Below are 115,343 nucleotides of genomic sequence, written 5' to 3' on the forward strand. Positions count from 1 at the left end.
AAGGGCATGAGCCTTGGGTGAAGACGTCATCGACGTTAACGGGAGATAAATTCGTTTGTCAGTCTGATGATGTGAAATATTGTACTTTTGACCGGTTGGATTATTACCAAATATGCCAGTATCAGACGGAAAATAATAGCTAGAGTAATGTAATGAATACTAAGAAAGGCTAACTGTTAATCACTATTATTTTGATCTATCTTTTTTGAGAGTCTCCGAGTGTCATTTATTTGTCATAAGTGAGACTTATTATTTCTATGCATCTGCTTTTATCAATTAAAAATAAGGGAAAATACTTATGGTAAATGAAGTTATGCAATTGAATGAAGATCGATTGATCAATCGTGCAGGACGAGAACTGCGTGCAGATAATATTGATAAAATAGGTTTAGTTGGAATTCTTGGCGGCGGAATCTGGCCTGCCTCAATCGAGAGCGACAGCTTCGACAACATGCTTCAAAGCAGTGCGGTTACGGATAGGAATTTTTGGCAAGAGTAGTTCGGTGCGCAATGTCATTCTGAAAAATGAGAAATGGCACAAATAAATACGTGCCATTTCATCATATTAAACGAGGTTAATTAGCCGCTGCGATGCTGACGTCAGTGCCTTTTTCGCGGAAAGATTGCTGAGTGAAATAGCGCTTATCTTCCCAGCGCAGCATAGTCAGCACGCCTCCCCAGCAACAGCCGGTATCCAGCGCGTAAATACCTTCCGGAGCGCCTTTCCCTTCCAGAGATGCCCAGTGACCAAACGCAATGGAATAATCAGGATCAACCAACCGAGGCAAATCAAACCAGGGTTTTAGCGGTGATGGCGCATTCTCTGGGGTATCTTTGCAGATCATGTCCAACTGACCATTTGGGAAGCAGTACCGCATACGGGTTAGAGCATTAGTGCTAAAACGCAAACGAGCCAGACCAGATAGCTCCTGGCTCCAATTGTTTGGCATATCGCCGTACATGGCATCCAGAAATAGTGGATAGCTGTCGCTACTCAGCACCGCTTCGACTTCGCGGGCACAGGTTTGGGCGGTTTCAATATCCCACTGTGGCGTGATTCCTGCGTGGGCCATCACCAGTTTCAATTCCTCATCGACCTGAAGCACCGGCTGGCGGCGTAACCAGTTAATCAATTCATCGGCGTCTTGGGCTTCCAGCAGCGGGGTGATGCGATCTTTGGGCTTATTGCGGCTAATGCCAGCATAAACTGCTAATAAGTGCAGGTCGTGATTGCCTAGCACCATACGTACGGCCGGGCCTAATGCGCGAACATAGCGCAGAACATCTAAAGATGCGGGGCCACGGGCGACCAAATCACCGGTTAACCAAAGAGTGTCTTGCTGAGTATTAAACTCAACTTGCGCCAATAGGGCGCGTAGTTCATCGATACAGCCGTGAACATCGCCAATCAGGTAGGTAGACATATTTTTCGGGGCCGGATTAGTGGATCAGCGTCGGGATAGCCAAACGGAAGACGGGAATTGCCGTACGGAATGCCTGGCCTAGGTGATCAACCATTTCGTAGTGCCCTTCCATGGTACCCAGCGGCGTTTCTAGTACCGCGCCGCTGGTATATTGGAATTCATTGCCCGGAAGAATCAGCGGTTGCTCACCGATAACGCCTTCACCTTGAACTTCGGTCTGACGACCGTTGCTATTGGTGATCAGCCAGTAACGACCAACCAGCTGAACCGTTGAACGCCCCAGATTGCGAATAGTGACGGTATAGGCGAAGACAAAGCGTTCTTCATCAGGTATCGATTGGGTTTCCACATAGATACTTTGTACCTGCACACACACACGGGGCCGTTCAATCATGGCGAACTCCTGTTATTCCTGCGGTGTCGATTGCGCCGAAAGCCAGTTAGCCAGCTTACAGTATTGCGCCACAGAAATGTTTTCTGCGCGCAGCGTCGGATTGACACCTAATTCGGTTAATTGCTCAGGCGTAAACAAATCCCCTAAGCTATTACGTACGGTTTTCCTGCGCTGGTTAAAAGCTTGCGTAGTAATGCGGCTCAGCATACGCACATCCCCAACCGGGTTAGGCATGTTCACATGAGGAACCAGACGTACCACGGCAGAGTCTACTTTTGGCGCTGGGGTGAAGGCCGTAGGTGGCACTTCAAGAACTGGTATCACGTTACAATAATATTGCGCCATGACGGTTAAGCGGCCATAAGCCTTACTGTTTGGGCCAGCAACCAAGCGGTTTACCACTTCTTTTTGCAACATGAAATGCATGTCGCGAATAGCCTGAGTATAGCTGAACAGGTGGAACATTAACGGGGTAGAAATGTTGTACGGCAGGTTACCAAACACGCGTAATGGCTGACCCGCCTGTTCTGCCAGCTCGGCAAAATCAATCTTCATGGCATCTTGCTGGTGGATCGTCAGCTTATCTTTTAGCTGCGGATGGCTGGCCAAACGTGCGGCAAGATCGCGATCCAGCTCGATAACCGTCATGTGATCCATACGTGCAGCAACTGGTTCGGTTAACGCGCCTAAGCCGGGCCCGATTTCCACTACCGCTTCCCCGGGAACAGGGTGGATCGCAGAAACAATACTATCGATGACAAACTGATCGTTTAAAAAGTTTTGTCCAAAGCGTTTGCGGGCAAAGTGCCCTTGGTGGACTCTATTATTCATTGCTGTTATTTATCATTTTAATGGCTAAATTTAATGCCGTTTTGAAGCTGCCCACGTCGGCAGTGCCGGTAGCAGCAAGTTCCAAAGCGGTTCCGTGGTCCACTGATGTGCGGATAAAAGGCAGACCGAGGGTAATATTTACCGCTCGTCCAAAGCCTTGGTATTTTAACACCGGTAGCCCCTGATCGTGATACATGGCTAATACGGCATCGGCATGTTGCAAATATTTGGGCTGGAACAAGGTATCCGCCGGCAACGGGCCAATCAAGGTCACGCCTTGCTGACGCAGCTCGTCTAGCGCGGGAATAATGATATCCAGCTCTTCACGACCCATATGGCCGCCTTCGCCTGCGTGTGGATTTAACCCACAAACATAAATATGCGGCTGTTGGATGCCAAATTTGGTTTTGAGATCCCGATCGAGAATAGTGATAACTTCGTGCAGGTTATCCCGAGTTATAGCGCGAGAAACCTCTGACAACGGTAAATGCGTTGTAGCCAGAGCGACGCGCAGCTCTTCGGTTGCCAGCATCATAACGACTTTTTGGCACAGGCTACGCTCGGCAAAAAACTCAGTATGACCAGTGAAAGGGACGCCTGCATCATTAATAATGCTTTTTTGTACCGGACCGGTGACCAAAGCCGCGAATTCACCCCGCAAGCATCCATCGCAGGCCTGAGCCAGCGTTTCTACCACGTAGGCGCTGTTACTAACCGAAGGAACACCTGCGGTGACCGGAGCGGCGGCAACGGGCAGGATAGTTAAGGTTCCTGCCCGCTGGGCAAGGCCAGCTTCATCGGGTTGATATTCCCGCAATTGCAGAGGGAGCTTCAATTGCTCCGCCCGTTCAAGTAGCAAGGCCGGATCGGCGCACACGACTAACTCAACAGGCCAGTCCTGTTGAGCCAGAGTGATCACCAGATCCGGCCCAACCCCGGCAGGTTCGCCGGGGGTAATGACAATGCGGTTATTTTTGTGCATCGCTACCATCAAGAATCTTCACATAAGAAGCGGCACGTTGTTCCTGCATCCAGGTTTGCGCTTCTTCAGAGAATTTACGGTTAAACAGCATGCGGTAGGCACGATCTTTCTGCGCCGCATCGGTTCGGTCTACCTGACGGGTATCGACTACCTGAATCAAATGCCAGCCGAAAGATGAATGAACCGGCGCACTGATCTCGCCTTTTTTCAGTTTCATCAAGGCATCACGGAAGGCTGGATCGTAGATGTCGGGAGAAGCCCAACCCAGATCGCCGCCTTGTACCGCAGAGCCTGGATCTTCAGAAAGTCGCTTGGCTTCATCGGCAAAGGTTGCCTTGCCGCTTTTGATATCATTCGCCGCTGCCTGTAATTTTGCGCGTGCCTGATCGTCGGTCATCACAACGGATGGTTTAAGCAAAATATGGCGAGCGTGCACTTCTGTAACCGAAACGGTTTGATTTGTGCCGCGAATATCATTCACTTTCAGAATATGGAAACCGACGCCGGAGCGAATCGGCCCAACAACCTGACCTTTGCTGGCCGTTTGCAGTCTTTCAGCAAATAGCGTTGGCAATTCCTGTAGCTTGCCCCAACCCATTTGGCCGCCTTTCAATGCCTGAGAATCGGCAGAGTTTGCGATAGCCAATTTGCCAAAGTCCGCGCCATTTTTGAGTTCCGCGACCAGATTTTTTGCCAAGTCTTCAGCGGTATCAACCTGCTGTTGGGATGGATTTTCCGGTAACGGAATTAAAATGTGGCTCAGGTTTAATTCAGCGTCATCGCCGGTCTGGGCTGCGATCTGTTTGGCCAGTGATTCGACTTCTTGCGGTAAAATGGTGATGCGACGGCGAACTTCGTTATTTCGCACTTCGGAGGTCAGCATTTCTTTGCGAATCTGGGCGCGGTAAGTGTTGTAATCTAACCCTTCAGCGGCCAGACGGCTGCGCATTTGTGCCGTTGTCATACGGTTTTGCGCCGCAATATCAGCAATGGCTTTATCCAGCGCTTCGTCGGAAACGGTAATCCCCATTTTCTGTGCCATCTGCAATTGGATATTATCCATAATCAGGCGTTCCAGAATCTGGTGGCGCAACGTGCCTTCGTCAGGAATTTGCTGACCAGCCTGTTGCGCATTGAGTTTTACCGACTGTAACAAACCGTCGACGTCACTCTGCAAGACCACACCGTTATTAACCACGGCGGCCACTTTATCAACTTCTTGTGGTGCTGCGAACGCGGTATTGGCACCGATCACCAATCCGAGAATAAGCGTTCTCCAGTTCTTCATACCTTTTCCATTATGTAATCCGCAGTTGCGGGTTTAAATTCACTGAATTCAGTGTGTTACTCAGTATCAGAATGCGCTTTGGTAAGGCAGGATACCAGAGCGTAACATCTGTTGGGTACCCAAACTGTGGTTGCTGCTTAAACCACGTAACTCTATGTTAAACGAGATTTTGTTATCATATTTACTGGTATTGTCCAGCGTGTTCCAGCCGTTGATTTTACGCTCATAGCCCAGATTAATCGCCCAACAGCAGGTATTGTACTGTACCCCAACCAGTTGGCTAGCCGGTTGATTGGCCTTAGTGTCGTAATAGTATGACCCGACGATAGCCCAACGGTCGGCCAACGGTAAACTGGCCACTGCACCCACTTGAGAAATACCTTCCTGATAGCCCTGGCTTCTCACCTTAGGTACCGCCGCCTGAATATATTCAGGGCTGGCGTAGCGGTAGTTCAACTGAAGCACCGTTTCGGCATTGTGGCGATATTCCATCACTGTATTACCCTGAGTCAGACTTCCCAAGCGGGTATCGTACTGCGCTCCGCCTCTAAAGCCCCACTTATCGGTAATTTTCCAATAGGTGTCCCCGGCCCATACCAGGCTACCGGTATCATTGCTGTTGTCGATATTGGCTGAGTTTTTATTATTATCACCGGTTCTGGAAGGGGTGAAATAATAGATTTGACCCAAGGAAACGTTAAAACGTTCAACCAGCCCATCATCATAAATGCGAGAAGTTAAACCGGTAGCGATCTGATTGGCCGATGCGATGCGATCCAACCCGCCATATGTACGGTCACGGAACAGGCCGGTATAGTCAGTTTGCAGCAGAGTGGTGTCGTAAAGATAGATGTCATCCTGGTTGCGATAAGGCACATACAAATATTGGGCTCGTGGCTCCAAAGTTTGCGTATAGCCTTCTGCCCAATCCATCTGGCGGTCAAATACCACTTTTCCATCGACTTTAAACTGTGGCAGAACGCGATTGACTGAATCTTGCAGTTCTGGAGCCACACCACCGTTATTCGCCACATAATTACTTGAAAAACCAGTGGGAATATCTTGCTGATAGTGAGTTGCCATCAGCTTGATTTCGGTATTCAGGCTCGCCCAATCGTTCGCCAGAGGAAGATTGATTGATGGCTCAATATGGAAACGATCCGCCTTCGGATTATTCGGATTCACGCTGGTGAATTTAACTGCTTGCCCATACACCCGCATATCGAACGGGCCTATATCGTTTTTGTAATAATTGAGATCTAACTGCGGCTGGGCGCGGTAGGCATTTGAGTCACCGCCGCCATTGGCGAATACTTGGAACTGTTTGGATGACAATGTAGCGTCCCAGTTTTTCTGCGCATAGCCCACGCTAAAAATTTGCGTGGCGTAGCCGTCAGTACTGGAACCATAAAGTGAAGTGAAGTCTCTAAAGTAAGTCGGATCGCTGACTTTGGTATAGTCGATGTTAAAGCGCCATACCTGATCCATGACGCCAGAATGGCCCCAGTAGTAGAGCCAACGAGCTTTATCATTATTGGCTTTGTCTGCGCTGGCATATTCGCGGTCGCTTGATAGCCAGTCGAATGCCATGGTACCAGCACCGGGGGCTAGCAAATAGCGGAATTCGTTCTGGAACTGAGTGCCGCGTTTCTCAATGTAGTGAGGTGTAATGGTGGCATCAAAGTTCGGCGCGATGTTCCAGTAGTACGGCAACATGAATTCGAAGCCGTTATTGGTGCTGTAACGCGCATTCGGGATCAGGAAACCGGAGCGGCGTTTATCGCCAACGGGCAGTTGCATATATGGGCTATAGAAAACTGGTACCGGCCCGATTTTAAAGCGTGCATTCCAGATCTCGGCCACTTGTTCTTCGCGATCATGAATCACTTCGCTACCCACTACGCTCCAGCTGTTATCACCGGGCAGGCACGAGGTAAAAGTACCGTTTTCCAGAATGGTATAGCGATTTTGACCGCGCAGTTTCATCAGATCGGCATCACCGCGACCCTGACGCCCTACCATTTGGTAGTCGCCCTTATCCATATTGGTGTCTTTGGTGTTCAGATTTGACCAGGCTTTTGGCCCTTTCAGAATAATCTGCGGATCGTCGTAATTGACATCACCTATAGCGGTGACGGTTCGCACCGGAATCGGCTGGCCGGGTTCCTGTGTCTGGTGTAACTGAACCTCATTGGCCGTTAGGGTGCTGTTACCCTGCTGGACATTAACGTTACCGGTGAAAACCGCACTGTGGGGATAATTGCCTTCGGTTTTATCCGCTTGGATATGCACCGGAAGCTGGTTGGTATCGCCCGTAACCAGCGGTTTGTCATAGGTAGGAACGCCGAACATGCATTGTTCAGCGAGGTCGGCCAGCGATTGCTGACTATAGAGTGCCGTCCATATCAACGTGGCCAGCAGTGTTGGGAATCTTTTTTTCATACGCGCTTTTGGTGTTCCGTCATCAGGGGCAACGTGCCGGCAAACGGTCTGAGACTATCTCACTCATCAGAGTTGCGCTAGTGTTAAATCCGGCCGTTTACACGTCTCGCCGTTAGGCACAGAGCTAAATGCCGAGTATGATAATGCAAAATTTGACTGACGGCATGATGAATTGAGGAGTATATGCAGTATTGGGGAAAACTGCTCGGTCTGATATTGGGATTGATGTCCGGTATTGGTTTCTGGGGTGTAGTACTGGGGTTGATCGTCGGCCATATGGTAGATAAGGCTCGAACCGCGCGACGCCGCGGCTTTTTCGTCGATCAGCAAACGCGACAATCACTGTTTTTTCGCACCACATTTCAGGTTATGGGGCACCTGACCAAAGCCAAAGGACGCGTAACTGAAGTTGATATTCAGCTTGCCAGTCAGTTGATGGATCGTATGCAATTACATGGAAATGCCCGCACGGCGGCGCAGCAGGCGTTCCGTGAAGGTAAGCAAAGCGACTTCCCATTGCGGGAAAAACTGCGTGAATTGCGCAGCGTTTGCTTCGGTCGTTTCGATCTTATTAGGATGTTTCTGGAAATTCAGTTACAGGCTGCTTTTGCCGATGGTTCGCTCCATCCGAATGAACGGCAGGTACTGTACGTTATTGCCGATGAGCTAGGTATTTCCCGCAGCCAGTTCGATCAGTTTCTTCGCATGATAGAAGGTGGTCGTCAGTTTGGTGGGCAGGGTGGTTACTCTCAAGGGGGCTACCAGCAGGCACCGCAAGGGCCAACTCTGGCTGATGCCTGTAAAGTGCTAGGCGTTAATCCGAGCGATGATGCCGTTGCCATCAAGCGTGCTTATCGCAAATTAATGAGCGAACATCACCCGGATAAATTGGTCGCTAAGGGCCTTCCGCCGGAAATGATGGAAATGGCTAAGCAGAAAGCGCAGGAAATTCAGTCCGCTTATGATTTGATTAAGCGAGAAAAGGGATTTAAATAAGATCGGATTTTTATTGAGATGCTTATCGATAAAATTTGCGGTCGCAACTTTTGTGCCATTTCATTCGATATTAAGGAAGGTAGGACGCCTTCCTTAATAATTCATCAAACACGATACTTACTTTACCGTTACTCATCACTTAAAAATCGGCTTCACTGCGGAAATGCATAGGCGTGCCGAATTCTGGATTAGTGATACATAACTCCTGGGCATGTAGCTGTAAGCGCGGAGCCATCGCCTTGGCCTCTGGAGGGGCGTAGAAGCCGTCGCCGAGGATAGGGTGCCCCATCGCCAGCATATGTACTCGTAGTTGGTGCGAGCGGCCGGTGATGGGCGATAATTTCACCCGAGTACTGCCGTCTGCATCCCGGGACAGCACCAGATACTCAGTTTGTGCAGATTTACCGGTTTCATAACACACTTTTTGCTTCGGTCGATTAGGCCAGTCGCAAATCAGCGGCAAATCAATAACCCCTTCGTCCTGCGCCAGATGTCCCCAAACTCGTGCAATATAAGATTTTTTCGGCTCACGTTCGCGAAATTGACGCTTTAATTCGCGTTCGGCGGCTTTGGTGAGTGCCACGACAATCACGCCGCTGGTCGCCATATCCAGACGATGAACGGATTCCGCAGCCGGAAAATCAGCCTGAATACGCGTCATTACGCTGTCTTTGTTTTCCGGTGCCCGTCCGGGTACCGAAAGCAACCCGCTCGGTTTGTTAACCACCATAATATGCTGATCCTGGTACAAAATATGTAGCCAGGGATCGCGCGGGGGGTTATAGGGTTCCATGTTCAATCCGTTACCACCTTGCTGCAATTCGAGGTTTTTTCGATATTGCATATCAGTCTGGATAAAAGAGCCGGAGGTTGCCGGCTCTTTCTTACACAAAAGTGTTACTGGTGAGTGACCACAACCAAGCGGATTGCGTCAAGACGCCAGCCAGCCTGATTCAGGTTTTCCAGCACCATTTTGCGGTTATGCTCCAGCGCTTCGAGTTCGTCATCACGAATATTCGGGTTAACGGCTTTCAACGCTTCCAAACGTGCCAGTTCGGCACTCAGCTTTTCATCGGCTTCTTGCTTGGCGGTTTCGATCAGCGCTTTCGCCTGTTCTTCTACCAGCGCTTCCGCCTGTTGCAGCATGGCGTGAACCTCTTGCTGAACCGCGTTCACCAGCTTGCTTGAGGTGTGGCGATTGACCGCATTCAACTGGCGGTTAAAGCTTTCAAACTCTACCTGAGCCGCCAGATTGGTGCCTTTGCGATCCATCAGCATACGTACCGGCGTCGGTGGCAGGAAGCGGGTCAGTTGCAGATGCTTAGGTGCCTGAGCTTCTACCACATAAACCAACTCCGCCAGCAGAGTACCTACTGGTAATGCTTTGTTTTTCAACAGAGAAACTGCACAGCTTCCGGTGTCGCCGGACAAAATCAAATCCAGGCCGTTGCGAATAATCGGGTGTTCCCAGGACACAAACTGTGCGTCTTCACGGGATAACGCCTGATCGCGATCGAACGTTACGGTGCAGCCATCCTGCGGCAGACCAGGGAAATCCGGTACCAGCATGTGGTCTGATGGCGTTAATACGATCAGGTTATCGCTGCGGTCTTCCTGATTGATGCCGACAATATCAAACAGGTTCAGCGCAAAGCTTACCAGATTGATGTCGTTATCCTGATTGGCGATAGCCTCGGCCAGTTCCTGACCGTGTTCGCCACCGTTTGAATGCATTTCCAGCAGACGGTCACGACCCTGCTCCAGTTGTTGCTTCAGTTTGTCGTGCTGCTGACGGCAGGTGTGGATAAATTCGTCCAAACCTTCCTGTTCGGCTGGCGTGGCCAGATAGCCGATCAATTCCTGATAGGCGCTGTCATAAATGGTTCGGCCTGTCGGGCAGGTATGTTCGAAGGCATCGAGACCTTCGTGATACCAGCGCACTAAAATCGCCTGTGCAGTATTTTCCAGATAAGGCACCATGATTTGAATTTCACGGTTCTGGCCAATGCGATCCAGACGTCCGATTCGCTGTTCCAGCAGATCTGGGTTAAACGGCAAATCAAACATCACCAACTGGCAGGCAAACTGGAAGTTACGCCCTTCTGAGCCGATTTCTGAACACAACAGCACCTGGGCACCGTCTTCTTCTGAGGCAAAATAAGCCGCTGCGCGATCCCGCTCAATCAGCGATAAACCTTCATGGAACACGGCAGCGCGAATCGCCTCACGTTCACGTAAGACCTGCTCCAGTTGCAGCGCGGTGGCGGCCTGAGCGCAGATAACCAGCACTTTCTCATCGCGGTTGGCGATCAGGTAGTTCAGTAGCCATTCAACGCGAGGATCAAAATTCCACCAGGTGGCATTTTCCCCTTCAAATTCCTGATAAATCTGCTCGGGATAAAGCATATCTTTGGCGCGAGCTTCCAGCGATTTCTTCGCACCCATAATGCCAGAGACTTTGATCGCCGTTTGATACTGGGTTGGCAATGGCAGTTTTATTTCGTGCAGTACGCGGTGCGGGAAACCTTTCACGCCGTTACGGGTGTTACGGAACAGAACTCGGCTGGTACCGTGGCGATCCATCAGCATGTCGACTAGCTGGCGGCGCGCCGCTTCGCTGTCTTCTCCGTCGCTGTTTGCCGCTTTCAGCAGCGGTTCGATATCCTGCTCGGCAATCATTTCACCCAGCATATTCAGCTTGTCGTCCGCCAGACGCTCGCCGCCCAGCAGTAGCGTCACTGCGTCAGCGATAGGACGATATTGCTGTTGTTCGCTGACAAAATCTTCGTAATCGTGGAAGCGATCCGGATCCAGCAGGCGCAAACGGGCAAAGTGGCTCTGTTGGCCCAATTGCTCAGGGGTTGCGGTCAGCAGCAGTACGCCAGGGATATTTTCCGCCAGTTGCTCAATAACCTGATATTCGCGGCTCGGGGCTTCTTCGCTCCAGGCCAGATGGTGGGCTTCATCCACCACTAACAAATCCCAGGATGCGTCGGCCAGTTGCTCTAAACGTTGCTTGTTACGACGTACGAAATCTAATGAGCAGATAACCAACTGTTCGGTTTCAAATGGGTTGCTGCTGTCTTGCATCGCTTCGGAATAACGACTGTCGTCAAACAGTGAGAAGCGTAGGTTAAAGCGGCGCAGCATCTCAACCAGCCACTGGTGTTGCAGGCTTTCCGGCACCACGATCAGCACGCGCTCGGCGCGACCAGCCAATAATTGCTGATGGATGATCATCCCGGCTTCAATGGTTTTACCCAAACCAACTTCATCGGCCAACAGTACGCGTGGAGCGTGACGCTGACCGACTTCGTAAGCGATATGCAACTGATGAGGGATCAGGCTGGCGCGAACGCCGCGCAGACCGCTCCACGGTAAACGGAACTGCTCGCTTTGGTATTTACGAGCGCGGAAACGCAGGGCAAAACGATCCATTCGATCGATCTGACCGGCGAACAGGCGATCTTGCGGCTTGCTAAAAGTGAGTTTGCTATCCAGCAACACTTCACGCATTGCTACGCCGGTTTCCTCGGTATCCAAACGGGTGCCGATATAGGTAATCAATCCGTTTTCGTGGGTGACTTCTTCCACTTTCATTTGCCAGCCTTCGTGGCTGCTGATGGTATCACCGGGGTTGAACATCACGCGGGTGATTGGAGAGTCATTTCTGGCATAGAGGCGGTTTTCACCGGTTGCAGGGAACAGCAAGGTGACCATGCGTACGTCGATGGCTACGACAGTACCCAGTCCAAGTTCGCTTTCTGTATCGCTGATCCAGCGTTGACCAAGTGTAAAAGGCATAAATTATCGGCTCGATTTTGGGTTGGGCAGTTATTTGTTTAACTAGTCTGTGTGTTTGATAAGGTTGGCTTTATTCACTATAAATTTAATTTTATTGTCGACGAATGACGCCAACCCTTATCAACTAACTGGCAATAGTTTACCGTCCGCGCAGGCTGATGGCCTAAGAATCTGCCTGAAAAAACGTGACAACCTGTGTGACGTAGGTGGCAGAGTCCGTTTGCACGGATAAATAACGACATTATGATTGATGCGCGATTTGGCAAGGGCGCTATGGTAATGGAAGGCGCGCCCGTCGTCACCTGTAAAACCACGGAAAAGTGATTAAAAAAGTCCCATTTGACCAGTAATCAACGTTGTAAAATCATCCTGCAGAAAGGGTAGTATAGCCTCGGCTACGGGTTGTAGCTGGCGGGAGAGGTAATGATCGTAATCAATGGGGGAATGACGAATTTCCAGCGGCTCCGGGCCAGACGTGGTCATCACATAGCTGATCCAGCCGCCGTTTTGGTATTGCAAAGGGCGTCCTTGCTGACGATTAAACTCATCGGCCAGACGAGCCGCACGGGCATGAGGTGGCACATTGCGCTGATAATCATCCAGCTTTCTTCGCAGCCGTTTCCGATAAACCAGCAGATGATCCAGCTCGCCGTTCAGGGTTTGCGCCACGTAATCGCGAATGTAGTCCTGATAGGGTTGCTGTTGGAATATACGTTGATAAAGTTCTTGCTGAAAAGTCTGAGCCAGCGGCGTCCAATCGGTGCGCACGGTTTCTAACCCTTTGTACACCATACGATCGCCTTCGGGCGTGGTGACCAATCCAGCATAACGTTTTTTACTGCCTTGCTCTGCGCCGCGGATGGTGGGCATCAAAAAGCGCCGATAGTGAGTTTCAAACTCCAGTTCTAATGCGCAGGACACGCCAAACGTCTCGTGCAAATGTCGTTGCCACCATGCGTTCACGTATTCCACCAATTCTTTGCCAATCTGGCTGGCTTGCTCGTCGCTATGGGCGTGTTTCAGCCAGACAAAGGTGGAGTCGGTGTCGCCGTAAATGACCTGATAACCGCGATCTGCGATTAATTCACGCGTTTGGCGCATGATCTCGTGACCACGCAGTGTGATCGAAGAGGCCAGCCGAGGATCGAAGAAACGGCAGCCGCTGGAGCCCAATACGCCGTAAAACGCATTCATAATGATTTTCAACGCTTGAGATAACGGCTTATTTTTCTGTTGTTTAGCGGCTTCTCGGCCTTGCCAGATTTGTTTAACAATGGCGGGTAGGCAGTGTTTCTCGCGAGAAAACCAGGCGTTGCGAAAACCGGGCACTGAATGCGCAAGCGTTGGCTGATGCATGCCTTCGACTAAGCCAACAGGATCTATCAGGAAAGTTCGAATAATCGACGGGTACAGGCTTTTGTAGTCCAGCACCAGCACCGAGTCGTACAAACCGGGCTGAGAATCCATCACGAAGCCGCCGGGGCTATGTTCTTCCGGTAACTCCCCTAAATTCGGCGCGACATAACCGGCCCGGTGCATGCGCGGCAAATACAGATGAGTAAAGGCCGCGACCGACCCGCCGCTGCGATCGGCGGCCAGACCGGTTACGCTGGCTCTTTCCAGTAAGAAGCTGAGCAATTCGGTTTTGGCAAAAATCCGCGTTACCAACTCGCAGTCTTTCAAGTTATAGCGCGCTAGCGCAGGTTTATCCTCAGCAAAGCGACGATTGATTTCATCCATTCGTTGATAGGGGGAATCGCTATCTTTGCCTTCGCCCAGCAAGGTTTGCGCGACGGATTCCAGACTGAAAGAGGGAAAATTCCAGGTGGCTGATTTGAGCGCTTCAATGCCGTCGATAATCAGCCGCCCAGCGGCTGAGGCAAAAAAGTGCCCCTGTTTAAAACCGTGCTCGCGCCATTCCAGTGGGTTACCGCCACGACCAAAACGCAGTGGAATCTGATAGCGATCCGCATGTTTTTGCAGTACCCGCAGATCAAATTGCACCAGATTCCAGCCGATAATGGCATCGGGATCGTATTGTTCCAGCCATTGATTCAGTTTTTCCAGTAGCTGCGGACGGCTGGCAACGTATTCCAGATTGAAATCCAACGGTTGCTCATCCCCATTTTGCGGCCCCAACATATAAACTTGACGCTGGCCGCAGCCTTCCAGTCCAATACTGTACAACTCACCGTGCTCGCTGGTTTCTATATCCAGAGACAGCAGTTTTATTGGTGGACGATAATCTTCGGCTGGTTTCATTCGGGTGGACAATAACGTGCCGTTTTTATCCGGTAGTCCGCTAAACCACACTGGTGCGGTAATAAAACGTTCCATCAGGTAGCGTTCCGGCGGGCGAATGTCCGCTTCGTAGACATTCACTCCGCCTTCTTTCAGCAGCTTTTCCAGCCGCATCAGCTGACGATGTTGTTGGCAATACAGCCCTAAAACCGGGCGGCGGTGAAAATCCGTCAGGGAAAGCGGCCGTAACTGATAGCGGCGCTCATCCCGCAGGATTTGCTCTGCCAACGGCGCTTGCTCTGCGGGAATAAAGGCCACGGAAGGCTGAGGCGGCAGCCGAACCAACTGTGGCCCATTATCGGTTGCCAACCAGAATTCAACTTCAGTGCCTGCCGCTGTATCCCGCCAATGGCGGGTGAGCAGGAAACCTTGGCGCGCTTGATCCACCGGATTACCTTTAATGAATGCTACCTTTAATTCATGATGCTATGAATGAGTGTTAACTGCCGTGTCTTTTAGTATGGTTTTTTATACAGTCATTGTCTATTTGAATGGTTGCCAGATAGCTTCCGTATGTTTCCAATAGATTTCGTCGCAAACACTCAATCAGTTGAATCACAGTGAATTCAGCAGCAGTACGGAAATAGCCCGGAAAAAATCATTGATTGACGGGACTATGAGGTAGCTGGACAATCCCTCGCGCTTTATACAATGGATAAATTTATGGAAGCCTATTTAGAACACCTTTTGACACAATCACTGGCTTTCACGCTATTTGTCGTCATGTTTGTCACATTTATCGAATCTTTAGCGCTGGTTGGCCTTTTGTTGCCGGGAACGGTGATGATGGCGAGCGTGGGGGCGTTAATTGGAAGCGGTCAGGTTGGATTTTATCCGGCGTGGGCGGCGGGGATTGTCGGTTGCCTGTTAGGAGATTGGATTTCCTACTTTATCGGGCGGGCGTTTAAACAGCCGCTGCACCGTTGGTCATTTCTGAAAAAGCATAAAACTATGCTGGATAAAACCGAGTATGCGCTGCATCAGCACAGCATGGCGACGGTGTTGATCGGCCGCTATATTGGCCCCACTCGGCCATTGGTGCCGATGGTCGCCGGTATGCTGGATCTGCCGCCACTAAAATTCGCTTTGCCAAATATTATTGGTTGCCTGACTTGGCCGGCGGTGTATTTCTTCCCCGGTATTTTGGCTGGAGTGGCGATTGATATCCCGCCCAGCGCCAATAGTTTCATGTTTAAGTGGCTGTTAGTCTTAGTGGCGGTAACCGTTTGGCTGGCGGGATGGTTGGGCTGGCGCTGGGTTCGCTACGGCAAGCGTAAGCCAGATCGTCTGAGTCGTTGGCTGCCGCTGGCGCGTTTACGCGGGTTAACCATATTGATGACGCTGGCGGCAATCGGCAGCTTTATCTGGCTGCACGTACAGCCGATTATGCCGATTTACCGCCATTTGCTGTGGAAAGTGTTAGCCGGTTAAAGTTGAGGTAATGCCCAGTACGCAGGCCTCAGCCACCGAACCTTCCACCAATGCCTGAGTCGGGCCATCGTAATAGATGCGCCCGTCCACTATCAGTAACGTTCGTTCCGCAATCCGCGCGGCATCGTCCAGATTATGGGAAACCATAAGCAAAGTCAGTTGGCGACGGTCGCAAACCTGTTCCAGCAGTTGCAGCATTTCGGTGCGTAATGCCGGATCGAGTGCAGAAAATGGCTCATCCAATAACAGGATCGGCTGGCTGCGAACCAGACACCGCGCCAGCGCCGCTCGTTGCCGCTGGCCACCGGAAAGCTGTGCTGGCAAGCGATCCAGACAGTTCTCCAATCCTACCTGTTGAGCAATTTGCTGCAATAACTGGCGTTGTTGGTTATTCAGCTTTAATCCCGGATTTAGCCCCAGCCCGATGTTTTGCTCAACTGTCAAATGTGAGAATAAATTGTTTTCCTGAAACAGCATGGAAACCGGTCGCTTAGCTGGAGGGCTACCGCTGTGCTCTTGGTTATTCAATAGCATACGACCACTGACTGGCGTAAGGAACCCGGCGATTAGGCTAAGTAAGGTGCTTTTACCTGCTCCGCTGGGGCCAAGAATAGCCACGCGCTCGCCCGGATTAATTTGCACATCAAAGCGCATAGGCAAGTGGTCATATAAATAGGTAATTTTCTCAAGCTTTAGCATGGCGGCCCGGCAATTTCTCAATAAGGGTAAACAGGAGGAAACACAATAACAGTAGCAGTAGGGCGGTTACCGCGCCGTCGTTGCTGCGATAGGCACCAATTTGCTGATAAAGATAGAACGGCAGGGTACGGAAATGCTCGTTGCCAAATAGCGCGACGACGCCAAAATCACCGATAGATATCACGCTGGCGAAGGCGAGTGCCTGAGCTAATGGACGTTTTAAGGCGCTAAATTCCACCCAGCGCAGTCGGTGCCAACCACGGATATCCAGCGACAGGCATAGCGGGCCGTAGCGTTCAGCCAAATCGCGCATCGGGTTATCCAGTACTTTCAGCGCATAAGGCACTGCAATCAGCGCGTTGGTGAGAATCACTAGCGCGTAGGGGGATTGGGGTAAACCTATGGTGTCATTGAGCAACAGGAAGAAACCGGTGGCTAAAACAATGCCCGGCATCGCCAATATCACCATTCCGCTCATTTCCATTGCCTGGCCGAATACCATTTTATCTCGCAACTTTAACTCTCGGCTGCTCCACAGCAACATCATGGTCAGCAGTACGCAGAGCAATCCAGCAGCCACGGCGATAGTCAGCGAGGTCGTTAAAGCCTGCCATAGCGCCGGTTGTTGTAATACGCTAAATAGGGTTTTATTAGTGCCGTCAATGATCACTGCCAGCAGAGGTGGTAACAGCAATAATAGCGTGCCGATGATGAGTACGCTGTCGCTAACCCGTTGCCACAGGCTGTCTTGCGGGTTACGCCAGCTTTGAGCATGAGTGTTTCCCACCGCTAGCGCGCTATTTAGCCGCTGGCTCAGTAGCACCAACCCCAGACAGCAACCGAGCTGAATCAGCGCCAGCAGCGCCGCTCGGCCTAAATCGTAGTCGTAGCTAAGCGCCTGATAAATAGCCAGCTCAATGGTTGTCGCCTGTGGCCCGCCGCCGAGAGACAACACGGTAGCAAAACTGGCGAAGCACAACATAAAGATCAGCGCGGCAGTAGGCAGAATCTGGCGGCGCAAATAAGGCCATTCCACCCAGCGGAAATGCTGCCAACCGTTCATTCCCAACTGAGCGGCCAATTGGCGCTGTTCCACCGCAATACTTTCCAGTGATTGCAGTAACAGGCGGGTAGCCAGCGGTAGATTGAAAAAGACATGAGCCAGCAGAATGCCTTGCAAACCATAAGGGGAAAAACGGTAATCCAGCCCTAGCCAGCCGAAAAGGTGCGCTAACCAGCCTTGGCGCCCATAGACGCTCAAAATACCAAATAGCGCCACCAATACCGGCAGAACTAAGGTCATGGCGCATAATCGCAGCAACAGTTGACGGCCGGGAAAGCGGCGGCGATACAGAGCGCGAGCCAGCAGAATAGCGGGAGCCACCGAGAACAGGGCCGATAAAAAAGCCTGCCAGAAGGTAAAGCGCACCACGTGCCACAAATAGCTGTCCTGCCATACTCCGATCCAGTCGGCTTCTGGGGCATGACGCCAGATGGCGCTAAATGCCAGCAGCGCCACCCCAACCAGCAGGAATGAAGCAACTAGTCCCGGGCAGAGCCAAGCGGGGATTAGCGGCTGACGGCGGATTGCCATGCCTGAATCCATTTGCTGCGGTTATCGGCTACTTCTTTCGCGCTGAATTCCAACGCTTTTTTGGGCACGGTCAGAGTGTTAAACCCGGCCGGAAGATCCATTTTAATCACGGGATACATCCAGTTTCCGGTAGGAATATGGTTTTGGAAAGCCGGAGAAACCATAAACTGCATGAATTTCTGCGCCAGCTCCGGTTGTTTGCTCGAGGCTACCTGCGCTGCGACTTCCACTTGCAAATAATGGCCTTCACTGAAATCAGCAGCAGCGTATTGAGCTTTCTTTTCTTCAATCAAATGATAAGCCGGAGAAGTGGTATAGCTCATGACAAAATCCGCTTCGCCTTTCAGGAACAGGCCATAGGCTTCACTCCAGCCTTTGGTCACGGTCACGGTTTTTTTCGCCAGTTTTTGCCATGCCAGCGGCGCTTCGTCCCCGTAGACTTTCTGCATCCATAACAGCAGCCCCAGCCCCGGCGTGCTGGTGCGCGGATCTTGATAAATAACCTTCCACGGCGAGTCACTTTCGATCAGTTCATGCAGACTTTTCGGCGGGTTTTTTATTTTTTCCTTGTTATATACGAAGGAGAAATAGCCGTAGTCATACGGAATAAGTGTGCTGTTATGCCAGGCTTCGGGGAGCGCCAGCTTGCTGGTATCTATCTGACTTGGCGTAAATAATCCGGTTTTCTCTGCGGATTGCACCAGGTTGTTATCCAACCCTAATACTATGTCCGCCGGACTTTTCTTTCCTTCCATTCGCAGGCGATTTAACAGAGAAACGCCGTCTTCCAGTGCGACGAATTTCAGCTCGCAGTTGCATTCTGCTTCGAAGGATTTTTTGATAGCAGGACCCGGTCCCCAATCAGCGGCAAAGGAATCGTAGGTGTAAACCGTCAGGACAGGTTTGGTGGCTTCAGCCGCGGTGGCGGCGGCTGAAATCAGCAGCAGACAGGGAAGAATTCGTTTAAACACTTTGCACTCCTCAAAAAGAAAGGTGGCAAAGGTATCTGAGGCATTGGTCAATATCCGCAAGTTCATCATATTGCTGAATGACGCTCTCAAATCCCTTCGCCGGTATTAACCGGATCAGGTTCGACGGGTTTACTCTCAGCGAATATTGGCCGCGGTTTGCCGCTAAACAATTTTTCGCACCCCGTTGAGACGGCGCTATTGTAGAGGGATAGCCAGACTAGTGAAAGTCTGTTTATACCTCCGGCGGCGTAAACCAGGCCGATTTGAAATCAAACCAGCCTAGGGTATTCATCCGCACGCCACGCATGCTGTGCTGTCCAAACAATTCTAGCCAGTGATGGAATAACGGGTGAAATTGATGATTGCTGACCAATCGTTGGCTCCATTCCGCCATGGGCAACCGGTTATTGCGCCACTGCGCGACGTCTTGATACAACTCTTCACTCAAACAGTGTTGCAAAAGAGGAAGTTCATATAAGGTGGCAAAAATGGAAAATTCCACCGGCAGATAGAAGTTGGCGCTACCTAGCCAGATATCGCTTTTGGCTTCCCCCCGATACCAGCTGGCGTAATCCAGTTCTTGTACCACCAGTTTCACGCCTTGCGCGGCCAGTACGTCTCTCAGCGTTTGGCTAATGGCGTTGAATTCAGGATGTTCGGTAAAACAGGTTACGGTGAGCTCAGTTAATTCGAGGGGTTTGGCAGAAGGTGGGTTCAGACGATTATGGTGCCAGCGCGGCAAAATACCGTAGGCTGGCGACCAGTAGCGCTGATACAACGCATCGGCATGGCTGAGTAAAGCCACCGGTGTGATCAGTTCACATAGCCAGCGTCTCACGTCCGGTTGGCTGGTGAGCGGGGAGCGTTGATCGAAAAGGAGAAAGTAGCAGCCTTCTTCCAGCCGACTTTCCAATTCGTTGCGGCTGGTATCATCCGCCTGTAAATGAACGCCAGAAGACACTAAATCTTCTGACAATTCAGGTAACACCCAAATATTGACCTCATCAATGAGTGCGCGAAAACCGAAGTAGTTATCGAAAGCCTGAATTTTAAATTGATTTTGCCGGTTGCGAATCACCGAGTAAGGGCCGGTGCCGATAGGATAACGCGAAAAATCAGGTAGTTCAGGCCATTCCTGCGGCAAAATCATGGCGTGAACGCTGCCCAGTAGCCAAGGGAGCCAATAGTCTGGCGTATTAAGTTTTACATCAATGACATAAGGCGTAGGAGAGGTGATTTCCGTGATGTGGGAAAACAGCGGCTGTGTGGTCAAACGCTTTAATGACGTAATCACATCCTGCATTTCTAATTCACGGCCGTGATGGAAGTGAATCGCTGGACGTAAATAAAAGCGCCAATGCAAGGGGGTTAGCGTTTGCCAGTGATGAGATAAATCTGGCTCGACTTCCCCATTTTCCTCATTTATGCGGGTTAAACCATTAAAAATCTGCCGGACAATATGGGTTTCTGAACGGCGCAGAGCGGAACCGGGCAATAGGTTTTGTAGTTGACGGTAGTAAAGCACTCTAAGTATATGTTTACCTTGTCTAAAACTCCTCCCTAGCTGTGAAAGAAGCATCTGGCGAACCGCCTGTTTATCTCCCACCAATTGCACGAGCTGATCGATATGATCCTGCTCCAGCAACTCCTCTGCCCGTTGCTGTTGCAGGGCCAGACCGGTGTACAAAAAGGTGAGCTGCGAGCGTTTTCCTCGACCAGCCTCTGCCTGCCAGCTTAGCCAACCCGCTTGCTGCATATTACCTAGTAACGAACGAACGTGGCGACGCGAGCAATTTAGCACTTCAGCCAATTGTTGCAGGGTGGTTTCCGTCGGTTTACCGCCGTAATGTTGCCACAAACGGATGAACTGGTGTTGCAGGCGAGAAGTAGACATAAAAGAGGAACTCCACGGCAAAATGCATCAATTTATCTTTCCCTATATTACGCAGATAATTATCAGTAATGAAAGGGGAGGAGCATGATGAAAAAGTGCTTAACCAGACAGTTTTATCAGCGCTATTTTAGACACGTCAGACAGCAGCAGGCCGATTGGTTGAGCTGGGTACCGATGGAATGGCGGTTAAGGATGCTGGCAGATGTCACCCAATGGGACATTCAGCACATGCCGGAAAAAGAATACCGCAAACATATTTAGTTCGAACCGGGTTAGTACCGATGGAATTTGGATTTAACTTTCATCGTTCGGCAGGGACGCTGCCTATTATCAAAAATTTCTGAGTAATGGTGCAATTCACCAGCCAGTGGGGCAACCTGCTGGCTTTTTTATTGCCGAGTAATTTTTATCTATAGAGTTATTGTTGCTGTTCACCGCAATGTGCCTTCTGTAGCATATGAATCTAAAGTGGTTTCTGGCGATGGAGCCTGTAATGAAATCTGCTCTGACGTATTCCCGGCGGATTAATCCCGTCTTTATTGCTTTTTTTGTGGTGGCTTTTCTTTCCGGCATCGCCGGTGCGCTGCAGGCTCCAACCCTCAGTTTGTTTTTAACTACAGAGGTCAATGTACGCCCTCTATGGGTTGGGCTTTTTTATACCGTTAACGCTATCGCCGGAATTACGGTGAGCTTTGTGCTGGCGAAACGCTCGGATCTGCGTGGTGATCGCCGCAAGTTAATCATGCTGTGCTACCTGATGGCGGTGGGTAACTGCCTGCTATTTGCCTTTAATCGTGATTATCTGACCCTGATTACCGCTGGCGTGCTATTAGCCTCAGTAGCCAATACGGCCATGCCGCAGATTTTTGCTTTAGCGCGGGAATATGCCGATAACTCGGCGAAAGAAGTGGTGATGTTTAGCTCGATAATGAGAGCACAATTATCATTGGCTTGGGTTATTGGCCCGCCGCTATCGTTTATGCTGGCATTGAACTATGGCTTCACTTTGATGTTCAGTGTTGCCGCCGGAATATTTGTATTAAGCGGTATCCTGGTATGGTTCTTATTGCCATCGGTACCGAAAGCTGAAGTGCCGAAAGACGCGCCGGTAGTGATTAATGCAAAGCTTTTTGCCGATAAAAACGTGCTGTTGCTGTTCATTGCCTCGATGCTGATGTGGACCTGTAACACCATGTATATCATCGATATGCCGTTATACATCACTTCAGATCTCGGTTTGCCGGAACGTTTGGCCGGTTTACTGATGGGAACCGCCGCTGGGCTGGAAATCCCTATTATGCTGCTCGCGGGTTACTCGGTTAAACGCTTTGGTATGCGTAAAATTATGCTGTTTGCCGTGGCCGCAGGCATCGTGTTTTATGTTGGATTGATCCTGTTTAAATTCAAAACTGCGCTGATGTTATTGCAGATTTTCAACGCCGTGTTCATCGGTATTGTCGCCGGTATCGGTATGCTCTATTTTCAGGAATTGATGCCGGGCAGGGCCGGTGCCGCAACGACGCTGTTTACCAATAGCATATCAACCGGCGTAATTTTAGCCGGGATACTACAAGGCGTGCTGACGGAGAATCTGGGGCATTACGCGGTTTATTGGATGGCTGCGTTACTGGCGACAGTGTCATTGGGGATATTTAGCCGAGTCAGGGCTATCTAAATCCTCTGCATCTTTCACTCCACCGCGGTGTTACTGCCTTCAGTCGTCTCGGTCACTTGGTTTCGCGCCAAGTGACCGAGCGTAGCTTGCTGAAAATTAACGTAAAAATTCGGGTTGCTGCTGCTCATAGGCCGAAATATTAGCCTCGTGCTGCAATGTCAAACCGATACTGTCCAGCCCATTCATCATGCAATGACGGCGGAAACCATCGATCTCAAAGGCATAACTTTTGCCTCCGGCGCTGACGGTTTGCTTTTCTAAATCCACGACGAACTCGATACCTTCCTGACTTTCTACCAACTGGAATAAAGTATCAATATCCGCTTCGCTTAACGTCACCGGTAATAATTGGTTATTGAATGAGTTACCGTAAAAGATATCGGCAAAACTTGGGGCGATAACCACCTTAAAACCGTAATCGGTCAGTGCCCAAGGGGCATGCTCGCGAGATGAGCCGCAGCCAAAATTTTCGCGCGCCAGCAAAATAGTCGTCCCCTGATAGCGCGGGTGATTCAGCACAAATTCAGGGTTAGGCACCTGACCGGCATCGTCCAGAAAACGCCAATCGTTAAACAAATGTTGGCCGAAGCCAGTGCGCGTCACTTTTTGCAAAAACTGCTTAGGAATGATGGCGTCGGTATCGACATTCGCTGCATCCAACGGAACGACCAAACCTGTGTGTTGAATAAATTTTGCCACTATGGTGTCTCCGATTAATGTGTGGACGCGGATAAATCGCGCACGTCTGCAAAATGGCCGCTCACCGCCGCCGCTGCCGCCATTGCAGGGCTGACTAAATGGGTGCGCCCGCCTCGGCCCTGGCGACCTTCAAAGTTACGGTTACTGGTAGAAGCGCAGCGCTCGCCCGGTTCCAAACGGTCGTTATTCATCGCCAAACACATGGAACAGCCCGGCAAGCGCCATTCAAAACCAGCGTTGATAAAGATCTGATCCAAACCTTCGGCTTCCGCCTGCGCTTTGACCGGCCCAGAGCCAGGAACCACGATAGCTTGTACGCCCTGAGCTACTTTTCTGCCCTGTGCGATAGCCGCTGCAGCCCGTAAATCTTCAATACGTGAATTGGTACAGGAACCGATAAATACTTTATCGATAGGCACGTCAGTCAACTTAATGCCCGGACGCAAGTCCATATAAGCCAAAGCTTTTTCAGCCGACGCGCGCTCAACCGGATCGCTGAAAGACTCAGGTGCTGGAATAATCTGGTTAACGGCAATGACCTGACCTGGGTTGGTGCCCCATGTGACCTGCGGTGCAATATCCGCTGCGTTCAATGTCACCACGGTGTCAAATTTGGCATCGGCATCGGATTTCAGCGTGCGCCAGTAGATCACGGCGTACTCCCAATTCGCACCGGTTGGCGCAAACTGGCGGCCTTTCAGGTAGTCAAAAGTGACATCATCCGGCGCGACCAAACCCGCTTTAGCACCCATTTCTATTGCCATATTGCATAAGGTCATTCGACCTTCCATGCTCAAGGCTTCAATCGCGCTGCCGCAGAATTCCACTACGTGCCCAGTTCCGCCTGCGCTACCGGTTTTACCGATGATCGCCAATACGATGTCTTTAGCGGTAATACCTGCGCCAACTTCACCGTTAACTTCAATTTTCATGGTCTTGGCGCGACCCTGCTTCAGCGTTTGCGTCGCTAAAACATGCTCAACTTCCGAAGTACCGATACCGAAAGCCAAAGAGCCAAAGGCACCGTGAGTTGCGGTGTGAGAATCGCCGCATACGATGGTCATTCCCGGCAACGTCATGCCTTGTTCCGGGCCGATAACGTGGACGATACCTTGGTAAGGATGGTTCAAGTCATATAAAGAAACGCCAAATTCGGCACAGTTCTTGATTAATTCCTGCATCTGAATTCGCGCCATTTCACCGCTGGCATTAATGTCTTTGGTTTGGGTAGAAACGTTGTGATCCATGGTAGCAAAAGTCTTACCCGGCTGACGTACCGGACGGCCCATAGCACGCAGGCCGTCGAAAGCCTGTGGTGAGGTGACTTCATGCACCAAATGACGGTCGATATACAGCAATGGCGTTTCGTTCGGGGCTTCACGGACGATATGCGCATCGTACAATTTTTGGTATAAGGTCTTGGCCATGTTAAATCCCCTCAGCGATAAAGGATGCGATGATATCGCCCATTTCATTGGTGCCAATAGCTTCCCCATCACCCGCCAAATCAGCGGTACGATAGCCTTGTTCAAGCGCCAGATTAACTGCGCGCTCAATGGCGTCGGCGGCATCGTCTTCGCCTAAACTGAAGCGTAACAACAGTGATGCCGATAAAATTTGCGCAATCGGGTTGGCGATATTTTTCCCGGCGATATCCGGCGCGGAGCCGCCCGCTGGTTCATACAAACCAAAGCCCTGCTCGTTCAGACTGGCAGAGGGCAACATGCCCATAGAACCAGTAATCATGGCGCACTCATCGGATAAAATATCGCCAAACAGGTTGGAACACAGCAATACGTCGAACTGGGATGGATCTTTAATCAACTGCATGGTGGCGTTGTCGATATACATATGGGACAGCGCGACGTCCGGATAATCTGCGGCAATGGCATTCACCACTTCGCGCCACAGAATAGAACTTTGCAATACGTTGGCTTTATCAATCGAAGTGACTTTACTACGACGCTTGCGCGCGGATTCAAAGGCAATACGGGCGATTCGCTCAATTTCAAAACGGTGATAAACCTCGGTATCAAAGGCGCGCTCATACATGCCTTGGCCGTCGCGACCTTTCGGTTGGCCGAAATAGATTCCGCCGGTTAATTCACGTACGCACAGAATATCGAAGCCGCGGGCAGCAATATCGCTGCGCAATGGGCAAAACTCTTCCAGACCCTGATACAAACGGGCAGGGCGCAGGTTGCTGAATAACTTGAAATGTTTACGCAAAGGCAACAAAGCGCCGCGCTCAGGTTGTTCGTCCGGCGGCAAATGTTCCCATTTGGGGCCGCCGACGGAGCCGAATAAAATTGCGTCAGCCTGCTCGCAGCCGTTAATGGTTGTCGTAGGCAAAGGGCAGCCCTGACGATCGATAGCAGCACCGCCGACATCATAAACGCTGGTGGAAATTCGCATGTTAAAGCGCTGGCGGACTGCGTCTAACACTTTGTTTGCCTGTGCCATCACTTCTGGACCAATGCCGTCTCCGGGTAAAACGGCAATATGATAAATTTTCGTCATGTTCACACCATTTCCTGAGTATTTTGTTGCAAGCGCTGTTTTTCTATTTCTACCTGCTGAGCGCGCCAGATGTTATTTAATACGTGAACCAATGCCTTAGCGGAAGATTCAACAATGTCAGTGGCCAATCCGACGCCGTGGAAACGGCGGCCTTGATGTTCCACCACGATATCCACCTGACCCAGCGCATCTTTACCCTGACCTTTGGCAGATAATTGATATTTCACTAATTCAATCGGATATTCGGTAATGCGGTTAATTGCCTGATAAACGGCGTCTACCGGGCCGTTGCCGGTAGCAGCTTCGGATTTTATTTCTTCGCCACACACTAATTTCACTGACGCCGTGGCCATCACGCTGGAGCCAGATTGAACGCTGAAATAGTCCAAACGGTAATATTCCGGTTCTTCCTGTTGTTTATTAATAAAGGCCAGAGCTTCTAAATCGTAATCAAATACCTGGCCTTTTTTATCCGCCAGTTTCAGGAAAGCGTCATATAAGGAATCCAGATCGTAATCCTTATCCTGATAGCCCATTTCTTCCATACGGTGTTTTACTGCGGCGCGGCCAGAGCGGGAGGTCAGGTTTAACTGAACTTCTTTCAAGCCAATGGATTCCGGCGTCATGATTTCGTAATTTTCACGATTTTTCAGGACGCCATCCTGATGAATACCGGAAGAGTGAGCAAAAGCATTGCTACCAACAATGGCTTTATTGCCAGGAATTGGCATATTGCATAATTTACTGACCAACTGGCTGGTGCGGTAGATCTCCTGATGATTGATATTGGTATGCACACCCAGCATTTCGTGGCGCACTTTTATCGCCATAATCACTTCTTCTAATGAACAGTTACCGGCGCGTTCGCCCAAACCGTTAATCGTTCCTTCAACCTGACGCGCACCAGCCTGAACGGCGGTGATGGAGTTCGCGACCGACATACCCAAATCGTCGTGGCAATGAACTGAAATAATGGCTTTATCGATGTTTGGAACACGCTCATACAAATTACTGATTATTCCGCCGAACTGATAAGGCGTGGTGTAACCCACGGTATCAGGGATGTTGATCGTGGTCGCCCCAGCGCCAATCGCGGCCTCGACAATCCGGCACAAGTTATCGATTGGCGTGCGGCCTGCATCTTCACAGGAGAATTCAACGTCATCGGTATAATGACGAGCACGTTTGACCGAGTGAACGGCCATCGCCATAACGTCTTCAAACGTGCGCTTTAATTTGGATTCAATATGTAACGTCGATGTGGCTAAAAATACGTGAATACGGAAAGCCTCGGCGATACGCAAGGCTTCGGCGGCTACATCAATGTCTTTATCGACACAGCGCGCCAAGGCGCAGACTCTGCTGTTTTTGATTTCACGGGCTATGGTATGCACCGATTCGAAATCGCCAGGGGAAGAAACGGGAAAGCCAACTTCCATAACATCGACGCCCATCCTTTCCAGCGCCAGCGCAATCTGTAATTTCTCTTTCACGCTCAGGCTAGCCTGTAACGCCTGTTCGCCGTCACGCAAGGTGGTATCGAAGATAATGACTTGTTGGCTCATCGGGTAATTCCTTATTTTTCTGAGTAACTTTTTTATTTAGCGCGCGACGGGTAAAAAAAAACCCGCGCATTTGCGCGGGTTTCTGAATCTTGATGGCTGAATCAGTTCTGATTTCCGTCCACCAACATACCGCGCAAGTAAGATGCGTTTAGTAGTAGGCCTAGTAGACGGTTGGAGTAGAACATAATTATCAGTTTCTCATCGGTTAATTGTTTCGCTTCCTAATTTGATACGTTATTTCAACAGGAGTGTCAACTTTTGTTTGAAGTGGCGACTTAAACTGGTTTGAGGTTTTTGTGAGTCTTGTTTTTAGCATTAAATACTATATTGATTCATATTTTGGATTTATATTTTGCTTGGTTGTTTTTGGTGTTATTGATTGTTTCACGAGTGTGATTAAAAGTGGGTGATTATGCTTAACATTAATGCTCCGTTCGATTCCTGCCTCTTAGATGAATAGTTAACCTTTGTTTAAGTAAAATTATCCTCTGACAAACTTGATAAGGTGGATAAAAATGACAGATAGCATTAATGTAATAAGGCATCTTACGACGTCCGCTATTAGCGTTACTTAATTACCATAAATATATTTATATATAATGAGAGTTAGCATACACAGCGTTTATATTTGTCAACCTTTAGTTTATTAATTCACACTTAATGTTTATTATGTCAATGTAAAAAACTTAACCATTTAACTGTTGTTAGCTTATTTTAAGAACTAATAAGGTTTAATTTATGAAATTATTATTTAATAATGGCATGATTATGAATCATTGTATCTTATAAGGTGAGTGTTTGTATGTCACTTGGAGGTTAATCATCACATTTCTGGAAATTAGTGATTCCAGTGATAACATGCCACGTTCCACTTTTTATTTATCTATGGAAACTATTCTGACAATAGGATGCGTTAGATGTGATACGTGGTTTCACATTTTATACAAGGACGAGACTCAGTGGTTATCTTTCCTAACGATAACAATTGAGATCATTGGTTATATTAATTGTGAGACATCTAATATATCAGTAATTAACTTACTGCTGTTAAAAGATAGTCATACACCTAATAGAACCATCTGCATAAAGCTTAGTGGAGTTAAGCATGTCTGAACACAACTTGGTAACTGCAAATCCAGTAACTCAAAAAGAATCGTTTGATGTCCATTTGCGTAGCGTTGATCTTAATTTACTCACGGTTTTTGATGCCGTTATGCAAGAGCAGAACGTGACCCGCGCGGCGCAATCTTTGGGGATGTCACAACCGGCGGTCAGCAACGCCGTAGCTCGTTTAAAGCTGATGTTTGATGACGAACTCTTTTTCCGTAGCGGTCGAGGTATTCAGCCGACAGTCCGAGCCAAACAGCTGTTTGGACCGGTTCGCCAGGCATTACAATTGGTCCATAATGAATTGCCCGGCGTTGGGTTTGAGCCAAAAAGTAGCGAACGTTTGTTTAATCTCTCCATTTGTAGTCCGCTTGATGTTCGCCTTACCGCCGAAATAGTGGGGCGAGTAAAACAGTGCGGCCCACACGTACAGTTATCAATTAAGTCATACTTAAATGATGATATTGAACATCAGTTGCGCTATCAGAAAACCGACTTTGTGATCGGTTATACCGAATTTGAACGGCCTGAATTTAAACGCACACTTTTATTTAATGATGAATTGGTATTGGCTGTTTCAAAAGATCATCCGCGAATAAACGAATCTATTACTTCAGAGCAACTTTTTGAAGAGCAACACGCCGTGGATTCTTTGGATAAAGTGGGTTCATTTAGCAAGAACTATTATGAGGCTAATGACTTGTCCCATACTATTTCCTATGAAAGCACGGATATGAATAGCGTTCTTAACGTTGTATCTAAAACAAATTACGTGGCTATTGTTCCTCGCTGGTTAATTAATATATGTAGTGAGGAATCTAAGCTAAAACTTATTGAATTACCTTGGGCGAATACTACACGAGCCTGTTATCTAACCTGGCATGAATCTACCGATCGCGATAAAGGTCATCAGTGGATGAAAGCCTTATTAAGCCAATTTAGCCTTTCAATTTAAACTTTATTAACGGCTACTGGCGGTGTTACTACTGGGGTACTATGTACCTCAGTAGTTTTGTTACGTAGCGGCACTCATTAAAATTTTATCTCCGTTATTCTGTGTTTATTCTCGCAATATTTCCCTCAGATGCCAGTCTGCCATTTGGGATAGACCTCACCAATTTCACTGAAATCCGCTGTTAAATCAGTTTCACCTCACATTCTTACGCCGAAATTTGTTTGCCATAGGGCTAAGAGTGAGTAGACTGCGCGAAAAAAGTGAACACCTGTAAGCCGAAACTTTGGTCAAAGGGGAGCTTCATCCTATGCTTTACGTATTCACTACATTTTTTTATTTCAACCCTGGGCAGCATTTCTATGATAGATAAATTGCAGCAATACCACTTGGTGCGTCGATTGCATCAGCAAATTAAACATCGTGCTGATCAGACGGCCTTCCGCCAGTGGTCTCCCGCAGCAGAAACTCAACTTAGCTGGCAGCAAGTAGGCCATCAGGTTCAACGCATTTCTGCTGCGCTGCTGTCTAAAGGTGTAGCGGTGCAGGACAAAGTGGGTATTTTTGCTAATAACAGCATGGCGTGGTCTTTAGTGGATTTGGCTATTTTGCAAATCCGTGCGATCAGCGTTCCACTTTATGCGACCAATACGTCGGCGCAGGCGGCCTTTGTCGTCAATGACGCCGATATCCGCATTCTGTTTGTCGGTGAGCAGTCGCAGTATGATGTGGCGATAACGCTGAAAAGCCTGTGTCCGCAGTTGGAAACTATCGTAGCGCTGGATCCGACGGTTGATTTACGTGGCTGCGAGTATGCTCAGCACCTTGCTTCATTCGACATCGCTCCCGATGAAACACTGCAGTTTTTGCTGAATATGCGTATCGATAGCTGTGATTTAGACGATCTGTTTACCCTAATTTATACCTCGGGAACCACCGGTGAACCTAAAGGGGTGATGCTGGACTACCGTAATATGGCGGCGCAGCTATATTTGCATGATGAGCGCTTAACGCTAACTACCGATGATGTTTCCCTGAGTTTCCTGCCGCTTTCTCACGTTTTTGAGCGCGCGTGGAGTTTCTACGTGATGCATACCGGTGCGCAAAATGTCTACATCAGTAATACTGACTGGGTTCGTCAGGCGATGCAGGCCGTTAGCCCAACCGTCATGTGTGCCGTTCCTCGTTTCTATGAAAAGGTTTTTTCGGCGATTCATGAGAAAGTCGCGCAAGCCAAACCGCATCGCCGGGCGTTGTTCCACTGGGCGGTAAGCTGCGGTGAGAAACAATTCCGCCGTCAGCAGGAAGCACGCAAATCCTCATGGTTTTCCGATCGTTTGTTCGCTTTGGCCGATCGTTTAGTGCTGCAAAAGTTGCGTAATGTGCTCGGTGGTCGCGTGCGATTTTTACCGGCAGCCGGTGCGCGCCTAGATGACAATATCATTTTGTTTTTCCAGTCCATTGGAATCAATATCAAATATGGCTACGGCATGACGGAAACCTGCGCTACGGTTTCCTGCTGGGAAGAAAATGATTTCCGCTTTGGTTCAATCGGCAAGCCGTTGCCGGGTATTGAAGTGCGTCTCGGCGCGGAAAATGAAATTCAGGTTCGTGGGCCAATAGTGATGCGTGGCTACCTGAATAAGCCGGAAGAAACGGCGGCGACCTTTACTGAAGACGGCTGGTTAAAAACCGGCGATGCGGGTGCCATTGATAGCGCAGGTAACCTGTTTATCACCGAACGGTTGAAAGATTTGATGAAAACATCGGGGGGCAAATACATTGCTCCGCAGATGATCGAAGGCACCTTGGGTCAGGATCGTTTTATAGAGCAAATTGCCGTGATCGCCGATACGCGCAAATTCGTCTCTGCATTGATCGTGCCTTGTTTCGAATCATTGGAAGAATATGCCAAATCGATCAATTTAAAATATCACGATCGTCTGGAACTGCTGCGTCATAGCCACATTGTGGAAATGTTTGAACAGCGTTTGAAAGATATGCAGAAAGAGTTGTCGAAATTTGAGCAGGTAAAGCGCTTTACGCTGTTGCCAAAGGCTTTCTCAATGGAGTCTGGCGAGTTGACGCCAACGCTTAAACTGCGTCGCAAAATTATTTCTCAACGCTATCAGTTTGAAATTGATTCTATGTATCGTGATTAATATGCTGACCCATTAATCGGATGAGCGATGGTTATCTACAAGCCCTGCGGGCAGCATCTGGAAACCAGGTGTAGCACGCGGGGCTTGGTGTTTTTTGACGCCAGCTTGCTCTTCCCATCGTTCTTGTAGCGCGAATCACGGTTTTGCTCAATATTCCGGCAAAAGTCATTACCTCATTTAGTTCTGTTATTGATTCACCCTCCGACACAATCCCGACAAAATGTACGGTCTTGCTAGTGTTTTATTTTTGTAAAATTAATGAATACAGCGTGTCACAGATTGAACCTCCTCTTAGCACCTGATTTGCCGTTTGCCTGCTAGAAATTCTGACGTTATGTTAATTAATCCTATTCGAAAAATAACCAGAGTTGGGCCTCGTGCCTTTCCTACAGGACGACGTAGAAATGTTTTTCTGTTGTCCAAAAAAGTAAAACTAAGCCCGGAGGCAAAACCATGGAGATGTTGTCAGGAGCCGAGATGGTGGTCCGATCGTTAATCGATCAGGGCGTAAAACATGTATTCGGTTATCCCGGCGGGGCCGTACTTGATATCTACGATGCCCTGCACACGGTTGGGGGAATCGATCATATTCTGGTTCGTCATGAACAAGGTGCAGTACACATGGCCGATGGCTATGCTCGTGCCACGGGCGAAGTCGGGGTTGTGCTGGTGACTTCCGGCCCCGGTGCGACCAATGCCATAACCGGGATTGCTACAGCCTATATGGATTCTATTCCAATGGTGGTGCTGTCAGGGCAGGTACCTAGCTCGCTCATTGGCTATGATGCTTTTCAGGAATGCGACATGGTCGGTATTTCCCGTCCAGTGGTAAAACACAGTTTTCTGGTTAAGCGCACCGAAGATATTCCTTCCGTGCTGAAAAAAGCCTTTTATCTGGCCTCAAGTGGACGCCCTGGTCCAGTAGTGATTGATTTGCCGAAGGATATTGTCAGCCCGGCGCTGAGACTGCCTTATGCCTATCCAGAGCAGGTTAGCCTGCGTTCATATAATCCAACGGTACAAGGCCATCGCGGGCAGATTAAACGCGCGTTGCAAACCATTCTGGCTGCCAGAAAACCCATTATGTACGTGGGCGGTGGGGCGATAAACGCCGCCTGCCACGAAGAATTGCTCACTCTGGCAGAGAAACTGAATCTTCCGGTGACGACGTCGTTAATGGGTTTAGGTGGTTTCCCAGGGACACATCGCCAAAGCGTAGGCATGCTTGGAATGCACGGTACTTTTGAAGCCAATATGGCGATGCACAACGCGGATTTGATCTTTGCCGTAGGGGTACGTTTCGATGATCGTACTACGAATAATTTGGCTAAATATTGTCCGAATGCCACTGTTCTGCATATTGATATCGACCCAACTTCTATTTCGAAAACGGTAAATGCCGATATTCCTATTGTTGGCGACGCCAAACAGGTGCTGAAGCAAATGCTGGAGCTGGCGACACAAATCGACTGTGCGCAGGATTTCGATGCGCTTCGCGATTGGTGGCAGTCTATCGAACAATGGCGCGCTCGTGATTGCCTGGGTTACAACAAAGAAAGCGGCAGTATTAAGCCTCAGGCGGTAATTGAAACTCTGCATCGTTTGACCAAAGGTGATGCTTATGTGACTTCTGATGTCGGGCAGCACCAGATGTTTGCTGCGCTGTACTATCCGTTTGATAAACCGCGCCGTTGGATCAACTCTGGCGGTTTGGGAACCATGGGCTTTGGCCTACCGGCGGCGCTGGGCGTCAAGCTGGCGTTACCGGATGAAACCGTGGTTTGCGTAACCGGTGACGGGAGTATCCAAATGAATATTCAGGAGTTATCGACGGCATTGCAGTATAACTTGCCGGTGTTGGTGCTGAACCTGAACAACCGTTATCTGGGCATGGTGAAACAATGGCAGGATATGATTTACTCTGGCCGCCATTCGCAATCCTATATGGAATCTCTGCCTGATTTTGTCAAACTGGCTGAAGCCTACGGACATATCGGGATCGCCATTCGTACCCCAGGCGAGCTGGAGGCAAAACTGGCCGAAGCATTAACGCTGCTTTCCGAAACCAATCGTCTGGTATTTGTGGATGTCACCGTTGATGAAACCGAGCACGTTTACCCGATGCAAATTCGCGGTGGCGGTATGGACGAAATGTGGTTAAGCAAAACGGAGAGGACCTAATGATGCGCCGGATTTTATCAGTATTATTGGAAAACGAATCAGGGGCGTTGTCTCGGGTTGTCGGCCTGTTTTCGCAGCGCGGATATAACATTGAAAGCTTGACCGTGGCACCTACAGACGATCCCACTCTGTCCCGTATGACCATCCAAACCGTGGGTGACGAAAAAGTACTGGAGCAGATTGAGAAACAACTGCATAAGCTGGTGGACGTATTGAGAGTCAGCGAACTGGTGCCCGGTGCGCACGTTGAGCGCGAAATCATGTTGGTGAAACTACAGGCTAGCGGTTACGGACGTGAAGAAATCAAACGTTGCACCGAGATTTTCCGCGGCCAGATCGTTGACGTTACCGCGACGCTGTACACCGTTCAATTAGCGGGAACCAGCGACAAACTGGACGCATTTCTTAATGCGGTGCGGGAAGTGGCTGAGATTGTTGAAGTTGCTCGCTCCGGCATTGTTGGCGTTTCTCGCGGTGAAAAAATCATGCGTTAAGCCGAAATCAGGCATATAAACGAGATAAATCTGAGGCTCTGCTTTGAAGCAGAGCTTTTTTTTGCATTTTTAAGCCTGATAGTGACATCCTAAGGTGAAAGCGGTTGCTCAATGGAGTGTTCTGCGGTTAGATCTATCATGGGTTATATCCATAGTTAAATTATGTATATAAAACCCGGCAGACAGATCTGCTTTTCATAACTTTACAGGGTTTATAAGGGGTTAACGTGAAACTGGATGAAATCGCGCGTCTCGCGGGTGTTTCGCGCACAACGGCCAGTTATGTCATTAATGGCAAAGCGAAGCAGTACCGGGTCAGCGATAAAACAGTAGAAAAAGTGATGGCTGTGGTACGTGAACACAATTATCACCCTAATGCCGTAGCGGCAGGTTTGCGCGCGGGCAGAACCCGATCCATTGGTCTGGTGATTCCGGATCTTGAAAATACCAGTTATACACGTATTGCGAATTATCTTGAGCGGCAGGCGCGTCAGCGCGGCTATCAGCTCTTGATCGCCTGTTCTGAAGATCAGCCTGATAACGAGATGCGTTGTATTGAGCATCTGTTACAACGTCAGGTTGATGCGATTATCGTTTCGACGGCGCTGCCGCCAGAACATCCGTTTTATCAACGCTGGGTAGATAAACCCTTACCTATCATTGCGTTAGATAGAGCGTTGGATCGCGAGCACTTTATTAGCGTTGTGGGGGCCGATCAGGACGATGCCTTGATGCTGGCGCGAGAGCTACGCACTTTCCCTGCGGAATCCGTTCTGTATCTCGGTGCTTTACCGGAGCTTTCGGTGAGCTTCCTACGTGAACAGGGTTTCCGCGAGGCCTGGCAGGACGATCCGCGTAAAGTGGATTATCTGTATGCAAATAGCTATGAGCGGGAAGCTTCCGGAGTGAAGTTTGCCGAATGGCTGAAAACTCACCCAATGCCGCAGGCGTTGTTCACCACTTCCTTTCAATTGCTACAGGGCGTGCTGGATGTCACTTTGCAGCAAAGTGGCCGCCTGCCCACCAATCTGGCTATCGCCACCTTTGGTGATAATGAGCTGTTGGATTTTCTGGAATGCCCAGTGTTGGCGGTGGCGCAGCGTCACCGTGACGTGGCGGAAAGAGTATTGGAATTGGTGCTGGCCAGTCTGGATGAACCGCATAAACCGAAACCGGGCTTGACGCGTATTCGTCGTAATCTGTTCCGTCGCGGTAGTTTAAGCCGCAAATAACGCGCTGAATACTTTCGCTAAAATGCAATCGGGCACCTTAATCGGTGCCCGAATCATATTTGTCGCTGTTACTTCGATGCTTGTCTCACACGTACCCGGCTACGCGGAACAGGCGGCGGCAATATTCCAGAAAATAGCCGTAGGCCACGCCCATTACCATAGAAACGACCGCATTACTGGCTACTGCCGTGACGATCTGCTGGAAATCTGCACCGACCGTCCACAGAATAATAGCGTAAACCGGAGACTGAAAACTGACGTAGGCCAGTAGGTCGGCCAGATTTTTCGCCCAAAAATGTTGTCCCGCGCATCGTTGAGCGAAACGGATAAAACTGTCCCGATACATGCCGTAAGGCCAAGCAATCAGGATGTTAACCGGTATGGAAAGCAAGCGTGAAGAAAGCGACTGCTCAAAGGTCATACCTGAAATCAGTATTTCAATCGCCATACCGGTGATAAAGCAATACACCACAAGAGCAAAGGTATCTGCAACGGCGCTACGTAAGCGAGAATCAGTAGAAAACATCGTCATTACCTCCCAGATTGGGGGAAAATCCGTTAATAGGTTAAATATGCACAGCTATTATTGGTGGTATGTTTCTATTTTTTGTTGGTTTATGGGGTATTATTTGGTATTTTGTTTTTACTGTAGTTTACATGACTGCTTTGTTTAATATAACTAGCTGAAAATTTCTATTTTTAACATTTGTCTGATTTTTATACTTCCAACTGACCTGTAAAGACTTTTTTATGGTGAATTACGCGGAGGGTTGAGTGTTTATTATTTAAAAACAATGAATTAAGTTCGCTGGTGGTTTTAAGCGTCAATGGGGAATTTGATTAGCGCTTAATAGCCATATTGAAAGGCGGGAAAAATACATTGGCGCTGCGCTACTAATTTGGGACTTTTCTTAAGATGCATTCTCTTATTAAAAAGCGGCGGGTAATCAGCGGCTAATAATTTATTTCAAAATAGATTCATATTCCTCTGAGTAATTGAAGTAAAATGCGCCCACGGTGAACGCCTGGTAATTTTAATGGGCATTATTTACGAAGATTATCCGCAGGAATGTTCTGCATTAACATTCCCCGGCGCAGCCAGTCACTGCGGGAGATAGGCCTAATTCCTAATATTTTGCATTGTGCAATTTTTATACTGGAAATGAGACATCCCTTGCAGAAGGAATTAATGTGACAATTAATTGCTAAATTAATCGTTATTTAATCAGTAAAATCATCCGGCGGAAAAATAGCCCGTTTATCATGACGTTAATTTCCACGCTACTTGCTGAAAACGCCCCTTCTACAAGATATATCTCAAAATACACCCATAAATATTGCCAAACCGCATCTGCTCTGGCTTGACAAGGTTTTCATACCATCCGTAAACTCTTTAATGTGGGGATTTGTGGGATAAAGTGGCAAATAAGGCCATGAAGGGGTGACTCAACGATGTTTCGTGGGGCAACGATGGTTAACCTCGACAGCAAAGGGCGGCTTGCCGTACCTACCCGTTATCGGGATTTGCTGAACGAGGAATCGCGAGGACAGATGGTCTGCACTATCGACCTTCACCAACCATGCCTGTTGCTTTATCCTTTGCCCGAATGGGAAATCATTGAACAAAAACTTTCTCGTCTGTCGAGCATGGTTCCTGCCGAGCGCCGTATTCAGCGTTTGCTGTTGGGGCATGCTAGCGAATGCCAGATGGATGGTTCCGGGCGTTTGTTGATTGCAAATACGCTGCGTCAACACGCCGGGCTGAGTAAAGAAGTGATGCTGGTTGGGCAGTTCAACAAGTTTGAACTGTGGGATGAACAGACCTGGTATCAACAAGTCAAGGATGACATAGACGCACAACAGTCGACTCAGGAACCTTTATCTGAGCGGCTACAGGACTTATCGCTATAAGCATGGTAGATAATTATAAGCACACAAGCGTGCTGCTGGATGAGGCAGTTAACGGCCTGAACATTCGCAGTAACGGCATTTATATCGACGGAACTTTTGGTCGTGGTGGCCATTCACGTCTGATTCTGTCTCAACTTGGGCCGGAAGGGCGTTTGATAGCAATTGACCGCGACCCGCAAGCTATTGAAGCAGCGAAATCCATTACCGATCCGCGTTTCTCAATCGTACACGGTCCGTTTTCTGAATTAGCAGATTATGTGCGGGAATTGGACTTAGTCGGGAAGATCGATGGCGTACTGTTGGACCTGGGCGTTTCTTCACCGCAGTTAGACGATCCAGAACGCGGTTTTTCCTTTATGCGTGACGGGCCGCTGGATATGCGCATGGATCCTTCGCGTGGCATTTCTGCCGCCGAGTGGTTGATGAAAGCTGGCGCTGACGACATTGCCTGGGTATTGAAAACCTTTGGTGAAGAGCGCTTTGCCAAACGTCTGGCTCGCGCCATTGTTGAGCGCAACCTGACCCAGCCGATGACTCGCACCACTGAGCTGGCTAATTTGATTGCTAACGCCAGCCCATTCCGCGAAAAGCACAAGCATCCGGCCACCCGCAGTTTCCAGGCGATTCGCATTTATATCAACAGCGAACTGGAAGAAATCGAACGAGCATTGGAAGGTGCGCTGGAAGTATTAGCTCCCGGTGGTCGTCTCTCCGTCATCAGTTTCCATTCCCTTGAAGATCGTATTGTTAAAAACTTTATCCGTAACCAAAGCCGTGGGCCGAAAGTGCCTGCCGGTCTGCCGTTAACGGAGGAGCAGTTACAGAGTCTGGGCGGACGTAATTTGAAATCCGTAGGGAAAATGATGCCTTCCGACGCGGAAGTTGCGGAAAACCCACGGGCGCGTAGCTCCGTACTGCGTTTTGCAGAGAGGATTAACGCGTGATAGGCAACGAACGCCACGGCTTGGTAGGGGTCATTGGCGGAGATTTACTCCGTAATGCCAAGATTCCATTGATTCTGCTGGTTGCGGTGTTGATCTCTGCGGTGTTAGTGGTGACAACCGCTCACCGCACCCGGTTGCTGACCGCCGAACGTGAGCAGCTGGTGCTGGAGCGTGATGCTCTGGACATCGAGTGGCGTAACCTGATTCTGGAAGAGAACGCCTTGGGCGATCACAGCCGGGTCGAGAGTATCGCTACTGATAAGTTAAAAATGCAGCACGTTGATCCAGCACAAGAAAACATTGTGGTTAAACAATGATTAAATTTGCACTCACCATGACTCGGAGTAGCCAAGGTAACGCATGAAAGCAGCGCGCCCCGGTAAGTTGAAACGGCAGGAAGAACAAGCCAGCTTTATAAGCTGGCGTTTTGCATTGCTGTGCGGCTGTATTTTACTGGCTTTGGTTGGGCTGATGCTACGCACTGCCTACCTGCAAGTGATCAATCCAGACAAATTGGTACGGGAAGGCGACATGCGTTCGCTGCGGGTTCAATCCGTACCTACCGCTCGCGGCATGATAAGCGATCGAGCCGGGCGACCTCTGGCGGTGAGTGTTCCGGTGAATGCCATTTGGGCCGATCCGAAAGAACTGCAGGAACGTGGCGGAATTACGCTGGATACGCGCTGGAAAGCCCTGTCCGACGCGCTGGAAATCCCTCTCGATCAGTTGGCTTCCCGCATTAACGCGAATCCGAAAGGTCGCTTTGTTTATCTGGCGCGTCAGGTCAATCCGGCTATTGGTGACTATATCCATAAGTTGAAATTGCCGGGTATCTATCTGCGTCAGGAATCCCGCCGCTACTACCCTGCGGGGCAGGTTATGGCGCATATCATCGGCGTGACCAATATCGATGGTCAGGGAATTGAAGGGGTTGAGAAAAGCTTCGATCGCTGGCTAACCGGTCAACCGGGCGAACGTACGGTGCGTAAAGACCGCTATGGTCGGGTGATCGAAGATATCTCCTCTGTGGATAGTCAGGCGGCACATAATCTGGCGCTGAGCGTCGATGAACGCCTACAAGCGCTGGTTTATCGCGAATTGAACAATGCGGTGGCGTTCAACAAAGCTGAATCAGGAACCGCAGTGCTGGTGGATGTGAACACCGGCGAAGTGCTGGCAATGGCCAACAGCCCTTCTTACAACCCGAACAACCTAACCGGTACGCCGAAAGAAGCCATGCGTAACCGGGCAATTACCGATATTTTCGAGCCGGGCTCTACGGTTAAGCCTATGGTGGTGATGACCGCATTGCAGCACGGCGTTATCAAAGAAAACAGCGTATTGAATACTCTGCCGTACTTTGTTAACGGCCATCAGATCAAAGACGTGGCGCGTTATGCAGAGCTGTCGGTGACAGGGATTCTACAGAAGTCGAGTAACGTCGGTGTTTCTAAGCTGGCGTTAGCGATGCCATCCTCAGCGTTAGTAGATACTTACTCACGTTTTGGGTTTGGGAAAGCGACCAATTTGGGGTTGGTCGGAGAAAGCAGTGGCTTATATCCTAAAAAACAACGGTGGTCTGACATAGAGAGGGCCACCTTCTCTTACGGCTACGGGCTAATGGTAACGCCGTTACAGTTAGCGCGAGTCTATGCAACGATCGGCAGTATGGGTATTTATCGCCCGTTGTCGATTACCAAAGTTGACCCACCGGTTGCCGGTGAGCGCGTCTTCCCTGAGCCCATTGTTCGCACCGTGGTTCATATGATGGAAAGCGTAGCGTTACCGGGCGGCGGGGGCACCAAAGCTGCGATTAAAGGCTATCGTATTGCGATTAAAACCGGTACTGCGAAGAAAGTCGGACCGGACGGCAAATACGTGAACCGATATCTTGCGTATACCGCCGGCGTCGCGCCGGCAAGCAACCCTCGATTTGCTCTGGTTGTGGTCATTGATGACCCGCAGGGCGGGAAATATTACGGCGGTGCGGTTTCTGCTCCGGTATTTGGCGCAATTATGGGCGGCGTTTTGCGTACCATGAACGTTGAACCGGACGCGTTACCGACCAGTGATAAAAGCGAATTAGTAATTAATAAAAAAGAGGGTTCAGGTGGCAGATCGTAATTTGCGCGACTTACTCGCTCCTTGGGGGCTTGACGTCCCGGGGCGTGCGCTACGGGAAATGACATTAGACAGCCGCGTGGCGGCTGCCGGGGATCTGTTTGTCGCCGTTGTCGGCTACCAGACGGACGGGCGGCGCTATATTCCGCAGGCTATTGCTCAGGGCGTTGCCGCCGTGATTGCTGAAGCCGAAGGCGTAGCACCAGATGCCAGCATTACGGAAATGCACGGCGTTCCCGTGATTTATCTGAGCAATCTGAATCAACATTTATCCAAACTGGCAGGCCAGTTTTACCAACAGCCGGGCGCGGCGTTGCGCTTAATTGGCGTCACTGGCACCAACGGTAAAACCACCACTACGCAGCTGTTGGCGCAATGGACTCAGGCGTTGGGGGAGAGCAGTGCAGTGATGGGTACCGTGGGTAACGGGCTGCTGGGACAGGTTGTGCCGACAGAAAATACCACCGGCTCAGCGGTTGATGTGCAACAGATTTTGCATTCTCTGGTTGAACAGGGCGCTAAAGTGGCCGCGATGGAGGTTTCTTCTCACGGACTGGTGCAAAACCGCGTGGCAGCGCTGCCGTTTGCCGCCGCCGTGTTTACCAACCTGAGCCGCGACCATCTGGATTACCACGGCGACATGGCGAGCTATGAAGCGGCTAAATGGCTGCTGTTCTCCACTCATCAGGCCGAACACAAAATTATCAATGCTGACGATGACGTCGGGCAACGCTGGCTGAGCCAGTTGCCTCAGGCGGTTGCCGTCAGCATGGAAGATAAAGTGCCGCAGGGCTGGAACGGTCCTTGGCTGTCTGCCACTCACGTGGATTATCACGATAACGGCGCTACGATTTCTTTTGACTCCAGTTGGGGTAAAGGTCAGTTGGAAAGCCGCCTAATGGGCGCATTTAACGTCAGTAACCTGCTGGTGGCGCTGTCGACCTTGTTAGCGCTGGGTTATCCATTGGCGGAGTTGTTAACTGCTGCACCTAGGCTCCAGCCGGTTTGTGGTCGTATGGAAGTGTTTAACGCTCCAGGTAAACCTACGGTAGTCGTTGATTACGCTCATACACCGGATGCGTTGGAAAAAGCTTTGGCGGCGGCCCGCCTGCACTGCAAAGGTCAACTGTGGTGCGTATTCGGCTGCGGCGGCGATCGTGACAAAGGTAAGCGCCCACTTATGGGAGCCATTGCAGAACAGCTGGCCGATCGCGTTGTCGTGACCGACGATAACCCGCGTAGCGAGGAGCCGCAGGCTATCGTGGCTGATATTCTTCGCGGTTTGATGGATGCGGGCCGTGCGCTGGCAATTCATGGCCGCGCCGAAGCGGTAACCAGCGCGATTATGCAGGCCAAAGAAGAAGATGTGGTTTTGGTGGCCGGTAAAGGTCACGAAGATTACCAACTGGTAGGCAACCGTCGTCTGGATTATTCCGACCGTATTACCGTTGCCCGTTTGCTGGGGGGGGTCGCATGATTCCCGTTTCCCTGCAATACCTCGCGGAGCAGCTTAATGCTGAGCTGGTCGGTAACGACGATATGATTACCGAAGTGACCACCGATACGCGTCAGGTGACGGCAGGTTGCCTGTTTGTGGCACTGAAAGGCGAGCGTTTTGACGCTCATGATTTTGCTGAAGCAGCCGTTGCCGCAGGTGCTGGGGCGTTGTTGGTAAGTCAGCGCTTATTGGTGGATGTTCCGCAGATCGTGGTGAAAGACACCCGTCTGGCTCTGGGGCAGTTTGCCGCTTGGGTTCGTCAGCAAGTGCCTGCCAGAGTCGTCGCGTTGACCGGTTCTTCCGGTAAAACCTCGGTTAAAGAGATGACCGCAGCGATTCTGCGTCAGTGTGGCAACGTGTTGTATACCTCCGGTAACTTTAACAACGATATCGGTGTGCCGCTGACATTACTGCGTTTAACACCAGAACATGATTTTGCGGTGATTGAACTGGGTGCGAACCATATTGGCGAAATCGCCTACACCACGGATTTAAGCCGCCCGGAAGCCGCATTGGTGAACAATCTGGCTGCCGCTCATCTGGAAGGCTTTGGTTCACTGGCGGGCGTTGCGCAGGCGAAAGGTGAAATCTTTGCCGGTTTGCCAGCCAAAGGTATTGCCATTCTTAACGCTGACAGTCATGACTGGCCGCATTGGCAGTCCACGCTGGCTCACAAGCAGGTTTGGCGTTTTTCACCGCAGGCCGGTGAAGACACTGATTTTTATGCCAGCGATGTGCGCATTCATCAGCAAGGTATGGATTTCACTCTGCATTCGCCTTTCGGCAATGTAGCCGTGTCGTTGCCGTTACCGGGTCGCCATAACATCGCCAATGCTTTGGCTGCCGCGGCCCTCGCGATGTCGGTCGGTGCAGATGTCGATGCGGTGCGTCAGGGTTTATCTCAGTTGCAAGCGGTAAAAGGGCGTTTATTCCCGATTTCGCTGGCCGAAGGAAAGCTGCTGCTAGATGACACTTATAACGCCAACGTGGGTTCCATGATCGCCGCGGCGCAGGTTCTGGCCGATATGCCCGGTTACTGCGTAATGGTGGTGGGTGATATGGCCGAATTGGGTGAAACCGCAGAAGATTGTCACCGTCAGGTGGGTGAAGCTGCCCGTCTGGCCGGAGTGGATAAAGTGTTGAGCGTGGGGAAATTAAGTCAGCTCATCAGTCACGCCAGCGGTAACGGCGAGCATTTTCAAGATAAGAGCGCGTTGACGGCTCGTTTGGCGGCCCTGTTGTCCGAACATCAAGTTATCACCGTATTAATTAAAGGTTCACGTAGTGCTGCCATGGAAAGTGTTGTGCAGGCGTTACAGGAGAAAGCATCATGTTAGTGTGGCTGGCTGAATATCTGGTCAAATTCTATTCCGGTTTTAACGTTTTTTCCTATTTGACGTTTCGCGCCATCGTCAGTCTGTTGACCGCTCTGTTTATCTCCTTGTGGATGGGGCCGCGCCTGATTGCTTATTTGCAGAAGCTGCAAATCGGTCAGGTTGTACGTAACGATGGCCCGGAGTCACATTTCAGCAAACGCGGCACGCCAACCATGGGCGGGCTGATGATTCTGTTCTCCATTACCATTTCGGTATTAATGTGGGCTTATCCGTCTAACCCTTACGTCTGGTGCGTACTGTTTATTCTGGTGGGCTACGGAATCGTCGGTTTTGTCGATGATTACCGCAAAGTGGTTCGCAAGGATACCAAGGGACTGATCGCCCGCTGGAAGTACTTCTGGCAGTCGGTGATCGCGCTGGCCGCTGCCTTTACCATGTACACCATCGGTAAAGACACCCCGGCAACGCTCTTGGTGGTGCCGTTCTTTAAAGATGTGATGCCCCAGTTGGGGCTGATGTACGTTCTACTGGCGTACTTCGTGATCGTCGGGACCAGTAACGCCGTTAACCTGACCGACGGTTTGGACGGTTTGGCCATTATGCCAACGGTATTTGTTGCTGCGGGCTTCGCGTTGGTGGCCTGGGCGACGGGTAACGTCAACTTTGCCAACTATTTGCACATTCCTTATCTGCGTCATTCCGGTGAATTGGTGATCGTCTGTACCGCCATCGTCGGCGCCGGATTAGGTTTCTTATGGTTCAACACCTATCCGGCACAGGTCTTTATGGGCGATGTCGGCTCACTGGCGCTGGGCGGCGCATTAGGCACCATCGCCGTATTGCTGCGTCAGGAATTCTTGTTGCTGATTATGGGCGGGGTATTCGTGGTGGAAACCCTGTCAGTGATTCTACAGGTTGGCTCCTTTAAGCTTCGTGGTCAGCGGATTTTCCGTATGGCACCGATTCATCATCATTATGAGCTGAAGGGTTGGCCTGAGCCGCGCGTGATTGTGCGCTTCTGGATTATTTCGCTGATGCTGGTCCTGATTGGCCTAGCGACGCTGAAGGTGCGGTAATTATGGTGGATTATCAGGGTAAAAAAGTTGTCATTATTGGGCTGGGGCTAACCGGCCTCTCCTGCGTTGATTTCTTTATGACGCGGGGCGTTTCGCCGCGCGTTATGGATACCCGCATCAATCCACCGGGTCTGGATAAGCTTCCTGCCGGTTTGGAGCGCCATTTGGGCGATCTGAATCAGCAATGGCTGTTAGACGCCGATTTAATCGTTGCCAGCCCAGGTATGGCGCTGGCTAATCCGGCGTTGAGTGAGGCGGCGGAAGCTGGCGTTGAAATCGTCGGTGATATTGAACTGTTTTGCCGTGAAAATCAGGCGCAGATCGTTGCGATTACCGGCTCTAACGGTAAAAGCACGGTCACTACGCTGGTGGGTGAGATGGCGAAAGCCGCAGGCTGGCAGGTTGGCGTCGGTGGCAATATCGGCGTTCCGGCTCTGACCTTGCTGAAGCAGGAAAATCAGTTGGTGGTGCTGGAATTATCCAGCTTCCAACTGGAAACCACCTCAAGTCTGCACGCCACCGCCGCGACCGTCTTGAACGTGACGGAAGATCATACCGATCGCTATCCGTTTGGTTTGCAACAATATCGCGCCGCCAAACTGCGTATTTATGAAAATGCCAAAACCTGTGTGGTAAACGCCGATGATGCGCTAACCATGCCGGTACGCGGAGCCGATAGCCGCTGCATTAGCTTTGGCGTTGATGTGGGCGATTACCATCTGAATAAACAGCAGGGCGAAGTCTGGCTGCGGGTTCGCGGCGAGAAAGTGCTGAACACCCGCGAAATGAAGCTGACAGGCCGACATAACTATACCAATGCGTTGGCGGCGCTGGCTTTGGCTGATGTGGCGGGGATCCCTCGTTCATCGAGCTTAAAAGCACTGACCACCTACGCAGGGCTGGCACATCGCTTCCAATTGGTGTTTGAAAACAACGGGGTGCGTTGGATTAACGATTCCAAAGCCACCAACGTTGGCAGCACCGAAGCGGCGCTGGACGGGCTATACGTCGATGGCACTCTGCATTTACTGCTGGGTGGCGACGGTAAATCCGCTGATTTTTCCGGTCTGACCCGTTTTCTACAGGGTGACAAAGTCCGAGTCTATTGTTTCGGCCGTGACGGCGAGCAGTTAGCGCAGTTGAGACCGGAAGTCTCTCAGTTGACTGAAACCATGGAACAGGCAATGAAATTGCTGGCACAGACGCTAAAAAGCGGCGATATGGTGCTGTTATCACCTGCCTGCGCCAGTCTGGATCAGTTCCGCAGTTTTGAACAACGGGGCACCGAATTTGCCCGTCTGGCGGAGGAGCTGGGCTGATGCGTATGCTGGGGCTAGGGCTGTTTAATAAGTTAAAGCACTGGGTCATGGGATCGCGGGAGAGCGACGCCACCAGTATGGTGCTTTATGACAGAACCTTGCTGTGGCTGACCTTTGGTTTAGCCATCATCGGTTTTGTGATGGTGACTTCGGCATCAATGCCTATCGGTCAGCGTTTGGCGGGCGATCCTTTCCTGTTCGCCAAGCGTGACGCGCTCTACCTCGGTTTGGCCTTTGGTTTGTCGCTGGTCACGCTACGTATTCCGATGGAAATCTGGCAGCGCTACAGCAACATTATGCTGCTGCTGTCCATCGTGATGCTGCTAATTGTATTGGTAGTCGGTAGCTCGGTTAACGGTGCATCCCGCTGGATTTCCATCGGCCCGTTGCGTATTCAGCCGGCGGAATTATCTAAACTCTCGCTGTTTTGCTATCTGGCCAGTTATCTGGTGCGCAAGGTTGAAGAAGTACGGAGTAACTTCTGGGGCTTCTGCAAACCGATGGGCGTGATGGTAATACTGGCAGTGCTACTGCTGGCTCAGCCGGATTTGGGCACCGTGGTGGTACTGTTTATTACTACGCTGGCGATGCTGTTTTTAGCCGGAGCCAAAATGTGGCAGTTCCTGGCGATTATCGGCTCCGGGATTTTTGCAGTTTGCCTGCTAATCATTGCCGAGCCTTACCGTATGCGCCGGGTTACTTCGTTTTGGAACCCGTGGGAAGATCCTTTTGGCAGCGGTTATCAACTCACTCAGTCTCTGATGGCGTTTGGCCGCGGGGAGTTCTGGGGGCAAGGTTTAGGTAACTCGGTGCAAAAACTCGAGTATTTGCCGGAAGCACATACCGACTTTATTTTCGCGATTTTAGGGGAGGAACTCGGCTATTTCGGTGTGGTTTTAGCCCTGTTAATGGTATTCTTCGTCGCTTTTCGCGCGATGTCCATTGGGCGTCGTGCGTTAGAGATTAATCAGCGGTTTTCCGGCTTTTTGGCCTGTTCAATCGGCGTTTGGTTTAGTTTCCAGGCGTTGGTTAACGTTGGGGCTGCGGCTGGGATGTTACCGACCAAAGGTCTGACACTCCCCCTGATAAGTTACGGTGGTTCCAGTCTGTTGATTATGTCAACAGCCATAGTTTTACTGCTGCGTATTGATTTTGAAACGCGTTTGGCGAAAGCCCAGGCGTTCGTAAGGAGTGCCCGATGAGTGGGAAAACCAAGCGTTTAATGGTGATGGCAGGCGGAACCGGTGGACATGTGTTCCCCGGTTTGGCCGTTGCGCATCATCTGATGGCGCAGGGCTGGCAGGTGCGTTGGTTAGGCACCGCCGATCGCATGGAAGCCGATTTGGTCCCCAAACACGGCATTGAGATCGATTTTATTCAGATTTCCGGTTTGCGTGGCAAAGGGCTGAAAGCTCAACTGACTGCTCCGTTGCGCATCTATCGTGCCATTCGTCAGGCGCGGAAAATCATGCGTGATTACCAGCCAGATGTGGTGCTGGGAATGGGCGGCTATGTTTCTGGCCCCGGCGGTCTGGCGGCGTGGATGAACGGTGTTCCGGTAGTTTTGCATGAGCAAAATGGTATCGCAGGTTTAACCAACCGTTGGCTGTCGCGTATTGCCAAAACAGTATTGCAGGCTTTCCCTGGCGCATTTCCTCACGCAGCAGTGGTTGGCAATCCGGTTCGTACAGACGTATTGGCATTGCCGCTGCCGGCTGAACGTTTAGCCGGTCGTGAAGGGGCAACGCGTGTGCTGGTGATCGGGGGGAGTCAGGGTGCGCGCGTGCTGAATCAAACCATGCCGCAGGTGGCGGCGGATCTGGGCGATAAAATCACCTTATGGCATCAGGTGGGTAAAGGTGCGTTGGCTGAAGTCGAGCAGGCTTACCAACAGGCCGGACAGACGCAGCACAAAATCGTCGAGTTTATCGATGATATGGCTGCGGCCTATAGCTGGGCTGACGTGGTGGTGTGCCGTTCAGGCGCGTTGACGGTCAGCGAAGTGGCTGCCGCCGGTTTACCCGCGATTTTTGTGCCTTTCCAACATAAAGATCGTCAGCAGTACTGGAATGCGTTGCCGCTGGAAAAAGCCGGTGCCGCCAAAATTATCGAGCAGCCGCAGTTTACTGCTTCCGCGGTGAGCAGCCTGCTACAGCAGTGGGATCGACCGACGCTGTTAGCAATGGCGGAACAGGCACGAGCCGTTGCCATTCCGGATGCGACCGAGCGCGTGGCCGCGGAAGTGATCGCTGCTGCGAAGCCTTGATTCAAGGCGGAAATAATGAACAGTTGGCGTTTAACGCGGGCTGTAGAGATGTAACAAACTACATAGTGAAGAAAAACGTGAATACACAACAACTGGCGAAACTACGTACTATCGTGCCCGAGATGCGACGCGTCCGGCACATTCACTTTGTCGGCATCGGTGGTGCTGGCATGGGTGGTATCGCTGAAGTGTTGGCAAATGAAGGCTATCAGATTAGCGGTTCTGACCTGGCGCCAAACCCGGTCACTCAGCAGTTAAGCGCATTGGGCGCGCAGATTTATTTCCATCACCGTCCGGAAAATGTCCGTGATGCGAGCGTGGTGGTGGTTTCAACGGCGATTTCTGCGGATAACCCAGAAATCGTGGCCGCGCGGGAAGCGCGTATTCCAGTCATTCGTCGCGCTGAAATGCTGGCGGAACTGATGCGTTATCGCCACGGCATTGCGGTAGCCGGTACTCACGGTAAAACCACCACGACGGCGATGGTTTCCAGCATTTACGCTGAGGCGGGGTTGGATCCAACCTTCGTCAACGGCGGTTTGGTGAAAGCGGCAGGCGTTCACGCGCGTTTGGGCTCCAGCCGTTACCTGATTGCAGAAGCGGATGAAAGCGATGCTTCCTTCCTGCATTTGCAGCCGATGGTGGCGATTGTGACCAATATCGAAGCCGACCATATGGATACCTATCAGGGTGACTTTGAGAATTTAAAACAGACATTTATTAACTTCCTGCACAACCTGCCGTTCTATGGTCGCGCAGTGATGTGTGTGGACGATCCTGTGGTGCGTGAGTTGCTGCCGCGCGTTGGTCGTCACATTACCACTTACGGTTTCAGCGATGATGCTGACGTACAGATTGCCAGCTATCAGCAAATTGGCCCGCAGGGTCACTTTACCCTGCGTCGTCAGGATAAACCTTTGCTGACGGTGACCCTGAATGCGCCGGGTCGTCATAACGCACTGAACGCCGCCGCCGCGGTTGCGGTAGCAACGGAAGAAGGCATTGACGACGAAGCAATTTTACGTGCGCTGAGCGGTTTCCAGGGCACCGGGCGTCGTTTCGATTTCCTCGGTCATTTCCCGCTGGAAAATGTGAACGGTAAAAGCGGTAGCGTGATGCTGGTGGACGATTACGGCCATCACCCAACGGAAGTGGATGCCACTATTAAAGCGGCTCGTGCGGGTTGGCCGGACAAACGTATCGTGATGGTTTTCCAGCCGCATCGTTATACCCGTACTCGTGATTTGTACGACGACTTTGCCAACGTGTTGGAAGGTGTGGACGTGTTGCTGATGCTGGATGTGTATTCCGCTGGCGAAACGCCAATTCCTGGTGCCGACAGCCGTTCTCTGTGCCGCACCATTCGTAATCGCGGCCAGTTGGATCCAATTTTAGTAACGGATAGCGACGCAGTTCCGTCAGTATTAGCTAAAGTATTGAATGACAACGATCTGATCCTGGTTCAAGGAGCAGGCAATATCGGTAAAATCGCGCGCAATCTGGCAGAGACCAAATTGCAGCCTCAGGTGAAAGAGGAGGAACATCATGGTTGATAAAGTCGCCGTACTGCTGGGTGGAACCTCCGCTGAACGCGAAGTGTCATTGATGTCCGGCGCGGCGGTATTAGCCGGTCTGCTGGAAGGCGGTGTTGATGCCCATCCCATTGATACTATTGATTTTCCTGTGGCTCAGCTCAAAGAGCATGGCTTCGATAAAGTCTTTATCGCTCTGCATGGCCGCGGCGGTGAAGACGGTACGCTGCAAGGGCTATTGGAGTTTCTGCAACTGCCTTATACCGGCAGCGGCGTCATGGCCTCTGCGCTGACGATGGACAAATTACGCAGCAAATTAGTGTGGCAGGCTTTGGGTTTACGGGTTTCACCTTTTGTGGCGCTCTCTCGTCAACAATTTGAAACACTTTCATCTGATGACTTCGCTGAGCGGATCGCTAAGCTTGGCCTGCCTTTAATCGTCAAGCCAAGCCGCGAAGGCTCTAGCGTTGGCATGAGTAAGGTGGATCGCATTGAGAATCTGCCGGTAGCGTTGGAAGAAGCGTTCCGTCACGACAATGATGTACTGATTGAAAAATGGCTCAGTGGCCCGGAATTCACCGTGGCAATGTTGGGTGACGAAGTGTTGCCTTCGATCCGCATCCAGCCCGCCGGTGTGTTTTATGACTATGAAGCCAAGTATTTATCCGATGATACAGAATACTTTTGCCCAAGCGGTTTAAACGCGGAACAAGAGCAACAGCTGGCCGAACTGGCTCGTCAGGCCTATCAGGCTCTGGGTTGCAGCGGCTGGGGTCGGGTGGATGTTATGCAGGATGGCGATGGCAAATTCTATCTGTTAGAGGTGAATACCTCTCCGGGTATGACCAGCCATAGCCTGGTACCGATGGCCGCACGTCAGGCCGGGATGAGTTTCTCCCAGCTGGTTACGCGCATTCTGGCGCTGGCTGACTGATATGTCGCAAGCTGCTCTGAATGCACGGGAACGTGCCGCCGAAACCCGCGCTGCTCGCCGGAGCAACGGAGGCCAGTTAGCGGGGTTGGTTTTCCTGCTGATGGTGCTGGGAACCGTGCTATGGAGCGGCTGGGCCGTTGTAGGTTGGATGAAGGATGCCAGCCGTTTGCCACTGTCAAAACTGGTGGTGACCGGCGAACGCCATTACACCACCAATGACGATATTCGCCAGGCGATTCTGGCTTTGGGCGCACCGGGAACCTTTATGACGCAGGATGTTAACATCATCCAGCAGCAGATTGAACGGTTACCCTGGATTCAGCAGGCTAGCGTGCGTAAGCAGTGGCCGGATGAGCTGAAAATCCATTTGGTGGAGTATGTGCCGGTTGCCCGCTGGAACGATTTACACATGATTGATGCCGCGGGTAAGTCGTTTAGCGTGCCTTCGGAACGCATCGGCGGCCAGAAATTGCCGCTGCTGTATGGGCCTGAAGGCAGTGAACAGGATGTTCTGGAGGGCTACCGGGCGATGAGTAAGGTGTTAGCGGCCAATAAATACACGCTAAAAATGGCGGCAATGAGTGCTCGTCATTCTTGGCAACTGGCCTTAGATAACGATGTTCGGCTGGAGCTGGGGCGGGATGATCGCATGGGACGTTTGCAGCGCTTTATGGAGCTGTACCCCATGCTAGAGCAGCAGCCAGATAAACGGGTTAGCTATATCGACCTCCGTTATGACACCGGCGCTGCGGTGGGTTGGTCCCCGGTATTTATCGACCAGCAGGCTAGCAGCCAGCAGAACAGTAATCCGCAACAGAATCAGGCACAGGCAAAACAACAATGATCAAGTCGACGGACAGAAAACTGGTAGTGGGTCTCGAGATCGGTACGGCAAAGGTCTCCGCATTGGTAGGGGAAGTTCTGCCCGATGGCATGGTCAACATTATTGGGGTTGGCAGTTGCCCATCCCGTGGTATGGATAAGGGTGGCGTTAACGATCTTGAATCGGTAGTGAAATGCGTCCAACGTGCGATCGATCAAGCAGAGTTAATGGCAGATTGCCAGATTTCCTCCGTTTATCTGGCATTATCGGGTAAACATATAAGCTGTCAGAATGAAATCGGGATGGTTCCTATTTCAGAAGAGGAAGTAACTCAGGAAGATGTAGAGAACGTAGTGCATACCGCGAAGTCGGTACGTGTGCGTGATGAACATCGAATCCTGCACGTTATCCCTCAGGAATATGCCATTGATTATCAGGAAGGTATTAAAAATCCGGTTGGCCTTTCCGGTGTGCGGATGCAGGCCAAAGTACACCTGATTACCTGCCATAACGATATGGCGAAGAATATTGTCAAAGCGGTTGAACGCTGCGGTCTAAAAGTTGACCAGCTTATTTTTGCCGGTCTGGCCGCCAGTTATGCGGTATTGACCGAAGACGAACGCGAACTGGGCGTTTGTGTGGTAGATATCGGCGGCGGTACCATGGATATGGCGGTGTACACCGGTGGTGCACTGCGTCACACCAAGGTGATTCCTTACGCTGGTAACGTAGTCACTAGCGATATTGCCTACGCCTTTGGCACTCCGCCGACCGATGCGGAAGCGATTAAAGTTCGACACGGCTGTGCGCTCGGGTCGATTGTCAGCAAGGACGAAAGTGTAGAAGTGCCAAGTGTTGGCGGACGTCCTCCCCGTAGTCTGCAAAGACAGACACTGGCCGAGGTCATTGAACCACGCTATACGGAATTGCTGAACCTGGTTAATGACGAGATTTTACAGTTGCAGGAACAATTACGTCAGCAAGGCGTAAAACACCACTTGGCAGCAGGTATTGTGCTTACAGGTGGTGCGGCACAAATTGATGGCCTGGCCGCATGTGCGCAACGGGTGTTTCATGCCCAGGTACGTATTGGCCAACCGCTCAATATTACCGGGCTGACGGATTATGCGCAGGAACCTTACTACTCCACTGCTGTTGGGTTATTGCACTACGGTAAAGAATCTCATCTCAGTGGTGAGTCAGAAGTAGAAAAACGTGCCTCGGTGGGCAATTGGTTCAAACGTATCAATAGCTGGCTGAGAAAAGAGTTTTAATGTTTCAACAAAGAGATCATGCTGAACATATTTTTTGATCTCGAAGCGACAGGCACAAAACGGAGAGAAACTATGTTTGAACCTATGGAACTGACCAATGACGCGGTGATTAAAGTCATCGGCGTCGGCGGTGGCGGTGGCAACGCCGTTGAACACATGGTGCGTGAGCGCATCGAAGGTGTTGAATTCTTCGCCGTTAATACAGACGCTCAGGCGCTACGTAAAACGGCAGTTGGCCAGACTATCCAGATCGGTAGCGGTATTACCAAAGGTCTGGGTGCTGGTGCGAACCCGGAAGTGGGTCGTAATTCTGCGGAAGAAGATCGCGAAGCGCTGCGTGCAGCACTGGATGGCGCGGATATGGTCTTCATCGCGGCAGGTATGGGTGGCGGTACCGGTACTGGTGCTGCGCCTGTAGTTGCGGAAGTAGCAAAAGAACTGGGTATTCTGACAGTGGCCGTGGTTACCAAGCCTTTCAACTTTGAAGGCAAGAAACGCATGGCGTTCGCTGAGCAGGGTATCGCTGAGTTGTCTAAACACGTTGATTCATTGATCACTATTCCGAACGACAAGTTGTTAAAAGTTCTGGGTCGCGGCATCTCTTTACTGGATGCATTCGGCGCAGCTAACGACGTGTTGAAAGGTGCCGTTCAGGGTATCGCCGAACTGATCACCCGTCCTGGCCTGATGAACGTCGACTTTGCTGACGTGCGCACCGTGATGTCCGAAATGGGTTATGCCATGATGGGTTCCGGCGTCGCTTGTGGTGAAGATCGTGCGGAGGAAGCGGCAGAAATGGCGATTTCCAGCCCGTTGCTGGAAGATATCGACTTATCTGGTGCCCGTGGCGTTCTGGTCAACATCACCGCTGGTTTCGACCTGCGTTTGGATGAGTTTGAAACCGTAGGTAACACCATTCGTGCCTTCGCGTCTGATAATGCTACCGTGGTTATCGGTACCTCATTAGACCCGGAAATGAACGACGAGCTGCGTGTTACTGTGGTTGCGACTGGTATCGGCATGGACAAACGTCCGGAAATCACGCTGGTTACCAACAAGCAAACTCAGCCAGTGATGGATCACCGTTATCAGCAGCACGGTATGTCACCGTTACCGCAGGAAGTGAAGCCTGCGGCGAAAGTGGTGAACGACCAAACTGCTCAAACGAACAAAGAGCCGGATTATTTGGATATTCCAGCGTTCTTGCGCAAGCAAGCTGATTAATTTCCAAAAATTTGGTATCTCCGCTCTTTGTGCTAAACTGTCCCACCGATCTTCCTATATGCTAGATCGGTAGGATGGATAACATTGCGAGATAAAACGATGATCAAACAAAGGACATTAAAACGTATTGTTCAAGCGACTGGTGTTGGTTTACATACCGGCAAGAAAGTCACGTTGACAATGCGCCCCGCGCCGGCCAATACCGGGGTCATCTATCGTCGCACTGACTTGAATCCACCGGTTGATTTCCCGGCAGATGCAAAATCCGTGCGTGATACCATGCTCTGTACTTGTCTGGTCAACGAGCATGACGTGCGTATTTCTACCGTTGAACATCTCAACGCTGCTTTGGCGGGGTTAGGGATTGATAACATTATTATAGAAGTAAATGCACCTGAAGTGCCGATCATGGACGGCAGTGCCAGTCCATTCGTGTACCTGCTGCTGGACGCCGGAATTGAAGAGCTGAATTCAGCGAAGAAATTCCTGCGCCTGAAAGATACCGTTCGGGTTGAAGACGGTGATAAATGGGCTGAACTGTCTCCATTCAATGGATTCCGTTTAGATTTCACCATTGATTTCAATCACCCGGCGATAGATACCAGTACGCAGCGTTACCGCCTGGATTTCTCTGCTGATTCATTTGTGCAGCAAATCAGTCGTGCGCGTACTTTTGGCTTTATGCGTGATATCGAATATCTGCAGTCCCGCGGTTTGTGCCTGGGCGGTAGTTTCGATTGTGCCATCGTGGTAGATGATTACCGCGTTCTGAATGAAGATGGCCTGCGCTTCGAAGATGAGTTTGTTCGTCACAAAATGCTGGACGCTATCGGCGACCTGTTCATGTGCGGCCACAATATTATTGGCGCGTTCACCGCGTATAAATCTGGTCACGCACTGAATAACAAGTTACTGCAAGCCGTATTGGCAAAACAGGAAGCTTGGGAATATGTGACGTTCCAGGACGAAGCCGAAATGCCATTGGCATTCAAAGCTCCGTCTACGGTATTGGCTTACTAAAGCTACTTATCACGTTTGGTTGCGTTGGCACTCTCTCCGGCCAACGCAGCCAGTCGTTCCAAAATAGTCCTCAATTTCTCTGGGCTACGGCTCGCTAATCCTCGTAATTCCTTTGCACTTTCCAAACTCAAGTGACGTAATGGCGCTGACTCTTCGCTTTTTTGCGCGGCCTGAGCGGTTTCTTGTATTTTGTTCTGCCCTTTCGCCATTAACGCAGGATTAATCCTGATGTCGATTGAAGACAATGATGGTAGAATTTGCGCTCGTAGTGCAGAAAGCAGGTTAGATTGTTCGTAACGTAACCGCATTAGCCAACTGGCGTTGGCGGTTTCTAGCACCAAAATACTCTGTCGATAATTGGCCACACGGCACCAAGGCTGCAACTGTGACGGAAGCAATGCTTTTACCGCACGATTGAGCTTTAACAGTGCGACTGCGCGCTGCTGTACATTGTGCAGTGGGCCTTTCTCCGTTGCGGTCGCATCGTCGAACAGAACATCTAATAATTGTGGGCGGCTTTCACGCATTGACAGGGCTCCGGCGGATTTTAAACTTGTGATCGGTATTCTAAATCGTTGGCGACAATTTGGCAGACGTTATTTCTGGCCGCATCTCCTATTGGGGATGGTCGCGGCGAGTCTTGGCGTGCCGTCAAACTTGTCCAGCGGGCCAGATCAAACCGCACTGCCGAGTACATCTTCCAGCCAAAGCCGCCAAAATCACGGTGCGACCAACTTTAATAGTCTAGCTCTGCTGCAAGAGACGCATCGCCGTCCTTCCTTCAGCGTAGACTATTGGCAGCAGCATGCGCTTCGCACCGTCATTCGTCACCTTTCTTTTGCTCTTGCACCGCAGGTCGCCTATAGCCGCGTGCAGGAAGCCGAGACGCTAGAACAGGTAGAGCCGACGCAAATTCAACAGCTTGCGCTACTGGATACGCTTAATGCGTTGCTAACCCACGAGTCGCGGCCTCCGACCATCATTCGCTATACCAAACGAGCGCCTCAGCCCGTTTTATCCCTTCATCAACCCGGCTTATGGCTTGCGCAGGTACAAGGCATTCGTGCCGGACCGGTTCGTTACAGCTAGTTATTCCTCTGAAGTCTTTTAACTTAATGTAACCTTTGACCGCCGGTTTGGTGGTCTTGTAAGAGATATAAAGAATTATGCTAATCAAATTACTCACTAAAGTTTTTGGCAGCCGTAACGATCGAACCCTGCGTCGTATGCGCAAAGTGGTTGATGTGATCAACCGTATGGAACCGGACATGGAAAAACTGTCCGATGAAGAATTAAGAGCCAAAACGGATGAGTTCCGCGCACGATTGGCGAAAGGCGAAGTGTTGGAAAACCTGATTCCAGAAGCTTTTGCTGTGGTTCGCGAAGCCAGTAAACGCGTATTCGGCATGCGTCACTTCGATGTGCAGCTGTTGGGCGGTATGGTTCTGAACGAGCGTTGTATTGCAGAAATGCGTACCGGCGAAGGTAAAACTTTAACCGCAACGCTGCCAGCTTACCTGAATGCTCTGACTGGCCGCGGCGTACACGTGGTTACCGTCAACGATTATCTGGCTCAGCGCGATGCGGAAAATAACCGTCCACTGTTCGAATTCCTCGGCTTAACTATCGGTATTAACCTGCCGGGTATGACAGCTCCGGCGAAGCGTGAAGCCTATGCCGCTGATATTACTTACGGTACTAACAACGAATACGGTTTTGACTACCTGCGCGACAACATGGCGTTCAGCCCGGAAGAGCGTGTGCAGCGCAAACTGCACTATGCGTTGGTGGATGAGGTTGACTCCATCCTGATCGATGAAGCGCGTACTCCGTTGATTATTTCTGGCCCTGCGGAAGACAGTTCCGAAATGTATATTCGGGTTAACAAACTGATTCCTAAACTGATCCGTCAGGAAAAAGAAGATTCCGATACCTTCCAGGGTGAAGGCCACTTCTCGGTAGATGAAAAGTCCCGTCAGGTGCATTTAACTGAACGTGGCTTGATCATGATCGAGCAGATGTTAGTGGAAGCCGGCATTATGGACGAAGGTGAATCTCTGTACTCACCGGCCAATATTATGCTGATGCACCACGTAACCGCCGCGCTGCGTGCCCACGTACTCTTTACCCGCGACGTTGACTACATCGTTAAAGATGGCGAAGTCATCATCGTTGATGAACACACTGGTCGAACCATGCAAGGCCGCCGCTGGTCTGACGGCCTGCATCAAGCCGTTGAAGCCAAAGAAGGGGTGGAAATCCAGAACGAAAACCAAACGCTGGCTTCCATTACTTTCCAGAACTATTTCCGTATCTACGAAAAACTGGCCGGTATGACCGGTACTGCGGATACCGAAGCCTTTGAATTCAGCTCTATCTATAAGCTGGATACCATTGTGGTTCCAACCAACCGCCCAATGATACGTAAAGATCTGCCGGATCTGGTCTATATGACTGAAATGGAAAAGATTGGCGCCATCATTGAGGATATCCGCGAGCGTACTGCTAACGGCCAGCCAGTGCTGGTTGGTACGATTTCCATCGAGAAATCCGAAGTGGTCTCTGCTGAACTGACCAAAGCCGGCATCGAACATAAAGTTCTGAACGCTAAATTCCACGCCATGGAAGCCGAAATTGTGTCTCAGGCGGGTCAGCCGGGTGCGGTTACCATCGCGACCAACATGGCCGGCCGTGGTACCGATATTGTGTTAGGCGGAAGCTGGCAGAGTGAAATCGCACAGTTGGAAAATCCGACTGAGGAGCAAATTGCCGAAATTAAAGCCGCATGGAAAATTCGTCACGATGCGGTTCTGGCATCCGGCGGTTTACACATCATCGGTACTGAACGTCACGAATCCCGCCGTATTGATAACCAGCTGCGCGGTCGTGCGGGTCGTCAGGGTGATGCCGGTTCTTCACGCTTCTACCTGTCAATGGAAGATGCGTTGATGCGTATTTTTGCCTCTGACCGTGTGTCAGGCATGATGCGTAAACTGGGTATGAAACCGGGCGAAGCCATTGAGCATCCTTGGGTAACCAAAGCGATTGCTAACGCACAGCGTAAAGTCGAAAGTCGTAACTTCGATATTCGTAAACAGCTGCTGGAATACGATGATGTAGCCAACGATCAGCGCCGTGCGATCTACAGCCAGCGTAACGAGTTGCTGGACGTGTCTGACGTTAGCGAAACTATCAACAGTATTCGTGAAGATGTGTTCAAAGTTACGCTGGATAGCTACATTCCGCCGCAATCTTTGGAAGAAATGTGGGATGTTGAGGGGCTGGAACAGCGTCTGAAAAACGACTTCGATCTGGATATGCCGATTGCGCAATGGCTGGAAGATGAACCACAGCTGCATGAAGAAACCCTACGTGAGCGTATTCTTCAGCAGGCAATTGACGTTTACAAACGCAAAGAGGAAGTTGTCGGCGTTGAAATGATGCGCAGCTTCGAAAAAGGCGTGATGCTGCAAACGCTGGATTCCCTGTGGAAAGAGCATCTGGCAGCGATGGATTATCTGCGTCAGGGTATCCATTTACGTGGCTATGCGCAGAAAGATCCTAAGCAGGAATATAAGCGCGAATCTTTCGCTATGTTTGCTGCGATGCTGGAATCTCTGAAATATGAAGTGATCAGCGTGCTGAGTAAAGTTCAGGTACGTATGCCGGAAGAGGTCGAAGCGCTGGAAGTTCAACGCCGTGAAGAAGCTGAGCGTTTGGCCAGACAGCAACAGCTGAGCCATGAAAATGACAATAGCGCCCTGATGTCTGAAGAAGAGGTGAAAGTTGCAGCCAGCCTTGAACGTAAAGTGGGCCGTAACGATCCTTGCCCTTGTGGTTCAGGTAAGAAATATAAGCAATGTCATGGCCGTTTGCAGAAATAAAGCTGCGATTAGCCAGCAATAGTTAAAACAGTAAATAGCGGGGCGGCCAAATAGACCGCCCTTCTTTTTGCTTAATATCGCGGAATCAGGATGTGAACGTGAGATAAACGAGGAATATCAGAATGAAACATTTGCAGATCGCCGTGGGTATCATCCGTAATGCGCAACGCGAGATTTTTATTACCCAGCGCGCGGCAGATTCCCATATGGCGGGTTTCTGGGAGTTTCCCGGAGGGAAAATAGAACAGGGTGAAACCTCGGAAATAGCTTTGTATCGTGAGCTATTGGAAGAGGTCGGTATTGTTGCGCAAAATGCGGTGCAGATAACCACTCTGGAACATCGTTTTCCTGACCGAATTGTCACTCTCAGTTTCTATCTGGTAGAACAATGGCAGGGCGAACCTTTTGGTCGGGAGGGCCAGCCGGTGCGCTGGGTTAAGCAAGAGGAGTTACGGGCTGAGGAATTCCCAAAGGCTAATCTATCGATAGTTGAGTTACTGGTTTCTCAGGCATAATCACACTCAGATTGGAGCACACAATGCGTGGCTCCAATCTGTGAGCGCATTAGCGCGGATCTTCCTCACTCCATTCATCGCTATCTGAGAGTTCTCCCTGACTTGGAATACGCTTCTCTTCATCGGCCCACTCGCCAAGGTCGATCAACTGACAGCGTTTGCAGCAAAAAGGACGATACGGGCTTTGCTCGCCCCAAATAACGATTTTCCCGCAGGTTGGGCAATTAACCTGTATTTCAGTTGAATCCATATTCTCTCCTAAAACTTGCTTACTGTATGACAACACAGCCATAAGCATCAATAAGTGCAAAAGTTAACAACAGGCCAACTCAAAGTTTAAGCGTGCGGGTACAGTGCCATTCTCGCTATCCAGCGGTAGGAAACGTATCGCGTAGCGGGTTTTGTGGCCGGAAACCTGCGGATAAAGCTGATGTTCCATGGAAATTCGCAGTCGCAATAAATCAGCGCCGTCGGCATTATCCTGGAAGAATCCATTTAGGCTGATTTGGTTGCGCAACGGGCCAGACTGGCGAATTAAATCCAGAATCATGGTTAATGATTGATTCAGCGGAATTAACGTACCAAGTAATTCATTGGTATGCTGATTGCGTTGTTCCTGCGGCAGATGCAGCCAAATATGTAGCGTAGGCAGATCGAAACTACAACAACCGCCTGGAATACTGAGCCGTTGGCGAACCAGACTAATCATGCGATCTTCTTTCAGCGACTGTCCGATACGCGGTGCGGACATCAGCACTGATGCCCGGCTTTTCAGCTGAGCGCGTAATTCATCAATCAACGCCATATCGACACCGGGAACATCAGCCCAGGCCTGAAGTTTTTGCTGCTGACGCTCAAGTTCTTTGAGTAAATCAGTGCGAACTTCCCCCCTTTCAAGCACATCGATCAGATCGGATGCGGTGCGAAAAAACGTTAAGGCGCTGGCGATATTATCCAGATTTCGCTGACTTTCTAACTGTTGCAGCAAAAACTCAATACGAAGCCAGGTGCGCATTTTTTCATTCAGCGGGTGTTCAAAAAGTACAGTTGAGGTGAGATCACTCATCGGTGTAAATCCTGTTGGGTCACCGTCGCCAACCTTAAATACCGGTGATGAAGCGAGGCAACGAGCGGTGGGATCGTGGAAGGATCGCCGCTATTGTCGATAATGTCATCCGCACAGGCCAGACGCTGTTGCCGCGTGGCCTGCGAAGCTAAAATATGTTCTGCCTGCTGACGGCTGATACCGTCTCTTGCCATGGTGCGTCTAAGCTGAATCTCAGGGGTGACATCCACGACCAATACTCGGTTAGCTCTATGGCTCAGGTTATTTTCAACCAGTAAGGGGACAACCCAAAGTACATAAGCCGCTTTTGCAGCTGCGAGCTGACGCTGAGTTTCTTGCTGAATCAGTGGATGCAACAGCGCATTGAGCCAGTTTTTTTCCATCGGGTCGCTAAAAATCTTTTCCCGCAGCTTGGCTCTATTCAGGCTGCCGTCTGCCAGCAGGATAGTATATCCATAACGGGCTTTAATCTCATTTAACGCCGGCATTCCAGGCTCAACAATCTGTCGGGCAATGATATCCGCATCAACCAGCGGTACGCCGAGATCGGCAAAAGCATTAGCAACGGTACTTTTCCCACTACCAATTCCGCCTGTAAGAGCAACAATATAGGTCATTACATTGCCTTGCATACTGCCGTTGAATACCCGAATTGTAACTGAAAGCTGTGTGTAAGACATAGCGCGGATGCATTCGGATTTTGAATCTGTCTTTAATGCCTATTCTCTGGCCGAGGGAGTATTTTTTATATCAATATTGCTGATAGTTACGCTGCTCGGAATAGTGTAACCAGACGAACCAGTCAGGAAGGGAAAATGCATGGTTTTCAGGTAATTTGTGGGAGTGTAGCCTAAATAAAGTTAAATTCGCAGTCTTGCCGAAGAATTATTCCTGCGTATGATAGCTTCACTGGAAATGGCGTCTATTACGCCCGATCTCATCATGCGATCCATCGCCAATAACCAGGAAACCAAAGCCATGCGTATTGAAGAAGGTTTGAAATTAGGTTTTAAAGATGTCTTGATTCGACCTAAACGCTCCACGCTGAAAAGTCGCTCCGCAGTTGAGTTAGAGCGTCAGTTTACCTTCAAACATTCAGGCTATAAGTGGGCTGGTGTACCCATTATTGCAGCGAATATGGATACCGTCGGCACCTTCCGCATGGCTGAGGTTCTCTCCTCATTTGATGTTCTTACCGCAGTACATAAACACTATTCCGTTGAACAATGGGCCGATTTTGTTCGACGTGTGCCTGAATCGGTACTGCGTCACGTCATGGTTTCTACCGGTACATCTCAGGCAGATTTTGCCAAAATGAAGCAAATTCTGGCGCTTTCTCCTGCGCTGAAATTTATCTGTATTGATGTAGCCAATGGTTACTCTGAGCACTTTGTTGCTTTCCTGCAACAGGCTCGCGAAGCTTGCCCTGACAAAGTGATTTGCGCAGGTAATGTAGTCACAGGCGAAATGGTTGAAGAACTGATTCTGTCTGGCGCCGATATTGTAAAAGTAGGGATTGGCCCAGGTTCGGTTTGTACAACCCGAGTGAAAACTGGCGTGGGTTATCCGCAGCTTTCTGCCGTGATCGAATGTGCTGATGCTGCTCACGGTTTAGGTGGGCAAATCGTGAGTGACGGTGGTTGTTCCGTTCCTGGCGACGTTGCCAAAGCGTTCGGTGGCGGCGCAGACTTTGTTATGTTGGGCGGTATGTTAGCCGGTCACGACGAATGCGAAGGTAAAGTGGTTGAAGAAAACGGTGAGAAATTCATGCTGTTCTACGGTATGAGCTCTGAGTCAGCGATGAAACGTCACGTTGGCGGCGTAGCAGAATATCGTGCCGCCGAAGGTAAAACCGTGAAGCTGCCATTGCGTGGCTCAGTGGATAATACCGTTCGCGATATCATGGGCGGGCTGCGCTCTGCTTGTACTTATGTCGGTGCTTCTCATTTGAAAGAGCTGACCAAACGCACCACCTTTATCCGCGTTGCTGAGCAAGAAAACCGCGTATTTGGCAGTAACTGAGCTAAATAAACTTAATCGGTTTACGCTGAACGAGTGTTTTATATCGCTGATAGTGTGTGATTAATTGATTATTAAAGAAGGGACGCAAAATGATGCGTCCTTTTTTAATCTACTGCCAAACCCAAACCCAAACCCAAACCCAAACCCAAACCCAAACCCAAACCCAAACCCAAACCCAAACCCAAACCCAAACCCAAACCCAAACCCAAACCCAAACCTGGAACTTTTGTTAACTAATAATTCCCCCAAGTTGGAAAATGGGGAGGTACATAGCAATAACCAGTGTGCCAATCACTGCGCCGACGAACAGCATCAACATTGGCTCAAGCATTTGTGTCAACTTATCAGCCAGTTCCTCAGTTTGCTGCTGTTGCCAACCAGCAAGCTTTGTCAGCACGTTATCCAGTGAGCCAGATTCTTCCCCAATGCGTACTAACTGTTGGCAAAGTGGAGGGAAAAGAGGTTGGTGTGAAAGGGCATCACTCAGAGGTATTCCTTGATTAATTAGCTGATAAAAATGATTGATAATGGATTTGTAATGCAGATTATCAATGGAAGTAGCGGCTGCTTCCAGCCCATTAGCTAAGGTTAAACCTGCTTTCTGTGTGACAGATAAAGTGCGAAAAATTTGGCTGAGACAGTACCCTTTAACCAGTGGTGCTATCAGCGGGAGATGTAACAGCAAGAATTGCTCTCGTTGTTTCCACCGTGCGCTTACCCTTATTTTAGAGATGTAAACCAATACAATACCAATGATTGCCACGATAGAGTAAATACCGTAATTACCCAGTATTCCGGATAGATATAGCAGCCCTTGAGTCAGAGCGGGCAGTGGGGCGTCAAAAGTCTGATAGAGCCGCCCGAATTCTGGTAAAACAACAAGTAACATCAGGGCACTGACGGCGAAAGCAACCAGACAAACAAAGGCGGGGTATCTGAGTGTCTTAGCCACTTTTTTTTGCAGGTACTGGCGTTTTTCCTGTTGCTCGGCTAGCTGGAGACAGCATTTATCTATCTCACCTGTTAGTTCGCCTATGGCAATTAATTGCGCGTATATGGCTGGGAAAACGGATGGATAGGCGTTTATAGCCTCAGATAGCGCCTGCCCTTGAGACAGGCTTTCACTTACATCTCTTAGTAAACAGCGCCATATTGGCGTCTCGGCCTCTGCTGCCAACAATTGCAGACTATTTATTAACGGCAGTCCGGCTTGCAGAAGCGTAGCTAATTGGCGTGTGAAATTAAGCAGATGCTTCCCTTGATGTAGCCGAGAGCTTAGGCGTTTTATCATTCTGATACGGATAGGCTGCAGCCCCTGCTGTATTACTCTTTGGTAAATCACCGATTTTTCGCTAGCTAGAGACTCGCCGACGATCACCTTTCCTTCGCTATCTATGCCTTGCCAGATAAATAAACCGAGTGTCATTGCATTCCCCTTAATGGCGTCAGATTTCCGACAACTCGTGAGATTTCGGCGATACTGGTTATTCCCTGTTTAACCAACGCTAAGCCTGCGATGAGTAGTGAATGGGGCTCAGGGGGCGGCTGAGAATTTTTCAGGCCAGGAACAGGGGCTGCACTCATTAAATCCTGCTGATTTGACGGTGTCATTGCCCATGTGTCATAGATACCTATTCGGCCATAGTAACCGCTACTACAATGTTCGCAACCAGTGGCATACCAGTGATGTAAAGGCTTTGGGCACAAAATTGTGGGCAGAATGACTGGCTCGGGTGCTGCGCGTTTACAACGTTGACATAGACGGCGTACCAGGCGTTGGGCTATCACCAGTTTTAGGCAAGATGCGAGCAGATAATGACTGATTCCCATTTGAGTTAATCGGGCTAGCGTTTCATGCGTTGAATTGGTGTGCAAGGTCGAAAGCACTAAATGGCCTGTTAGTGCAGCCCTTACCGCAATATCGGCGGTTTCATTATCTCTGATCTCGCCGATCATAATGACATCCGGGTCCTGCCTGAGTAATGCACGTAACGCCTGAGAAAAGTCTAAATCTATTTTACTGTTGGTCTGGGTTTGATTAATGCCTTCAACGGGAATTTCGATCGGATCTTCGACACTGCATAAATTACGGTACTGCTGATTTAGGTGTTGTAGACAGCTATACAAGGTCACTGTTTTTCCGCTTCCGGTTGGCCCGGTAACCAAAATCAATCCTTGCGGTAAACTTAAGGCCTCAAGGATTGATTCCCGACTTTTTGGGGGAAGATCCAGCTCGTCCAATCGTTGCGGTATATTGGTATTCAGAATGCGTAGTACCACTTTTTCGCCGTATTGAGTTGGTAATGTGGCAATGCGCAGTGAGTAGTAATGATTATCAAGGCTAAGGCTAAACTGTCCATCTTGAGGTAAGCGCCGTTCCGCACTATTCAGCTTAGCCATTACTTTGAGACAGGCATTGATTCTATTAACCAAATTAGCCGGTGGGGATAGCGTTTGGTGCAAAATGCCATCAATACGTAACCGAATACGGTAATAGCGGCGATAAGGCTCGAAGTGAACATCAGACGCACGTTTTTGAATCGCCATGCGTAGCGTTTGATGAATGATGTTGATAATGGGCGCATCACTTTCATCATTAAGTGAAGTCACTTCCTTATTATCAAAAGCTTGAGTACGTGATTTGTCCGTATCAGGGAGGTATTTTATGGCCGCTTCTTCCGCGTGTTTTTTACTCTCGATATCTGGCTTAATCGAGCCGTTTAACTGCTGGATTAAATCAGGACTCAAATGATGAAGGTGGTGCTCAATTTTTGCCGCAGGCCATAGAGTCACTTCCACATTTAAACCGCAGGCAAAGCGTAATGCATTTATCTCCTCACTGGTTGGGTACTGCAACATGGCAAGAGTTAATGTATTTGGGCTGATTTCCAACGGTATCGCTCGATACTGCTGGCAAAGCCGGGATAACGCATCCCCGGCTCCTTTGTTATTGATTGAGCGGTTGCTATTCATCGTCGCTAGACGTCTCTTTAAGAGCAAATACCGACTTGCAGAGTTTACTTAGTTCGTCATGATTTCCTGTACATGCGCGTGTCCAGGCCAGGTTACCGGCGGCGCTTTTAGTTGGGGTTAATACAACGCTTAATCCATCCAGAGTCTCCTGCCCGGTCATAGAGATGACCCCTTTTGCAATGTTAATGGCTTTGACATAACGAGTAGGTTGGCCAGAGGGAATACCCTGACTACCAGCATTGCAGCCTAATAATGCCGAGTGTTCCATCGAGCAAACCTCTACGGCCATGCGGTAAGGAGCACTGGTTTGCAACATATCGGTTAGGGCCGCTTTCTGTATATAGCTTTGATAAGCAGGAATACCGATGCCGCCGAGAATGGCAATGATGACGATAGAAACCATGAGTTCAATGAGGGTAAAACCCTGTGAGTAATACATTTTCACACTCCTTGTGATGAAAGACGAGGTAAGGGTGCGGTTTTTTTTATCGCAGGGAAAGTGGGTTTGAATAGGACTGCGAAACGGATTGTGAGAATTTTTTAGTGTTGCAGTAATCAGCGGTTTTTTTTCGGCAGAGGCCGCAAAAAAGAGCTCATTGTTACCTGAGCTCTTTTCCTGGCTGAAACAAATCTGTTAGCGTTATTGAAAACGCATCGAGAGGTCTAAGGCGGTAACGTGTTTAGTCAGTGCGCCGACAGAAATAAAATCGATTCCTGTTTCGGCATAGCTACGAAGTGTCTCGAGTGTGACATTACCTGAGACCTCCAACTGAGCGCGACCTGCGTTGAGGGATACGGCATCACGCATCATAGGAATGGTGAAGTTATCAAGCATCACGATATCGGCTCCGGCATCCAGAGCCTGCTTTAATTCATCTAAAGATTCCACTTCGACTTCAATTGGGACATCGGGGTGGATCCAAAATGCTTTACTCACGGCTTCTTTAATCGAACCGGCGGCAATAATGTGGTTTTCTTTAATTAAAAAGGCATCAGTCAACCCAAGACGATGATTGCTGCCACCTCCGCATAACACTGCGTATTTTAATGCGGTTCGTAAGCCAGGTAGTGTTTTACGAGTATCCAGGAGTTGGGTATGCAACCCTTGGAGTAAAGCAACATAGCGGCTGACTTCGGTGGCTACGCCGGATAGCGTCTGTACAAAATTTAATGCGGTACGTTCGCCAGTGAGCAAGATGCGAGCAGGGCCGGAAAGGTGGCACAACGTTTGGTTGGCGGTGAGCGCGTCACCGTCTGCCACCAGCCACTCGACTTCAACTTTACCGCCGAGCTGGATAAAGACTTCGTTCAGCCAGCGTTGCCCGCAGAAAACGCCGGCTTCGCGAGTGATAATAGTCGCGGAGGCTTGTTTATCTGCGGGGAGCAGTTGGGCCGTCAGGTCGCGATCGGCATTGACCTCACCGCCTAGATCTTCACTCAGTGCCAAGGCAACTGAAAAGGGAATATCGCTTTGAATTCGCTCTAATAACGCGGTGCGGCGACTGTCGGCACTGTAGCTACGTGTCGGCATAGAAAACTCCGAAATGGCGGATAGATAATAGTTCAAACATGCTACTCTGTTGCTGGCGTCAGTGCTACTACAGAGCCGTTTTAGAATGAGGGTTGAGGTGACAAATGCAGTTAGAGAATGGCTGGATTGTTGGGGTTAAGCGGGTGGTTTCTCCTCATTTTGATCTCAGACCTGAAGATGAGGCTCCCTCTCTTTTGGTCATTCATAATATCAGTTTGCCGCCGGGTGAATTTGGTGGACCTTATATCGACCATCTGTTTACCGGAACTTTGAATGCGGATGAACATCCTTATTTTGCTGATATTGTGCACTTGCGAGTATCGGCGCATTGCCTGATTCGTCGCGATGGTGAAATTATCCAATACGTGCCTTTTGATAAGCGAGCCTGGCATGCCGGTGTATCTCAATTTGACGGGCGTGAGCGGTGTAACGATTTTTCCATTGGTATCGAGTTGGAGGGAACGGATGTGCTACCGTTTACCGATGCGCAATATCAAAGTCTGAAAAAAATCAGTGCGTTGTTGCTATCCCATTATCCCATTACCCTAGAGCGGATAACCGGGCATAGTGATATAGCTCCCGGCCGAAAAACCGATCCGGGGCCAGCATTTGACTGGGCGCTTTATCGACAAAGTTTGACTCCATTATTGGAGTGATTTTGCAGCAATAGAGGTCATGATAGCGGAGGCGAGGATTCCGTCATTTTTACCTTTTTTGTGATAACCGCTGCCGGGAGGCATGGTGCCTGAAGGTTCGGGCTGGTGGAATGTAGAGGGAGACAGGGAATCAATGACGCTTTTTACGCTATTGCTGGTACTGGCCTGGGAACGTTTGTTCAAATTAGGCGAACATTGGCAGCTGGACCACCGGTTGGACACTATTTTTAGTCGGTTGCATCGATACTCGTTGCTGCAAACGCTCGGTCTGGCCATTTTGTGTATGGCCATTGTCGGTTTGATGTTGCAGTTGGTTCAGGACTATCTGTTCGGCTTGCCGCGGCTGTTACTGTGGATTGTTATCTGCCTGTTGTGCATCGGCGCTGGTGGTATAAGAAAACACTATCGTGCTTATCTGAAGGCCGCTCGACAAGGGGATGCCAATGCCAGTCTGCAAATGGCGGAAGAGCTGGCATTAATCCATGGATTGCCTGCGGACTGTGGCGAAAAGGACCGACTACAAGAGTTACAGAATGCGTTGTTATGGATTAATTTCCGCTACTATCTGGCTCCCTTGTTCTGGCTGGTGGTTTGTGGTTTTTATGGCCCGGTAGCTATTACGGGCTACGCGATGTTACGCGGATACCAAACCTGGCTGGCGCGTCACCGAAACCCTTTGCAGCGCTCTCAGTCAGGCATTGACCGTGTTTTACACTGGATTGACTGGGTTCCCGTCCGGTTGGTTGGCGTGGCATACGCACTGCTTGGTCACGGCGAGCGTGCTTTGCCAGCGTGGTTTGCCTCTTTGGGGGACTTGCATTCCCCGCAGTATCAGGTGCTCACCCGTTTAGCTCAGTATTCTCTGGCTAGAGAACCGCATCTTGACCCAGTACAAACGCCACGCGCGGCGGTATCTTTGGCGCGGAAAGTCACGTTGACGATTATAATTGTCGTAGCTTTGCTCACGATCTATGGTGCACTGGTATAGCGGGCATTAGAGGCATTCTCGATAAAAATGACTGCTATCTGACAAGGTAGCTTTGTAAATAAAACATCGGATTGGCAGCAAGAGCCCATCAAAATAAGTGTATGTCGGCTTCGTTGGTTTTGTAACAGGAAACAATGAAATACTGAGAATTCAACGGGTTTATTACGGAGTTTAGAGTGTATTAGCGCTAGCTTTCAGTTATTAATGGGGAGTATTAAGTGAACAAGGCAAGCGAAATACAGGCAGGGAATTGTCGGATTGAGGCGGTTGAGCCTGATGGTTTTTTGCTCCTGATTTCCCCTACACATTAGTTCGCTTTCGGCTTGGGTAATACCAGACACTCATGGCCGTGGAATGGGTAAAGATGTCACCGCAGCGGGAGTTTTAAGCTCCTTTATAATACGGTGATTTCCGCGGTAATTGGCTGATTTTCTCTGGTGTTGCGAGAGAGGTTAGGCGTAATTTCTCATGTGAAAACAATCGTTAATCGTTAATCGCTAATCGCTAATCGCTAATCGCTAATCGTTAATCGCTAATCGCTAATCGCTAATCGCTAATCGCTAATCGCTAATCGCTAATCGCTAATCGCTAATCGCTAATCGCTAATCGCTAATCGCTAATCGCTAATCGCTAATCGCTAATCGCTAATCGCTAATCACTAATCACTAATCACTAATCACTAATCACTAAGCACCAGTCACTAAGCAAATGACTTTCGATGAAGCTCAGTAAGCGGCTTTATTGCTCTATGAGCAATTAAAAAAACAGACCCACAGTATGAATGCGGGCCTGAAGGTTGGTGCTTATCGCTATAAATCAGATGCCGCACAGCGACGAGCGATTAAGATTTATTCTGCTTAACTCGGTTTTTCAGCATATAACCAACCGCTAGCACGACGACCCAGACGGGGATAAGCAAGACAGAAATCTGAATGCCCGGTGTCAGGTACATGATAACCAAAATGCCCGCCAGGAAAGTTAGGCATAGGTAGTTGCTGAAGGGATACCAGAAGGCTTTAAACTTAGGCTCAATTCCTTGGCGGTTTTTCGCTGCACGGAATTTTAAGTGAGCAAGGCTAATCATTGCCCAGTTGATCACCAGCGCTGAAACCACTAACGCCATCAGTAATTCAAATGCCCGTCCGGGAATCAGATAGTTAATCAATACGCAGAATGCAGTCGCAAAGGCTGAAACAGCAATAGCAATGACCGGTACGCCGCGACCATCTACTTTTAATAAAGCTTTCGGACCGTTCCCTTGCTTGGCTAGACCAAACAGCATACGGCTGTTGCAGTAAACGCAGCTGTTGTACACCGACAACGCGGCGGTAAGCACCACGATATTCAGCACGGTAGCGACAATATTACTGTCCAAAGCATGGAAAATTAGTACGAAGGGACTGCCGCCCTCAACCACTTTTCCCCAAGGATAAAGTGAGAGCAATACTGCAAGTGAACCGATATAAAACAGCAAGATACGATAGATAACCTGATTGGTTGCCTTAGGGATGCTGCGCGCGGGATCTTCTGCTTCTGCCGCAGTGATGCCGACCAGTTCAAGGCCGCCGAAGGAGAACATAATCACCGCCATAGCCATGACTAACCCAATGAAACCATTAGGGAAGAAGCCACCCTGAGCCCACAGGTTGGTGACCGTCGCTTCTGGGCCACCCTGTCCGCTCAACAACAAATAGCCACCGAATACAATCATCCCGATGATAGCTACCACTTTAATGATGGCAAACCAGAATTCCATTTCGCCATACACTTTAACGTTAGCCAAATTGATAGCGTTGATAGCGAGGAAGAATACTGCTGCGGAAACCCAGGTCGGGATTTCCGGCCACCAGTATTGGACGTAAATCCCCACGGCGGTCAGTTCGGCCATCGCGACCAAAACGTAAAGTACCCAATAATTCCAGCCAGAGGCGAAACCGGCGAAGTTGCCCCAATATTTATAGGCAAAATGGCTAAATGAACCTGCGACCGGTTCTTCAACGACCATTTCACCCAGTTGGCGCATGATCAGAAAAGCGATAAAGCCGCCGATGGCGTATCCCAGCAGCACTGAAGGGCCTGCCATTTTTATGGTTTGTGCAATACCGAGAAAAAGCCCTGTGCCAATTGCGCCGCCCAAGGCGATTAGCTGGATATGGCGGTTTTTTAGACCCCGCTTTAGCTCCGCGCCTTCTTGTTGAACACTCATCGTTGCATCCTCTGTCTTTGTGGCTAATGCCTAAATCGCTATTTGTGGTGTTGTGTAATCTTGAAATGCCGTTGTCTGTATTGTTTTATTTACGGGTGTTCATTTTGATAATAGTGCCAATGACTACCCATTACGTGAGAATAGTGGTATGCGAGAATTATTGCATCTGCTTTTTCAATGGATCACTCGTATTTTATGCATTTAAGAAATGCTAAGGCCGGTGACTATTCAGGGGGCTTCAGAAATGGCGAGGGAGAAACGGCGGTTTTATAGACATTCTTCGGTGAAATGAGAATTTATAAAATGGTCAAACCAGTTTTCAGGGGCTCATATTCTCGGTAATAAAATAAAGAGTGTTATCGGCGAATTTAAATTCATTTTTATTGATTTAATAATCACAAATGCCTCAACTATAACGCTTCAGCTTGCCTAATTATCCTTTTCATAATCGTTACAATTTTTCGGGGGTGAGTAATGGTATTACCACCGATAGGTTACCACTTTGCGGCATAACATTAGTGAAGTTGTTAAAATGTGCTGGCTTTCATGATTTCGGTCAATGTCCGTATGGACAGCTAGTGAATACTTTGTTACTTTATCGTCACGTTTTTGAAATTGGTATTACCAATTGACTCGGCGCCATTCGCAGAGACGAATTCACTCAATACGGCTTACAGCGCGACTCACATAAATTATGGCCTACAACAAAATACGCCAACCCAAATTATCAGATGTTATCGAGCAGCAGCTTGAGTACCTGATCTTGGAAGGGACACTACGTCCGGGCGAGAAATTACCGCCTGAGCGCGAGCTGGCGAAGCAATTTGATGTTTCCCGACCTTCCTTGAGAGAAGCCATTCAGCGACTCGAGGCCAAAGGCCTTCTGCTGCGTCGCCAGGGAGGCGGTACTTTCGTCCAGACGAACCTGTGGCAAAGCTTTAGTGACCCGCTGGCAGAATTGCTGGCCGACCATCCTGAATCACAATTCGATTTGCTGGAAACACGTCATGCCCTCGAAGGTATTGCCGCGTATTACGCGGCTTTACGCGGTACAGATGAAGATCTGCAATGTATTCGTGAATGTCATACTGCGATTCAACAGGCGCAAGACAGCGGTGATTTAGACGCTGAAGCTGATGCGGTTATGCAGTATCAGGTGGCTGTTACAGAAGCGGCTCATAATGTGGTGTTGTTACATTTACTGCGTTGCATGGGCCCGATGTTAGAACAGAATGTTAAACAGAACTTCGAATTGCTTTACTCGCGCCGCGAAATGTTGGCAACGGTAAGCAGTCACCGCGCCGGGATATTCGAGGCGATTGTGGCCCGCGAGCCGGAAAAAGCGCGCGAAGCCTCACACCGCCACTTGGCGTTTATTGAGGAAATCTTGCTGGATCTTAGTCGTGAGAACAGTCGCCGTGAGCGATCGCTCCGACGCCTCCAGCAACGCAAGGATTAAGGGCTTCTCCCTGTCGGGATGGGTTCTAAGTGCTTATTTTGAGCACTAAAAGCGGCAACTAAACTGATGAGCCTATCTTCCGGTGCTTTCACCAGGGCGCGTGTTTTAACCTGGTTTAATCACTCTGGTTAAAACACAGGAAGATAGGCTCCAAATAAACCATTAGAGACAGATAAGGAATACCACCATGTCAGAACGTTTAATTAATGACGTGGATCCGATCGAAACCCGTGACTGGCTACAGGCGATTGAATCGGTTATCCGTGAAGAAGGTGTTGAGCGCGCTCAGTATCTGATTGATCAGGTTTTGGGCGAAGCCCGTAAAGGCGGCGTAAGCGTGGCTGCTGGTTCTGAGAACCGCAACTATGTTAACTCCATCGCAGTAGAAGACGAACCAGCCTACCCTGGCAACCTGGATCTGGAGCGTCGTATTCGCTCTGCAATCCGTTGGAACGCCGTGATGACCGTGCTGCGCGCGTCTAAAAAAGATCTGGATCTGGGCGGCCACATGGCTTCCTTCCAGTCTTCTGCAACCTTCTACGAAGTTTGCTTCAACCACTTCTTCCGTGCGCGTAACCAAAAAGACGGCGGCGATCTGGTTTACTTCCAGGGGCATATCTCCCCAGGCGTTTACGCTCGTGCCTTCCTGGAAGGTCGACTGACCCAAGAACAGATGGACAACTTCCGTCAAGAAGTTCACGGCAAAGGTCTGTCTTCTTACCCGCATCCTAAACTGATGCCTGAATTCTGGCAGTTCCCGACCGTTTCTATGGGTCTGGGTCCAATTAGCGCCATTTATCAAGCTAAGTTCCTGAAATACCTGTCTCACCGTGGTTTGAAAGATACCTCAGCACAAACCGTTTACGCCTTCCTGGGTGATGGCGAGATGGATGAGCCGGAATCCAAAGGTGCGATCACCATCGCTACCCGTGAGAAACTGGACAACCTGGTCTTCGTTATCAACTGTAACTTGCAGCGCCTTGATGGCCCAGTTACCGGTAACGGCAAAATCATCAACGAACTGGAAGGCATCTTTAGCGGTGCTGGCTGGCAGGTACTGAAAGTTATCTGGGGCGGTCGTTGGGATGAGCTGCTGCGTAAAGATACCAGCGGTAAACTGATTCAGCTGATGAACGAAACGCTGGATGGCGACTACCAGACCTTCAAATCCAAAGACGGCGCTTATGTCCGTGAACACTTCTTCGGTCGTTTCCCAGAAACTGCTGCATTAGTGAAAGACATGACCGATGACGAAATCTGGGCGCTGAACCGTGGCGGCCACGATCCGAAGAAAGTCTTTGCAGCACTGAAAAAAGCGCAAGATACCAAAGGCAAACCAACTGTAATCCTGGCTCATACCATTAAAGGTTACGGCATGGGTGAAACGGCTGAAGGCAAGAACATCGCTCACCAGGTGAAGAAAATGAACATGGACGGTGTTCGTCACTTCCGTGATCGTTTCAATGTGCCAGTTGCTGATTCAGAAATCGAAAAACTGCCATACATCACCTTCGAGAAAGATTCCGAAGAGTACAAGTATCTGCACGAACGTCGTCAGGCGCTGGAAGGCTACGTGCCAAGCCGTCTGCCTAACTTCACCCAGAAACTGGAAATGCCAGCTCTGGAAGATTTCAGCTCCTTGCTGGAAGAGCAGAACAAAGAAATCTCTACCACTATCGCTTTCGTTCGTGCCTTGAACGTGATGCTGAAGAACAAATCGATCAAAGATCGTATCGTTCCTATCATCGCTGATGAAGCGCGTACATTCGGTATGGAAGGTCTGTTCCGTCAGATCGGTATTTACAGCCCTAACGGTCAGCAGTACACCCCGCAAGACCGCGAGCAGGTTGCATACTACAAAGAAGACGAGAAAGGTCAGATCCTGCAAGAAGGTATCAACGAACTGGGCGCCGCTTCTTCATGGTTGGCCGCAGCGACTTCTTACAGCACCAACGATTTGCCAATGATTCCGTTCTACATCTACTACTCCATGTTCGGTTTCCAACGTATTGGCGATCTGTGCTGGGCAGCGGGTGACCAACAGGCGCGTGGCTTCCTGATCGGCGGTACTTCAGGTCGTACGACTCTGAACGGTGAAGGTTTACAGCACGAAGATGGCCACAGCCATATTCAGTCACTGACTATCCCTAACTGTATTTCTTACGATCCGGCTTATGCTTATGAAGTAGCCGTTATCATGCATGACGGCCTGGTACGTATGTACGGCGACGCTCAGGAAAATGTTTACTACTACCTGACTACGCTGAACGAAAACTACCATATGCCAGCTATGCCACAGGGCGCAGAAGAAGGTATCCGTAAAGGTATCTACAAACTGGAAACTCTGGCCGGCGAGAAAGGCAAGGTTCAGTTGATGGGTTCAGGCGCTATCCTGCGTCACGTTCGCGAAGCTGCACAGATTCTGTCTGAACAGTATGGCGTTGGTTCTGATGTGTACAGCGTTACTTCCTTCACCGAACTGGCTCGTGATGGTCAGGACTGTGAGCGTTGGAACATGCTGCACCCAACCGAAACTCCACGCGTACCTTACGTAGCTCAGGTAATGAACGAAGCGCCAGCGGTTGCTTCTACTGACTACATGAAGCTGTTCGCTGAACAGATTCGTAACTTTATTCCTGCCAGCGAGTTCCGCGTACTGGGTACAGATGGTTTCGGCCGTTCTGACAGCCGCGAGAACCTGCGTCACCACTTCGAAGTTGATTCTTCTTATGTTGTGGTTGCAGCACTGGGTGAATTGGCTAAACGCGGTGACATCGACACCAGCGTAGTTGCAGAAGCAATTACTAAGTTTGGTATCGACGCCGATAAAGTTAACCCGCGTCTGGCATAAGAGGTAAAGAACAAATGTCTATCGAAATCAATGTACCAGACATCGGTGCAGATGAAGTTGAAGTCACCGAAATTATGGTGAAAGTCGGCGATACCGTTGAAGTTGAACAGTCGCTGATCGCTGTAGAAGGTGATAAAGCCTCTATGGAAGTTCCCTCACCTCAAGCGGGTGTGGTGAAAGAAATCAAAGTTGCGGTTGGCGATAAAGTCGAAACTGGCAAACTGATCATGGTCTTCGAATCCGCTACAGGTGCCTCAGCGGCACCTGCCAAGGCAGAAGAGAAAGCGGCTGCTCCAGCCCCAGCTGCTGCACCTGCGGCTAGCGCAGCGAAAGACGTTGCGGTACCGGATATCGGTTCTGACGAAGTTGAAGTCACCGAGATCATGGTTAAGGTTGGCGACAGCGTTGAAGCTGAACAGTCTCTAATTACCGTAGAAGGCGACAAAGCCTCGATGGAAGTTCCGGCTCCGTTCGCTGGCATCGTGAAAGAAATCAAAATCAACACCGGCGATAAAGTGAGCACCGGTTCTATGATTATGGTCTTCGAAGTTGCAGGTGCTGCGGCACCGGCAGCAGCGGCGCCTGCTCCTGCAGCCGCTCCGGCTGCGCCAGCGGCTTCAGCGGCGAAAAACGTTGAAGTGCCTGACATCGGCGGTGACGAAGTTGAAGTGACCGAAGTGATGGTGAAAGTGGGCGATAAAGTTGCCGCTGAACAATCCTTGATCACCGTTGAAGGCGACAAAGCTTCCATGGAAGTTCCAGCTCCATTTGCTGGCACCGTGAAAGAAATCAAAATCAGCACCGGCGATAAAGTGAGCACCGGTTCTATGATTATGGTCTTCGAAGTTGAAGGCGCAGCGCCTGCGGCAGCTCCGGCTCCACAAGCAGCGGCACCTGCGGCAGCGGCTCCGGCCAAAGCGGCAGCGCCAGCAGCCAAAGCGGAAAGCAAAGGTGAATTCGCGGAGAATGCAGCTTACGTTCACGCTACTCCGGTCGTGCGTCGTTTGGCTCGTGAATTCGGCGTTAACCTGGCGAAAGTGAAAGGAACTGGCCGTAAAGGTCGTATCCTGCGCGAAGACGTTCAGGCATACGTGAAAGATGCAGTGAAACGTGCTGAAGCTGCTCCGGCAGCAGCGGCTGGCGGCGGTCTACCAGGCATGCTGCCTTGGCCGAAAGTTGACTTCAGCAAGTTCGGTGAAATCGAAGAAGTGGAATTAGGTCGTATCCAGAAAATCTCTGGTGCTAACCTGAGCCGCAACTGGGTCATGATTCCTCATGTTACTCAGTTCGACGAAGCGGATATCACTGACGTTGAAGCATTCCGTAAGCAACAAAACGTTGAAGCTGAGAAGAAGAAACAGGATCTGAAGATCACCCCGCTGGTGTTCCTGATGAAAGCCGCTGCTAAAGCATTGGAAGAGTTCCCACGCTTTAACAGCTCTATTTCTGAAGACGGTCAGAAACTGACGCTGAAGAAATACATCAACATTGGTGTGGCTGTTGATACGCCAAACGGTCTGGTTGTTCCGGTCTTCCGTGATGTTAACAAGAAGGGCATCGTTGAGTTGTCTCGCGAGCTGTCTGTTATCTCTAAGAAAGCACGTGACGGCAAACTGACCGCATCCGATATGCAGGGCGGCTGCTTCACCATCTCCAGCCTGGGCGGCATCGGCGGTACGGCGTTTACGCCTATCGTCAACGCACCAGAAGTGGCTATCCTGGGTGTGTCTAAATCATCCATGAAACCTGTTTGGAATGGTAAAGAGTTCGCACCGCGTCTGATGTTGCCTCTGTCTCTCTCCTTCGATCACCGCGTGATTGATGGGGCGGCAGGTGCTCGCTTCGCAGCTTACATTGCCACCATTATGGCTGATATTCGCCGTCTGGTTATGTAATAGCTTAGGCCGGCCTAGCGCCGGCCTTATTATTACTTAGCTTATGGTTATATCACTGATAGTTATGAACCGACCTTGTTTCGCTCGTTACATTAGTAGACAAGGTTGTTGAGACACTCGTCACGCGATGCGGCTTTTCAGTCTATTAACAATTCTGTAAACTGCTCGCAGTGTAAGCGTCCCGGTGGATGAAGGGCGTTATGAACTTTATTAGCCTAATAAATGACGTCTGACCCGCCGGACAAACAATTAAGAGGTCATGATGAGTACTGAAATTAAAACTCAGGTCGTGGTACTTGGGGCGGGCCCAGCAGGATATTCTGCTGCTTTTCGTTGTGCGGACTTAGGTCTGGAAACTATTCTGGTTGAGCGTTACTCCACTCTGGGTGGTGTTTGCTTGAACGTGGGTTGTATCCCGTCAAAAGCATTGCTGCATGTTGCAAAAGTGATCGAAGAAGCCAAGGCGCTGGCTGAGCACGGCATTGTTTTTGGCGAGCCTAAGACTGACATTGATAAAGTTCGTGTCTGGAAAGATAAAGTTATCAATCAGTTGACCGGTGGTTTGGCAGGTATGGCTAAAGGCCGTAAAGTCAAAGTAGTTAACGGTTTCGGTAAATTTACCGGTGCGAATACTTTGGTCGTTGAAGGTGAAAATGGTCCAACCACCATCACCTTTGATAATGCCATTATCGCTGCGGGTTCTCGTCCGATCCAACTGCCATTCATTCCTCATGAAGACCCACGCGTGTGGGATTCAACGGATGCACTGGCACTGAAATCTGTCCCAGAACGTCTGTTGGTCATGGGCGGTGGCATCATCGGTCTGGAAATGGGTACCGTTTACCATGCTCTGGGTTCGAAAATTGATGTGGTAGAAATGTTCGATCAGGTGATTCCAGCGGCTGATAAAGACGTAGTGAAAGTATTCACAAAGCGTATCAGCAAGCAGTTCAACCTGATGCTGGAAACTAAAGTTACAGCAGTAGAAGCCAAAGAAGACGGTATCTATGTAACGATGGAAGGCAAAAAAGCGCCAGCAGAACCACAGCGTTACGATGCAGTTCTGGTTGCGATTGGCCGTGTACCTAACGGTAAACTGCTGGATGCGGGTCAGGCTGGTGTAGAAGTTGACGAGCGTGGTTTCATCAACGTCGACAAACAGCTACGTACGAATGTACCGCACATCTTTGCAATCGGTGACATCGTGGGTCAGCCAATGCTGGCACATAAAGGTGTTCATGAAGGCCACGTTGCCGCTGAAGTTATCGCCGGTATGAAGCACTACTTCGATCCGAAAGTGATTCCATCCATTGCGTACACTGAACCAGAAGTCGCATGGGTTGGTTTGACCGAGAAAGAAGCGAAAGAGAAAGGCATCAGCTACGAAACCTCCACCTTCCCGTGGGCGGCATCTGGCCGTGCTATCGCTTCAGATTGCGCAGACGGTATGACCAAACTGATCTTCGACAAAGAAACTCACCGTATCATCGGTGGTGCTATTGTCGGTACTAACGGTGGGGAACTGTTGGGGGAAATCGGTCTGGCAATTGAGATGGGTTGTGATGCAGAAGATCTGGCATTGACTATCCATGCTCACCCGACGTTGCACGAATCCGTTGGTTTGGCTGCTGAGATTTACGAAGGTAGCATTACCGACCTGCCTAACCCTAAAGCGAAAAAGAAATAATTTCTGATTGCTGATGTGTTAGTTAAAGCGGCTCCTGATTCAGGGGCCGTTTTTTATTGGGAAAAATGTGTCAATGAACGGAATCAGTTAACCTGCGGTACTGGCGGCAATGGTTCATCGGTAAGAGCCAGCATGTCGACCTTGAAGCTTGAGCCATCTGCTGATTCTTCTATATTTGTGACAAGGAAACGGCTTTTAGGCAAGAAGATACGCTCCTCTCCAGGCTCGTCGAGTAATTCGCTGATATCAGTGCTGTTGGTGCGTTCAAGAAAATATTTTATGGTATATCTGACGTTGATTTTTCCCTCTTCCAGCTCTTGGCTATTGAATTGGTCGATAAGTTCTTCATCCGCGGTAGTGCTTAAGAATGTATCTATTTGAATGGTTTCTTCAGGTATAACTTTAGATAAGAACTCTGCGCGATCTCTGACTTCCCCTCGGTAAACTTCGCTAACGCTGCTCTCTTCTTCGGAAATAATATAGCCGCTCTCACGTAATGAGACATTAATATCAGAATGGTTATCTAATGCTGTGTAGACTTCCGTTATTTCTGTTTCTAAACCATCATTAGTGGTTCCATTTCTCAGAGCATTATTTATGGCCACAAATCTATCTTCCTGAAAGTTTCTAATGGCAAAGTATTCTCGGAAGTTTATTTTTTCATGTGAAAAGTTTGAATTATAGCGTTGTATTTCATCGTCAATATTTAGGTTGCATTCATCTAATTTCGTTTTTCCATATATAACTTCAAGCTCCTCTTTTATTGTTGAAGTATCATTAGGTGTTATCGGTGCCATTTGGTCAATTCTATTCTTGTCCATCATAAGATTCCCTTCAACATCATAGGCATCTACCGAAGTAGAAGAGTCGTAAGAGGATGAAGAAGCCGAGTCGGTTGATGAAGAGTTGCTGTTATCCGGCGGTTTTATTCTGGGGATTTTAGGGGGAGGTTCATCACTTAAAGTGGGGGGATGGGTATCACCGAACAGGAAACCGACCTTGCCATTTACTCTCTGTAGTCGATCCGAAATTTTGGGTTTAGGCTTCGATGCGGCGGGTAATAGCGGGGTTCGCTCTGGATTGACTCCGATTTGTGAGCCTGGCCTAGCGATACTGACTCTGGGTTTTGCTGCCATAGTCGCTCCGGGCTTGGCACCAAAGCTGACTTTAAACCCTCTGGGCTGCGGGGTTGGGCCCATACTTAATACGCCGAGACTGATTTCAAACGCGATTTCTTCGTCGGTTTTGGGCGGTGCTTTCCCCTGATCTTTCGGGACGGTTTTACAAGGAACTCCGCGTTCCCATTTACAATGGCGTGACTGAAAATTGGACCAGCTTTCTTTATTTGATTGCCATCTAGGTTGAGCTTCTCGTCCATGGGAAATATTCAATGCTAATGTTGTAAATAATAAAGTTGAAAATGTTATAGTTAATTTCATATTCACTCCTTATTTGATGAGAACGCTTTTATAATATAAATAATGTTATAAGCACGGCCTAGGGTTTCAAAATTAGCATTGAATTGTAAATTTGAATTTATAAGGTAAGTGGATTTGATTTTATATAATGACTATTACGTATGACGATTAATTAACTGTATTATATTAATTAAGGATAAAAACCTTCACGAATTTGCCTCGGAGTGATATTAAACGTGCGACGCAGTGCGGTCGCAAAATTTGCGGAGCTGGTATATCCGGCAATGGCAGCGGCTTGATCGATACTGACTCCTTCTTTTTTTAAGGCCAGCATGGCGCGCTTCAATCGGCAATGGCGCAAATACTCAAATACCGTCACGTTATAATTCTCTCGGAAACGGCGTTGCAGCGTGCTGGGACTCATATTAATTGACTGAGCCAGTTCTTGCAGTGAAAGTTGGTCGGCTTCGCCGCTTTCCAGCCAGTCACGTAACTGTTGAATCCGATTCAGGCCACGCAGAGATATTTTGTTTTGCTGTTGGCTTGATTGTTCCAGTGAGCTGAATGCCTCGATAATCAGACCGATACACTGGCTTTCACATCGTAACCGCTCCAGTGGCGTGCGGTAGGGGGGCGCACTTGCTATTTGCTGGGCGATGGAAATCGCCTGGACAGATGGTTGCCATAAATGAATTGCCAGATGTTGCTGAGTGAAGTCGTACAGTTTCTCCCATCCTCCTTCCTGCGGCAGCAAATCCCCATATAGCCATTCGCGGTCAAAGGTCAGCGTTAAAGTGCGTTCATGACCATTTTTCTTTCCATGCCGGGTAAATAAGGTGTTCTCAACGAGAGAAATCAGAGAGGAAGGCCCTTTCTCATGTAGCTCTAATGGTTTGCCACCAAAGGATATATTCGCGCTGCCGCTCACCACGATAGCCAGTTTGAGTGAGGGCGCCAGACAGTTCTGCGTTTTGATGTCGTAAAGATTAGTGACATTCGCCGTATGCAGAATTAAATGGGGGTTGAGGCGCAGTACCTGGAAATCACCAAATAGCACCGGGTCAGTGACAGAGGATTTCCCTCCGCTTAGACGATAGTCGCTGGCGACCAAATTGGATTGTTGCACAATTTGCTCGGGATAGATGGGTTTAGAAGAAGCCGAAACCTTGCGCATACTATTTTTTTTCATCGCAGACAAGATGAGCCCCCCTTGAGCATTGTCTCCATACTTTTTACCCGATGACATTGACGCTGCGGCAAAGAGCTTTGCCGTTTTCACAAACCTTTTTCCTGTAGCGCAATGTAACAATTAGCGCGCCGAATGGGTAATGAAAATAATTATCAATCTTGTTTGTTTTTGTTGGCTCGTTAATCAGTCGTCGGGGACTCTCTCCGCCGCGATGTGTTGCGGGCGCCAGCACTAGGGAAATTTTTATAATGATGAATGTCAAATGGCAGCGGCGCTACCTGGCGGCCATGATCGGCCTGTGTCTCTCCACACCGTTGTGGGCGCAAGCTCAAAATAATATCAAAACCGGTACGGATACCACGTCAACCGAACAACCGGAAGCCACTGCTACATCTACATCGAAAAAAACCAATGCGCTAGCCAGTGGCGACACTTTGGTGGTAACTGCAGAGCAGCAGGTACGACAGGCGCTAGGCGCTTCGGTTATCACCGCGGAAGATATACGCAAACGGCCGCCGGCCAATGATTTATCCGAAATCATCCGAACTATGCCGGGAGTGAATCTTTCTGGCAATTCCGCCAGTGGTCAGCGCGGCAATAACCGTCAGATCGATATTCGCGGTATGGGGCCGGAAAACACCCTGATTATGATCGACGGCATCCCTGTTTCCAGTCGCAATGCGGTACGTTACGGCTGGCGCGGCGAGCGTGATACTCGCGGTGATACCAATTGGGTTCCCGCCAATATGGTAGAAAAAATCGAGGTGTTGCGTGGTCCTGCGGCGGCTCGCTATGGCAATGGTGCCGCCGGTGGCGTGGTGAATATCATCACTAAGCAGCCGAACAAGCAGCTACAAGGTAGCTGGAATGCTTATATGAATGTGCCGCAGCACAGTAAGGAAGGGGCGACCCGTCGCACTGACTTTAGCCTGATGGGGCCACTAAGCGATACGCTCAGCTTCCGTTTATACGGCAGATACAATAAAACCGATGCCGATGAGTGGGATATCAACGCCGGTCATGAGTCATTGCGCACGGGTAATCAGGTCGGGACTTTACCTGCCGGACGTGAAGGCGTACGTAATAAAGATATCAATGGCTTATTGCGCTGGGATTTCAGTCCCGGTCAGTCTCTGGAATTCCAGGCAGGCTATAGCCGTCAGGGAAATATTTACGCTGGTGATACGCAAAATACCAACAGTAACGCCATTGTGCGCAGCCTGTACGGTGCTGAAACTAACCGCATGTATCGTGAGAATGTCTCGGCAACCCACCGCGGATTCTGGGATAGCGGAGTTAGCACTACGTCTTATCTTCAATATGAAGAAACCCGAAATTCGCGGATCAGTGAAGGTTTGGCCGGCGGTACCGAAGGTATTTTCTCAAACCGCGGTTTTAATACCATCACCCTGGATAATTACGTTGCGCACAGCGAAGTTAATCTGCCGTTCGAGTGGGGCGTAAATCAGGTCGTGACCATTGGGGCGGAGTGGAACGATCAGAAAATGCATGATCCAGCCTCCAATACTCAAACCACGACCGAAGGCGGTAGCGTAGGCGGTTTGAAGGATTCCGGGCGCAATACGCGCACATCGGCGCACATTGCTTCTCTGTTTGTGGAAGATAATATCGAACTGACGGAAACGACCATGTTGACGCCGGCTGTGCGCTACGATCATCACAGCAAAGCAGGGAGCAACTGGAGCCCGGGGGTGAACCTTTCTCAGGCGTTGGGCGATAATTTTACGCTGAAAATGGGTATTGCCCGCGCTTACAAAGCGCCAAATCTGTATCAGACCAACCCGGACTATCTGCTATATAGCCGTGGGCAAGGCTGTTACGGTGGCGGCGGGAGTTGCTATTTAATGGGGAACGAGTCTCTGTCGGCGGAAACCAGCGTAAATAAAGAGATCGGTCTGGAATTCCATCAGGATGGGCTGATTGCTGGTGTCACTTACTTCCGTAACGATTACCGTAATAAGATTGAGCCGGGTTTGATATCAATAGGTAATGCCAGCGGTGGGACAGGCGCCTACGTGGATTCAGATATTTTCCAATGGGAAAACGTGCCTAAAGCCCTGGTGGAAGGTCTGGAAGGCAGCCTGACGGTTCCGGTTACTGATGATGTGCAGTGGAGCAGTAACCTGACCTACATGCTGAAATCGGAGAACAAAACCACCGGGGATTATCTTTCCATCACGCCAGAGTTCACCTTGAATAGCTCTCTGAGCTGGCAGGCGACAGACGATTTATCGTTAATGACCAATGTGGTGTGGTACGGTCGCCAAAAACCGAAGAAATTCGACTATCAGGGAAATCTGGTCACAGGTACTGCGACCAGAGAAGTCAGTCCTTACGCGGTATTTGGTCTGAGCGGCAGCTATACGCTGACTAAGAATGTCAGTGTCACTACTGGGATTGAAAATCTGTTTGATAAACGCCAGTTCCGTGCGGGTAACGCGCAGAGCGTGGCGGGTATTGAAGGTGCCGGAGCCGCGACCTATAACGAACCGGGACGCACTTTCTTCCTTAGCCTGAATACGCAGTTCTAATCGTTAATTTTATTGAATAAAATCGATAGCCCGTAGCGATACGGGCAGTTTTTGATAACAAATATCCGCGCAATCAATCATCTGTTAACCCCCAGTGACAGGCTAGAAATAAAGCTACTTCACGAGTGAAACAGCAAATGGTTTTGGGCTATCAAACTCCCACCGCCTGATTTCTTAACCATAAAAATTGACCGTTATCGGATTGACCTTATTTTCTGCTCCCTATGCTAACCCTTACTCCTATCAGCCTGATCCGCAATACATAACCTGCACGGAGAGATAGTATCCATTGCAAAAATATGGTTATTATGTTGCGGAGTATTTATCACCGAAACCACTTGGTTAGCCACGAATTGATATTCCAAACAAATTTTTCAGGTGATTACACTGTGCTCAACGATTCAGCAAAAATTTAATGTTGCTTTTATGTGAACGAATTAACAACCAGTTCAGATCCTGATATGCTGGCTGCGCAGAACCGGGCACTTACCCTACAACTTTAGGCATCGATTTCGGTGACCGGAGAGAACGGTTAGCCAGGCAAAATAAATGATAATGAAAGCGAGGAGAATGTCGTGCTAGAAGAATACCGTAAGCACGTAGCCGAGCGTGCCGCTGAGGGGATCGTCCCGAAGCCATTGGATGCATCTCAAATGGCCGCGCTGGTTGAAGCATTAAAGAATCCGCCTGTGGGCGAGCAAGAATTCCTGTTAGACCTGCTGATTAACCGCGTTCCACCCGGCGTTGATGAAGCAGCCTACGTAAAGGCCGGTTTCCTGGCCGCCATCGCCAAAGGCGACGCAACCTCTCCACTGATTACTCCTGAAAAAGCCGTCGAGTTGCTCGGTACTATGCAGGGCGGATATAACATCCATCCTCTGATTGATGCACTGGATAACGAAAAGCTGGCACCTATCGCCGCTAAAGCCTTATCTCACACGTTGCTGATGTTCGATAACTTCTATGACGTGGAAGAAAAAGCCAAATCCGGCAACCCGCATGCCAAACAAATCATGCAGTCCTGGGCCGATGCGGAATGGTATCTGTCTCGCCCGGCGCTGGCGGATAAAATCACCGTGACGGTGTTTAAAGTGACCGGTGAAACCAACACCGATGATTTGTCTCCGGCACCTGATGCCTGGTCGCGCCCGGATATTCCGTTGCACGCACTGGCTATGCTGAAAAATGCTCGCGAAGGCATTTATCCCGATCAGCCGGGCAGCGTTGGCCCGATTAAACAAATCGAAGAACTGAATAAGAAAGGTTTTCCGCTGGCTTACGTCGGTGACGTTGTGGGTACCGGTTCTTCCCGTAAATCTGCCACGAACTCAGTGCTGTGGTTTATGGGGGACGACATTCCTTATGTGCCGAATAAGCGCGGTGGCGGTGTGGTTTTGGGCAGCAAAATTGCGCCTATCTTCTTTAACACGATGGAAGATGCCGGGGCATTACCGATTGAAGTTGACGTTGCCAAGCTGAATATGGGCGATGTGATTGATATCTTGCCGTATTTGGGTGAGGTACGTCGGCACGATACCGGTGAAGTGCTGGCGACATTTGAACTGAAAACCGATGTTTTGCTGGATGAAGTTCGCGCCGGTGGTCGTATTCCGCTGATCGTCGGCCGAGGTTTGACCACTAAGGCTCGCGAAGCCTTAGGTTTGCCACCGAGCGAAATTTTCCGTCAGGCCAAGCCGGTTGCCAAAAGCAATAAAGGCTTTTCTCTGGCTCAGAAAATGGTCGGTCGCGCCTGTGGCGTTGATGGTGTGCGCCCGGGTGAATACTGCGAACCTAAAATGACCTCCGTGGGATCTCAGGATACCACTGGGCCTATGACGCGTGATGAGCTGAAAGATCTGGCGTGTCTGGGTTTCTCCGCTGATTTGGTGATGCAGTCATTCTGTCATACCGCCGCTTATCCTAAGCCGGTTGATGTGACCACTCACCATACGTTGCCTGATTTCATCATGAACCGCGGTGGGGTTTCCCTGCGTCCCGGTGACGGTATCATTCACTCATGGCTGAACCGTATGCTGTTGCCGGATACCGTCGGCACCGGCGGTGACTCCCATACTCGTTTCCCTATCGGGATTTCCTTCCCGGCAGGTTCGGGTCTGGTGGCGTTTGCTGCTGCGACTGGCGTTATGCCGCTGGATATGCCGGAATCGGTTCTGGTGCGCTTTAAAGGCAAAATGCAGCCGGGTATCACTCTGCGTGATTTGGTACATGCCATTCCTTATTACGCCATTCAGGAAGGCTTGCTGACCGTTGAGAAGAAAGGAAAGAAAAACATCTTCTCTGGCCGCATTCTGGAAATCGAAGGCTTGCCTGAGCTGAAAGTGGAGCAGGCATTTGAACTGGCCGATGCTTCAGCCGAACGTTCTGCCGCCGGTTGTACCATTAAGCTGGATAAAGCGCCGATCGAAGAATATTTGAAATCTAACGTGGTATTGCTGAAGTGGATGATTGCCGAAGGCTATGGCGATCGCCGTACTTTGGAGCGCCGCATTACTGGCATGGAAAACTGGCTGGCTAACCCGAGCCTGTTAGAAGGGGATGCCGACGCAGAATATGCCGCAGTGATCGAAATCGATCTGGCCGAGATCACTCAACCTATTCTGTGTGCACCAAACGATCCGGACGATGCTCGCCTGTTGTCTGACGTAGCAAACAGCAAAATCGACGAAGTCTTTATCGGTTCATGCATGACCAACATCGGGCACTTCCGCGCCGCCGGTAAGCTGTTGGATCAACATAAAGGTCAGCTGCCTACTCGCCTGTGGGTCGCGCCACCAACCAAAATGGACGCCGCTCAGCTAACGGAAGAAGGCTATTACAGCATCTTTGGTAAGAGTGGGGCGCGCGTTGAAATTCCGGGCTGTTCACTGTGCATGGGTAACCAAGCGCGCGTGGCCGATGGGGCAACGGTAGTTTCTACCTCGACCCGTAACTTCCCGAACCGTTTGGGTACCGGTGCCGATGTGTATCTGGCTTCAGCTGAACTGGCGGCTATTGCTGCTTTGTTAGGCCGTCTACCTACGCCGGATGAATACCAGACTTATATGGCTCAGGTTGATAAGACTGCGGTTGATACTTATCGTTATCTTAATTTCGATAAGTTAAGTGAATATACAGAGAAAGCTGACGGCGTCATTTTCCAGACTGCGCTGTAAGCTATTTTTTGTATTAATCATTAATTTTACTAATAAATTGAAGGGGGCCGATGGCCTCCTTTTTATTGCCTTGTATTCCGTGCTACGGGCGATTTCCTCCGTGATTTCTGAGTATTACTCACGATAGATCACTCTAGGTTTCGTTTCTGACAGAGTGAGTGAGCGGCATTTGATTCTCTATTTATCACCTGTTCTCCCCGTTGAATGCCTTGTCGAAACATTAGATTATCTTTGTTATCCACTGCAATAGACTACGCTTTCAAAGCAGCCAGCGGCTGTAAGCGTGCGTTAATCCTTTCTTTTTCACAGCGGAAATTACCTAATGACGACACAGACCTCCGATTCATATTCGATAAAAAATCATAATAGGATGGCAGGTAAGCGTGTACTTATTACTGGTGGTACATCGGGTATCGGTTTGGCAGCGGCAAAGCTAATGTTGCAGCAGGGCGCTCAGGTTGCGATTACGGGGATCACACCGGAAAGCCTGGAGAATGCCTGTAAAACTCTGCCCGCAGCCAGAATTTATGCCAGTGATTCCGGCAGTATTCAGCAACAGAGGAGATTGGCTGAAAAAGTTAAACAGGATTTTGGTCAGTTAGATGCCTTGGTACTGAATGCGGGAATGGGGATTTGGCATTCACTGGAAGATTGGACCGAAGCTGATTTTGATCGGCAGATGTCAGTGAATTTCAAAGGGCCGTTCTTCTTACTACAAGCCTTAAGACCCTTGCTGAGCAACCCGGCCTCCGTAGTGATAACCACTTCCATTGCCGCTCATCGTGGCTTGCTTGGTGCGCCGATTTACGGTGCTTCCAAGGCGGCGCTGCTGGCGGTAATGCGTGGTTTAACCACGGAGTTGGCCGGCGATGGCATCAGAATCAACGCGATTTCACCCGGCCCGGTGAATACGCCAATATTGTATAAACAGGGAATGGATGGGGATAAATTCCACGAGCAGTTTACGCCGCTGCTTCCAGTGCAACGTTTCGCTGAAGCCACAGAAATTGCTCAGGCTATCCTGTTCCTGGCGTCTGATGAATCCAGCTACTTGTACGGAAGTGACATCGTGGTCGACGGCGGCCTGATGGCAACATTCCCCGGCTAATGCAGATAAGTAGGATGCAAACCTTTCAAACTGCGGTTTAAGCCGCTATATTTCGCATCTAAATACGCGGGGGGCCAAGGGTCTCCCGTTTTTATTGGGTGTAATCGCAAGATGTTGCATAACTTTGCGAGCTTGGACTTAGTTAGCCCGCCAATAATGTTTAAACTAATAGTAAGAGCAATAGGAGGGCGTGCTATGGACTATGAATTTTTGCGTGATCTAACGGGGCAGGTAATCGTCAGATTCTCCATGGGGCATGAAGTGATCGGCCACTGGCTCAATGAAGAAATTAAAGGTGACCTGACTAAACTCGATGAGATCGAGACCGCCGCGGCTCAGGTCGCCGGTAGTGAACGCCAATGGCAGCAGGTGGGTCATGAATACACTTTGTGGCTGGACGGTGAAGAGGTGATGGTTCGGGCTAACCAACTTGATTTTGAAGGCGATGAAATCGAAGAAGGTATGAACTATTACGATGAAGAGAGCCTCTGCATGTGCGGATTAGAGGATTTCCTCGCCGTGTTAAAAGGCTACCGAGCCTTTATTCTGAAATATTGATTTTTATTTTTCTCTTGGTGAGGCTGGCGATCGGCTGGCAGACCAACACAGCAGCGAACCGGCTACCACCATTCCGACGCCCGGGAGAAATGCGGCTGACGGCGGCGTACTGAGCCATAAACTGGCGATCAGTACTGACAGCAAAGGCGTAAAATATGAAAGGGCAGCGACCAACGTGGCGTTGCCCTTTTTCATGGCGCTATCCCAGCATTGGTAGGCCAGCGCAGTACTACAGCCCATCATCAACAGCTCCATGACTGCCCGCGGTGTAAAATGAAGTGGCCCCGGTGTCAGGGTAAAAAACAGTAGCCACAGGCACAGCGCACAGGCCAGAAGAAACAGCGGCAGTACACCTCGGCCACGACTATAAACACGCACCAGATTGGAGTAAATAGCCCAGGCAAAGGCAGCGAGCAGCGCTAAGCTATAAGCTAGCGGGTTATGGTTGATATTCGTGGCCAAGATACTGATATCCAGACCATTTCCACCGCTGACAACCCAAATAACGCCGAATAAGGCAATGGCTGCCCCTAACCATAGCCACCAGCGGGTGCGTAACCGCAGTAGTACGACGGCGAAAAGCAGAGTGAGGCTGGGCCACAGATAGTTGATTAGGCCAATTTCCAGCGTCTGTTGGCGATCGCTCGCCATTCCGATGGCAATAGCAAAGGCAACCATATAAATAACGAATAACGCACCGCATCCCCATAAATATGCTGGATGCTGCCCGCGAATCTGCGGTTTACCGCCCACCAGCCAGACCAGTATTCCGCTGACGCTATAGATCGCCGCTCCTGCACCAAAGGGGCCTAAGGTTTCGGCTAACCCACGCGTGAGTGCGACACTCATGCTCCAAAGTAAAATAGCAACTATGCCCAATAATGTAGCGGTACGTTCCATGTCGGCAGGCTCAGCGTCGGCGATGAAATATCAGCCAGCCAGAGTACGACATTCGAGCAGGAAAAAATGGGATGATGGGTTGATTTATCGTTGTTTTATCGGAAAGAAAGCGTGGCGAGGATAAAAAACACAGGCAGGAAAACCTGCCTGTGAGCCATTTCGCGTCGATCATACTTCCGGAACGTTGCGCCCGTAGTAGATTTCCTGCATTTCTTTGTACAGCAAACGAGTGATGGTTTCTCTTTCTTCATCGCTCAGTTGTTCTGGCTTGGCGTTAAACAGATAGTGCTTCAGATCGAAGTCTTTCAGCATCATCTTGGTATGGAACATGTTTTCCTGGTAAACGTTCACATCCATCATGTGGTACAGCGACTTCATATCATCTGACATAAAGTTCTGGATCGAATTGATCTCATGATCGATGAAGTGCTTCACACCTTTAACGTCACGGGTAAAGCCGCGTACTCGATAATCCATAGTCACGATATCGGATTCTAGCTGGTGGATCAGATAGTTCAGCGCTTTCAGCGGTGAAATAACGCCACAGGTAGAAACTTCGATGTCGGCACGGAAAGTACATAGCCCGCCTTCAGGATGGCTTTCAGGATAGGTATGCACACAAATGTGGCTCTTATCCAAATGAGCAACCACGGAGTTAGGCAGCGGGCCGGGATGTTCTGATGTATCGACATCACGAGGATCGATGGGCTCTTCGCTGACTAAGATAGTGACACTGGCACCCTGAGGATCGTAATCCTGACGAGCGATATTCAAAATATTCGCGCCGATGATCGAGCAGGTTTCGCTCAAGATCTCGGTCAAGCGGTTGGCATTGTATTGTTCGTCAATGTAGGCGATATAGCCATCGCGGTCATCTGCGGTCTTGGCATAACAAATATCGTAAATACAAAAACTCAGGCTCTTGGTCAGATTGTTGAAGCCGTGCAGTTTAAGCTTGTGCAATTTAGTTCACCTCCTTACGGATTAATACTCAACGTTTTGTGGAAAGTGCATTCAGCAGATACTGTGGCAGGGCAAAGCTACCGACATGAATTGCTGGATTATAGTAACGACAGGTCAGGCCTGCGTGTTCAAACCGGGCTTGCAGTGTAGCGAGATCTAACTGACGCAGCGCCGGGTTATGCGTAGCCCAGGCAAAGGTCATGATACCGCCGTAATATGTCGGAATGGCTGCCTGATAGAAACTGACATCGCCGAAATAGTTGCTGAGTTTTTTGTGGCTATCGACGGCTTCATCCTGCTGGAGGAAACACACGCCATTTTGCGCGACGAAAATACCGCCTTCGTTCAGACTACGGGCGCAACCTTCGTAGAATGCCGAGGTGAACAGGCTTTCGCCCGGGCCGATTGGATCGGTGCAGTCAGAGATAATGACATCAAACTTTTCGTTGGTCTGATTAACGAAGTTAACGCCGTCGTCGATTACCAGTTTGAAGCGCGGATCGTCATAGGCTCCGGCATTGTGGTTCGGCAGATACTGGCGGCAGAATTCTACGACGCCGGCGTCGATTTCCACCATGGTGATTTGTTCAACGGTGCTGTGGCGGCTGACTTCACGCAGCATGGCACCGTCGCCGCCGCCGATGATCAACACTTTCTTCGCCTGACCGTGAGCCAGCAGCGGAACGTGGGTCATCATTTCGTGATAGATAAACTCATCGCGCTCGGTAGTTTGCACTACGCCGTCCAGCGCCATGACGCGGCCTAAAACCGGGTTCTCGAAGATCACCAGATCCTGGTGCTCGGTTTTCTCGCGGTACAGAATATTCTCTACAGAGAAATACTGGCCGAAATTGGCATGGAGCGTTTCATACCAAAGCTCTTTCTGGGACATGTTAGGGCTCTCCTCCGCGGTAACAGCCATGAAAAATGGGCGCAACATCATAGCCAACTCTGCCCGAGGTTGCACGGTTGAATTTCAGACAGAGGCTATTAGGGCGAATTATTAGTTGGCGTAGGCCAATAAACTCAGTGAATCGCGTGCCAGGAATTTGCATTTGGTGGGAACCGGAATGGCGATGCCGCGCAAATCGCGATAGCTCTCTTCACCCAGGTCTTTCATATTGAAGCTATTATAGTTACGTAAATCCCAACGGTTCTGCTGGGCAAAATACACAATCGCCCGCTTAATTTCCGTATTAGGTAGTTCGTTGTAGCCGCAATCATTCTTCAGATAAACGAAAACCGCAGTGAGATCGGCAAGATCTTCTGCTTCGGATTCGGTTAAAGCTTGGCTGGCAGATGAAAATCCACACAGAGCGAGCAGCAGCACGACTAACTTTGTTCTTTTCATGGCGGAAATTTGCTTATTTAATTGTCAATAAACGTTAACACATTTGGACAGTCCCACACTAAATTTTCTTATAGAACCTTGGTGTGAACGCACAGACTGGGTTATTGCCTCTTGACCTTACCGCAAGGGGAGGGTTTAGGCTCTTCACTAATTATGTACTGTGCTGCATTTTCTGCACTGATTAAACATTTTGAGGAGACGACCATGCTTCGCCGTGATTTCATCAAATTGACGGCGGCTCTTGGAGCCGCCACTTCTCTGCCTCTCTGGAGCCGAGCGGCTTTTGCCGCTGAGCGCCCTAGCCTGCCGATTCCTCCGTTGCTACAACCTGATGCCAGCGGCAAAATCCAATTACAACTGCAAACCGGTAGCATGGTGTGGGTTCCCGGTAAAACGACTCAAACCTGGGGAGTTAACGGCGGATTTCTCGGCCCGGCGATTCGCTTACAGCGTGGTAAACCTGTCACTGTAACGGTGAAAAATACCTTGCCGGAAGCGACCACGGTACACTGGCACGGATTGGAAATACCCGGTGAAGTAGACGGCGGGCCGCAGGCTCTGATTGAGACGGGCGCGACGCGAGAAGTGACCTTTACCGTCGATCAACCGGCGGCGACCTGTTGGTTCCATCCTCATACCCACAATAAAACCGGCTATCAGGTGGCGATGGGATTGGGCGGTCTGGTACTGATCGACGATGACGAAAGCAGCAAATTACCATTGCCCAAGCAGTGGGGCGTCGATGATATTCCGGTTATTTTACAGGACAAATTGCTGGATAAAGACGGACAGATTGATTACCAGCTAGACGTGATGACCGCAGCCGTAGGCTGGTTTGGCGATCAAATGCTAACTAACGGCGCGCGTTTCCCGCAGCAGATTACGCCGCGCGGTTGGGTGCGCTTGAGGGTACTGAACGGCTGTAACGCGCGATCTCTCAATCTGGCGTTGAGCGATGGGCGGCCAATGTATGTGATTGCCAGCGACGGTGGCTTCCTGTCGGAACCGGTAGCGGTTAAAGAACTGCCGATTTTGATGGGAGAACGCTTCGAAATTCTGGTTGATACCGCCGATGGCAAGAGTGTGGATTTAGTCACTCTACCGGTTAAGCAAATGGGTATGACATTGGCGCCGTTTGATCAACCGCTGCCGGTATTACGTTTACAACCGTCACTGGCCGCCGGTAGCAAAGTACTGCCGGATCAACTGGTAGTGTTGCCTGCGCTGGCTTCGCTTGATGGATTGAAGGAACGCTGGCTACAGCTGATGATGAATCCTCAGCTAGATATGCTCGGAATGCAGGCATTGATGACGCGCTACGGGCATCAGGCAATGGCTGGTATGCGCATGGATCAGCACGGCGGCATGGCGATGATGGCCGAAAGTGGTAAGAACAGCGGCGGCTCAATGGGCGGCATGGATCACGGTGCTATGGGGCATGGCAACATGGCCGGAATGGGGCTCGGGGCGCAAAAGGCCGAGAGCTTCGATTTCAGCCACGCCAACATGATTAATGGTAAGGCGTTCTCCATGACCGAAGCGGCGTTTGATGCCAAACAGGGGCAATACGAGAAATGGACCATCTCAGGTGAAGGGGACATGATGCTGCATCCGTTCCATATTCACGGCACCCAATTCCGTATCTTAACGGAAAATGGTCAGCCACCGGCGGCACATCGTCGCGGTTGGAAAGATACGGTTCGGGTTGAAGGTGCTCGCAGCGAAGTTTTGGTGCGCTTTAACCATTTAGCGACCGCCAGCCAGCCTTATATGGCCCACTGCCATCTGTTGGAACACGAAGATACCGGGATGATGCTGGGCTTTACCGTCAGCGCTTAACCCGATTCCCCGGACCACACGCGTCCGGGGCTATTTACCTTCATAATCAACTATCTGCCATTTCCTTCACCTGCCCTTATTGCGCACGCGTCGCAACTACTTTCCCGCTATGCTAAACTCAGCGGCTTTCTTCAGGTAACCGACGTTAAAAACTTATGAAACACACCGTAGAAGTAATGATTTCCGAGCAGGAAGTAAAAGCCCGTATCGCCGAATTAGGCAGTCAAATCACCGAGCATTACCGCGACAGCGGCAGCGAAATGGTTCTGGTCGGCTTGCTGCGTGGTTCTTTCATGTTTATGGCGGATTTGTGCCGCACTATCAATGTTTCTCATGAAGTCGATTTCATGACGGCCTCCAGCTACGGCAGCGGTATGACCTCAACCCGCGATGTAAAAATCCTCAAAGATCTGGATGAAGATATTCGCGGCAAAGACGTGCTGATCGTCGAAGACATCATCGATTCCGGTAATACTCTGAGTAAAGTGCGTGAAATTCTGCAACTGCGCGGCCCAAAATCTCTGGCAATCTGCACCTTGCTAGATAAACCAGAGCGCCGCGAAGTTGAAGTTCCGGTTGAGTGGGTTGGTTTCAAGATTCCAGACGAGTTTGTTGTTGGCTACGGTATTGATTACGCGCAGCGTTATCGTCATTTGCCGTATGTAGGCAAGGTGGTCATGCTCGACGAGTAATGGTGGTCGGTACTGCGCGTTCGCACTTTAAGGTTGGGAAGTGCTCGCTATCCTCATAGACAGAAAGTCCACTCCGGTAGCTGCGCGCCAGGCTAGAGTCTGTAGAAATAACCAAGGGCACAATGTGCCCTTGACGTGTTACATCGCTTTGCCTTGTAATAATGTCGCCATCGCTTTTCGGTAGACCATTTCCAGACTGCTTAGGCTGGTGGCCGAAACCTCTAAATCGCGCAGCAAACCATCTTCAATGCCGTAAACCCAACCGTGAATCATCGCTTTCTGCCCGCGTTTCCAAGCGGAGCGCACGATAGTGGAGTGACCAAGGTTGTAAACTTGCTCTACGACGTTGATTTGGCATAACACGTTGCTGCGTTCTTCCTGCGGTAGCTCGCCCAGCAAAGAGCTATGTTTGTACCACAGGTCGCGGATGTGCAGCAGCCAGTTGTCGATCAGCCCCATTTCCTCGCCTTTGATTGCCGCTTCAACGCCGCCGCAGCCGAGGTGACCACAGATAATGATATGTTCGACCTGCAATACATCAATGGCGTATTGCACCACGGACAGACAGTTTAAATCGGTATGGATAACCAGATTGGCCACATTGCGGTGAACAAATAATTCCCCGGACTTCAGTCCGGTTAACTGCTCCGCAGGAACCCGGCTATCCGAACAACCGATCCACAGGAAGCGCGGTTTTTGCGCTTGGGCCAGATGCTCAAAAAAATCAGGATCTTGTTTGCTGATGGAGTTTGACCAGCTGCGATTGTTCGCGATGAGCTTTTGGATTTCTTCCATCGATGTTAATAACCTGTAATAAACGAATTGCGATAGGATAATATACGGCAAGCATTATGATTTAGAAATCGGAACAGTTGTTTCGGGTGAGATACAATGTTGTCCGCGTCACGTCTTCCTGGCATTTATCGGGTTTCCCTCTGCTCCCTGTGACTTGTCTCTCGTCAAATCAGCAGGCTAACCCATTGATATTTAGTCCCGAAAGACATTCATTGAATAAGGTTCATGTTTACTTATGACATATGCACTGGAATTAACGCAGTTGACCAAAACCTACGCTGGTGGCGTTCAGGCACTGCGCGGTATTGATCTATGTGTTGAGGCAGGGGATTTCTATGCCTTGCTCGGGCCCAACGGTGCCGGTAAATCGACCACTATCGGTATTATTAGCTCGCTGGTGAATAAAACCTCGGGGCAGGTACAGGTATTTGGTTACGATATTGATAAGGATATCGTCAATGCCAAGCGTCAGCTCGGTCTGGTGCCGCAGGAATTCAACTTTAATCCGTTTGAAACCGTGCTGCAGATCGTTATTACTCAGGCAGGTTATTACGGCGTTACCCGCCGTGAAGCGCTGGATCGCGCAGAAAAATACCTCAGTCAGCTTGATTTGTGGGGCAAACGCAACGAGCGTGCCATTCGCTTGTCCGGCGGGATGAAACGTCGCTTGATGATCGCCCGTGCGCTGATGCATCAGCCAAAACTATTGATTCTGGATGAACCTACCGCTGGTGTAGATATAGAGCTACGTCGTTCGATGTGGGGCTTCCTGAAAGAGCTGAATGCGCAGGGCACCACCATTATTTTGACTACGCATTATCTGGAAGAAGCGGAAATGCTGTGTCGTAACATCGGTATTATTCAAAACGGTGAACTGGTGGAAAACACCACCATGAAACAGCTATTGAGCAAGCTAGAATCAGAGACTTTTATCTTCGACCTGGGGGCGAAAAGCGCCTTGCCGCAGTTGGAAGGCTACCAATATCGGCTGATAGATACTTCCACGCTGGAAGTGGATGTGAAGCGCGATCAGGGTTTGAACGGTTTATTCAGCCAAATGAGTGCGCAGGGTATTCAGGTATTGAGTATGCGAAACAAAGCCAACCGTCTGGAAGAGCTGTTTGTTAATTTGGTCAATGGCAACGGGGGAGAAAAAGCATGACCCGCCTGTATTGGATCGCTCTGCAAAGTATCTGGATCAAAGAAGTGACTCGATTTGGTCGTATTTGGATTCAGACATTGGTACCGCCAGTCATCACTATGTCTCTGTATTTTGTAATATTCGGTAATCTAATCGGCTCCCGTATCGGTGATATGGGCGGGGTGGATTACATGCAGTTTATCGTTCCCGGCCTGATTATGATGGCGGTTATTACCAACTCTTACGCCAACGTGGCGGCCTCGTTCTTTGGCGCCAAGTTCCAGCGCAGTATCGAAGAATTACTGGTAGCGCCGGTTCCAACTCACATAGTGATCGTCGGTTATGTGGGCGGCGGCGTGGCGCGTGGGATTTGCGTCGGTATTTTGGTGACAATTATTTCTCTATTCTTTGTACCTTTGCAGGTACATTCCTGGCCAATGATCGCTTTAACCGTGCTGTTAACCGCGATTCTATTTTCTCTGGGGGGCTTACTTAACGCGGTATTTGCCAAAACCTTCGATGATATCAGCCTGATTCCGACCTTTGTACTTACGCCCTTGACCTATCTGGGTGGCGTCTTCTACTCCTTGACGCTGTTGCCTCCTTTCTGGCAGGCGGTGTCTAAGCTGAATCCAATTGTCTATATGATTAGCGGATTCCGCTATGGCTTCCTCGGTATTACCGACGTGCCATTGGTATTTACCATTGGGGTTTTGGTGCTGTTTATCGTCGTGTTTTATGGCTCAGCCTGGTACCTGATTGAGCGTGGCCGTGGGTTACGCACTTAATTTCAACCTTCAGGTATTATCGTTAAAAGGACAGCACTGAGCTGTCCTTTTTGCTATTTGCATCGTTAAACATAAAATTCTGAAACTAAATTAATCGTAATAATTAATGATCTTAGTGAATATGGTCTTTCTCACGCTTTAGCATCTCATGCTATGCTGGCTTACCAGAACTCTCTCTTTCATTCAGCGCAGTTACGCGCATAAGTAGAACGATAATGTGGCATAAAAACAGAATAGCGATTGGGATGCTACTCGTTATTGTCATGTCGGTAATCATTCCGGCAGCCCATGCAGACCTCCTGCAAGAAGAAACGGCAGTGCCTTCTAGGTACATGGTCGCCGATCGTAACAGTGAAATTTATGCGCTGATTGGTGAGCATGTGATTCCCGTTGGCGAGGTTAAAAAAGGGCAGCTATTACAGGTTTTCCCGGCCGCGGCGGAATATTATGAATTCAAGTTTGGCCACGGCATCGGTTTTATTGATAAAGACGATCTGCGTGAGATTAATAAAGCCCAAAAAATGAATGACAGATTAGGCGATCTGAATAAACCAACGCCTAATCAAAATATTCTGACCAAGCGTGCGACCAAAATTTATCTTGAGCCGGATACCGCTAGCGAAGAACTTGGCGTATTGGAAGAGAATCTGCGTTACCCGATTATTGGCAAATTGAAAGATCGCCTGAATAACAGTTGGTATCAGATCAACATTGGCGATCGCTTAGGCTATGTTAGCGGCAATGAAACTGAAATTGATAATGGCATTCCGGTGCTGACTTATCATCATATGCTGAAAAATGAAGAGAATAAGCGCTTTAGGAATACCTCGACCACCACGTCTGACGTGGCGTTCAGTAATCAGATGGCGTATCTGAAACAAGCTGGTTATGACACTATTTCGATGTATCAGCTTGAGGCTTACTTGAATAATCAAATCAATCTGCCGGCGAAAGTGGTCGTGCTAACATTTGACGATGGTTTAAAATCGGTCAGCCGTTACGCTTATCCAATTTTGAAACAACAGGGTTTCCGCGCTACTGCATTTATTATTTCTTCGCGCATCAAACGCCATCCGCAGAAATGGAACCCTGATTCGCTACAGTTTATGAGTATTTCGGAACTGAAACAGATTCAGGATGTATTTGACGTTCAGTCTCACACTCATTTCCTGCATCGGACCGATAACGCACGTCATCCAATCTTATTGAGCCGCTCTTACCATAATGTCATTTTTGATTTTGAGCGATCCCGACGGGCATTATCGCAATTTAATCCCCACGTGATTTATTTGTCTTATCCGTTTGGCGGGTTTAATCAGAATGCGATTGAGGCGGCAAAGAATTCAGGTTTCCATCTGGCGGTGACGACCATACAAGGGAAAGTCAAACCGGGGGATAATCCGTTTACCTTAAAACGGCTATACATCTTACGCACCGATTCTATCCCTACCATGGCTGAGCGCATCGCCAACCAGCCGGGAGCCGTTGTAGCCAAGGCTATACCAGCGGTGATTGAGGCTGAGTAGGTTTGCGAAACCAGTCTCGTCGATCAAAGAGAAAGGAGCCTAAAATGGCTCCTTTTTTACGTATTGAGTAAGACGATTATATCGGCTAACGAAAGGGCGTATTGCCGCGCCTAAATCGCTAGGCAACCTGCACCGGAACCGCTTTGGCTTTGCGCTGTAGTTGGTTGTCGCCTTCGAAATAGGCCACTTTAGGATGGTGCAAACGGGCGTCCACGTCTGACATCTGAACGTAAGAACAGATAATCAGTTTGTCGCCAACGCAAGCGCAGCGCGCTGCCGCCCCGTTGACAGAAATAATGCGTGAGCCACGCTCAGCCGCGATGGCGTAAGTAGAAAAACGCTGACCGTTATCAACGTTATAAATATCAATTGCTTCGTATTCGAGAATCCCAGCGGCTTCCAGAAAATCCTGATCGATGGCGCAGGAACCTTCATAGTGCAAATCAGCCTGAGTCACTTTAACCCGATGAAGTTTGCCTTGCAGCATAGTACGTATCATAGCCTTACCCTTAACCCTAATGTAAACCAGCGAATCTCTGCCAGGCGGAGTTCTCTGGATGAATAACGCTGATGGCGTCAATACTGAGGCAGCCTGCGTTCAGTATATCGACTCAGTTTTGCCGATTTTATAGGTGCTGTCTATATATTGGCGAAGCCTACCGTAAGATAAATTATGACGAAGAATATTTCTGTTGGAAGACTAATGGCATGGGGAATAATCAAGCCGGATACGAACTGAGCACAGAGTATTTTGCTTCAGGCCGTATCCGGTTTATCGGATAAATGCGAGGTTAGTTGATTAAATCAACCTGCTGATTATCGATCAAACGGGCTTTTCCTAACCAGGCGGCCATAAGAATCACCGCGCGCTGGCTTTCAACGGTCAGCGGTTGTAGTGTTTCAGCATCACGGATAAACAGCTCATCCGGAGTGAAGCCCGCTGCGCGAAGCTGTTCCGCCGTGGTTGCCAGCAATTCATCAATCTGACGCTCGCCCAAGGTGAGTTTTTCAGCCAGATCGTTCATGATTTTCGCCAACTGAGGCGCAATCTTGCGTTCTTCTGCAGTCAAATAGCCGTTACGAGAGCTGAGTGCCAAACCGTCTTTGGCGCGCTTGATCGGCACACCGATAATCTCGATGTCATAGCCCATATCGGCTACCATTTTGCGAATCAACGCCAATTGCTGGTAATCCTTCTCGCCGAAACAGGCGATATCCGGTTGGACCAGATTGAACAGTTTGCTGACGATGGTGGAAACGCCACGGAAATGACCGGGGCGGCTGGCTCCTTCTAAAATGGTCGATAAAGCGGGGACATCCACGTAAGTCTGCTCTTCTAAACCTGCTGGATAGACTTCGCTGGCTGCGGGAGCGAACACCAGATCTACGCCTTGGCGAGTCAGCTTCTCACAGTCTTCCTGCAGGGTTCGCGGGTAGTTGGCTAAGTCATCCGGGCGTTCAAACTGCATGGGATTGACAAAGATACTTACCACCACTACATCGGCACGGGCTTTGGCTTCTTCCACCAGAGCAAGGTGTCCATCATGCAGATTGCCCATGGTTGGAACCAACGCAATTCGTTTGCCATCCTGACGCCAACGGCGGATTTCCTGACGTAAAAACGGCAGGGTTTCGATAATCAGCATTCCCTTTCTCCTGAGTTATTGGAAGCAGTGCTCTTCAGCCGGGTAGATTCCCTGCTCAACTTCCTGAATATATTGTTGGATCGCCAAACGGATATCGCCAGCCTGAGCCAAAAAGTTTTTGCTGAACTTTGGTGTATGGCCACTAGTGATACCGAGAGCATCATGCATAACCAAAATTTGTCCGTCAGTAACATTTCCGGCGCCAATACCGATAACCGGAATGGCCAGCTCTTCAGTGACTCGGCTCGCCAGTTCTACCGGCACGCATTCCAACACCAAGAGCTGAGCGCCCGCCTGCTCGAGCGCAATGGCGTCTTTGAGTAATTGGTTGGCTGCAACTTCTTCCCGACCTTGTACTTTATAACCGCCAAATATATTAACCGACTGCGGCGTAAGCCCCAGATGGCCGCAAACCGGCACTGCGCGCTCCGCCAGCATGCGAACGGTATCGCACAGCCAGCTTCCACCTTCCAGCTTCACCATATTGGCTCCGGCGCGCATTAGCTCGGCCGCGTGGGTAAAAGTTTGTTCCGGCGTGGCATAACTCATAAAGGGCATATCGGAGAGCAGGAGGCAGTTAGGCGCGCCGCGACGGACTGCGCGGGTGTGGTAAGCCACATCGGCGACGGTGACTGGGAGAGTGGAGTCAAAGCCCTGTAGCGTCATCCCAAGAGAGTCACCCACCAGCATGACCTGAATACCTTGCTCATAGAATAGTTGAGCAAAGCTGGCGTCATAGGCGGTGAGAGTCGCAAACTTACGCTTTTCCTGTTTCCATTGGCGCAAGTGGGTCAGAGTAGTCGCTTTCATTATTCGTTCTCCAGAAAATAACCCGACAGACCCGAATAACGGAGCGTTATCACACTTGCGGCCTGCAATCAGTTAACGCCAGTCTACCGCTGATTAGTGCATGTAGATAAGGCAGTTACATTATAAATATAGTGGTCTGAATGCTAGCAAACTCTCGGCAGGAATGCACAGAAGGGATAAAAGGTAGGAAGGGGAACGCGAGAGAGCTCGCAACTTAATTTGCAATTACCAAGGGATAAGGCCGTTCTTTGGCACCAATTTAAGGCGATCTACCAGGGATTCTCCGTCGGGGAAAATCAAGTCTGGCGCGATGTCTGCTAGCGGATACAGCATAAACTCGCGCTGTTTCAGACCGTAATGCGGCACCGTCAGACGTTCGGTATTAATCACTCGATCGCCGTACAGCATAATATCCAGATCCAGCGTGCGGGGTCCCCAGCGCTCATCTTTACGCACACGTCCCTGATTACGTTCGATTTCCTGGGTATGATCGAGCAATTGTTCTGGAGGTAACGCCGTGTCGAGAGCGACCACGGCGTTAAGAAAATCAGGCTGATCCTGTGGTCCAAGGGGTTTAGTGCGATAAAGCTGCGAACAGGCGACCAAACGGGTGCGCGGAAGGTGTTCCAGCGCCTCCAAAGCGGTTTTAACCTGTTGCAGCGGTTGTGCAAGGTTGCTGCCCAACGCGATATAAACCCGGATCATAGACCTGTTATGCCCCTTCTTTACGTTGGGTTGGCTTGCGCGGACGGCGTGAGCGAGAACGGCGCGGCGCAGGGTCGGCACCCAAAGTATTCAACATCGCTTTTTGATGCGGCGGCGTAGCTTCCTGGAATTCACCCCACCACTGAGTTAAACGCTGTAGTTCATGGTTGTTTTCCACTTCTGCACGCAGAGCCAGCAAATCGTAGGCCGCGCGGAATTTCGGATGCTCCATCAGTTTGTGCGCCCGTTTGCCCTGACGGCGAGATAGACGTAACTGCAACAGCCAAATATCCCGTACCAGCGCAGTAATGCGTTTTGGAATGGCCAGTGAACGGCATTCTTCATCCAAAATATCATTCATCGCCAGCGCGAAGGCATCGTAATAAGCCAGACCGCTTTCCTGCGCCAGTTTTTGCGCATGTTCGATCAATGGATACCAAAGCATAGCTGCAAACAGAAACGCCGGGTTGACCCGCTTATCATTTTGCAGACGGTCATCGGTATTTTTTAATACCTGAACCAGAATTCGCTCCATTGGCGAATCATTATGCTCAGTAAAATTACGGGCAATCAGCGGGAATAACGGCTGGAAAAGCTGATATTCACACAGTTTAAGATAAGTTTTGTAACCGTAGCCGGATTGCAGCAGTTTGAGCGATTCTTCGAACAGACGCGCTGGCGGAATCTCACGCAGCAGCGAAGCTAAGCGCGGGATCGGCTCGGCGGTTTCCGGGCTGATGGTCATATCCAGCTTGGCGGCAAAACGCACGGCGCGCAGCATTCGTACCGGATCTTCACGATAGCGAACTTCCGGATCGCCGATCAGGCGAATAATCCCTTGCTTCAGATCGCGCAGGCCGCCGGTGTAATCCCGCAGGGCAAAATCGGAAATTCCGTAATACAGGCTGTTGATGGTGAAGTCACGGCGCTGTGCATCTTCCTCGATGGATCCAAAGATGTTGTCGCGCAGCAACATACCGTTCTGAGCTTGCTGAGAAGAATTTTTATCATTGCCCTCAGGTTGTTGCTGTTCGTGATGACCGCGGAAGGTGGCCACTTCGATAATTTCCGGCCCGAACATCACGTGAGCCAAACGGAAACGGCGGCCAACCAAACGGCAGTTACGGAACAGTTTACGAACCTGCTCGGGCGTCGCGCTGGTGGTGATATCAAAATCTTTTGGTTTTTTGCCAAGCAGTAAGTCGCGGACACCGCCGCCGACCAGATAGGCTTCATAGCCTGATTTATTCAGACGATAGAGTACCTTCAGCGCATTATCGCTGATTTCTCTGCGGGAAATATTGTGTTGATCCCGTGGGATTACCGTCATTTGACGTTTTTCCTCAGGCTGCACCGCTTGTTTGACGCGGCCGGTATCAGTTCTAGCGGGCCTTTTTTCTTTGCGGGCCACTTTATCTTCACCGGTAACTTTATCTTCACGGACAGTTTTGTCTTCGCGGATCAGTACCTTACGGCAGAAATTGGCTACTCGGGTAAAAATGGTACACCTCGATAGTGACTAATAATAAACAGAACTACGGAAAAACAGCGGCTAATCATAGCTCACCGAGGTTCCTTTGAGAATGCCGTTATGTTTTCTGGCTGAGTTATTGCACCCTGATGGGGAAGTAAATCCAGGCTCCAGTGTTCAACTGCCCAGCGTAATAATAACGATAGATCAAGATCTTGCCAGCTTTCTGCCACCGGTTGACGCAGAAATTTCAGTGCGGCGACTAAAATTGGGCGCGGATCGCCATCAGGTAGCGGAGGCGCGTGATTCTGCTTAGATAGCTTATTACCGTCATGATTCAACGCCAATGGCAGATGAATATAACTCGGCACCGGCGCCTGCAACTGGTGATACAGCGCAATCTGACGCACCGTAGGCTCGATCAAATCGGCTCCGCGCACGATTTCTGTCACGCCCTGAAACGCATCGTCTACCACTACCGCCAGATTGTAGGCGAACAGCCCATCACGACGGCGAATGATAAAATCCTCTTCAGCCAACGCGGGATCGGCATGGAGCGATCCCAGCAGTCGATCTTGAAAAACGTAAACCGGATGGGTTTGGCGCAGACGGATAGCGGCGTTATCGGGCGGTAAATGCAGGTTGCGGCAATGACCGTCGTAGAAACCGCCAATTTGCTGAATGCGGCGACGGGTACAGGTGCAGTAATAGCTTAATCCTTGTTGGCGCAGCCAATCAAGGGCGGCGCGGTATGCATCGAGGCGTTGGGATTGATAGATAACCTGACCGTCCCAGTGGAGGCCATAATGGTCTAAAGTGGTGAGGATGCGACCAGCAGCGCCCGGAATTTCCCGAGGCGGATCAATATCTTCAATACGAACTAACCAACTTCCGCCTTGAGCACGGGCTTGCAGGTAACTTCCGAGGGCCGCAATCAGCGAGCCAAAGTGTAAATCTCCGGAAGGAGAGGGAGCAAAGCGCCCCACATAGCGATGATTTTCTGACATAAATAGAGGGAGGTTGCTCCCGTTGTGTTATGCGGTGCCAGGGAAAGCCCGGCACCGTGTTACACGTTCTTGCTGAATTAGCCAGCCATCTGCTTTTCGCGGATTTCAGCCAAAGTTTTACAGTCAATGCATAAATCCGCAGTTGGCCGTGCTTCCAAACGGCGAATACCGATTTCTACACCACAAGATTCGCAGAAACCGAAATCGTCATCTTCTACTTTTTTCAGCGTTTTCTCGATCTTCTTAATAAGCTTGCGCTCACGATCGCGGTTACGGAGTTCAAGACTGAATTCCTCTTCTTGAGCAGCGCGGTCAACCGGGTCAGGGAAGTTAGCAGCTTCGTCTTGCATATGAGATACAGTACGATCTACTTCATCCCTGAGCTGATTGCGCCATGCTTCAAGAATCAGCTTGAAATGCGAAAGCTGGGCGGCATTCATATACTCTTCGCCTGGCTTCTCTTGGTACGGCTCCACCCCAGCGATGGCGAGAATGCTCAAGGACGAGGTTTTACGTTTTTGCCCTTCTTGCATGATGCTTCTCCTACATTCATACGCACTATCGAACGATTCCCCAAAGTACGGGGGAAAAATCAGGCCGCTATAAATAACAGATGGAAGGTAGGTTGGCAATTATTCCTGTCGCCTGCTTGACAATGCTGTGAAGGAAGGCGTATTTGGCGAGACCCTATGCGGCAATCGGCTTTTTATTCAGCAGTTGGCCACTAGTGACTAAACCGTTAATAACGGTATACGAGCAGCAAGCTCAATACCGCCAGGCGATAGTTGAAAACCGTAACAGATAACTTCCACCCCAGACGCTTGAGCCTGCGCCAGCAAATCGGCATAACGCGGGTCAATATGTCGGGACGCTGCAACCTGGGTAATACCCGAATGCAATACGGCAAAGAACAATACTGCCCGGTGCCCATCGGCAACCTCGTTTTTTAGCTCCCGCAGATGCTTCTGACCCCGTAGCGTCACCGCGTCGGGGAAATATCCGCACTGTTGTTGCAATAAGGTTACAGACTTCACTTCAATATAGCAGTTGGATCTATTTTCTGCCTGTAATAACAAGTCGATACGGCTATTTTCCGCGCCGTACTTTACCTCAGGGTAGACAGCACTGTAACCGGATAATTCTGGTATTGCATCCAGTGTTATTGCTTCGTAGACTAACTCATTGGCACGCATAGTATTAACGCAGATCCAATCCCCGGTTTGGGTATGGGTGAGCTCCCAGGTATGGGGATATTTACGCTTAAGATTGTCCGAAGTGGAATACCAAACTGTGTCACCCGGTGTTGCACATCCGGTCATGGCTCCGGTATTGGCGCAGTGAATAGTGAGGGTTTCACCTTCGGGCGTCATCACATCCGCTAGAAAACGCTTATAACGCTGAATCAGAGTGGCGTGTTGCAGCGGGGTCTTAAATCGCATCTTGTTTCCTTTTTTTCTCACCCAATGGCCAGCTTTGTATCACTTTATAGCGAGTACGCCCACGGCTATAGACGGATTCATAAAGCGAGAACTGGCTCGGCGTAAATTGGCCGGCGTCTACTTTGGGCGGCAGGTTGACCGGGCGTGTGGCATGGCGAAACAGCGTGACATGGGGGTGAAACGGCATCGGGTTTTGGTAGCAACCGCTGCGTGCCGCCTGAGATCGCAGCAATTCTGCTAGCTGTAGCAATCCTCTGGGGGCTTGTTTACAGCCGAGCCATACCACGCCGGAACCGGGCCAGTGGCCGAGATCGTCCAGAGTCACGGTAAAGGCCGGCTGCTCGATACGGCCAGCCAGTTGCCGAAGCGCCTGCGATTTCTGCTCGCTCACTTCTCCCAGAAAGGCCAGCGTCAAATGCAGATTGGCGGCGGCGATCGGGCGGCCGGTTTCTTCGGGGAAATGATCGGCTCGCCACTGAATAATGTGCTGTTGGCGCGATCGCGGCAGTGCCAAAGCGAAAAACAGGCGGCGGCTCGGATTATTTGCTAAATCTGTCATTAATAAGGTTTCGCATCGTTAAAGCCTGGCTAAATACGGCGTAAGGGCTAGATGCTACAATGCCTGACTGTGAAAGTTAACCTTCGTGGAGTGTGCTGTGTCTTCTTTGCCCGTCAGTGCTGTTGTTGACGATCTATTATCTGCGTTGCAATCTTCGCCGCAAGTCTTGCTTCATGCCCCAACTGGCGCAGGGAAGTCCACTTGGCTGCCGCTGCAAATTCTGCAACGGGGCGGGTTGGCAGGACGCATTATCATGCTGGAACCTCGTCGGCTGGCGGCAAAAAACGTAGCTTATCGTTTGGCGCAGCAACTGGGGGAGGAACCGGGGCAAACCGTGGGTTATCGCATGCGTGCCGAAAGTAAAACCGGCCCGAATACCCGGCTGGAAGTGGTTACCGAAGGTATTTTGACCCGGATGTTACAACAGGACGCTGAGTTGCAAGGCGTGTCGCTGGTGATTCTGGATGAATTCCATGAGCGTAGCCTACAGGCGGATCTGGCACTGGCGCTGCTGTTAGACGTACAGCAAGGGCTGCGGGAAGATTTGAAGCTGTTAATTATGTCAGCAACGCTGGATAACCAACGGCTTTCTGCGTTATTGCCTGATGCTCCAGCGATCGTTTCTGCCGGGCGCAGTTTCCTGGTAGAACGCAGCTATCAGCCACTATCCAGCCATGAGCGATTAGAGGATGGCGTTGCCAACCGGGTGAAACGCTTACTGAACCAAGAATCTGGTTCTCTGCTGCTGTTTTTACCCGGAGTGACGGAAATTCATCGGGTTATGGAACGTTTGAGCGGTGAAGTGGCCGCAGATACCGATCTTTGTCCGTTGTACGGCGCACTGCCGCTGGGCGAGCAGCAAAAGGCCATTCAGCCAGCGGCTACGGGTCGCCGCAAAGTGGTGTTAGCCACCAATATTGCTGAGACCAGTTTAACCATCGAAGGCATTCGGCTGGTGGTGGATAGCGGGTTGGAGCGGGTTGCGCGTTTTGATCCTAAAAATGGTCTAACAAGATTATTAACTCATCGTATTAGTCAGGCGTCAATGATTCAGCGGGCTGGGCGAGCCGGTCGATTAGAATCCGGGATTTGCTGGCATCTGTTTGCCAAAGAGCAGGCGGAGCGAGCGCCGGAATACGCCGAGCCGGAAGTGCTCAGCAGCGACTTATGCAGTTTCTGGCTGGAACTGCTGCATTGGGGGTGTCAGGACGTTTCCCAGCTAAACTGGCTGGATTGTCCGCCCGCGCCTGCTTTATCGGCGGCACAGGATCTACTGCGGCGTTTGGGAGCCATTGATGACAACGGCCAGTTGACGATGATGGGGCGATCTATGGCTGCGTTGGGCTGTGAGCCGCGTTTAGCGGCGATGCTGTGTGCGGCGGCGAAGCATGGCGAGGACGCACTAGCGACAGCCGCGCTGCTGGCAGCAATTATTGAAGAACCCCCACGCGGCGGCCAGATCGATTTACATGATTGGCTCAGTCGCCCTCAGGCTCATTGGCAGCGACGCGCCAGACAATTACAGCAACGTTTGCCGCAGCGGGCAGGCAGCGTCAATAGCGATTTGGCCGGTTGGCTATTGGCACTGGCCTATCCGGACCGTATTGCGCAGCAGCGTGGCCAGGATGGGCGTTATCTGCTGGCTAACGGTATGGGCGCGGCAATGGCGCAGGATGAAGCTTTGTCGCGTGCTCCGTGGCTGGTGGCGATGAGTTTGTTACAAAATGCCAGCGGGCCGGACGCACGCATCTTGCTGGCGCTGCCGGTTGATATCGATCAATTGGTTAAACAGTCTCCCCACTGCGTGACGGAACAAACGGCGGTGGAATGGGATGAAGAAAAAGGGACTTTGCGCGCCTGGCGCCGCTGGCAGATTGGCCGCTTAACTCTAAAAGCCCAGCCGTTGAGCAAACCCAGCGATGAGGCGTTACAGCAGGCATTGCTGAACTGGGTGCGTGAGCAAGGGCTAAATGTATTGAATTGGGATGAGAATGCCCGCCAGCTTCGCACTCGCCTACATTGTGCCGCGCGCTGGCTGCCGGAGGCCGAATGGCCTGCGGTGGACGATCAGAGTTTGCTGGACAATCTGGCGCTGTGGCTACAACCCTCTCTACAGGGTGTTCGCGATTTGCGCGGTCTGCGGCAGGTTAATATTGCTGAAGCTTTAACCCGTTTATTAAGCTGGCAACAACGTCAGCGGCTGGATAGTGCGCTGCCAAGTCATTACACTGTGCCCACGGGTAGCCGCCTATCTATTCGTTATTATGATGATAAACCGCCGATATTAGCGGTGCGGCTACAGGAAGTTTTTGGTGAACAAAGCAGCCCGCGCCTTGCAGAAGGGCGGGTTGCCGTGGTGCTGGAGCTGTTATCTCCCGCTCACCGCCCTTTACAGATTACCGGTGATTTGGCCGCGTTCTGGCAGGGAGCCTATCGGGAAGTACAAAAAGAGATGAAAGGGCGTTATCCCAAGCATGTCTGGCCGGACGATCCGGCGAATACCTTACCGACCCGGCGCACCAAGAAGTATCAGCGCTGATTATTTCAGATGTTTCCTCTTCCCCCGCTCTGAGGTGGAGGGGACATTAAGCGGCTATGCCGGCCAATACGCGTGGAAGTAGTGGAGAAAATGCATGTCAGATGACCGCGAGCCTACGGGGCGCAAAGGTAAAAAACCTGCGGCCAAATCCGCGTTGAAACGGCCCTTGGGTCGCCGACGTAATGAAGATGATTATGAAGAAGACTATCTGGATGATGATGATCGCGACGATGATGACTATGACGACGAGGATAAACCCGTGCCAAGAAAGGTAAAATCCCGTCCTGCGCGCAAAAAGCGCCGTTGGCTCGGCCTATTGATCAAACTGTTTATCGTGGCGGTGGTATTGCTGGCGGTTTACGGCGTATATCTTAACTCGCAAATCCGCAGCCGTATTGATGGCAAAGTTTGGCAACTGCCAGCAGCGGTTTATGGCCGCATGGTTAACCTTGAGCCGGGCATGGCTTACAGCAAAAAAGAAATGGTTAATTTGCTGGAAGGAATGCAATACCGTCAGGTGAGCCGCATGACCCGACCGGGCGAGTTTACGGTGCAAAACGACAGTATTGAAATGCTGCGTCGACCGTTTGATTTCCCGGATGGTAAAGAAGGGCAGATCCGCGCTCGTCTGGTATTCAAAAACGATCGTCTGGCGCAGATTGTCAATCTGGATAATCAGCGAGATTTCGGTTTCTTCCGTCTCGATCCTAAATTGATCACTATGCTGCAATCGCCAAACGGCGAGCAGCGCCTGTTTGTACCACGCGCTGGTTTCCCGGATCTGCTGGTAGATACCTTGCTGGCAACGGAAGATCGTCATTTCTACGAGCACGACGGTATCAGCCCTTATTCCATCGGGCGTGCGGTAGTGGCTAACCTGACCGCGGGGAAAGCGGTACAGGGCGGTAGTACCTTGACTCAGCAGTTGGTAAAAAACCTGTTCCTGACCAACGAGCGATCTTTGCTGCGTAAAGCCAACGAAGCCTACATGGCGCTGTTGGTGGACTATCGCTATAGCAAAGATCGTATTCTGGAGCTGTATCTGAACGAAGTGTATCTCGGTCAGAGCGGCAGCGATCAGATTCGCGGTTTCCCGCTGGCTAGCCTGTATTACTTTGGTCGTCCGGTGGACGAACTGAGTCTGGATCAACAGGCCATGCTGGTAGGGATGGTGAAAGGGGCGTCGCTGTACAACCCGTGGCGTAACCCGAAACTGGCGCTGGAACGACGCAATCTGGTGCTGAAACTGCTGCAAAATCAGGGGATCATCGATGTTGAGCTGTATAACATGCTCAGCGCCCGTCCTCTGGGCGTACAGCCGAAAGGCGGCGTCATTACGCCACAGCCTGCCTTTATGCAGATGGTTCGTCAGGAGCTACAGGAAAAACTCGGCGACAAGGTAAACGATCTGTCCGGCGTGAAGATCTTTACTACTCTCGATCCGGTATCACAGGACGCCGCTGAGAAATCCGTGGAAGACGGCGTTCCGGCGCTGAAAGCGGCACGCAATATCAAAGATCTGGAAGCGGCGGTAGTGGTGGTCGATCGCTTTACCGGCGAAATCCGGGCAATGGTCGGCGGCGCGCAGCCACAGTTTGCCGGTTTCAACCGGGCTATGCAGGCGCGGCGTTTGATTGGTTCTCTGGCGAAACCGGCGACTTACCTCACCGCCCTGAGTCAGCCGGACAAATATCGCTTGAATACTTGGCTGGCGGATCAACCGGTGTCTATCAAATTGCCGAACGGCACCAGCTGGCAGCCGAAGAACTATGATCGCCAGTTCCGTGGGCAAGTGATGCTAATGGATGCTTTGGTAAACTCGCTGAACGTACCGACGGTGAATCTGGGGATGGCGGTTGGTTTGGATCAAATCAGCGCCACGCTACAACGCTTGGGCATTCCTAAATCGGTCATTAACCCAGTTCCGGCTATGCTGCTCGGGGCTATCGATCTGACGCCAATAGAAGTGGCGCAGGAGTATCAGACTATTGCCAGCGGCGGTAACCGAGCCATGTTGTCGGCGGTGCGCTCGGTGATTGCGGAAGACGGTACCGTGCTGTATCAGAGCTTCCCGCAGGCGGAGCGTATGGTTCCGGCACAGGCGGCTTACCTGACGTTGTACACCATGCAGCAAGGGGTACAGCGCGGGACTTCTCGATCTCTGTCTGCCAAGTTTGGGAAATACAATCTGGCGGCGAAAACCGGTACTACCAACGATTTGCGCGATAGCTGGTTTGCCGGTATCGATGGCAAAGAGGTAGCCATTGTTTGGGTTGGGCGCGATAACAATGGTCCCGCCAAGCTGACCGGGGCGAACGGGGCGTTAACGCTGTATCGTCGCTATCTGGAAAACCAAACTCCGCTGCCGTTGATGCTACAACCGCCGGAAGGGATTAGTCAGATGAGTATTGATTCTGCCGGCAACTTTATTTGTGACGGTGGCAGCTGGCGCACCATACCAGTGTGGACCGAAAACCCGCAGGGCCTGTGTCAGGCAGCGGCTGAACCGCAGCCACAGACCGAAGGTGACGGTGTAGCCGGTTGGATCAAAGATATGTTCGGGCAGTAACTTCCCGCTAAACTGGCGCGGCTTCGGTCGCGCCAGTCCTTTCCTGATTTTCCCTCGTATTATCCCTGACGTCCGCTCTTTTGATCTGGCTCAGAGTTATCCCGCCGCTATCCGTGGATGATGCTGGCCCCTCTGAGAGTGCTCAGCGGTGGCAGGCAATGCTGTTTTTCCGTTAATATCATCGCTGATTATCGTCCGCCCGCAGATCTTGCAGTGGGTTGGTTATTACGCATAAACTGATTGCTTTGATAATTATTATCGTTTTTATTCATTTTCTCATCGTGCCGTTATAACAGGGCGCTATGCTAGGTAATATGCAGGATAGACAGGCTAGGCAATCCAGTAACTTCACTCTTCGGGAACTGAGCTTTTCCGTTCCCGGCCGAACGCTATTACAGCCGTTGTCGCTGAGTTTTCCGCAGGGAAAAGTATGCGGATTGATTGGCCATAACGGTTCGGGCAAATCCACCTTGCTAAAAATGCTGGGTCGCCACCAGTTGCCATCCGCCGGTGAAGTGCTGCTAAACGATATTCCGTTGAGTCAGTGGGATAACAAAGATTTCGCTCGCGAAGTGGCCTATCTGCCGCAGCAATTGCCCGCTGCAGAAGGGATGACGGTGCGTGAGCTGGTCGCTATTGGCCGCTATCCGTGGCATGGAGCATTGGGGCGTTTTCGGCAAGAAGATCGCCAACAGGTGGAGGACGCTATCGCGCTGGTGGATCTCAAGCCTTTGGCTAATCGATTGGTGGACAGCTTATCCGGCGGCGAACGTCAGCGCGCCTGGTTGGCGATGATGGTCGCGCAAAACAGTCGCTGTCTTTTGCTGGATGAACCCACTTCCGCGCTGGATATTGCTCATCAGGTTGAAGTACTGAGTTTGATCCAAGGTTTGAGCCACGAGCGCGGTCTGACGGTGATTGCAGTACTGCATGATATTAATATGGCCGCTCGTTACTGTGATTATCTGGTGGCGCTACGCGGCGGTGAAATGATCGCGCAAGGAGAATCTGAATCCCTGATGCAGGGCTCAGTCTTGGAGCAAATTTACGGCATCCCGATGGGAATTCTGCCACATCCAGCCGGCGGTGCGCCGGTAAGTTTTGTCTATTAATGAATCGATTTTCCTCTGCTGTACCCGATAGAGAACGTCGCCGTTTGCTGATAGCCCTGGCGGTTTCGCCATTGCTTTTTGCCCTGCCGGGCCGAGCTGCATCTTATCCTGATAGCGACAAGATCGTAGCGTTGGAGTGGCTGCCCACCGAGCTGCTAATGGCTCTTGGCGCTACGCCGCTGGGCGTGGCTGATATTCATAATTATCGCCAATGGGTGGAAGAACCTAAGCTACCCGCCAGCGTGATTGACGTGGGTCAGCGTACCGAACCGAATCTGGAGTTGTTGCAGCAACTGGCTCCCTCACTGATTTTACTCTCTGAAGGCTATGGCCCTACGCCGCAGAAACTGGCACCTATCGCACCGAGTATGAGTTTTGCTTTTAACACGCCGGGTGGCTCGCCGTTTGCATCGGGCAGAAAATCCGTGCGTGCCTTGGGGCAACGTTTAGGAATGGAGAAAGCGGCAGAGCGTCATCTGGCCGAACTTGAGGCTTTTATCCTCGCCGCCCGTGGGCGATTGCAGGGCTATAACTCAGGTTCGTTACTGATGTTTTCTTTGCTGGATAGCCGCCATGCGCTGGTGATAGGGCAAAATAGCCTGTTTCAAGGGGTTCTTGACGAGCTCAACATCAAAAATGCCTGGCAGGGGGAAACCAATCTGTGGGGCAGCACCATCGTTGGTATCGAGCGTTTGGCACAGATTAATCCGGGGAAAGCTATCTGTTTTAACCACAGTAACGACCAGTTGCTAAAACAGGTTTCCAGTACGCCGCTATGGCAATCAATGTCCTTTGTGCGCCAGCAACGGTTGCGGGTACTGCCGCCGGTATGGTTCTACGGCGCAACCTTATCGGCGATGCGTTTTGTTCGTTTACTGGAACAAGCGTTGGAGCAACCTTCATGAGTGCCGCTTTCCTGCGTTCTCAACGGTTAATACCTATAGGGCTGATTTCTCTGCTGTTGGCTTTCGGTGCGGCGTTAACGTTGTATAACCTCAATCAATTGCTCCCGTTTACCGACTGGTCTCAGGCGCTATGGTCGCCCAATATCGACGATGTGCGACAAATGCTGTTTTATTACAGCCAGTTGCCTCGGGTGGCTGTAGCGTTACTGGCCGGTGCCGGTTTAGGTCTGGTGGGGGTATTGTTCCAACAAGTATTACGCAACCCGTTAGCTGAACCTGCCACTTTGGGGGTGTCTGCCGGTGCTCAGTTAGGGTTGACGGTGGCAACGCTATGGATGCTGCCCGGCGGTGATTTCACGCGTCAACTGGCGGCGATGGCCGGTGGTGTGATCGTCGGCTTACTGGTATTTGGCGTGGCTTGGGGCAAACGAATGTCCCCGATAACGCTGATTCTAGCCGGTTTGGTTCTGGGGCTGTATTGCAGCGCGTTGAGTAACTTACTGGCGTTGTTTAATTACGATCAACTACAGGGACTTTTCCTGTGGAGCAGTGGGACGCTGAATCAGCAGGATTGGAGCGCGGTGCAGTTTATTCTGCCTCGCCTGTTACTTGCCGGGCTGTTGGCGGCTCTGCTGATACGTCCGCTGACTTTACTGGGGCTGGATGATGGCGTGGCTCGTAATCTGGGGCTAGGCCTGTCGCTGGCTCGCCTTGGTGCGTTGGGGCTGGCGATCATTTTCAGCGCGATGCTGGTCAATGCCGTTGGGGTTATCGGTTTTATTGGCCTGTTTGCTCCGTTGCTGGCGAAAATGCTCGGCGCGCGGCGCTTGTCGCAGCGGCTGCTGTTGGCTCCTTTCATCGGTGCGTTATTACTGTGGGTGACCGACCAGATTATGGTTTGGCTCACACCGGTGTGGCGTGAAATTCCCACCGGTGCCGCGACGGCGTTAATCGGCGCGCCGCTGTTGCTATGGCTGTTGCCACGTTTACACAGTGTCACGCCGCCGGCGATGAATATTGGCGATAAAGTGCCGGAAGAGCGCCAAGGTTTACTGAGATGGGCTAGCGCCGGCTTATTACTGTTACTGGCGGGATTGGCGGTGGCTCTGCTGTTTGGCCGCGACGGTCATGGTTGGCAGTGGATTGGCGGCGATCATCTTTCGGCGCTGTTGCAATGGCGCTGGCCGCGGGTTCTGGCTGCTCTGGCTGCCGGAATGATGCTGGCGGTAGCCGGTGCGTTGATACAAAAACTGACCGGCAACCCAATGGCTAGCCCGGAAGTGTTAGGTATTAGCTCTGGCGCGGCTTTTGGCGTGGTAATTATGCTCTTTATTGTGCCGGGCAATGCCTTGGTATGGTTGTTACCCGCAGGTAGTTTGGGTGCGGCGGTGACCTTATTCCTGATTTCGTTTGTCGCCGGGCGCGGCGGTTTTTCTCCCGGCAGAATGCTGCTGGCGGGGATCGCGGTCAGTACTGCGTTTACCACGGTAATCACCATGCTGCTGGCCAGTGGCGATCCGCGAATGCGTGGTGTGCTGGCGTGGATTTCCGGCTCTACTTATAACGTCACCGGTTCACAGGCATTATCTACCGCCATTATCGCGCTGGTGCTGATGGCTTTGGCTCCGCTATGCCGTCGCTGGCTGATGATTTTGCCACTGGGCGGTGTAACGGCGCGAGCGGTAGGAATGGCACTGGCTCCTAGCCGCCTGGCGATATTGCTGCTGGCCGCCAGCCTGACCGCCGCCGCCACCCTAACCGTGGGGCCGTTGAGCTTCGTCGGCCTGATGGCGCCGCATATGGCGCGGATGCTGGGCTTCCGTCGTGCTATTCCACAGTTAATCATTGCGGCCATCATCGGCGGCCTGCTGATGGTGTTTGCCGATTGGTTCGGGCGTATGCTGCTGTTTCCTTACCAGATTCCGGCGGGTCTGCTGG

Annotated in this window: 95 protein-coding genes and 1 riboswitch (2 of these 96 running past the window's edge); of the genes, 52 read left to right on the forward strand and 43 right to left on the reverse strand. The window is 50.3% G+C overall.

The annotated features are described in order from the left end of the window. Together ACQ4OC_RS07595 and ACQ4OC_RS07600 are read left to right on the forward strand one after the other, a co-directional pair. A protein-coding gene (locus ACQ4OC_RS07595; RefSeq protein ID WP_430971057.1) for a DUF3757 domain-containing protein crosses the window boundary here: on the forward strand, positions 1-143 show its 3' end. The gene continues 340 nt to the left of window position 1, outside the view; 143 of the gene's 483 nt are visible here — the last part of the coding sequence; its start codon lies beyond the left edge, outside the window; its stop codon occupies positions 141-143. A gap of 155 nt (positions 144-298) precedes the next feature. Beyond that, positions 299-499, forward strand: a complete 201-nt coding sequence (locus ACQ4OC_RS07600; RefSeq protein ID WP_064516363.1) for a hypothetical protein — start codon at positions 299-301, stop codon at positions 497-499. Between the two features lie 76 nt (positions 500-575). Here ACQ4OC_RS07600 and apaH read toward each other — a convergent pair whose 3' ends face one another. The 6 genes from apaH to lptD form a co-directional block, all read right to left on the reverse strand. After that, positions 576-1,424: a bis(5'-nucleosyl)-tetraphosphatase (symmetrical) ApaH gene (apaH, locus tag ACQ4OC_RS07605; RefSeq protein WP_064516365.1), complete on the reverse strand. Its 849-nt coding sequence runs from the start codon at positions 1,422-1,424 to the stop codon at positions 576-578. Between the two features lie 16 nt (positions 1,425-1,440). Then, entirely contained in the window at positions 1,441-1,818 is a 378-nt protein-coding gene (gene apaG, locus ACQ4OC_RS07610) for a Co2+/Mg2+ efflux protein ApaG (protein WP_049598893.1), read from the reverse strand. Positions 1,819-1,830: 12 nt separating this feature from the next. Continuing rightward, positions 1,831-2,649: a 16S rRNA (adenine(1518)-N(6)/adenine(1519)-N(6))-dimethyltransferase RsmA gene (gene rsmA / locus ACQ4OC_RS07615; protein WP_049598890.1), complete on the reverse strand. Its 819-nt coding sequence runs from the start codon at positions 2,647-2,649 to the stop codon at positions 1,831-1,833. Beyond that, positions 2,642-3,631, reverse strand: a complete 990-nt coding sequence (pdxA, locus tag ACQ4OC_RS07620; RefSeq protein WP_064518441.1) for a 4-hydroxythreonine-4-phosphate dehydrogenase PdxA — start codon at positions 3,629-3,631, stop codon at positions 2,642-2,644. Before pdxA ends, rsmA begins: the two co-directional genes overlap by 8 nt. Then, positions 3,618-4,919, reverse strand: coding sequence for a peptidylprolyl isomerase SurA (gene surA, locus ACQ4OC_RS07625; protein WP_064516367.1), 1,302 nt, complete (start codon positions 4,917-4,919; stop codon positions 3,618-3,620). The genes pdxA and surA overlap by 14 nt, the downstream gene beginning before the upstream one ends. 66 nt (positions 4,920-4,985) lie before the next feature. Then, positions 4,986-7,361 (reverse strand): LPS assembly protein LptD, encoded by a 2,376-nt coding sequence (gene lptD / locus ACQ4OC_RS07630; RefSeq protein WP_430971058.1) that lies wholly within the window; start codon positions 7,359-7,361, stop codon positions 4,986-4,988. Between the two features lie 183 nt (positions 7,362-7,544). Between lptD and djlA the strand changes: the two genes are divergently transcribed. Further along, complete coding sequence (gene djlA / locus ACQ4OC_RS07635) at positions 7,545-8,357, forward strand: co-chaperone DjlA (RefSeq protein WP_064516371.1); 813 nt, start codon at positions 7,545-7,547, stop codon at positions 8,355-8,357. A 139-nt stretch (positions 8,358-8,496) separates the two neighbouring features. Here the strand turns inward: djlA and rluA are convergent, their stop codons facing one another. The 3 genes from rluA to ACQ4OC_RS07650 form a co-directional block, all read right to left on the reverse strand. Beyond that, a complete protein-coding gene (rluA, locus tag ACQ4OC_RS07640) occupies positions 8,497-9,150 on the reverse strand; it encodes a bifunctional tRNA pseudouridine(32) synthase/23S rRNA pseudouridine(746) synthase RluA (RefSeq protein ID WP_430971059.1) in 654 nt (217 codons plus the stop codon). A 104-nt stretch (positions 9,151-9,254) separates the two neighbouring features. Then, positions 9,255-12,161, reverse strand: coding sequence for an RNA polymerase-associated protein RapA (gene rapA / locus ACQ4OC_RS07645; protein ID WP_064516373.1), 2,907 nt, complete (start codon positions 12,159-12,161; stop codon positions 9,255-9,257). Positions 12,162-12,485: 324 nt separating this feature from the next. Further along, positions 12,486-14,849: a DNA polymerase II gene (locus tag ACQ4OC_RS07650; protein ID WP_120805209.1), complete on the reverse strand. Its 2,364-nt coding sequence runs from the start codon at positions 14,847-14,849 to the stop codon at positions 12,486-12,488. Between the two features lie 276 nt (positions 14,850-15,125). Here ACQ4OC_RS07650 and ACQ4OC_RS07655 point away from each other — a divergent pair, with 276 nt between their 5' ends. After that, positions 15,126-15,893, forward strand: coding sequence for a DedA family protein (locus ACQ4OC_RS07655; RefSeq protein ID WP_064516377.1), 768 nt, complete (start codon positions 15,126-15,128; stop codon positions 15,891-15,893). Here the strand turns inward: ACQ4OC_RS07655 and thiQ are convergent. The 4 genes from thiQ to sgrR all read right to left on the reverse strand — a co-directional run bounded on the left by thiQ (position 15,882) and on the right by sgrR (position 21,051). Continuing rightward, a complete protein-coding gene (gene thiQ, locus ACQ4OC_RS07660) occupies positions 15,882-16,592 on the reverse strand; it encodes a thiamine ABC transporter ATP-binding protein ThiQ (protein WP_064516379.1) in 711 nt (236 codons plus the stop codon). The genes ACQ4OC_RS07655 and thiQ overlap by 12 nt on opposite strands. Then, a complete protein-coding gene (gene thiP, locus ACQ4OC_RS07665) occupies positions 16,579-18,186 on the reverse strand; it encodes a thiamine/thiamine pyrophosphate ABC transporter permease ThiP (protein ID WP_430971060.1) in 1,608 nt (535 codons plus the stop codon). Before thiP ends, thiQ begins: the two co-directional genes overlap by 14 nt. Beyond that, complete coding sequence (thiB, locus tag ACQ4OC_RS07670; RefSeq protein ID WP_430971061.1) at positions 18,162-19,157, reverse strand: thiamine ABC transporter substrate binding subunit; 996 nt, start codon at positions 19,155-19,157, stop codon at positions 18,162-18,164. Before thiB ends, thiP begins: the two co-directional genes overlap by 25 nt. A 73-nt stretch (positions 19,158-19,230) precedes the next feature. Further along, positions 19,231-19,351: riboswitch (TPP riboswitch) on the reverse strand. Positions 19,352-19,389: 38 nt separating this feature from the next. Continuing rightward, a complete protein-coding gene (gene sgrR, locus ACQ4OC_RS07675) occupies positions 19,390-21,051 on the reverse strand; it encodes an HTH-type transcriptional regulator SgrR (protein ID WP_120805213.1) in 1,662 nt (553 codons plus the stop codon). An 84-nt stretch (positions 21,052-21,135) separates the two neighbouring features. Here sgrR and sgrT point away from each other — a divergent pair, with 84 nt between their 5' ends. After that, positions 21,136-21,312 carry a glucose uptake inhibitor SgrT gene (gene sgrT, locus ACQ4OC_RS07680; RefSeq protein WP_084414337.1) on the forward strand — a complete coding sequence of 59 codons (177 nt, stop codon included), beginning with the start codon at positions 21,136-21,138 and terminating at the stop codon, positions 21,310-21,312. Positions 21,313-21,544: 232 nt separating this feature from the next. Then, positions 21,545-22,726: an MFS transporter gene (locus ACQ4OC_RS07685; RefSeq protein WP_064516387.1), complete on the forward strand. Its 1,182-nt coding sequence runs from the start codon at positions 21,545-21,547 to the stop codon at positions 22,724-22,726. Positions 22,727-22,822: 96 nt separating this feature from the next. Here the strand turns inward: ACQ4OC_RS07685 and leuD are convergent, their stop codons facing one another. The 4 genes from leuD to leuA are packed head-to-tail and all read right to left on the reverse strand — an operon-like array spanning position 22,823 to position 27,510. After that, a complete protein-coding gene (gene leuD / locus ACQ4OC_RS07690) occupies positions 22,823-23,425 on the reverse strand; it encodes a 3-isopropylmalate dehydratase small subunit (protein ID WP_120805215.1) in 603 nt (200 codons plus the stop codon). 14 nt (positions 23,426-23,439) lie between these two features. After that, on the reverse strand, positions 23,440-24,852 hold the full coding sequence (gene leuC, locus ACQ4OC_RS07695; protein WP_430971062.1) for a 3-isopropylmalate dehydratase large subunit: 1,413 nt from the start codon (positions 24,850-24,852) through the stop codon (positions 23,440-23,442). Between the two features lies 1 nt (position 24,853). After that, the gene (gene leuB / locus ACQ4OC_RS07700) at positions 24,854-25,945 is read right to left on the reverse strand and encodes a 3-isopropylmalate dehydrogenase (protein ID WP_064516393.1); all 1,092 of its coding nucleotides are present in this window, start codon (positions 25,943-25,945) and stop codon (positions 24,854-24,856) included. Positions 25,946-25,947: 2 nt separating this feature from the next. Next, complete coding sequence (gene leuA / locus ACQ4OC_RS07705; RefSeq protein WP_120805219.1) at positions 25,948-27,510, reverse strand: 2-isopropylmalate synthase; 1,563 nt, start codon at positions 27,508-27,510, stop codon at positions 25,948-25,950. Between the two features lie 1,105 nt (positions 27,511-28,615). On the opposite strand from leuA, the gene leuO reads away from it, so the two are divergent. The 5 genes from leuO to cra all read left to right on the forward strand — a co-directional run bounded on the left by leuO (position 28,616) and on the right by cra (position 35,638). Then, positions 28,616-29,572, forward strand: coding sequence for a transcriptional regulator LeuO (leuO, locus tag ACQ4OC_RS07710; protein WP_064516397.1), 957 nt, complete (start codon positions 28,616-28,618; stop codon positions 29,570-29,572). Positions 29,573-29,931: 359 nt separating this feature from the next. Next, positions 29,932-31,731 carry an AMP-dependent synthetase/ligase gene (locus tag ACQ4OC_RS07715; RefSeq protein ID WP_430971063.1) on the forward strand — a complete coding sequence of 600 codons (1,800 nt, stop codon included), beginning with the start codon at positions 29,932-29,934 and terminating at the stop codon, positions 31,729-31,731. 453 nt (positions 31,732-32,184) lie between these two features. Continuing rightward, entirely contained in the window at positions 32,185-33,912 is a 1,728-nt protein-coding gene (ilvI, locus tag ACQ4OC_RS07720; RefSeq protein ID WP_064516400.1) for an acetolactate synthase 3 large subunit, read from the forward strand. Positions 33,913-33,914: 2 nt separating this feature from the next. Further along, on the forward strand, positions 33,915-34,406 hold the full coding sequence (gene ilvN, locus ACQ4OC_RS07725) for an acetolactate synthase small subunit (protein WP_049599104.1): 492 nt from the start codon (positions 33,915-33,917) through the stop codon (positions 34,404-34,406). A gap of 227 nt (positions 34,407-34,633) precedes the next feature. Beyond that, on the forward strand, positions 34,634-35,638 hold the full coding sequence (cra, locus tag ACQ4OC_RS07730) for a catabolite repressor/activator (RefSeq protein ID WP_064516402.1): 1,005 nt from the start codon (positions 34,634-34,636) through the stop codon (positions 35,636-35,638). 85 nt (positions 35,639-35,723) lie between these two features. Here cra and ACQ4OC_RS07735 read toward each other — a convergent pair whose 3' ends face one another. Then, on the reverse strand, positions 35,724-36,164 hold the full coding sequence (locus ACQ4OC_RS07735) for an L-alanine exporter AlaE (protein ID WP_064516406.1): 441 nt from the start codon (positions 36,162-36,164) through the stop codon (positions 35,724-35,726). A 926-nt stretch (positions 36,165-37,090) separates the two neighbouring features. On the opposite strand from ACQ4OC_RS07735, the gene mraZ reads away from it, so the two are divergent. The 16 genes from mraZ (at position 37,091) to lpxC (ending at position 54,917) form a co-directional block, all read left to right on the forward strand. Beyond that, the gene (gene mraZ, locus ACQ4OC_RS07740; protein WP_064516409.1) at positions 37,091-37,549 is read left to right on the forward strand and encodes a division/cell wall cluster transcriptional repressor MraZ; all 459 of its coding nucleotides are present in this window, start codon (positions 37,091-37,093) and stop codon (positions 37,547-37,549) included. A gap of 2 nt (positions 37,550-37,551) precedes the next feature. After that, positions 37,552-38,493 (forward strand): 16S rRNA (cytosine(1402)-N(4))-methyltransferase RsmH, encoded by a 942-nt coding sequence (gene rsmH, locus ACQ4OC_RS07745; RefSeq protein WP_064516413.1) that lies wholly within the window; start codon positions 37,552-37,554, stop codon positions 38,491-38,493. Further along, entirely contained in the window at positions 38,490-38,810 is a 321-nt protein-coding gene (ftsL, locus tag ACQ4OC_RS07750; protein ID WP_064516415.1) for a cell division protein FtsL, read from the forward strand. The genes rsmH and ftsL overlap by 4 nt, the downstream gene beginning before the upstream one ends. A 43-nt stretch (positions 38,811-38,853) precedes the next feature. Then, on the forward strand, positions 38,854-40,617 hold the full coding sequence (locus ACQ4OC_RS07755; protein WP_064516417.1) for a peptidoglycan glycosyltransferase FtsI: 1,764 nt from the start codon (positions 38,854-38,856) through the stop codon (positions 40,615-40,617). Then, positions 40,604-42,091: a UDP-N-acetylmuramoyl-L-alanyl-D-glutamate--2,6-diaminopimelate ligase gene (gene murE / locus ACQ4OC_RS07760; RefSeq protein WP_064516418.1), complete on the forward strand. Its 1,488-nt coding sequence runs from the start codon at positions 40,604-40,606 to the stop codon at positions 42,089-42,091. Before ACQ4OC_RS07755 ends, murE begins: the two co-directional genes overlap by 14 nt. Then, entirely contained in the window at positions 42,088-43,449 is a 1,362-nt protein-coding gene (gene murF, locus ACQ4OC_RS07765) for a UDP-N-acetylmuramoyl-tripeptide--D-alanyl-D-alanine ligase (protein WP_064516420.1), read from the forward strand. Before murE ends, murF begins: the two co-directional genes overlap by 4 nt. Next, positions 43,443-44,525: a phospho-N-acetylmuramoyl-pentapeptide-transferase gene (gene mraY, locus ACQ4OC_RS07770; protein WP_049598817.1), complete on the forward strand. Its 1,083-nt coding sequence runs from the start codon at positions 43,443-43,445 to the stop codon at positions 44,523-44,525. Before murF ends, mraY begins: the two co-directional genes overlap by 7 nt. Positions 44,526-44,527: 2 nt before the next feature. After that, on the forward strand, positions 44,528-45,844 hold the full coding sequence (murD, locus tag ACQ4OC_RS07775) for a UDP-N-acetylmuramoyl-L-alanine--D-glutamate ligase (RefSeq protein ID WP_064516421.1): 1,317 nt from the start codon (positions 44,528-44,530) through the stop codon (positions 45,842-45,844). After that, the gene (ftsW, locus tag ACQ4OC_RS07780) at positions 45,844-47,046 is read left to right on the forward strand and encodes a cell division protein FtsW (RefSeq protein ID WP_049598811.1); all 1,203 of its coding nucleotides are present in this window, start codon (positions 45,844-45,846) and stop codon (positions 47,044-47,046) included. Before murD ends, ftsW begins: the two co-directional genes overlap by 1 nt. Beyond that, positions 47,043-48,110, forward strand: a complete 1,068-nt coding sequence (gene murG / locus ACQ4OC_RS07785; protein WP_064516422.1) for an undecaprenyldiphospho-muramoylpentapeptide beta-N-acetylglucosaminyltransferase — start codon at positions 47,043-47,045, stop codon at positions 48,108-48,110. Before ftsW ends, murG begins: the two co-directional genes overlap by 4 nt. A gap of 77 nt (positions 48,111-48,187) precedes the next feature. Continuing rightward, positions 48,188-49,663, forward strand: a complete 1,476-nt coding sequence (murC, locus tag ACQ4OC_RS07790; protein WP_064518446.1) for a UDP-N-acetylmuramate--L-alanine ligase — start codon at positions 48,188-48,190, stop codon at positions 49,661-49,663. Next, positions 49,656-50,576 carry a D-alanine--D-alanine ligase gene (locus ACQ4OC_RS07795; RefSeq protein ID WP_064516424.1) on the forward strand — a complete coding sequence of 307 codons (921 nt, stop codon included), beginning with the start codon at positions 49,656-49,658 and terminating at the stop codon, positions 50,574-50,576. Before murC ends, ACQ4OC_RS07795 begins: the two co-directional genes overlap by 8 nt. 1 nt (position 50,577) lies before the next feature. Beyond that, positions 50,578-51,420 (forward strand): cell division protein FtsQ, encoded by an 843-nt coding sequence (gene ftsQ / locus ACQ4OC_RS07800; RefSeq protein ID WP_049598796.1) that lies wholly within the window; start codon positions 50,578-50,580, stop codon positions 51,418-51,420. Next, positions 51,417-52,673, forward strand: a complete 1,257-nt coding sequence (gene ftsA, locus ACQ4OC_RS07805; protein ID WP_049598793.1) for a cell division protein FtsA — start codon at positions 51,417-51,419, stop codon at positions 52,671-52,673. Before ftsQ ends, ftsA begins: the two co-directional genes overlap by 4 nt. A gap of 72 nt (positions 52,674-52,745) precedes the next feature. After that, positions 52,746-53,897, forward strand: coding sequence for a cell division protein FtsZ (gene ftsZ, locus ACQ4OC_RS07810; RefSeq protein ID WP_064516425.1), 1,152 nt, complete (start codon positions 52,746-52,748; stop codon positions 53,895-53,897). Positions 53,898-53,996: 99 nt separating this feature from the next. Further along, positions 53,997-54,917: a UDP-3-O-acyl-N-acetylglucosamine deacetylase gene (gene lpxC, locus ACQ4OC_RS07815; protein ID WP_049598790.1), complete on the forward strand. Its 921-nt coding sequence runs from the start codon at positions 53,997-53,999 to the stop codon at positions 54,915-54,917. A gap of 2 nt (positions 54,918-54,919) precedes the next feature. On the opposite strand, the gene ACQ4OC_RS07820 is transcribed toward lpxC, so the two are convergent. Continuing rightward, positions 54,920-55,444 (reverse strand): DUF721 domain-containing protein, encoded by a 525-nt coding sequence (locus ACQ4OC_RS07820; protein WP_064516428.1) that lies wholly within the window; start codon positions 55,442-55,444, stop codon positions 54,920-54,922. A gap of 28 nt (positions 55,445-55,472) precedes the next feature. Between ACQ4OC_RS07820 and secM the strand changes: the two genes are divergently transcribed. From secM to mutT, 3 genes are all read left to right on the forward strand, one after another. Beyond that, positions 55,473-56,006: a secA translation cis-regulator SecM gene (secM, locus tag ACQ4OC_RS07825; RefSeq protein WP_064516430.1), complete on the forward strand. Its 534-nt coding sequence runs from the start codon at positions 55,473-55,475 to the stop codon at positions 56,004-56,006. Between the two features lie 77 nt (positions 56,007-56,083). Then, a complete protein-coding gene (gene secA / locus ACQ4OC_RS07830) occupies positions 56,084-58,801 on the forward strand; it encodes a preprotein translocase subunit SecA (protein WP_064516432.1) in 2,718 nt (905 codons plus the stop codon). Between the two features lie 122 nt (positions 58,802-58,923). Then, entirely contained in the window at positions 58,924-59,316 is a 393-nt protein-coding gene (gene mutT / locus ACQ4OC_RS07835; protein ID WP_064516433.1) for an 8-oxo-dGTP diphosphatase MutT, read from the forward strand. Between the two features lie 49 nt (positions 59,317-59,365). Here the strand turns inward: mutT and yacG are convergent, their stop codons facing one another. The 3 genes from yacG to coaE form a co-directional block, all read right to left on the reverse strand. Continuing rightward, on the reverse strand, positions 59,366-59,566 hold the full coding sequence (yacG, locus tag ACQ4OC_RS07840) for a DNA gyrase inhibitor YacG (protein WP_064516434.1): 201 nt from the start codon (positions 59,564-59,566) through the stop codon (positions 59,366-59,368). 63 nt (positions 59,567-59,629) lie between these two features. Then, positions 59,630-60,382 carry a cell division protein ZapD gene (gene zapD, locus ACQ4OC_RS07845; protein WP_064516435.1) on the reverse strand — a complete coding sequence of 251 codons (753 nt, stop codon included), beginning with the start codon at positions 60,380-60,382 and terminating at the stop codon, positions 59,630-59,632. Next, positions 60,379-60,999, reverse strand: coding sequence for a dephospho-CoA kinase (coaE, locus tag ACQ4OC_RS07850; protein ID WP_120805238.1), 621 nt, complete (start codon positions 60,997-60,999; stop codon positions 60,379-60,381). Before coaE ends, zapD begins: the two co-directional genes overlap by 4 nt. Positions 61,000-61,360: 361 nt before the next feature. Between coaE and ACQ4OC_RS07855 the strand changes: the two genes are divergently transcribed. Together ACQ4OC_RS07855 and ACQ4OC_RS07860 are read left to right on the forward strand one after the other, a co-directional pair. After that, positions 61,361-62,404 (forward strand): GMP reductase, encoded by a 1,044-nt coding sequence (locus ACQ4OC_RS07855; protein ID WP_064518448.1) that lies wholly within the window; start codon positions 61,361-61,363, stop codon positions 62,402-62,404. 89 nt (positions 62,405-62,493) lie between these two features. Continuing rightward, positions 62,494-62,637 (forward strand): hypothetical protein, encoded by a 144-nt coding sequence (locus ACQ4OC_RS07860; RefSeq protein ID WP_430971064.1) that lies wholly within the window; start codon positions 62,494-62,496, stop codon positions 62,635-62,637. Here the strand turns inward: ACQ4OC_RS07860 and hofC are convergent. The 4 genes from hofC to nadC form a co-directional block, all read right to left on the reverse strand. Then, positions 62,634-63,830, reverse strand: a complete 1,197-nt coding sequence (gene hofC / locus ACQ4OC_RS07865; protein WP_064516438.1) for a protein transport protein HofC — start codon at positions 63,828-63,830, stop codon at positions 62,634-62,636. The two genes, ACQ4OC_RS07860 and hofC, sit on opposite strands and share 4 nt — an antisense overlap. Then, entirely contained in the window at positions 63,827-65,377 is a 1,551-nt protein-coding gene (gene gspE / locus ACQ4OC_RS07870; protein WP_064516440.1) for a type II secretion system protein GspE, read from the reverse strand. Before gspE ends, hofC begins: the two co-directional genes overlap by 4 nt. After that, entirely contained in the window at positions 65,370-65,816 is a 447-nt protein-coding gene (gene ppdD, locus ACQ4OC_RS07875) for a prepilin peptidase-dependent pilin (protein WP_064516442.1), read from the reverse strand. Before ppdD ends, gspE begins: the two co-directional genes overlap by 8 nt. A 201-nt stretch (positions 65,817-66,017) precedes the next feature. Then, the gene (gene nadC / locus ACQ4OC_RS07880) at positions 66,018-66,908 is read right to left on the reverse strand and encodes a carboxylating nicotinate-nucleotide diphosphorylase (RefSeq protein ID WP_064516444.1); all 891 of its coding nucleotides are present in this window, start codon (positions 66,906-66,908) and stop codon (positions 66,018-66,020) included. A gap of 104 nt (positions 66,909-67,012) precedes the next feature. On the opposite strand from nadC, the gene ampD reads away from it, so the two are divergent. Next, positions 67,013-67,564, forward strand: a complete 552-nt coding sequence (gene ampD / locus ACQ4OC_RS07885; RefSeq protein WP_064516446.1) for a 1,6-anhydro-N-acetylmuramyl-L-alanine amidase AmpD — start codon at positions 67,013-67,015, stop codon at positions 67,562-67,564. 133 nt (positions 67,565-67,697) lie between these two features. Continuing rightward, positions 67,698-68,552, forward strand: a complete 855-nt coding sequence (ampE, locus tag ACQ4OC_RS07890; protein ID WP_064516448.1) for a beta-lactamase regulator AmpE — start codon at positions 67,698-67,700, stop codon at positions 68,550-68,552. Between the two features lie 841 nt (positions 68,553-69,393). Here ampE and ACQ4OC_RS07895 read toward each other — a convergent pair. Further along, complete coding sequence (locus ACQ4OC_RS07895; RefSeq protein ID WP_064516450.1) at positions 69,394-70,758, reverse strand: amino acid permease; 1,365 nt, start codon at positions 70,756-70,758, stop codon at positions 69,394-69,396. 694 nt (positions 70,759-71,452) lie between these two features. On the opposite strand from ACQ4OC_RS07895, the gene pdhR reads away from it, so the two are divergent. The 4 genes from pdhR (at position 71,453) to lpdA (ending at position 78,650) form a co-directional block, all read left to right on the forward strand. Then, positions 71,453-72,217 (forward strand): pyruvate dehydrogenase complex transcriptional repressor PdhR, encoded by a 765-nt coding sequence (pdhR, locus tag ACQ4OC_RS07900; protein ID WP_049598752.1) that lies wholly within the window; start codon positions 71,453-71,455, stop codon positions 72,215-72,217. A 187-nt stretch (positions 72,218-72,404) separates the two neighbouring features. After that, a complete protein-coding gene (gene aceE / locus ACQ4OC_RS07905) occupies positions 72,405-75,068 on the forward strand; it encodes a pyruvate dehydrogenase (acetyl-transferring), homodimeric type (protein WP_064516451.1) in 2,664 nt (887 codons plus the stop codon). Between the two features lie 14 nt (positions 75,069-75,082). Continuing rightward, positions 75,083-76,963 carry a pyruvate dehydrogenase complex dihydrolipoyllysine-residue acetyltransferase gene (aceF, locus tag ACQ4OC_RS07910; protein WP_430971065.1) on the forward strand — a complete coding sequence of 627 codons (1,881 nt, stop codon included), beginning with the start codon at positions 75,083-75,085 and terminating at the stop codon, positions 76,961-76,963. Positions 76,964-77,225: 262 nt separating this feature from the next. Continuing rightward, positions 77,226-78,650 carry a dihydrolipoyl dehydrogenase gene (gene lpdA, locus ACQ4OC_RS07915; RefSeq protein WP_064516455.1) on the forward strand — a complete coding sequence of 475 codons (1,425 nt, stop codon included), beginning with the start codon at positions 77,226-77,228 and terminating at the stop codon, positions 78,648-78,650. 83 nt (positions 78,651-78,733) lie between these two features. Here the strand turns inward: lpdA and ACQ4OC_RS07920 are convergent, their stop codons facing one another. Continuing rightward, positions 78,734-80,089: an ADP-ribosyltransferase gene (locus tag ACQ4OC_RS07920; protein WP_430971066.1), complete on the reverse strand. Its 1,356-nt coding sequence runs from the start codon at positions 80,087-80,089 to the stop codon at positions 78,734-78,736. A gap of 169 nt (positions 80,090-80,258) precedes the next feature. After that, positions 80,259-81,266, reverse strand: a complete 1,008-nt coding sequence (locus ACQ4OC_RS07925) for a helix-turn-helix domain-containing protein (protein ID WP_064518450.1) — start codon at positions 81,264-81,266, stop codon at positions 80,259-80,261. Between the two features lie 242 nt (positions 81,267-81,508). On the opposite strand from ACQ4OC_RS07925, the gene ACQ4OC_RS07930 reads away from it, so the two are divergent. The 4 genes from ACQ4OC_RS07930 (at position 81,509) to yacL (ending at position 88,648) form a co-directional block, all read left to right on the forward strand. Continuing rightward, complete coding sequence (locus ACQ4OC_RS07930) at positions 81,509-83,809, forward strand: TonB-dependent siderophore receptor (protein ID WP_064518453.1); 2,301 nt, start codon at positions 81,509-81,511, stop codon at positions 83,807-83,809. Between the two features lie 575 nt (positions 83,810-84,384). Then, positions 84,385-86,982, forward strand: a complete 2,598-nt coding sequence (gene acnB, locus ACQ4OC_RS07935; protein ID WP_430971067.1) for a bifunctional aconitate hydratase 2/2-methylisocitrate dehydratase — start codon at positions 84,385-84,387, stop codon at positions 86,980-86,982. Between the two features lie 370 nt (positions 86,983-87,352). Further along, on the forward strand, positions 87,353-88,090 hold the full coding sequence (locus ACQ4OC_RS07940) for an SDR family oxidoreductase (protein ID WP_235600972.1): 738 nt from the start codon (positions 87,353-87,355) through the stop codon (positions 88,088-88,090). A gap of 195 nt (positions 88,091-88,285) precedes the next feature. Then, a complete protein-coding gene (gene yacL / locus ACQ4OC_RS07945) occupies positions 88,286-88,648 on the forward strand; it encodes a protein YacL (RefSeq protein ID WP_049598736.1) in 363 nt (120 codons plus the stop codon). A gap of 3 nt (positions 88,649-88,651) precedes the next feature. On the opposite strand, the gene yddG is transcribed toward yacL, so the two are convergent. The 4 genes from yddG to ACQ4OC_RS07965 all read right to left on the reverse strand — a co-directional run bounded on the left by yddG (position 88,652) and on the right by ACQ4OC_RS07965 (position 91,862). Then, positions 88,652-89,548: an aromatic amino acid DMT transporter YddG gene (gene yddG / locus ACQ4OC_RS07950; RefSeq protein WP_064516462.1), complete on the reverse strand. Its 897-nt coding sequence runs from the start codon at positions 89,546-89,548 to the stop codon at positions 88,652-88,654. Positions 89,549-89,716: 168 nt separating this feature from the next. Further along, complete coding sequence (gene speD, locus ACQ4OC_RS07955) at positions 89,717-90,511, reverse strand: adenosylmethionine decarboxylase (protein ID WP_049598732.1); 795 nt, start codon at positions 90,509-90,511, stop codon at positions 89,717-89,719. Positions 90,512-90,539: 28 nt separating this feature from the next. After that, entirely contained in the window at positions 90,540-91,403 is an 864-nt protein-coding gene (gene speE / locus ACQ4OC_RS07960; protein WP_430971068.1) for a polyamine aminopropyltransferase, read from the reverse strand. A gap of 111 nt (positions 91,404-91,514) precedes the next feature. Then, a complete protein-coding gene (locus tag ACQ4OC_RS07965) occupies positions 91,515-91,862 on the reverse strand; it encodes a YacC family pilotin-like protein (protein WP_064516465.1) in 348 nt (115 codons plus the stop codon). 204 nt (positions 91,863-92,066) lie between these two features. Between ACQ4OC_RS07965 and cueO the strand changes: the two genes are divergently transcribed. Both cueO and hpt read left to right on the forward strand, forming a co-directional pair. After that, the gene (cueO, locus tag ACQ4OC_RS07970; RefSeq protein WP_430971069.1) at positions 92,067-93,701 is read left to right on the forward strand and encodes a multicopper oxidase CueO; all 1,635 of its coding nucleotides are present in this window, start codon (positions 92,067-92,069) and stop codon (positions 93,699-93,701) included. 155 nt (positions 93,702-93,856) lie between these two features. After that, a complete protein-coding gene (gene hpt / locus ACQ4OC_RS07975) occupies positions 93,857-94,393 on the forward strand; it encodes a hypoxanthine phosphoribosyltransferase (protein ID WP_049598727.1) in 537 nt (178 codons plus the stop codon). 138 nt (positions 94,394-94,531) lie between these two features. Here hpt and can read toward each other — a convergent pair whose 3' ends face one another. Then, complete coding sequence (gene can, locus ACQ4OC_RS07980; protein WP_049601342.1) at positions 94,532-95,188, reverse strand: carbonate dehydratase; 657 nt, start codon at positions 95,186-95,188, stop codon at positions 94,532-94,534. A 235-nt stretch (positions 95,189-95,423) separates the two neighbouring features. On the opposite strand from can, the gene ACQ4OC_RS07985 reads away from it, so the two are divergent. From ACQ4OC_RS07985 to ACQ4OC_RS07995, 3 genes are all read left to right on the forward strand, one after another. Beyond that, on the forward strand, positions 95,424-96,350 hold the full coding sequence (locus ACQ4OC_RS07985; protein ID WP_064516469.1) for an ABC transporter ATP-binding protein: 927 nt from the start codon (positions 95,424-95,426) through the stop codon (positions 96,348-96,350). Continuing rightward, the gene (locus ACQ4OC_RS07990; RefSeq protein WP_430971070.1) at positions 96,347-97,117 is read left to right on the forward strand and encodes an ABC transporter permease; all 771 of its coding nucleotides are present in this window, start codon (positions 96,347-96,349) and stop codon (positions 97,115-97,117) included. The genes ACQ4OC_RS07985 and ACQ4OC_RS07990 overlap by 4 nt, the downstream gene beginning before the upstream one ends. Positions 97,118-97,332: 215 nt before the next feature. Next, on the forward strand, positions 97,333-98,643 hold the full coding sequence (locus tag ACQ4OC_RS07995; protein WP_430971071.1) for a polysaccharide deacetylase family protein: 1,311 nt from the start codon (positions 97,333-97,335) through the stop codon (positions 98,641-98,643). A gap of 118 nt (positions 98,644-98,761) precedes the next feature. On the opposite strand, the gene panD is transcribed toward ACQ4OC_RS07995, so the two are convergent. The 9 genes from panD to thpR form a co-directional block, all read right to left on the reverse strand. Further along, positions 98,762-99,142, reverse strand: a complete 381-nt coding sequence (panD, locus tag ACQ4OC_RS08000; protein WP_049601330.1) for an aspartate 1-decarboxylase — start codon at positions 99,140-99,142, stop codon at positions 98,762-98,764. Between the two features lie 292 nt (positions 99,143-99,434). Then, positions 99,435-100,289, reverse strand: a complete 855-nt coding sequence (panC, locus tag ACQ4OC_RS08005) for a pantoate--beta-alanine ligase (RefSeq protein WP_064516476.1) — start codon at positions 100,287-100,289, stop codon at positions 99,435-99,437. A 15-nt stretch (positions 100,290-100,304) separates the two neighbouring features. Then, positions 100,305-101,099: a 3-methyl-2-oxobutanoate hydroxymethyltransferase gene (gene panB, locus ACQ4OC_RS08010; protein WP_064516478.1), complete on the reverse strand. Its 795-nt coding sequence runs from the start codon at positions 101,097-101,099 to the stop codon at positions 100,305-100,307. Between the two features lie 225 nt (positions 101,100-101,324). Next, complete coding sequence (gene folK / locus ACQ4OC_RS08015) at positions 101,325-101,804, reverse strand: 2-amino-4-hydroxy-6-hydroxymethyldihydropteridine diphosphokinase (protein ID WP_064516480.1); 480 nt, start codon at positions 101,802-101,804, stop codon at positions 101,325-101,327. A gap of 7 nt (positions 101,805-101,811) precedes the next feature. Continuing rightward, the gene (gene pcnB / locus ACQ4OC_RS08020; RefSeq protein WP_235600973.1) at positions 101,812-103,134 is read right to left on the reverse strand and encodes a polynucleotide adenylyltransferase PcnB; all 1,323 of its coding nucleotides are present in this window, start codon (positions 103,132-103,134) and stop codon (positions 101,812-101,814) included. 233 nt (positions 103,135-103,367) lie between these two features. Next, positions 103,368-104,282: a tRNA glutamyl-Q(34) synthetase GluQRS gene (gluQRS, locus tag ACQ4OC_RS08025; protein ID WP_064516483.1), complete on the reverse strand. Its 915-nt coding sequence runs from the start codon at positions 104,280-104,282 to the stop codon at positions 103,368-103,370. A 77-nt stretch (positions 104,283-104,359) separates the two neighbouring features. Continuing rightward, positions 104,360-104,815 (reverse strand): RNA polymerase-binding protein DksA, encoded by a 456-nt coding sequence (gene dksA, locus ACQ4OC_RS08030; RefSeq protein WP_002209354.1) that lies wholly within the window; start codon positions 104,813-104,815, stop codon positions 104,360-104,362. A gap of 198 nt (positions 104,816-105,013) precedes the next feature. Further along, entirely contained in the window at positions 105,014-105,721 is a 708-nt protein-coding gene (sfsA, locus tag ACQ4OC_RS08035; RefSeq protein WP_064516485.1) for a DNA/RNA nuclease SfsA, read from the reverse strand. Continuing rightward, positions 105,711-106,280 carry an RNA 2',3'-cyclic phosphodiesterase gene (thpR, locus tag ACQ4OC_RS08040; protein WP_064516487.1) on the reverse strand — a complete coding sequence of 190 codons (570 nt, stop codon included), beginning with the start codon at positions 106,278-106,280 and terminating at the stop codon, positions 105,711-105,713. The genes sfsA and thpR overlap by 11 nt, the downstream gene beginning before the upstream one ends. A gap of 97 nt (positions 106,281-106,377) precedes the next feature. Here thpR and hrpB point away from each other — a divergent pair, with 97 nt between their 5' ends. From hrpB to fhuB, 5 genes are all read left to right on the forward strand, one after another. Beyond that, positions 106,378-108,819 carry an ATP-dependent helicase HrpB gene (hrpB, locus tag ACQ4OC_RS08045; RefSeq protein ID WP_430971072.1) on the forward strand — a complete coding sequence of 814 codons (2,442 nt, stop codon included), beginning with the start codon at positions 106,378-106,380 and terminating at the stop codon, positions 108,817-108,819. Between the two features lie 94 nt (positions 108,820-108,913). Further along, positions 108,914-111,388, forward strand: a complete 2,475-nt coding sequence (mrcB, locus tag ACQ4OC_RS08050; RefSeq protein ID WP_064516491.1) for a bifunctional glycosyl transferase/transpeptidase — start codon at positions 108,914-108,916, stop codon at positions 111,386-111,388. 314 nt (positions 111,389-111,702) lie between these two features. Next, complete coding sequence (gene fhuC / locus ACQ4OC_RS08055) at positions 111,703-112,500, forward strand: Fe3+-hydroxamate ABC transporter ATP-binding protein FhuC (RefSeq protein ID WP_120805408.1); 798 nt, start codon at positions 111,703-111,705, stop codon at positions 112,498-112,500. Positions 112,501-112,550: 50 nt separating this feature from the next. After that, entirely contained in the window at positions 112,551-113,405 is an 855-nt protein-coding gene (fhuD, locus tag ACQ4OC_RS08060; RefSeq protein ID WP_430971095.1) for a Fe(3+)-hydroxamate ABC transporter substrate-binding protein FhuD, read from the forward strand. Continuing rightward, positions 113,402-115,343, forward strand: the 5' portion of a protein-coding gene (gene fhuB, locus ACQ4OC_RS08065) for a Fe(3+)-hydroxamate ABC transporter permease FhuB (RefSeq protein ID WP_064516495.1). 56 nt of this gene lie beyond the right edge of the window; the window shows 1,942 of its 1,998 coding nt (coding positions 1-1,942); the start codon lies at positions 113,402-113,404; its stop codon lies off the right edge, out of view. Before fhuD ends, fhuB begins: the two co-directional genes overlap by 4 nt.

The sequence above is a fragment of the Yersinia sp. J1 genome (assembly GCF_050586585.1).
Taxonomy (GTDB): Bacteria; Pseudomonadota; Gammaproteobacteria; order Enterobacterales; family Enterobacteriaceae; genus Yersinia; species Yersinia entomophaga.

Bases quoted from the DNA above. Each gene is read 5' to 3' on its own strand.
- folK (WP_064516480.1), bottom strand. From the start codon at position 101,804: ATGATCCGGGTTTATATCGCGTTGGGCAGCAACCTTGCACAACCGCTG.
- aceF (WP_430971065.1), top strand. From the start codon at position 75,083: ATGTCTATCGAAATCAATGTACCAGACATCGGTGCAGATGAAGTTGAA.
- murD (WP_064516421.1), top strand. From the start codon at position 44,528: ATGGTGGATTATCAGGGTAAAAAAGTTGTCATTATTGGGCTGGGGCTA.
- ACQ4OC_RS07965 (WP_064516465.1), bottom strand. From the start codon at position 91,862: ATGAAAAGAACAAAGTTAGTCGTGCTGCTGCTCGCTCTGTGTGGATTT.
- ACQ4OC_RS07940 (WP_235600972.1), top strand. From the start codon at position 87,353: ATGGCAGGTAAGCGTGTACTTATTACTGGTGGTACATCGGGTATCGGT.
- speE (WP_430971068.1), bottom strand. From the start codon at position 91,403: ATGTCCCAGAAAGAGCTTTGGTATGAAACGCTCCATGCCAATTTCGGC.
- murF (WP_064516420.1), top strand. From the start codon at position 42,088: ATGATTCCCGTTTCCCTGCAATACCTCGCGGAGCAGCTTAATGCTGAG.
- fhuC (WP_120805408.1), top strand. From the start codon at position 111,703: ATGCAGGATAGACAGGCTAGGCAATCCAGTAACTTCACTCTTCGGGAA.
- panC (WP_064516476.1), bottom strand. From the start codon at position 100,289: ATGCTGATTATCGAAACCCTGCCGTTTTTACGTCAGGAAATCCGCCGT.
- djlA (WP_064516371.1), top strand. From the start codon at position 7,545: ATGCAGTATTGGGGAAAACTGCTCGGTCTGATATTGGGATTGATGTCC.
- gluQRS (WP_064516483.1), bottom strand. From the start codon at position 104,282: ATGTCAGAAAATCATCGCTATGTGGGGCGCTTTGCTCCCTCTCCTTCC.
- lptD (WP_430971058.1), bottom strand. From the start codon at position 7,361: ATGAAAAAAAGATTCCCAACACTGCTGGCCACGTTGATATGGACGGCA.
- ftsA (WP_049598793.1), top strand. From the start codon at position 51,417: ATGATCAAGTCGACGGACAGAAAACTGGTAGTGGGTCTCGAGATCGGT.
- apaG (WP_049598893.1), bottom strand. From the start codon at position 1,818: ATGATTGAACGGCCCCGTGTGTGTGTGCAGGTACAAAGTATCTATGTG.
- can (WP_049601342.1), bottom strand. From the start codon at position 95,188: ATGGAAGAAATCCAAAAGCTCATCGCGAACAATCGCAGCTGGTCAAAC.
- leuO (WP_064516397.1), top strand. From the start codon at position 28,616: ATGTCTGAACACAACTTGGTAACTGCAAATCCAGTAACTCAAAAAGAA.
- ACQ4OC_RS07795 (WP_064516424.1), top strand. From the start codon at position 49,656: ATGGTTGATAAAGTCGCCGTACTGCTGGGTGGAACCTCCGCTGAACGC.
- gspE (WP_064516440.1), bottom strand. From the start codon at position 65,377: ATGAATAGCAACCGCTCAATCAATAACAAAGGAGCCGGGGATGCGTTA.
- ACQ4OC_RS07895 (WP_064516450.1), bottom strand. From the start codon at position 70,758: ATGAGTGTTCAACAAGAAGGCGCGGAGCTAAAGCGGGGTCTAAAAAAC.
- pdxA (WP_064518441.1), bottom strand. From the start codon at position 3,631: ATGCACAAAAATAACCGCATTGTCATTACCCCCGGCGAACCTGCCGGG.
- ftsW (WP_049598811.1), top strand. From the start codon at position 45,844: ATGCGTATGCTGGGGCTAGGGCTGTTTAATAAGTTAAAGCACTGGGTC.
- aceE (WP_064516451.1), top strand. From the start codon at position 72,405: ATGTCAGAACGTTTAATTAATGACGTGGATCCGATCGAAACCCGTGAC.
- ACQ4OC_RS07755 (WP_064516417.1), top strand. From the start codon at position 38,854: ATGAAAGCAGCGCGCCCCGGTAAGTTGAAACGGCAGGAAGAACAAGCC.
- ACQ4OC_RS07985 (WP_064516469.1), top strand. From the start codon at position 95,424: ATGACATATGCACTGGAATTAACGCAGTTGACCAAAACCTACGCTGGT.
- hpt (WP_049598727.1), top strand. From the start codon at position 93,857: ATGAAACACACCGTAGAAGTAATGATTTCCGAGCAGGAAGTAAAAGCC.
- ACQ4OC_RS07930 (WP_064518453.1), top strand. From the start codon at position 81,509: ATGAATGTCAAATGGCAGCGGCGCTACCTGGCGGCCATGATCGGCCTG.
- mraY (WP_049598817.1), top strand. From the start codon at position 43,443: ATGTTAGTGTGGCTGGCTGAATATCTGGTCAAATTCTATTCCGGTTTT.
- hofC (WP_064516438.1), bottom strand. From the start codon at position 63,830: ATGACACTCGGTTTATTTATCTGGCAAGGCATAGATAGCGAAGGAAAG.
- thpR (WP_064516487.1), bottom strand. From the start codon at position 106,280: ATGACAGATTTAGCAAATAATCCGAGCCGCCGCCTGTTTTTCGCTTTG.
- rsmA (WP_049598890.1), bottom strand. From the start codon at position 2,649: ATGAATAATAGAGTCCACCAAGGGCACTTTGCCCGCAAACGCTTTGGA.
- dksA (WP_002209354.1), bottom strand. From the start codon at position 104,815: ATGCAAGAAGGGCAAAAACGTAAAACCTCGTCCTTGAGCATTCTCGCC.
- ftsQ (WP_049598796.1), top strand. From the start codon at position 50,578: ATGTCGCAAGCTGCTCTGAATGCACGGGAACGTGCCGCCGAAACCCGC.
- ACQ4OC_RS07920 (WP_430971066.1), bottom strand. From the start codon at position 80,089: ATGAAATTAACTATAACATTTTCAACTTTATTATTTACAACATTAGCA.
- ACQ4OC_RS07855 (WP_064518448.1), top strand. From the start codon at position 61,361: ATGCGTATTGAAGAAGGTTTGAAATTAGGTTTTAAAGATGTCTTGATT.
- leuB (WP_064516393.1), bottom strand. From the start codon at position 25,945: ATGACGAAAATTTATCATATTGCCGTTTTACCCGGAGACGGCATTGGT.
- yddG (WP_064516462.1), bottom strand. From the start codon at position 89,548: ATGGAACGTACCGCTACATTATTGGGCATAGTTGCTATTTTACTTTGG.
- leuC (WP_430971062.1), bottom strand. From the start codon at position 24,852: ATGGCCAAGACCTTATACCAAAAATTGTACGATGCGCATATCGTCCGT.
- lpxC (WP_049598790.1), top strand. From the start codon at position 53,997: ATGATCAAACAAAGGACATTAAAACGTATTGTTCAAGCGACTGGTGTT.
- sfsA (WP_064516485.1), bottom strand. From the start codon at position 105,721: ATGCGATTTAAGACCCCGCTGCAACACGCCACTCTGATTCAGCGTTAT.
- mraZ (WP_064516409.1), top strand. From the start codon at position 37,091: ATGTTTCGTGGGGCAACGATGGTTAACCTCGACAGCAAAGGGCGGCTT.
- ACQ4OC_RS07990 (WP_430971070.1), top strand. From the start codon at position 96,347: ATGACCCGCCTGTATTGGATCGCTCTGCAAAGTATCTGGATCAAAGAA.
- panD (WP_049601330.1), bottom strand. From the start codon at position 99,142: ATGATACGTACTATGCTGCAAGGCAAACTTCATCGGGTTAAAGTGACT.
- yacG (WP_064516434.1), bottom strand. From the start codon at position 59,566: ATGGATTCAACTGAAATACAGGTTAATTGCCCAACCTGCGGGAAAATC.
- ilvI (WP_064516400.1), top strand. From the start codon at position 32,185: ATGGAGATGTTGTCAGGAGCCGAGATGGTGGTCCGATCGTTAATCGAT.
- zapD (WP_064516435.1), bottom strand. From the start codon at position 60,382: ATGAGTGATCTCACCTCAACTGTACTTTTTGAACACCCGCTGAATGAA.
- secA (WP_064516432.1), top strand. From the start codon at position 56,084: ATGCTAATCAAATTACTCACTAAAGTTTTTGGCAGCCGTAACGATCGA.
- ACQ4OC_RS07600 (WP_064516363.1), top strand. From the start codon at position 299: ATGGTAAATGAAGTTATGCAATTGAATGAAGATCGATTGATCAATCGT.
- leuA (WP_120805219.1), bottom strand. From the start codon at position 27,510: ATGAGCCAACAAGTCATTATCTTCGATACCACCTTGCGTGACGGCGAA.
- coaE (WP_120805238.1), bottom strand. From the start codon at position 60,999: ATGACCTATATTGTTGCTCTTACAGGCGGAATTGGTAGTGGGAAAAGT.
- ilvN (WP_049599104.1), top strand. From the start codon at position 33,915: ATGCGCCGGATTTTATCAGTATTATTGGAAAACGAATCAGGGGCGTTG.
- ampE (WP_064516448.1), top strand. From the start codon at position 67,698: ATGACGCTTTTTACGCTATTGCTGGTACTGGCCTGGGAACGTTTGTTC.
- mutT (WP_064516433.1), top strand. From the start codon at position 58,924: ATGAAACATTTGCAGATCGCCGTGGGTATCATCCGTAATGCGCAACGC.
- pdhR (WP_049598752.1), top strand. From the start codon at position 71,453: ATGGCCTACAACAAAATACGCCAACCCAAATTATCAGATGTTATCGAG.
- surA (WP_064516367.1), bottom strand. From the start codon at position 4,919: ATGAAGAACTGGAGAACGCTTATTCTCGGATTGGTGATCGGTGCCAAT.
- rsmH (WP_064516413.1), top strand. From the start codon at position 37,552: ATGGTAGATAATTATAAGCACACAAGCGTGCTGCTGGATGAGGCAGTT.
- thiQ (WP_064516379.1), bottom strand. From the start codon at position 16,592: ATGCTAAAGCTTGAGAAAATTACCTATTTATATGACCACTTGCCTATG.
- ACQ4OC_RS07735 (WP_064516406.1), bottom strand. From the start codon at position 36,164: ATGTTTTCTACTGATTCTCGCTTACGTAGCGCCGTTGCAGATACCTTT.
- ACQ4OC_RS07860 (WP_430971064.1), top strand. From the start codon at position 62,494: ATGATGCGTCCTTTTTTAATCTACTGCCAAACCCAAACCCAAACCCAA.
- rluA (WP_430971059.1), bottom strand. From the start codon at position 9,150: ATGGAACCCTATAACCCCCCGCGCGATCCCTGGCTACATATTTTGTAC.
- ACQ4OC_RS07655 (WP_064516377.1), top strand. From the start codon at position 15,126: ATGGAAGCCTATTTAGAACACCTTTTGACACAATCACTGGCTTTCACG.
- mrcB (WP_064516491.1), top strand. From the start codon at position 108,914: ATGTCAGATGACCGCGAGCCTACGGGGCGCAAAGGTAAAAAACCTGCG.
- cueO (WP_430971069.1), top strand. From the start codon at position 92,067: ATGCTTCGCCGTGATTTCATCAAATTGACGGCGGCTCTTGGAGCCGCC.
- lpdA (WP_064516455.1), top strand. From the start codon at position 77,226: ATGAGTACTGAAATTAAAACTCAGGTCGTGGTACTTGGGGCGGGCCCA.
- rapA (WP_064516373.1), bottom strand. From the start codon at position 12,161: ATGCCTTTTACACTTGGTCAACGCTGGATCAGCGATACAGAAAGCGAA.
- thiP (WP_430971060.1), bottom strand. From the start codon at position 18,186: ATGGCAATCCGCCGTCAGCCGCTAATCCCCGCTTGGCTCTGCCCGGGA.
- ACQ4OC_RS07995 (WP_430971071.1), top strand. From the start codon at position 97,333: ATGTGGCATAAAAACAGAATAGCGATTGGGATGCTACTCGTTATTGTC.
- panB (WP_064516478.1), bottom strand. From the start codon at position 101,099: ATGAAAGCGACTACTCTGACCCACTTGCGCCAATGGAAACAGGAAAAG.
- apaH (WP_064516365.1), bottom strand. From the start codon at position 1,424: ATGTCTACCTACCTGATTGGCGATGTTCACGGCTGTATCGATGAACTA.
- ppdD (WP_064516442.1), bottom strand. From the start codon at position 65,816: ATGTATTACTCACAGGGTTTTACCCTCATTGAACTCATGGTTTCTATC.
- ACQ4OC_RS07820 (WP_064516428.1), bottom strand. From the start codon at position 55,444: ATGCGTGAAAGCCGCCCACAATTATTAGATGTTCTGTTCGACGATGCG.
- murG (WP_064516422.1), top strand. From the start codon at position 47,043: ATGAGTGGGAAAACCAAGCGTTTAATGGTGATGGCAGGCGGAACCGGT.
- pcnB (WP_235600973.1), bottom strand. From the start codon at position 103,134: ATGACGGTAATCCCACGGGATCAACACAATATTTCCCGCAGAGAAATC.
- yacL (WP_049598736.1), top strand. From the start codon at position 88,286: ATGGACTATGAATTTTTGCGTGATCTAACGGGGCAGGTAATCGTCAGA.
- sgrR (WP_120805213.1), bottom strand. From the start codon at position 21,051: ATGTCTACTTCTCGCCTGCAACACCAGTTCATCCGTTTGTGGCAACAT.
- ACQ4OC_RS07685 (WP_064516387.1), top strand. From the start codon at position 21,545: ATGAAATCTGCTCTGACGTATTCCCGGCGGATTAATCCCGTCTTTATT.
- ampD (WP_064516446.1), top strand. From the start codon at position 67,013: ATGCAGTTAGAGAATGGCTGGATTGTTGGGGTTAAGCGGGTGGTTTCT.
- sgrT (WP_084414337.1), top strand. From the start codon at position 21,136: ATGATGAAAAAGTGCTTAACCAGACAGTTTTATCAGCGCTATTTTAGA.
- ftsZ (WP_064516425.1), top strand. From the start codon at position 52,746: ATGTTTGAACCTATGGAACTGACCAATGACGCGGTGATTAAAGTCATC.
- nadC (WP_064516444.1), bottom strand. From the start codon at position 66,908: ATGCCGACACGTAGCTACAGTGCCGACAGTCGCCGCACCGCGTTATTA.
- ACQ4OC_RS07715 (WP_430971063.1), top strand. From the start codon at position 29,932: ATGATAGATAAATTGCAGCAATACCACTTGGTGCGTCGATTGCATCAG.